We start from the raw sequence: 86,456 nt of genomic DNA, 5'->3' as shown, positions 1-86,456 counted from the left end.
GCAGGAGAGGGCGGATGAGCCTCACGACGTCGCCGGTGCCTGATTCAGCGAGGCGGGCGATCTCCGGCCCCAGCCGGTAGCGTCCGCGCACGCCCTTGCTCGACACGACGAGTTCCTCGTCCTCCAGGGCACTCAAGATCCTGTGGATGGTGGTCCTGGGAAGGCCAATCCTGTGGGCCAACTCGGACTGGGTCAGCCCCCCGGGTGTCTCGCGGATCGCGCGAAGCATCTGGGCGGCCCGCGAGATCACCTGGATTCCACTGTGGCTCCGTGCGCTCGTCTCGTCGGATGGTGAAGTCATGTCACCATCCTGCCCCTGCGCACGGATCACCATGGAATCTTCGGCGGGCGAGTGTCCCGGTGCTCGGCGATGAAGAGCGAGGGCAGGAAGCGGGAGAGGTAGGTGAACTCGTTGTAGCAGTGCTGCAGCAACTCCCCGGCCAGCTCCGTGGGAACTGTCTCCTCCACCTCGGCGGGGGTGGCTCCGGTAGCCGGAAGATCCTGCCCGAGGTAGAAGTGGCTGCGCATCGCCAGCCCCCACTCCGTGTCGCGGCCCACGTGCAGCAACCGCCCTCCCAAGACCTCGCCGGACGGGCCTCGGTGCGGCTCGTGCCCAAAGCCCACACGGCCGAGGACGGCACACGAGACGCGCTGTTCGCGCCGCGCCGACTCGTACTCCTTCGCCTCGAAGAACTCGGACGGGTCGCGGAACTGGATCACAAGGTCCTCGGCCGGCAGCGCCGTGAGGCGCTCGGTGACCACGTGCTCACTTCCGACGTGTGTGTCGTCGGAAAGCGATCCCTCCCATACTGAGGAGACGTGGTCGCCGGGGTGCCACCACACGTACTTCTGGGTGTCGCACCTCCACCGGAACCACCACTCGAACATCTCTCCCAAGCACCGGTGCATGTCCGTGCGGACAGCCACGTGCAGCACCCCTGAAGGCAGCCGCTCGTATCCCGTCTCCAGCTGCAGCGGCTCCGGGTGCAGCAGAGCCGACACCTCGTCCAGTTCCACGGTCTACTCCTCTCGTTCCGTCGGATCAGGGGCGCGGCCGCAGCCCCAGTACGGACTCAGTCTCCGTGACCGAGGCGATTCCCAGGTCCAGGCTCCGCGCGAGCTGGACGGTGCGGGCCACGAGAGGCTCGTTGCCCTGCGTCAGCTCGCCCTTGCGGAGGTAGAGTGTGTCCTCCATCCCGGCACGAGCGTTGCCCCCCAGGGACAGGGCAACGGCCGTCAGGTTCAGGTTCGCCCTGCCGATGGCGATGATCTGCCAGATCGCTCCCTCGGGCAGGCGGCGCACGAGGGTGAGCAGGTTGTCGGCGGTGGCGGCCGCTCCGCCGGCGACGCCGAGGACGATGCTGAACTGCAGCGGCTCCTCAAGAAGTCCTTCGTCACGGAGTCGCAGACAGGCGTCCAGGTGTCCGGTGTCGTAGATCTCCAGTTCCGGTTTCACCCCCAGCTCCCGCATCCGTGCCGCGAGCCGCCGCACGCCGGCGGGCGGGTTGCGGAACTCACCGGCGCCGAAGCTCATGCTGCACGGGTTCAGCGTCGCCATCCGCGGGCGGAGCTCCACGAGCTGCTCACGGTCCTCGAACGGCACGGCCAGGCCGACGCCCGTGGAGAGCTGGACCAGGATCGGACATCGCTCGGCGATGAGATCCATGGTGCGCTGGGCGATGCCGAGGTCGGCGGTCGGGCGGTCCTGCTCGTCGCGCAGGTGGATGTGTGCGACGGAGGCGCCGAGGTGGTATGCCTTCTCGACGGCCTCGGCGATCTCGTGCGGCTGGGTGGGCAGCGACGGGTTGTCGCTGCGCTGGGCTATCGGCCCGGTCGGGGCCACGGTGACGACGACGCTCACGGTCGCTTCTCCGGGGTCGGTGTGGCGATGACGACGAGCAGGCGGGTGCCCCGGTCGGTCCGGTTTTCGAGCGAGCGGACGGTACCGCGCGGCAGGTGGACGGTGTCTCCGGGACCCAGCGTCTCGGCCGGGCCGTCCCCGACGACGAGGGTCAGCTCGCCGTCGAGGACGTAGTAGACGGTCTCCTCGGCGGCCGGCGAGGTCAGGGCGGTGCCCGCGGGGTGGTAGTACGACTCCCCCAACCAGAACCGCTCGGTCGGGCCGGCCTCGTGGCCCTGGAGGCGCCGGGCGTCGACGCCCTCGTGCAGAGGCGGGAAGTAGGCGGGTGCACCCGCTCCCCGGACGATGCGAGCAGCCATCGGTCCTCAGCCCCGCTCGATGCGGTACGTGCCCTTGGGGTCCGCGATGGCCACGAGACGGACGATGCAGCCGTCGCCGCCCACCCAGCGCCAGGGGAAGGCCGCGAAAGTCATCCGCTTGCCCGTCACCTTGTCCAGGTCGCCGCCGATGTTCTCGAAGCCGTAGATGCCGGCGTTCAGGATGGCGTTGTGGCAGGGCTCCCAGTACGGGAAGTCCTCCTTGACGGACCGGCCCGTCTCCTCCTCGTACTCGCGCACCGCCCACGGCAGCAGCCCCCCGGCCTCCTCGCTGGGGCCGTGCGGCCCGATGGCCGTACCCAGAGGGTGGTCGAGTGCCTGGCAGTCGGAGCCGACCGCCTTGACCCTGCGCTCCACGAACCATTCGCCGGCCTCCTTGTAGAAGCCGGGCGAGTACCCGTAGTACTCGGCGCTGTCTGCGTACTTCCGGTGCCAGCCGGTGTTGACGATGACGAAGTCACCCGGCCGCACCTCGGTCACCGAGGCGGCCTTCTCCAGGTCGTCGGCGGTGACCACCTCCCACTTCTGCTTGGGGATGTCGAGCACGACGCCGGTGCCGAAGAAGTTCCGCAGCGGGATCTCATGGAGGAGCGGGGTGCCCTCCACCACGTGCCCCGGCGCGTCGATGTGCGTACCCGAGTGCATCACGGTGGTGATCTTCTGGGTCAGTACCCGGCTCTTGGCCATGCCGTGGAGCCGCTCGATCTTCACATCCTCGAAGTACGGCCAGGCCGGTACGCCGTGCCCCCACGGATGGGACAGGTCGTAGAACTCGAGGTCCTGCTCCCCCGGGCCTTCCGCCCATGTGTAGGTCATCTGACTCTCCTTCGTGTCGGGAAAACCGTGAATACGGGAACGTGGATAGAGGAAGAGGGAGCCGGCCGCGGGGAACTCACGCACCGGAATCGAGCCGTGCGGCGAGCTCCGCTGAGACGTGAGCCGCGAGCGCGGCGCCTGCCGCCTCCCGCGCTCCCGTGGACCAGGTGAGGAAGCCCTGACCGCTCTTGGCGCCCAGACGGCCCGCGCGGACCAGGTCGTCGAGTATCGGATGCGGCGTCACCGACCGGTCCAGGGCCGGGAAGACGGCTTCGTGGATGGAGCGTGTGAGGTCCAGTCCGACGTAGTCGGCGTTGGCCAGCGGGCCCATCTCCCCGAGCCGCAACCCGATGGTGTCGCGTACCACCAGGTCGACGGTCTCGGGATCGGCGACGCCCTCGGCGACCAGCGCGATCGCCTCGCGCCACAGTGCGTGCTGGAGTCGGTTGCCGACGAAGCCGGGAACGTCCCTGCGCACCCAGACCGGCCGCTTCCCCAAGCGCTCCATCAGCGCCATCACATCCGCGACGACACCCAGGCTCGTGCTCTCGCCCTGAACGACCTCGACGATCGGGATGAGATCGGGAGGATTCCACCAGTGGGTGCCAATGGCTCTGCTCGGATCGTCGACGTACTCGGAGATGGAAGTGATGGGAAGGACCGAGGAGTTCGAGGCGAGAACGGCGGTCGGTGCAAGCCCGGCCATCTCCGTGAACAGCTTGCGCTTCAGCTGAAGGTTCTCGACCACGGCCTCGGTGACCAGGTCGGCCCCGTCGAGGGCTTCCGCCAGGTGCACGGCACTTCGAACGGAACCCGGAGCGCCACCGAGTTCGCGCGCCAGGCGCTGCGCCTCGTGGCCGGCTTCGGGAAGAACCGAGGGGTCCGCGTCCGTGAGGGTGACAATCAGGCCCCGTGACGCGAAGACCCCTGCGATGCGTCGGCCCATCAGCCCGGCGCCGACGACGGCGACCGAGCGGAAACGCGTGACGTCACCGGTGGGGAGCGCGCCCGGCGTCGCCTCCCGGCCGGACCGCTCGGACGGCTCGGACGGCTCGGACGGCTCGGACGGCGATGTCAGCACGATGTGTAGCCACCGTCCAGATACAGGACCTGGCCGGTCAGGAACGCCGAGGCGTCGCTGAGGAGGTAGATCAACGCGCCGGAGAAGTCGTCGGGTTCGGCAAGTCTGCCGAGCGGGATGCGGCTGAGCATGGCATCGCGGGTCGCGCTGCCCTTGGCATCATCGGCGTACATCCACGCGGTCAACTCGGACCGGAACACCGTGGGCGCCAGGGCGTTGACCCGGATTCCGTCCTTGCCCCACTCGGCGGCCAGGCTCTTGGCCAAAAGGTCGACCGCGGCCTTGGAGGGACAGTACGCGCTGTACCCCGCGGGATGCCCGAGCCGGCCGCGGGTCGACGAGACCAGTACGACGCTTCCGCCCTCTCCTTGCGCGAGAAGCCGGCGGCCGACCGCTTGGCAGGTCAGCCACGCGCCGCGGACATTGGCGTTCATGACCGTCTCGAAGTCCGCGACGGGCATGTCGACGATGGGCGCGACTTTGTTGACGCCGGCCGAGGCCAGCACGCCGTCGAGACGTCCGAACGCCTCGACCGCCCGGGCCACCATCGCCTCGGCGTCAGCGGGGCTGTCGGGACGCCGGTGCACGGTCGCTACCTGGTCCTCCGGCAGTTCGCAAGCGAGTTTTTCAAGAGCATCCGCGTTTCCACCTGCCAGTACCACGTTGGCTCCGGCTGTGGTGAGGGCACGGGCTGCCTCAGTGCCCAGGGCACCGGAGGCTCCGGTGATCAGGATCGTCTTGTCTCTGAGGTCGAACAAATGAAGCGGGGACACGACAGTCATCGCTGCCTACTTCCGTAATACGGACGCTTTCGACCGAATGATGGGAACGTAGAGGTGATGCGGAGCGTGGTCAAGGGGTCACGCAAAACTCGGGGAGCAATGCCGAAACCCGTGGAATCCGCGTCGGGGAGCCCTTGACGCTGTCATACCGACCGCTCTAGTTTGACCATGCTGCAGAACATTCGTTCCGCATTGTGGAATGATCTCGCGGCACCGGCCTGCAGAGGCCCACCGCCACGCCCTGACCGACACCGTTGTCGCGCTGCTGCGCGGCTCGTCGAAGCTCGACAAGGTACAGATCGACATCGTGCAGTTCTCGTGACGCACCAGGACATCCGATGGCGACATCCCGGCCGCTGTCGCCGCCATCGAGAAGGCCGTCGAGGACCTCCGCGTCGTCCCGGCCGGTCCCAGGCCGAGCTGACCGATGCAGTCACCGATCCAGACACCACACCAGGAGAACTCCCGATGAACCTCGTGTGCGACACCCCGCTGACTCCACTCTCGTTCCTGGGCCGCTCGTCCACCGTGTGGGCTGAGAAGACCGCGATGGTGGACGACGAGCGCACCCTCACCTACGGGGAGTTCGGCGCACTGGCGCAGGCGACCGCCAAGGCCCTGCGGGGCAAGGGCGTCGGCGACGGTGACCGCGTCGCCTACCTGATGCCGAACGTGCCCGAGATGCTGGTCGCCCACTTCGCCGTGCCCCTGGCCGGCGGTGTGCTGGTGGCGATCAACACGCGGCTGTCGGCGCAGGAGATGCGGTACATCCTCGAGCACTCCGGCGCCGGCGTGCTCGTCGCCGGGGAGGGCCTCACCCAGCTCGCCGACGAGGCGGCAGCGGGTCTCGACTCGCTCCATACACGCGTGACGACCGCTCAGGAACCGCCCGCCGGGTGGATCACCTACGAGGCTCTTCTCGAGAGCGGGCCGGCGGCTGCCGATCTGCCGTGGTCGGTGGACGACGAGCGCAAACCCATCAGCGTGAACTACACCTCAGGTACGACGGGCCGCCCCAAGGGCGTGATCTTCACCCATCGCGGCGCCTACCTCAACGCTCTGGGCGAGGTGCTCCACTCCCAGCACGCCACCGACAGCGTGTACCTGTGGACGCTGCCGATGTTCCACTGCAACGGCTGGTGCACCACGTGGGCGGTGACGGCGATCGGCGGCACCCACGTCTGCCTCCCCGAGGTACGGGGAGAAGCCATCTGGCGGGCGATCCGGGAGCGCGGGGTCACGCACCTCAACGCGGCGCCGACCGTCGTCACCATGATCCTCAACGCCGAGGAGGCCGCTCCGCTCGATGCGCCGTTGCGCATCACCACGGCGGGCGCCCCGCCCAGCCCCACCACGATCGCGGCCATGGAGCGGATGGGCTTCTCCATCGTCCACCTCTACGGACTGACCGAGACCTACGGTCCCTACACCGTCTGCGAGGTCCAGAGCAGCTGGACCGGCCTGCCCGGTGTCGAGCGCGCACGGCTGATGGCACGTCAGGGTGTCGGCATGATCCAGGCCGACACCGTGCGTGTCGTCGACGAGGACATGGTGGACGTGCCCGCTGACGGACAGACCATGGGTGAGATCGTCATGCGCGGCAACTGCGTGATGGCCGGCTACTACCTGGACGAGGAGAGCACCGCCAAGGCGTTCCGGGGCGGATGGTTCCACTCGGGGGATCTCGGAGTCATGCATGCGGACGGTTACGTCGAGCTGCGGGACCGCGCCAAGGACGTGGTGATCTCCGGTGGTGAGAACATCTCCACGGTCGAGGTGGAGCAGGCCCTCATGAGCCATGCCGACGTGCTCGAGGCCGCCGTCGTCGGTGTCCCTGACGAGCGGTGGGGCGAACGCCCCAAGGCATTCGTCATCGCCCGCCGTGGCACGGCTCCCACGGAGGCGGATCTGATCGCGCACGTCCGTCAGCAGATCGCCCACTACAAGGCTCCCCGTGAGGTGGTCGTGGTGGACGAGCTGCCCAAGACGTCGACGGGGAAGATCCAGAAGTTCGTGCTCCGTGAGAAGGAGTGGGCGGGCCACGCCACACGCGTCCAGGGCTGAACCCCAGGGCGCGGTCGCGTACGAGAAGTTGTGCGCCGAGATGGACGGTCCTTTCCTGCCCGGCCGTTCATGGACCACCGCATCGCCGGTCCGACAGTGGGGCCGGGATGCGCGAGGGCCCCGGAAGCCGTGCGCGGGGTGGGAGTGCGCGACCGGGCCCAGGGCCGTTGGGGCGGGGCGGCCAGGTGGATGCGCAAGATGGGAAGCGACTCCAAGAGCGTACGAACGGGAATCTTGCGGATGGCCTCGGCCTCATGCTCCAGCACCTCCCGCAGCGACGGGCGGCCGTGCTTCAGCGCGTCCTTCACCTCGGCGCGTTCCCGCCGCGCGGCAGGAACGCCCACGTGAGGAGTTGTCCCCTCGAACACATCGACAGCAGCAACTGAGCCCCGGGGGAGAGAAATCGCGAATGGAGCTGAGTTGGACGGCGAGGCCGGAGGCGAAGATTCATCCGTGAGGAGGAGTCACCATGGTGAATTCCGCGAGCGTACGCGGTCGGACACTCCCGAGCCGGCGGACGAGCAGTCGGGGGCGCGGCGGGGCGGAGTGGCCCCGACTGCTTGAGGCCCGCTGGTTTGGTCCCGCGCTGTCTGATCGTTTTCGGCCGGTACCGCAAGGTGAAGCACATCACGGTCTGTTCGCGTTGGCCCGCACGTGTCTGGTGGGTAGCTTCCAGCGATCAAGAGCGCAAATCCCCTCTTCAAGCCTCCTCTGACAAGAGATACAGGACATGTCTGCTCAAGAACCTGCACACCATCCTCCCCAGCGCATTGGCGTGGTCGTCGAGTCGGTTTCCGGGGAGACGCGTGTCGCGGCGACCCCGGCAACGGTACGACTGCTGCTGGGCCTCGGCTACGAGGTCGTCGTCGAGTCCGGGGCCGGTGAGGCCTCCGGCTTCAGCGACCAGGCCTACATCGACGCCGGCGCGGGGGTCGACGAGGCCTGGGACGCGGATGTCGTCTTGAAGGTGAACGCTCCTTCCGAGGCGGAGATCACCCGGCTGCGCGAGGGCACGACTGTGGTCGCCCTGCTGGCCCCGGTAGAAAGGCCCGAGCTGCTTCAGGCGCTCGCCGACGCGGGCGTGACCGCCCTCGCGCTGGACGCGGTGCCGCGCATCTCGCGCGCACAGTCGATGGACGTGCTGTCCTCGATGGCGAACATCGCCGGATACCGCGCGGTCATCGAGGCCGCGCACATCTTCGGACGGTTCTTCACCGGCCAGGTCACCGCGGCGGGCAAGGTGCCGCCGGCGAAGGTGCTGGTGGCCGGCACGGGTGTGGCCGGCCTGGCGGCGATCGGCGCCGCTTCCAGCCTCGGCGCGATCGTGCGCGCAACCGACCCGCGGCCGGAGGTCGCGGACCAGGTGAAGTCGCTGGGCGGCGAGTACCTGGCGGTGAACGTCGCTCAAGAGGCGAGCACCGACGGCTACGCCAAGGCGACCTCCGCCGACTACGACCGCGCCGCCGCCGAGCTCTACCACGACCAGGCCAAGGACGTGGACATCGTCATCACCACCGCGCTGATCCCGGGCCGGCCGGCGCCGCGCCTGCTGACGGCGAAGGACGTGGCCGTGATGAAGCCGGGCAGCGTCATCGTCGACATGGTCGCCGCCCAGGGCGGAAACGTCGAGGGCACCGTGCCAGGGCGCACGGTGGTCACTGACAACGGCGTCACCGTCATCGGCTACACCGACCTCGCCTCCCGGCTGCCCGCCCAGGCCTCGCAGCTGTTCGGCACCAACCTGGTGAACCTGCTGAAGCTGCTCACCCCCGGCAAGGACGGGCAGCTGGCGATCGACTTCGACGACGTCGTGCAGCGTGCCGTGACCGTGGTGCGGGACGGCGAGGTCACCTGGCCACCGCCGCCCGTCGCGGTCTCCGCCGCTCCCGCCGCGCAGCCCGTGGCCGCGCCCGCCAAGCCGGAGCCCAAACAGCCGAAGCTGACACCTGGGGGACGCTTCGGCCTGATCGGGCTCGGCATGCTCGCAATGTCCCTGCTGGTGGCCTTCGCCCCGGCGCAACTCGCGGAGAACTTCACGGTGTTCGCGCTGGCGGTGGTGATCGGCTACTACGTCATCGGCAAGGTGCACCACGCACTGCACACGCCGCTGATGTCGGTGACCAACGCGATCTCCGGGATCGTCGTGATCGGCGCGCTGCTGCAGATCGGGCACGAGAGCCGGATCGTCACCACGCTGTCCTTCGCGGCGCTCCTGCTGACGAGCGTCAACATCTTCGGAGGTTTCGCCGTCACCCGCCGCATGCTGTCCATGTTCTCGAAAGGCTGAGCCAAGATGACCTCCATGACGGCCTCCCACGCGGCCGACCTGGTCGCTGCCCTGTTGTTCATCCTCAGCCTGGCCGGCCTGTCCCAGCACCGCACCTCCCGCGCCGGCGTCGTCTACGGCATCGCCGGCATGGTCCTCGCGCTGGCCGCCACGGCCGTGGTGGCGGCACAGGACACCACCACCGGCTCGGTGGTTCTGATCGTGCTGGCGATGGCGCTCGGCGCGGTGATCGGCCTGTGGCGGGCCCGCCGGGTCGAGATGACGCAGATGCCCGAACTGATCGCGGTGCTGCACAGCTTCGTCGGCCTGGCCGCGGTGCTGGTGGGCTGGAACAGCTACCTGGAGGTGGAGTCGCACGGCACGGCGCAGACCCGGATCGGCGCCGACCTGCTGGCCATTCACCACGCCGAGGTGTTCATCGGCATCTTCATCGGCGCGGTCACCTTCACCGGCTCGATCGTCGCGTTCCTGAAGCTCTCGGCTCGGATCAACTCCCGTCCGCTGATGCTGCCGGGCAAGAACGCGCTGAACCTTGGCGCGCTCGGCGCCTTCGTCGCGCTGACCATCTGGTTCACGATCAGCCCGAACCTGCCGCTGATGATCACGGTGACCGTGCTCGCACTGGCCCTGGGCTGGCACCTGGTCGCATCGATCGGCGGCGGCGACATGCCCGTCGTCGTCTCCATGCTGAACAGCTACTCGGGCTGGGCGGCAGCCGCGGCCGGCTTCCTGCTCGACAACAACCTGCTCATCGTCACGGGCGCGCTGGTCGGCTCCTCCGGCGCCTACCTGTCCTACATCATGTGCAAGGCGATGAACCGCTCCTTCCTCTCCGTCATCGCGGGCGGCTTCGGCATCGAGGCGCCGCCCGGCCGCGAGGAGGAGCAGGGCGAACACCGCGAGGTGCGCGCCGCGGAGGCGGCCGAGACGCTCGCCCAGGCCCGCTCGGTGATCATCACCCCCGGCTACGGCATGGCCGTCGCCCAGGCCCAGCACCCGGTCGCGGAACTGACGCGGCAACTGCGCGAGCGGGGCATCGAGGTCCGCTTCGGCGTCCACCCCGTCGCTGGGCGCCTGCCCGGACACATGAACGTGCTGCTGGCCGAGGCGAAGGTGCCCTACGACATCGTCCTGGAGATGGACGAGATCAACGACGACTTCGCCGACACCTCCGTCGTGCTCGTCATCGGCGCGAACGACACCGTCAACCCCGCCGCGACCGAGGACCCGGGCAGCCCGATCGCCGGCATGCCAGTGCTGCGGGTCTGGGAGGCCGAGCAGGTCATCGTCTTCAAGCGATCCATGGCCTCCGGCTACGCAGGCGTGCAGAACCCGCTCTTCTTCCGCGAGAACAGCAGCATGCTCTTCGGCGACGCAAAGCAGAGCGTCGAGGAGATCCTGCACGCGCTCAGCACCGACGGCCGCCACGAGGCGACCCCGGCCGCGCGCCAGGCGGTTGCGGGCTAGGTGTTACTGCTCACGAGCGTTGTTGGAGCCGACCGGACGATGGTGTCCTTCGAGGGTCGGCGGGCAGGAGCCATGCGCCGCCGGGTTCGGCACGGTCTACACCGGCGTTGGTGAGCTGGTAGCCGAGACGGTGGTAGGCGATGATCGGGCCGGTTTCGGTGGCGAGGAAGTGGCTGGTGGACTCGGTGAGGATGAGTTCCACGATCTCCGCCGGTTTGCCTGTGCGGGCGGAGAGTTCGAGCGCTTCCGGGCGCGGTGTGACGGTGTCGAGGTCGACGTGACGGTCTTCTTCGATGCTGACGACCTTGGAGGCGATGACCACGACGGCTTCCTCGGCGACTTCGGCGCAGAGGTGGTGAAGGTGGAGGAGCCCGGTCCGGCGACCAGACGATCAAATTCCGGATCTGGTCGCACACGGGACGGCCGCCGCTACGACGCCGCCCAGGTGCCGTTCCCTGCCCGAGCAGTCCGCCGTCGAGGTGGCCCACCGCTGCGGAACTCCACCGGTACGCGCTGGCCGTCCCGGCGCAGTATGAGGTCGACGCCGGCAAAGCGTTCACCGGCCAGAACTCGGTCGAGGCTGGCCGCCGCACGCGCCTGGTCCGGCTCGAAGGACAGTACCCGCGTCGCATCCCGGCCGAGGACTCCCTCGGGACGATACCCGAGCAGCTCGCTCGCCTGCGCGCCCCATGCCACGATGGTGCGGCCGTCCGACCCGATCAGCCATGTGGCGATCCGGATCTGATCGAGCACCCCTCTGGGCCGGGTGGATCCACCACGATGGGAGCTTCCCGCCCCCTCGCGCTGCTCGTGTTCGCTCATTGACCGTGTGCCCTTTATGCGCGGTACAGCCATCTTTCTACGATCGGGCGGCGGCTGTCGACTGTGACCCGACGCCACCCTTCCACCTGGGCGAAGTTGTGCAGCCCGGGAATGTCGAGGTGGCCCTCTCCCACGGCTGGGCTGGGTCCCTTCGGTGATGATCAGGCCCGCAGAGGCCCGCTGCAAGACAGCGAACAAGCGCCTCGTTGTCCAGCCTTCCGCTCATGCCTGCACCAGCCTGTCGACGTAGAGCTCTTGCGCCACCCCGGTCGCACCGACCAGGTGCCCCAGCGCGATGCCGGAGCCGTCCGGGTTCGGTCGGTCGTCGTAGGCGAGCGGCCACTCGCGCAGGCAGGCCAGCACCTGGGCGGCGAACGCTTCGTGGACCTCGATCACGTCGAGATCGGACCAGCCGATCCCCGCGCGCTCGAGCGCCGCCGCTGTGGCCGGCACCGGCCCGATCCCATCTCCTCGGGCAGGACGCCGACGACCACCCAGCTGCGCAGCCGGAGCATGCCGTAGCGGCGGCGCAGGTTCTCCGCGGTCTCGAGCATGCCGCCGGGCACCGGGTGGTGCGGCCGCCCGCGGTGATCCGGGCCCGGACGCCGCTCGGCGGCGGTGTTCGCAGGGTTCCGTCTCGGCCTGGTTTGTGGCGGCATACCAAACCATGACCCGGCGTTCAGGGAGGCGGTGGTGGCCGGCAGGCCGGGCTCTAGCATCAGCTGCACCCGCCTTGCGGCCGACGTGGACGCCCTTGCACTTCACTACGGCGTGCATGCAGGGTGAGCTGTGGATTTCGCCGGAGTCTTGGTGGATCTTTCGGATGTGCTCGGCCGGCCCGGTGTCCCGTCGGCGGTGTTCGCAGGGTTCCTTCTCGGCCTGTTAGTAGTGGTATACCAAACCATGACCTGATGTTCAAGATGCCGGTGTTGCCCGGTGGGCTGCCCTTCAGCCTGTCGGGCGAGCCTCTCCCTGAAGATCACACCTGGCGTGAGGGAGACAAATGGTTACAGATGGCCACGAGCCGTGCTCGCACGCGATGCACCGCCGCTCATTCCTCGGCCTGGGCGGCGCCGCCTTGGCAACGGCAGGTCTTGGAACCCTGCTCGGGGTCGCACCGGCGGGCGCGGCGACGACGAGGCCCGACGGCAAGGTGCGGTTCGGCCTCGTCTCCGATACGCACCTCAACGTGAACAACCCGTCGATCACAGCGCGGATGACCCAGGTCTTCGCCTCCATGGCACGACGTGACCCAGACTTCGTCCTGCACTGCGGAGACATCACCGACACCGGTCTGGACGACGAGTTCGTGCTGTACGGGCAGACAATCCCAGACGCCCTACACGGCAAGATCCATTACTCTCCTGGCAACCATGAGACGCGCTGGGATCACACGGCCAAGGAGCTGTACCACTCCCACTTCGGACCGGCACCGTATTCCTTCGATGCGGGTGGGGTCCACTTCATCGGATTCGACCCGACGCAGGTACTGCAGGACCCCGGTCACTCCGGCGCGAGCGGGCTCGCCTGGCTCGAAGCCGATCTGCGAGCGATGGCGCCGGGCACACCGGCCGTGCTGTTCCAGCACTTTCCGGTCGGCCGTGTCTACTACTTCCTCGACGACAAGCCGCAGTTGCTCGAGGTTCTGGCTGGCCACAATGTACGGGCAATCCTCGCGGGCCACATTCACGCCGAAGACATCAGCCGGTTCAACGGGCTCACCCAGGTAACGTTCAACGCGGTCAAGAACGGCGCCCTCTACTACTGGATCGAGGAGGAGGCGGCGGCTGCCGGCGGCACCCGGCAGCTGCAAGTCAGCCGCGTCGTCATTGCTCCGGACAGTTCCGAGACGACGACCGCAATAGCCACCATCCCGTTGGCTGGCCCCGGCCAAGGCCGCGAACAGCGGCCGGTCAGTGTGCAGGTGGGGTCTGTGGCCCACGGGCGGCTGCCGTTGACGGTCCAGGTCGGCACCCACGCCAGACCGCTGAGTGTGTCGGTGCAGCCTTATCCGCAGGAGGTGTTCGGGGCTGCCGGGGCGGGCACCGTGCCCGGCGTGTGGCAGGACCTGACCACTTCCGGCGGTGCGTCAGGCGGTCGGCGGTGGATCGGTGCGATGGACGTCTCCGCGATGGCCCCCGGCCAGCAGCGGTTGCAGGTGCGCGTGCTGGCCCAGGATGGCGCCTGGTGGGAAGACGTGGCGCTGTACAACGCGCCGAGCAGGACCGGCGACCCGAAGGAGCTGTGGCGCCACCAACTCCCCGGCAGCGTCCAGGGCGGAATCACCCCGCTGAACCCCGCTGACGGCACCATCGTGGCAGCCTCCAGCACGGGCGCGGTCACCGCTTTGCGCCTTACGCGCGGCGGTACCGCGGCCCCGTTGTGGCGCGCCCAGGTCGCACCTGCCTATCGGCGGCCCGCAGTCGACAAGGATGCCCGTACGGTGTACGTGCCCGGCGCCGATCATCGACTGTACGCGCTCGACGCCGCGACCGGGCGTACGGTCTGGCAGTTCGATGCTGGTGCGCCGGTGCTCAGCGCACCGTCGGTGACCACGCTGGGCGACAAGCAGCTGGTGGTGTTCTCCGCCGGCGAGGCACTCTTCGCGCTCGACGGGAAGGGCCGCAAGGTCTGGTCCGTGGCCGGACGTGGGTTCTCCGCCGGCCAGGCCGCATGCGACGGCCAGCGCGTCTACACCGTGGCGGCCGACGGCTACGCGCGAGCCCACGATGCCGCGACCGGCAAGGAGTTGTGGGCGTACCGGATGACACCATCGGGCGACGAGTTCCAGTTGGCGCTGAACAGCGGATGGGACGACGTCGTGGCTCTCGGCGCCGACCTCGCCATCGTTGCAAACATCAACGGCTCCTGGGCCCTGGATGCCGCCACCGGAGCGCCGCGGTGGACCCTCAAGGGGAGCGCGATGTACGCTCCGACCGTCGTTCTGAAGGACGCCACGGCCCTGTTCACCACCGAATACGGCGTAGTCAGCCGCGTCGATCTGGCCACGGGCAAGACGATCTGGCAAACCCCCCTCAACGTCCGAGTGTTCGAAGCGGGCCTGATCGTCCATGACGACACCGCCTGGATCCAATCCGTGGACGGCAAACTCATCGGCCTGCGGATCAACGACGGCACGCGGCAGGGCTGGCTGCAGCACACGCTCGCTTTCACCTTCAGCAGTCCCGCGATCGTCAACGACACCCTGGTCGTCGGTGATCAGAATGGCGTCGTGCACGGCATCGCTTTGCGATGAGTACGCCCGGCTCACCGTCCTGAAAGCCATGCAAGGGCGCGTGGACGTGTGCCGTCATCCAGAGCAACCTGTCGCGGAGAGACTGAGTAAATCCGGTCGCCCTGGAGCCTGAGACGACTCAAGGGCGAACGAACGGTGGCGCGGTAGACACCAATCCAAGCGGGTCAAGGTCACGATCCCCAACCAGGCTGGTTGCCTGCTGCCGGCACACGGCCGACAGGTAGCCCCGGGCCTCGCGGACGGACTGCCTCAGAGGGCGCTTAGCGTGGCCGGATTGCCGCTTATGACCTAGTAGGCCCCTCGCCAGGTTGGTGTGGTCTCGTCCGTTATGCGCTTAGCTAGGTTGTCGATCGAGGCGATGTGGATCATGGCTTCGGAGCTGGCGGCGAGGGTCTCGTAGTCGCGGGCGAGTCGGCGGTGCATCATGATCCAACCGATACTCCGCTCCACCACCCAGCGTCTCTTCACGACGTGAAAACCGCGAACTCCGGGGTTTCTGTCGACGACTTCAACGTCGATTCCGAGCTGCGCTCCGTGCTCGACTACGGCCTTCTTGAAGCCGGTGTCGACCCAGCTCTTGGCTATGGTCGGGTAGGTCTTCTTGGCCTGGTCGAGGAGGCGCATTCCCAGGGCGTTTTCGGAGAGGCTCGCGGCGGTGACGGTCACGGCGAGGAGGAGCCCGGCAGCGGTCTTTCGAGACGCAGAAGATCGACCCCGCAACTCTGCGGGCCGCGGCCCGGGCCTGGCAGGTGATCGCCGCCGGACAGCCCGTTGCTGCGGTCCGTAGTCACAGGGCGGGTTCGTCCCATTGATGGAGGAAGACGTCGGTGAGGTCGGTGCCGGGTTGGCCTGCGCCGTCGTGGAGGGCCTGTTCTGTCCAGATGACTTTGCCGGTGCGGATGTAGCGGGTGCCCCAGCGTTGGGCGAGCTGGGCGACGAGGAACAGTCCGCGTCCGCCCTCGTCGGTGGTGGCGGCTCGGCGCAGGTGGGGGGAGGTGCTGGAGCCGTCGGCGACTTCGCAGATCAGGCTCCGGTCGTGCAGCAGCCGGACGTGGATGGGCTCGGTGCCGTAGCGGATGGCGTTGGTGACCAGTTCACTGAGGATGAGCTCCGTGGTGAAGCCGATCTCCTCCAGCCCCCAGGCCTGAAGCCGGCGGACGGCGTCGGCCCGCACCGTGGCGACGGCCGCCGGGTCTCTGGGCACGTGCCACTGGGCGATTTGGGCGGGGGCGAGCAGGCGGGTGCGGGCCACCAGCAGGGCGATGTCGTCGCGGGGGTGGGGTGGTTGGAGAGCTTCGAAGACGGCCTGGCACGTGGTCTCCGGGTCGCGTCGGGGAGCCTGGGGTGCTTCGGTGAGGGCCTGTTGCAGTAGGGCCAGGCCAGTGTCGATGTCCCGGTCGCGGTCCTCGATGAGGCCGTCGGTGAACATGACCAGGCGTGAGCCCTCCGGCGGGTGAAGTTCGGCGGTTTCCACGGGCAGGCTGCCGCCGAGTCCCAGGGGCGGTGAGCCGGGTATCTCGGGGAAGGTGACCGAGCCGTCGGGGTTGACCAGGGCGGGGCCGGGGTGTCCGGCCCGGGCGAGCGTGGCCTGTCCGGTGGCTGGGTCGTAGATGGCGTATAGGCAGGTGGCCCCGGTCAGAGCCTGCTCACCGTCTGCCACATCCTGGTCGATCCGAGTGACCAGCTCGTCGAGGTATCCCAGGAGCTCATCGGGCGGTAGGTCGAGGGCGGAGAAGTTGTGCACGGCGGTGCGTAGCCGTCCCATGGTGGCGGCCGCGTGCAGACCGTGGCCGACGACGTCGCCCACCACCAACGCGACCCGGGCGCCAGGCAGCGCGATGGCATCGAACCAGTCGCCACCCACCCCGCCCTGAGCGGGCAGATAACGGTAGGCGACCTCAAGCGCGTCCTGTTCCGGCAGGGCGCGGGGCAGAAGGCTGCGCTGCAAGGCGACCGCCATGGCGTGCTCGCGGGTGTACCGGCGCGCGTTGTCGATACACACCGCGGCGCGGGCGGCCAGCTCCTCGGCGAAGGACGCGTCCTCCCCTTGGAACGGTCCGCTCTCCTGCGAACGCCAGAAGTTGACCAGGCCCAGCACCACGCCGCGTGCCTGCAGCGGCACCGTGAGCAGCGAACAGATCCCGGAGGCGAGGACCTGCCGGGCCAGATCGGGTTCCTGCGTCTGCCAGCCGGGGGCGGTGCGCAGGTCCGGCTCCAGGACCGCGTGGCCGCTGGCCAGGGCGGAGGCCATCGGTGTGGAGGGAAGCCAGGTGATGCGCTCGCCGACCGGGATCAGCGGGGCGTCTGGCCGGATGCCGTGGCAGGCGGTGCGGTGCATCGGGGCGGCGTCAGCGGGCTCCCCGCCCTGCAGGACAGGTTCCAGCAGGTCGACGGTGGTGTAGTCGGCGAAGCGGGGAACCGCGAACCGGGCGAGTTCCTCGGCGGTGCGTGTCACGTCGAGTGTGGTGCCGACTCCGGTGCCCGCCTCGTAGAGCAGCTTCAGACGGCTCTGTGCCAGCTCGGCCTTGCCCGCCAGCGCCCGCAACTCGGTGGAGTCCCGCAGTGTCACCACACTCCCGGGCTGCCCCCCGTAGGGGGCGGTGGACCGTTTGTTGACCGCGAGTAGCCGATCCCCGGCCAGGTGCACCTCATCGGTGACCGGCCCCTCCCCGGCCAGCACGGCCGTCATCCCTTCATCCAGTCCCAGACCGGTGATCGGGCGGCCCTCGGCGTCCGGGGGCAGCTCCAGCAACCGCCGCGCCTCGCTATTGGCCAGCAGCAGGCGTCCGTCCCCGCCGACGATCACCACTCCCTCCCGCACCGCATGCAGCACCGCGTCATGGTGCTCGTACATGCGCGTCATCTCGGCCGGCCCCAGGCCGTGGGTCTGGCGCCGCAGCCGCCGGCTCACCCACGCCGCCCCGCCCGCAGCCACAGCCAGCCCGGCGGCGGCAGCCCCCACCAGCACCGGAATCTGACGGCCGGCCATGGCATTCACATTCCGGACGGTGATCGCCACAGAAACCGCACCGACAACCTTCCCATCTCCCCTGATGATGGGCACGATCGAGTCCACGGCCGGGCCCCGGCTGGCAGTGAAGACCCTCGTGAACGGATGGCCCTCGACCGCGGCCTTGTAGGGGCCGATGACGTGCTTCCCGATCAGGGACGGGTCGGGGTGAGTCAGACGGATCCCGTCCGGCGTGAAGACCACGACGAAGGCGACACCGGCCCGTTTCCGGGCCTCCTCGGCACGCGGCTGCAGGATCACGGTGGGGTTGCGGCCGGCCAGCGCCTGCGCCGTTCCCGGAGCACTCGCGAACGCCTGGGCCACCGAGAGCGTCCGGTCACGGGCGCCCTGAAGACTGGCGCGCCGGGCCTGCAGCACGAGAGCCGCCACCGCGGCTACGACGAGCACTATCACGATCACCAGCTGGAGCAGGAACACCTGGCCGGAAACGCTGTGCACACTGACCACGGACCGCCGTCGGCCCAGGGGCTTCTGGCGCCGCTCGTGATCGCCGGCCGGGCGCTCGACGGAGGTCGAACGCGGGCGCCACCCACTCAACAGCCGAGACCATGGGACCGGCACACGCCCCAATAGCCGACTTATGCCACTCATAACACTTTTCTAGCATTTTCGACCACCGAGCGACGTTCACCCGCCCGCGCGGGGCCGGGGGCTGCGCGCCGCGATGGAGCTGGAGCCGCCCGCACCGCTCAGGGTGGTCCGGCCGGTACGCGACGAGTACGCTGCGCACGACGCCGAAGAGGCAGGCCAGGCAGCGTGCGTGCCCCCTCTCGCGGTACGGACGAAGGCGGCCGCGCCGAACACCACCGCCGCGTTCGGGCGGCGAGTACGTTCCTCCTTGCGCAGGGCACGCAGCACACATCCATCAAGCTCACAACACGCCTGGTCAGGGCGGGAATTCAGGCGTCCATGGGTTCGGTCGGCGACTCGTTCGACAACGCCCTGGCGGAGAACCTGTGGATGCTGATCAAGACCGAGTGCATCCGCGGCCGCGTCTTCGCGACCAGAGCTGAGGCGAACCGCGCGCTCTTCGAGTACATCGACGGCTTATATAACCCCCGCCGTATCCAGAAACGGCTCGGCTACCTCAGCCCGATCGAGTTCGAGGAGAAGCACTACGCCAACCAGGCAGCGGCCGAACAAGTGAACCTGAAACCCCGTCAACCCTCTCTGACCAGCTAGTCAGCCGCTCCTGCGCAGCGGGGGAACCTCAGGTGCCCCGCCGCGCTCGGTTCAGCGGCCGATCGCGGAGGAGACCCGCACCATCACCCTTGCGTGCGATCTGCCGGTTTCGTGTCAGTGACTGGTGTGTCAGTCACGGGGTGGTCGGATGCTGGCCTGCGGCGCTGGTCAGCGAGTCGGAGGCCGGGCTCGTGCGTGTGATGCTGCTGTCGCGAGGTGAGAGCTTGCTGGAGTTCGTACGGTCACCATCGGTATCTGGACAGACCGTGTGCTGACACGTAGGCGAGAAATCTCAGCGCCGGCCCCCGATACCGTGCCCACGGACCTGCGGCACCGCGACCCCGTCCGCGGCGGTGCTCGGCGGCCAAGGTCAGCTCGCCCAGCGATCTCACTGGACCGTCCGTGCGCAGCACCGCGTCGGTGAGACACGCCCAACGCCTCGACCGCGGGGACATCTCTCGAAGCGTGGAGGACGGCCGTGTCACGCCCCTCCAGAAGCGGAACATCTCAGCTGAAGCATGCGCACCCAGGTGACCAAGGACGCGTGTGTACGGCACCCACGGGGCTGGAGGACGACGTCGAGACAACCGAAATGCGGGCCAGTCAGCAGGCTCTGACCGAGTTGCACGCGCGTACAACGCCGAGCTGTACCGGGCCGGCATCGAGTCCATCAACAAGGGGCAGACCTCCGCGGCGCTCTCCATGGGGCTCTCCCAGCCCGACGTCTACCGGTTCGTGATCCTGCCGCAGATGGCCAGGAACATCGCCGCGCCGATGCTGAGCCAGTTCATCGGCCTGCAGAAGGACACCGCCCTGGTGATCGTCGTCGGGATCATCGACGCGTTCAGCCAGGCCAAGATCTACTCGGCGAACGACTTCAACCTCTCCGCGGTGACCGCGGTGTGCTTCGTCTTCGTGCTCATCACCATCCCGCAGACCCGCTTCGTCGACTACCTGCTGGCACGCTCCGGCACAAAGCTGAAGAGAGTCTGAGCCATGACAGAACCCTTTGTCCTGCTGGACCGCGTCACCAAGAGATACGGCGACCACACCGTGCTCGACGAGGTGGACCTCGCCGTCGCCCGGCACGACGTGGTCACACTCATCGGGGCCTCGGGCTCCGGCAAGTCCACCCTGCTGCGCTGCGTCAACGGCCTCGAACCGATCCAGGGCGGACGCATCTCGCTCGCCGGGGACGTCATCTCGGGCGAGGGCGTGGACCTGGTCGGGCTGCGCCGCCGGGTGGGCATCGTCTTCCAGAGCTACAACCTCTTCCCGCACATGACGGTCCTGCGCAACTGCACCCTCACCCCCGTCAGGGCCGGCATCGCCTCCAAGGAGCAGGCGGAGGCCGACGCCCGGGTGATGCTGGAGCGGGTCGGGCTCCGGGAGAAGGCCGACGCCTACCCCGACCAGCTCTCAGGCGGCCAGCAGCAGCGGGTGGCCATCGCCCGCGCCATGCTGATGCGTCCCGAAGTACTGCTGCTGGACGAGATCACCTCCGCGCTCGACCCGGAGCTGGTGATCGAGGTGCTGAACCTGGTCCGCGAACTGGCCGGTGACGGCATCACCATGATGATGACCACCCACGAGATGTCCTTCGCCCGGGAGGTCTCCTCCAAGATCTGCTTCCTCCACCAGGGATCGATCCTGGAGGAGGGACGCCCGGAGCAGATCTTCGACCAGCCCGCCACCCCGGAGTTGAAGACGTTCCTCCGCCGGATCCATGAAGCCGGCCGGGACTGACCTTTTTTCTAATGGAGTTGACGATGAAGCAGAACTACGACGTCCGGGACTTCTTCACCTACCTCGGATACCCCAGCGGCGATCAGCCCTACTGGTCGGAGAACCTGCGCAGCCTCTCGGTGTACTGCAAGGGCGACGCCGACAACCTCCGGGAACTGCTGGAGCCGACCCCCTTCGAACTGGCCGACGACCGGTTCGTGGTGCAGATCGCGGACTTCGCCAACGCGACTCCGGGTTCCTTCTACGACTCCAGATTCGTCATCCCGGTCCGCTACCGGGACCACGTCGGGGTGAACTACTACTTCGAGTACGAGGACCAGCCCTGGAGCGTGGCCTTCGGCCGGGAGGTGTGGGGATACCCCAAGCATTACGGGGAGATCCAACTCACCGACTCCGCAAGCCGGGTGGCCGGCACCGTCCGGCGCGCCGGCGAGGACCGTGCTGCCAGGTCGCGCCGAAGACCTTCTTTCCGCGCCGCTTGAACAGGGTGTCGTCCACCGCGACGGTCAGCACCGGGCCCTCGGGCAGCAGCCGGCGCACGATCAGGTGGGACAGCGAGATACCCAGGATGTCCGGGCTCCAGGCGGCGCGGGAGAAGAACGCGTGGGCACGGTCATGGGACCAGGCCCGTGTCAACCCCGCACCCGTGAGCATCCCCGTCACCGTGCACCGCCCGGTCTGCGCGATCAAGCCGGTGACCAGCGCGGCAACCGTGCGGAACGTCGGTGTGGAGAAGTTGCCCCGAACCAACTCCAGGACGGCGAGCAGCGAAGCGGGTACGGTCGGATCCGGAAGCATCGGCGGGTCCCTCCCCGGAGGAGACATAAGCACCACCGAGGCTTCTCTGCTTCCCCCATCCCACGCGTCCTGATGACGCCACATCACCCACCCGAGCGACCCACACGACGATCAACGAAAACGTCGAAAGTCGAGCTCTGCTATGAGAGCGCGGTATTCGCATGAGGAGCATTCCGAGCCGCGGACGCTCTCCTGAATGTCAATGCCTCTGGACTGGCCCGTTCGGGGTGCTGTCCTGCTTGATCAGGTAGTAGGCCTCGCGGGCGACGTACCGTTTGAGGCAGCGGATGATCTCCATTTTCAACCTGCCATCGCTGGTGCGGCGTTCGAGGTACTTCTGGGTGGCCTCGTCGTAGTGCAGGCGGCAGACGACGGCCTCGGCTACGCCGGCGGCTACGAACTGAACACCATCTACGGCCTATGTGGAGGGCGGAGTTGGCCTGGCGGTCGCCTCCGCGGTTGAGCCGGTGACGCTGGATCTTCCCGGAGGACGCGGGCAGCGGGGCGACGCCGCACAGCTTGGCGAAGCGGGCCTCGTCGGGACCCGCTGAGGGTTGTCGCCGCAGGTGACCAGGAGCTGGGTCCCCAGCACGCCGGCCACCGTAGCGGCGGGCAGGTTCCCCCGACATTCCGAACCCGCCAGGAACGGACCTGGCCGTATTCTGGTCGGCGCGGGCGCGGGGCCCTGGCACCCCTGGAGGGGCACCCGTGAGGCTGCGCGAACTGCTGATAGACGCCTGGTCGTGGCTCAACTACAAGCAGACCATGGCCGATCCGACCCGGCCCGGCCAGCACGCGTTCCCCGAGCTCAACACCTCGTGGGTGCCCGACGAGCACCTGCGCCGCCTGGCCGCGCACAAGTTCCTCGCCGCGTACGACTCCAACCAGGCCGGGCAGCTCGCCGCTGTCACCGGCGACAGCCACGGTGCGGAGCGCCGCGAACTCGGTGATCCGTCCAAGCTGATCGACACCACCCTCGGCTACCTGCTGGGTGCGGAGCAGAACATCGTGGTGCCCGGCGCCGACCACGCTGGCCAGGGCGAGCCGTCCCTCGAGGCTGCCGCCGCGGCCGAACTACAGGAGCGGCTGCGCGCCTGGGCGGACAAGGAGTTGCTGCCGCTGCGGGTCCAGCAGTGCGAACGGTGCGCGGTCCGCTCGGGTGACGGCGTCTACACCTTCGCCTGGGAGCCGACGAAACAGCGGGTGCTGCTGCGCACCTACGATCCCGGCTTCTACTTCCCCGAGTGGGACGAGGGCGAGCACGACGCCCAGGAGTACCCAACCCGTGTGCACTTCGCGTGGGAGCTGCCCGCCGACCCGACACGCGGCCTCAAGGCACGGGTACGGCGCATCACCTACGAACTCGCCCCGATCGGCTGGGCTACCCAGCCGGGCGCCCTGGAGGGGCGTAGCGTACGCGAGTTGGTCGTCGGCGGGGACGGCGAACCGGTGCTCACCGCCGACGACACCCTCGATGCGGCGACCGGCATGGTGACCCGTGTCTACCCGTGGGCGCCGGACAAGCCGTCTGCCATCACCTGCTACCCTCACGGACGCCGAATGGCTGCTCGAAGACCTCTGGCGCGCCCACGATGTGTTCTCCCTGCCGCCGGATAAGGCCACCTACCGGGTGCGCTCCGACGGCCAGGTCCTCGACCGCCTCGACCTGATGGCGGACTTCATCCCTATGGTGCACATCCCGAATTCGATCCCGGATGTCGGCGAGCACTGGGGCAAGTCCACCCTGGCGACCGTGCTGCAGCTGCTCGACGAGCTGGCCGCCACCGACACCGACAGCGCTTCCGCGTCGGCGACCACCGGCACGCCGATCATCGCTCTCGCCGGGGCACACCTGCCCATCGACCGCTCCACCGGGCAGCCGATGCCCGTACGGGTGGAGGCAGGATCGGTGTGGCAGCTGTCCGACCAGGGCCGCATGGACACCCTCGACACCTCGGCGCAGCTCGCCGAGCTCCGCGAACGCATCGACCACCTGATGGACCGGCTCGCCTCCAACACGCGCCTGACCACGGCCGGGATCGGCAGCCTCGACCCGGCGAAGGTGCCGTCCGGGTACGCGCTGCAGCTCGCGTTGAGCCCGCTGGACTCCCTCGTCGGCGCGATGCGCCTGGCCCGCAACCACAAGTACCAACTGCCGCTGCGCATGGTGCAGCGCCTGCACCAGGCCGGGCAGGTATGGCCCGCCGGCGAGTCGCTGCCCGCACGCCTGGTGTGGGGGGCGCACACGCCCACCGATCGTGCCTCCGTTCTCAAGGACGTCACGGCGGGCTACGTGGGGGGCGTCTTCTCCCTGGAGACCGCGGTGCGGATGCTGCAGGAGGCCGGGTACCCGATCGACGACGTCGCCAAGGAGATCGCACGCATCCAGAAGTGGGCCTTCGACCAGGCCGCCCGCCTCGCCGACGCCACCGGCGACAACAGCGCGGCGCGATCGCCGGCAGGGTCAGGTGCCTGATGGCGTCGAGGCCCTCGAACACCGCTACCACCTCGACGAGCCGTTCTTCGCCCAGTACTGGCACTGGCTCCTGGGGACGGCACCATCAATCCGCGATTTGATGGAGACGGACACCTCCGGTGTCTCGCGCCTGAACCCCCTCGCCGAGATGCACCGGCCCTGCTCGTTCGAGGCAGCCAACCCCAACAGCCTGAAGCCGGTTGGCGGTGCCCCTGACCATCCGCCAGCACCACGCTCGGCGGCCGACACGACGCAGCCAGCTCGCGACAGGTGCGATCGAGAACCACCAGATGCGTGCCGGTGCGCTGTCCCCAGATCGCTGCGACGGCACCCAGGCCCTTCTCGGTCGCAACTGCCCGGGCCAACTCACGCTGCAAGGCCAGAGAGCCTTCCAGCACCTGCTGTCGGCGTCCCGCCAGCTCGCCGAACACCGCCTTCGTGACCATGATGAACGGCACGTGATCAGGCACCGCCACCAGCGGCATACCGCAGCGCCGCGCGGCCTCCACCAACACCCGAGGCGGGCGACTGTGGGGCAAGTCGGAGCCGAGTCCGATCGCCAACGCGACCGCACCGCCCTCTTGCGCGCTGCGCACGAACGCCTCGCACCCCACCGCGGTCGTCGGGAGGAGCAGGCCCACCGTCATCAGCAGTTCCCCACCGTGCAGCCACGGACCCGGCTCGGTCAGCTCGCTGACGTGGACGGCCGTGATCTCGACGTCACCGTCGACCCCCTCGCACAGCAATTCCAGCGCCAATGACCGAATCCGCAGCAGATCACTGAGCAGCAGCGGCCGCGAACCGGCGTATCCGGTGTGCGCGGTGGCCGAACCCGCCATAGGCAATCGCACCCCAACCGACTCAACCATCAGGTCCAGGTGCCCGCATGTATACGTCGGCGCGGCCGACCGCACAATAGACCTGCGTCGACAATCCCGTCCTGGAACTGTACGAACCTCCGGTCCGCTATCGGCCGCAGCCCATGACCTGCGGCGGAGCTTGCCGCGGCGCGGGGTCGATACCCGCTCGTGGAGAATCCCCCGCCTGACGCGGTTCGTCGCGCGCCTGAAGGGCACGGCTTCACCGCAGCGTAAGACCCGCGTGAACCGGTGAGGCCGCGCCATCGACGGGGCCCCACCGGTTCAACGGCAGGCGTCACTGCCTCAGATCCGCGCCCTTCGTCTCGGGCATGCGAGATGCGACCAGCAGCGAAACCAGCAGGAGCACGACCGTGTACACGAGGAACGCCCAGCCGATGCCGCTCTTCTCCAGCCACGTCTGGAGATACGGCGCACTGCCGCCGCAGGCGGCGACCACGATGGCGTACGGGAAGGCGACACCCGAGGTACGGACGTGTGTCGGGAACATCTCCGCGTACACCGCGGGAAGAATCGCCGCGCCCGGCGCGATGAAGATCATGGCGACGGTCAGGGAGAGCGCGAGTTGCCAGACCTGGTCCTGGACGAGCATGTTGAGTGGGAAGAAGAGGACCGCACCACCGAGGTAGGCGATGTAGAGGACGGGCTTGCGGCCGATGCGGTCGGAGAGGATGCCGAAAAGCGGCAGAACGGCGATGAGCACCGCGTTGGCCCAGACGCCCGTCCACAGCACCGCCGAGGAGTCCATGCCCCTGACGCTGATCGCCTGTGTGGGCGCGGCCACCACCCACGTGTAGTAGGCGACCGTGCCGCCGGCGGTGATGCCGATGACGCGCAGGCAGGCGACGCGGTTGTCCCACATGCTGCGCCAGAACGCAGAAGTCTTCCGCTCCGCCCGCTCCTGAGCCCGCTCCTCCTCGAACGCCGCGGTCTCTCTGAAGGTGCCCGATCCGTGTGATCCGCGCGGAGTGGCATGCTCTGATCTCGTGGGGCGCGCGATGAGAACGGATTGCGTGATCTTCCAGGCACCCTGTTCATGGCCCTGAAGCTCGGGGATGCCTCGATCACCGGGATCGGCGTCGGCGGGGCGCCTTCCGGCATATCTGACCAGACTTGCGCAGCTGCCGGGCTGTCAGCCATCCAGGATGAGCTGAACGCTGCGTCGTGAGTAGAGTGCGGCACCGAAGATTCGGTGCCGCACTCCCCCTCCCCATCAAGGGGGTGCCGACATCAGCGGCCGTCGTGCAGCCTCCTCAGTGCTGCCGACTCGTCTACACGCGAGCGGCCAGCTGTTCGAGCGTGGGTAGCGGCCACTCGTACCGCTCCTTGACGATGCGGAGGTGCAGCCAGCTCGTAACCCCAGACACGTATGGGGAGGCCATGAGTCGATCGATGAACCAGTCGAGTTCGGCAGTGGATGAACTGGCCACAGTAGCGACCGCGTCGTATCGGCCCAGCGTCAGCGCGAAGTACTCAACCTGCGGTGCCTCCTTCAACTCCGCAACCATCTGGTCTGCTGTGTCGCGGAGGTTGAGTCCGATTCCGGCGACAACACCGTCACTGGCTCGGGACCGGCTGATCACTGGCGCGATACGGATCACTTGCTGGCTGACGAGGGCGTTCACACGCGACCGAGTCGCGGACGGTGAAAGACCGACCTTCTCCGCAAGTTCTGCGAAACTCATCCGCCCGTCCTCCTGGAGGAGTTGGATCAGCGTGAGGTCCCGGCCGTCCAGCGAAACGTCCACCAGTCGCTGGGTCGGGATGAGCGTGCCGCCCATGACTTCCACATAGATCAGGGAGTTGATCCGTTCGACGCCGGGGAGGCTCCGGATCTCTGTGATCGTGTCGTAAAGCTCCGGCTGGCCGGGGAGTCGCAACTCGGTGACGATCTGGTACTCACCGCTCGTCACCGACACGAACGGTGCAGCCCGTAGTTGGGCGATCCTCCGCGCGCCCTCGGCCACGCTGCCTGATACGCGGATGGCGATGTGCGCGTACGCCCTCAGACCGAGGAGATCCGGGTTGACTGCGGCGATGATCCGTATTCTTCCGCTTCGTCTGAGTTTATCGAGGTGGGCGGAGACCGCCGCTCGAGTGGTCCCCATCCACTCGGCGAGCTTCACCGCCGGTAGGCGCGCATCCTTGCGCAGCGCAGCAATGAGCCGCGAATCGAGGTCCCCCAGCGTTTCAACGGAAAAATGTTCGACCGGATTTTCGGCCGATGGCGCATCCATATCGCTCTCCAAGCCTGAGTGTTCACAGCTCATATGCATTGATTCGTCGGCTTGCGTAAGCAATTCCACTGCACCTTCGGCCACTTCGCAAGTGATCTGATTGCGTCGGTGCGCTTCCCTGGATACTTTCGCCGTGACCCGTATCACATCAGTGGCGAGGAATCGATACGATGCGCACCCTGCACCACCTTGAGGCGAGCATTTCCAAAGCAACGGCATCAATCCTGTTGCCGACTGCTCTCGTCAGTGTCGATCCGAGCTACGCAGTCGCCGAGGCGGTGCTGGTCGTCGGACCGGAGATCGTGGCGGTCGGCAGTCTCGACGAGTGCCGTGCCGCGGCTGTCGCTCTCGGTCTCGACGACGTTCCCGTGTTTGAGCTCGCAGGCACGCTTCTTCCGGGGTTCATCGATCCGCACGCACACCCGCTCATGTATGGCCAGCTGCTCAGCTGGGTCAACTGCGGTCCCGACAACGCGCGCAGCATCCCGGAGATCGTGGCGCTGCTTTCCGCCGCGGCTGACGCACTTCCGGCGGGCGCCCCGATTCGGGGCTATGGCTACGAGCACCGGAACCTCGTGGAGGGGCGCCACCCTACGCGCTTCGAGCTCGACGAGGTCGCCCGCGATCGCGAGGTGTATCTCATGAACGCGAGCGGTCACGGTGGGGTGGTGAACAGCTACGCCTTCGAGGTGAACGGCATCGACCGATCGACGCCCGACCCGGAAGGCGGAGCCTTCCTCCGCGACGAATCGGGTGAGCTCACCGGAGAGCTCTCCGACGCCGCATGCAACATCCTCACGGGTCTGGACGGTGTCAAGGTCGGCAGGCATGGCCCGAACTTCCACCTCGCGGACGAGCCGGCCGTGCAGGATCGGCAGCTCCTCGCAGCGCAGAACCGGTTCCTCACCGCCGGGGTCACCACGATCGGCGACGCACAGGTGAGCAGGCGCGAGTTCGAGGCGTACCTGCGCTTGGCTGAGGCGGACAGGCTCGTGATGCGAGTGAACATGTACCTGCTCTCTCACCTGCTGGACTCCGCAATCGAGATCGGGCTGACCGGCGCGTTCGGCAACGCACGTCTCGCCTTCACCGGGATCAAGCTCTATGCCGACGGCACGCTCGGCGGCTGGACCGCCTACTTCCCTGAGGGGTACCTGGGCGACCCGTGCCGCACCGGCCAGCTCTACCACAAACCCGCCGAGCTCTCCGAGCTGATCGTCAAGGCGCACAAGGCCGGCCTCCAGACCGCGACGCACGCGCAGTCGCCCACCGCGATCCAGATCGTGCTCGACGCCATCACGGAGGCGCACCGCCTCTCCCCTCGGCCGGATGCCAGGCACCGCATCGAGCATTGCGGTCTGCCCACCACGGAGCAGATCTCGGAGATGGCGCGGCTCGGGGTGCTGCCAGTCAACCAGTCGCAGCACTACTACAACTGGGGCGAAGGCGTTACGGACGCGATCGGCACGCCGGGGGAACGCTTCAATCCGCTTGGCGAGTTCGTGAGCGCTGGCGTTCCGGTGACCCTCAGCTCGGATGCCCCGGTTGCCGACCCCAACCCGCTCGAAGCCATCCAGACCGCAGTGACCAGGATCACCCGCCGCGGGCAGCGACTCGGCGACGACGAACTCCTGGTCGACACAGCCACGGCGATCGCCGCACACACCATCAACGGTGCCCGCGCGCTCGGGCGAGAGCACGATCTCGGCTCCATCACGCCCGGAAAGCGCGCCGACTTCGTCCTCCTCGGCGACAACCCGTTGACCGTGGATCCGAGCCGCCTCGCGCCGATCCCCGTCCTTCAGACGTGGGTCGACGGGCGACCACGCCTATCTGTACAGGCCCTCCACAACGCCGGCTGACGCCGCCATTCGCCTTCACCCGAGAACAGAGGATCACCCAATGACGCGTCATCCCTCACCCTCCCCTGCCGCTGGGGTCCCGCTCGGGCTTCGGCCGCTGACAGCGACGTTCACCATCGCCGTCGCCGGCTACCTCGGCATCAACCTCTCCCCCTACCTGCTGGACATCGTCTCGAGAACGGTGGGAACCGACACCGTGACCGCCGGGTGGATCGTCACCGGCATGTTGCTCGCCACCGCACTGGTCGGACTCGGCACCTCCCCGCTCTGCGCCGGTGCAAAGCGACGGGTCGTCGCGCAGGTCGGTCTCCTGGTCGCGACGGTCGCATTCGGCCTCGCCGCCCTCCTGCCGACGCCCGCCACCGTGCTGATCGGCCTGCTGATCGGTGGCGCCGGTGCGGGCTGCGCCGTCGCTGCATCGGGCGCCGCCTTCGCTGCGTTCAGCAACCCCGACCGTGTCGCCGGCATCAACGGCCTCGCGAACCGCGCGATCGCCGCGGTGGTGTTGGCCATCGTCCCCGCGCTGGGTCTCGTCCCGATCAACGTCATCGGTGCTCTCGCCGTGTTCTGCCTGCTCGGGCTCCTCCTCGCCATCTGGCTGCCGCAGACCCCGGCACCGGACCCTGCGATCGAGCAGCCGCAGACCACCGCCGTTGCACCGGTCAACGGAAACCGCGTCACAGTGATCCTCGGCATCGCTCTTCTGGTCACGTTCGCGATCTGGGCCGTAAGCGAGGACTCGCTGTGGGCGACGAGCATGATCCTCGCGCAAACCCAGGCCGGGGTACCCGACGAAGCACTCGGGATCGCGCTCAGCGGTGCCACCGCCGGTGGCATGGCCGGCGCGATCCTCCTCATGGCCGTCGGCAAACGACTCGGCCGCGCCCTGCCGCTCACCATACTCATCCTGCTCGGCAGCGCGCTCAAGCTGTCCATCGGGCTGGCCACAGATCCGGTCACGTTCATCATCGTCTTCATCGCCTGGAACGCGGTATACGCGATGGCCTTCGGTTACTTCCTCGCAACCGCGGCAGCGCTCGATGCGAATGGCCGATGGTCCGGCCCGCTTCTGGCGGTCTACCTCGTCGGCTCGAGCCTGTCGCCGGTGGTCGGCGCTGCCCTGGCCGAGTCACTCGGCTCGACCGGCTTCACGATCGCCATCAGCGTCATGAGCGCGGTCCTCGCCATTCCCGCTGCGCTCGCAGCCCGCCATTCCTCTCACCTCGACCGCGCCGCACGCGGCGCGGGTGCAAACCCGCGCCCGGTCGCCGCCGCATCCACCGAGTCCGATCCCGCCGACGCACACTGAGGATCCGCAGCATGTCTAATTCGCCCCGCATCACCGCCGAGAACTGGACCGAGGACCTGCACTGGTCGTTCCGGCACATGGACACGATCTTCCCCCACGACGTAATCGCTGACGACCCGGCCCGCGGCCAGGTCCTCTCCGCGGCGCCGCGGGAGCTCGGCGCGATCCCCGTGCCACTTCTCGACCGCATGTCGAGCGTCGAGGAGGTCCTCGCCGAGACGGACACCGACGGCTGGATGGTGATGCACGACAACCGGATCATCGCCGAAGGCTACTTCCGCGGAATGGGCCCGCACAGCCGCCACCTGCTCATGTCCGTGAGCAAGTCCATCGTCTCCATCGTGGCCGGCGTGCTCGTCGCCCGAGGCAAGCTGGACGTCACCCGGACCGTCGCCGACTACATCCCGGAGCTCGCCGACGCCGGCTACGGTTCCGCGAGCATCCGGGACCTCCTCGACATGCGCAGTGGTGTCCGCTTCTCCGAGGAGTACCTCGACTACGACTCCGAGGTCCGGCTGCTCGACGAGGTCGCCGGATGGGCGCCGCTCCGCCCCGGCGGGCCGACCACGCTCAAGGAGCTCCTTGCCTCCCTGGTGCAGCAGCGCAAGCACGGGACCGCGTTCGAGTACCGGAGCAGCGAGACCGACATGCTCGGCTGGGTCTGCGAAGCCGTCAGCGGTCAGAAGTTCACCGACCTCGCCTCCGACGTCCTCTGGACGCGACTCGGAACCAGACGAGACGCGCTCCTGCTCCTCGACCGCGAAGGCACGGGACTCTTCGACGGCGGCATCTGCGCCACCGTTGGCGACCTCGCCCTCTTCGGCGCGATGATCCGCGACGGCGGCCGAGCGCTCAACGGCGAACAGATCGTCAGCCCCGAGTGGATCAAGGACATCTTCACCGGCGCCCCCGACTCCGCCGAGGTCTACGCCGCAAGCGATCCCGCCCGGGCGAACTCCGGCGGGATGTATCGCAGCAAGTTCTGGTTCCTCGACCACCGACGAGACGTCGCCTGCTGCCTCGGCATCCACGGCCAGATGATCTACATCAATCGGTCCGCCAGGCTGGTTGGGGTCAAGACCTCCGGTTGGCCGCTCCCCCTCGATCCGGCGAAGGCCGACGCAACCCTGGCCATGTTCAACGCAATCAGCGAGTTCGTCAGCAACTGAACTGACCCATTCCAGGAGCGAGGAATATTGCGATATCGGATGGTGTGCGGAAGCGGGCGGTGGAGGCAGTGATGTGGTGGCCGTGCGCTTCCAGAAGCGGACGGACTTCTTGTTTTGCGCGGCTGATGGTCATGGCGGTGACGCCGAAGAGTTGGCCGAGGAGGTCCATGGTGGCGAGCTTGCGCAGGTGCAGCACGGTGACCAGGATCCGGTCGGCTGGGGCGACCCAGCGGTCCCTCGCCGTGTTCAGACACACCCTCAACCAGCCAGCGACAAGTTGACAACGCCCTCTGAAATGCACTTTCCCGAGCTGGATGGCAGTGTGGAAGGCACAGGCCGCATATTAGGTACGGGCCGGATGGACGACGAGGCTGGCTGTGTGCTCAGGGATGGCAGGAATGGGCGTGGCGGCGGAGATCGGTCGCCGTGGTGCCGTGTGCGTTCACAGCTGAGGGTGCGCAGTATCGCCGGGCGAGTGTTCCTGTGGCTGCTGGCCGTGGTGGTGTTGCTGGTCGCCGCAGCACTGTGGTCGCTTATTTTGCAGGCGCGGCACAACAGTGTGAGCGACGCCGAGCACCGCACGCGTACCGCGTCGATCGCGTTGTCGCACGCGCCGGGGGCGGTGGCCGCCCTGGACAGCCCGAATCCGAGCGCCGTGCTGCAGCCGCTCGCCGAGGAGATCCGAAAGAGCGCCGGCCTCTCATACGTCGTATTCATCAGCCCGCAGGGAATCGTTTATACCGACCCTGTTGCGAGCCTCATCGGCAAGCCCGTCCTCGGCCCGTACAAAGCCGCCCTCAAGGGGCCTGTGACCAGCGTTCTCACCGCGGGGAGTTACGGAAAATTCGTGGACACGACGGCACCAGCCGTCAGGCGCGACGGTTCGGCCGCCGGCCTTGTTTCGGTGGGTGTCTCCGTCGGCCAGGCAGGCCACGATGCGACCCGGCAGCTGCCGGTCCTGCTTGGTGGAGCGGCCGCCGCCCTGGCGGTGGGCATGGGTGGGGCGGGACTGGTGAGGCGCCGCCTGCGGCGCGAGACGCACGGCCTGGACCCGGCCGAGATGACGCGGATGTACGAGCATCACGACGCGGTATTGCACGCGGTCCGTGAAGGGGTACTGATCGTCGGAAGGGATTCGGACGGGGGCGCGCGGGTGCGGTTGGCCAATGACGAGGCCCGGCGCTTGCTGAACCTGCCGGCCGACGTAGAGGGCAGACCGATCGCTGAGCTCGGGCTCGCCCCTGACATGGCCGAACTGCTGGCGTCCGGACGCGTCGCGAGCGACGAGGTGCACCCGGTTGGGGACCGGCTGCTCGCCGTCAATAATCGTCCGACTCTGCCGTTCGGTGGAGCGTTCGGCAGCGTTGCGACGATCCGGGACACCACGGAGCTGCGGGCGTTGACCGGGCGTGCCGAGGTGGCCCGGTCCCGACTGCAGCTGATCTATGACGCCGGCATACGGGTGGGAGCCAGCTTGGACGTGGCACGGACCGCGCAGGAGCTGGCGGATGTGGCCGTGCCCCGATTCGCGGACTTCGCCACGGTCGATCTGGCCGAAACGGTGTTGCGCGGAGACGAACCATCCCCCGACAGCGGCACCTTTTCGGGCTCACAGCTGCGCCGCACGGCTGTCAGCGGCATCCGTGACGATCACCCGCTCCTCCCGGTGGGCTCGTTGATTAGCTGTGCTCCTGTCGTAGCGCAGGACACCGGTGCGGATGGCGGGCACGCGGTCCTGGTGGCCCGCCTGTACGAGGCGGATGCCTGGCAGGCACGTCATCCCGAGAGATCCAGCCGAGTGCTGGCGTACGGGATCCACTCGCTGATTTCTGTGCCGTTGCGGGCGCGGGGTGTGGTCCTGGGTATCGCGGACTTCTGGCGCGCGGGGCGGTCCGAGGCGTTCGGGGCAGAGGATGTGGCATTGGCCGATGAGCTGGCGGCCCGCGCGTCGATCTGTGTGGACAACGCCCGCCGCTTCACCCGTGAACACTCGGTGGCCGAGACGCTCCAGCGCAGCCTGCTGCCGCGCGGTCTGCCCGAGCACAGCGCGCTAGACTTGGCCTTCCGTTATCAACCCGCACAGCGTGGGGTGGGCGGGGACTGGTTCGACGTAGTATCCCTGCCCGGATTCCGTGTGGCGCTGGTCGTGGGCGACGTCGTCGGCCACGGCCTGCACGCCGCCGCCGCCATGGGCAGACTGCGCACGGCCGTGCTCAACTTCTCCACCCTGGACCTGCCCCCGGACGAGCTGATCGCGCGCCTGGACGAACTGGCCACCCTCCTGGAAACCGACCAAGGCGACAGCGACAGTGCGAGCGTGACCGGTGCCACGTGCCTGTACGCGGTCTACGACCCTGTCAGCGGCGACTGCACCATGGCCCGCGCCGGACACCCGCCCCCCGCACTGGTGCTCCCCGACGGCACGGTGGAGTTTCCCGATCTGCCCGCCGGCCTGCCGCTGGGCGTGGGGGCGCTGCCCTTCGAAACAACGCAGCTGCGCCTGAAGCCGGGCAGCCGCCTGGTCCTTTACACCGACGGACTCGTCCAAGACCACCGCCGCGGGCTGGAAGACCGGACTGCGTTGCTACGCGCATCGCTTGCGGCCACCGGCACCGACAGCTCTCCGGAGCAGACCTGCCGTGCGGTCTTCGCCGCGATGGTGCCGTCGCACCCCGGCGACGACATCGCGCTTCTGGTCGCCCGCACCCACCTGCTCAACCCCGACCAGGTCGCCAGCTGGGACGTACCGCGCGACCCCGCCGCGGTCTCCCGCATCCGCAACGCGTGTGTCGAGCAGCTGACCAGGTGGGGACTGGAGGAGCTGAGCTTCGCGACGGAGCTGATGCTCAGCGAGCTGATCACCAACGCCGTGCGCTACGGCACCGAGCCGATCCGCGTGCGCATGCTGCGCGACACCAGCCTGGTCTCCGAAGTCTGGGACGGCAGCAGCACCGCCCCCCACCTGCGTTACGCGGACACCACCGATGAGGGCGGCCGGGGCCTGTTCCTCGTCGCCCAGCTCACACAACGCTGGGGAACCAGGTACACCGCCCGAGGCAAGGTCATCTGGACCGAGCAGCCACTCACCGCAACTCTCGCCGGGTGACCTGATTCTCATGCTCATTCCACGCCGGAGGTCTCCCGTCCGACCACGGCGCCGCTGTGCCGGAGGCCCGATCGAACGGAAGCGGCTTCCCATCGGGCCCTCCGCGCCGGATCGCGGAGCGGCTTGCCACTCGGTGGGTGTGCTCAGGCGGCCGTGGTGTCCAGAGCCCGTAGCGCTCCAAAACTGCTTCACCGCAGCCGACCTCGGGGATGTACCCGGTCAGCGGTCGGGCATGATCGGTCCTCGTGCTCGTACGGATGATCTACCTGCTCGCTACGCGGTTCTTCGCGTGGCTCGCTCTGCTGTGTCGATCCTCCTCGGCGAAGAACGCCGAGATTCTCATCCTGAGACACGAGGTCGCGGTGCTGCGCCGACAGGTCCCCGCGCCCAAGCCCGGCTGGCCGGACCGGGCGCTGCTCGCCGCGCTCGCCCGGCTCCTGCCCCGGGCGCTCCGGGGCCACCGCATCGCCTCCCCACGCACGCTGCTCGCCTGGCACCAGCGCCTGGAAGTGGAAGGACGTCCGCCGACGCTTCACCGACCGCAACGGACGGTGGCAAAAGCCCTCGGCAGACGGGATCGAACTGTTCGACCTCCAGGCGGTGACGATCACCCGCTACCGCTACAGAGGCAACACGATCCCCAACCCCTGGACCCGCCCCAACCACGCCTGAACGGCAGAGTCCGTGGAGAGCCCGGTACTCGGAGACGGGTACGCCGGGTTCGGCGAGCGGCACGGAGAAACGGGCCGGTGGCAACACCGGCACCGCGCTCCGTGCCGACTCAACAGGCACCCCCCGGGCGCGTGGGCCAGGGACTGGCTCACCGCCGGTGACGCCGACTGGGGCCTGTACGTGCCTGTGCACCGCGACCCCGTGACCGGCGTCGTCCTGGCGGAGATCCGGGCCACCGCACCGCGCCGCCGGTAGCCGACCGTCGACCCCCGACAGCACGAGACCCCGGGGCCTCGAAGGGCCAGGGGTCTCGTACTGTCGGGGGAGCGGTCAGGGTTGTTCTAATTAGGCGACTAGTGTTCGCCAGTCGCCAGCGCGAGCGTCGATGGGGCTGCCGTTCGCGAGACGCGCGGTGCGTACGGCTGGCTCAAGCTGTACCGTCGCGAGCGTCGCCAGCCGCTCGCCGAGCGGCAGCGAGCGGTCGGGGCGGTGGCAGAGAAGCGGCTGCCCGGGGTCCGAGTAGAGGAAGGCGAGCAGCTCGTCGCTCGTGTGTGGTTCTGGGTACTCGTGGAGTCGGCTCTGAATGAGGCGGTAGCGTTCACCGGAGTCGGGTTGGGTGCGCTCGGTCTTCTCGTCGGCCTGCGCTTCTGCGCTCAGGAAATGGTTGGTGCGGACGACCGTGCCGTTTACGGGTTCAATCACGAACACCCCGATCGGCGTGATATCGGCCGTGATCGCGGATTGCGAGTCGAAGAGGGTGAAAGAGCCCGATGCGCTGCGCCGGGCCGCGCGTACGATGTCAAGTGCTTCGTCAACGGAAGCAGCCTCCTCGAGTACGGTGGCCGCGAGCACATGGATGGGGACGCCTGTGGCGCCGTCGGCGTGGTGGCGGAGGATGTTGAAGTGGAGTGCGAGGCCGGCGGAGTTGACGCCGATCTTGCCGAGGATGCCGTGCTCGGTGAGGCCGACGAAGTCGTAGCGTCCGCCGCGGATCTCGTGCGTGTGCCACTCGCCGTCGAGCTGGTCATGCCAATCCCAGGTCTGCGAGCCGAACGTGTGCACGATGCCGTCGGCGAGTTCGGCTCGGCGGGCGATCGTGGAGCATTCGCTTACGGCAGGTCCAACGCCGCGCGAGAGGATCTCGGTGCGCGCGTTGAGCGCGTAGATGTGCCAGGGGTCGACGCCGGCGCCTTGCGCGATGCCGTCCATCTCGGCGCGGCGGGTGGGGCGCCAACTTCCGACCGCGTCGGCGTAGCGCATCGCGAAGTCGCGGACCGCGTCCTCGTCGAGTTGGTACTTCGCGAAGAGCTGGAGGTAGGTATGGACGCCAGCGGGGAGCGCACCGCGGAGCTGTGATCCGCGGTCGCGTCCGCGCTCGAACGGGTCGCGTGCGTTGGCGACGACGTGCAGGCGTTCGGTGATGCTTTGCAAAGGTGTTCCTACGGTTGATTGTGGAAGCTCGACGGTTCAGAGCTGCTGGGCGAGTTCCTCGATGACGCCGCGGCGCGGCACCCAGCCGGGCTGGGGCGCACAGGCGAGCAGCAGCTTGGTGTACGGATGCGTCGGGCGATCGAGGATGTCGTCGACCGTGCCCCGCTCGAGGATGCGTCCGCGGCGCATGACGATGACCTCATCCGCGACCGCGCGCACGACCGAGAGGTCGTGGGTGATGAAGAGATAGGTGAGTCCCTTCTCGGTGCGCAGCCGGTCGAGCAGGTCGAGCACCTGCGCCTGCACCGAGACGTCGAGCGCGGAGACCGCCTCGTCGAGCACGATGATCTGCGGCTCGGCCGCCAGCGCACGAGCGATCGCGACCCGCTGCTTCTGACCGCCCGAGAGCGCAGCCGGCTTCGAGTCGGCATGACGCTCGGTGAGCCCTACCTCGGCGAACAACTCGAGCACGCGGGCGCGGCGGCCGGCCTTGTCGAGGTCGGGCCGGTGGACGCGGAGCATCTCGTCGATCGTCGCGGAAACTGGCAGCGACCTGTTCAGGGAACCCTGGGGATCTTGGAACACCATCTGCACGAGCTTCGCGCGTTCGCGCAGCCGAGCCCGCGAGGTGGTGGGCTTGACCTCGGCTCCGGCGATGCGCGCGGTGCCCGAGTCTGCGGTCTCGAGCCCCACGATCACCCGAGCGAGGGTCGACTTGCCCGAACCCGACTCGCCCACGACCGCGAGGCAGATGCCCTGCCGCAACTCGCACGAGACGTCGTCGAGCGCAGCCACGCTCGACTTGCGCCCGATGTGGAATGTGCGCTTGAGGTGCGCCACCTCCAAGATGGGCTGCGCGTTCATGCTCCCTCCTCCGTTCCACGCTCGCTCAGTGCCAATTCGAGCCGGTGCCCGTCCGGGTAGAGCAGGGGCCGCGCAGCCATGAGGGCGCGCGTGTACTCCGTCCGGGGATGGTCGCGGATCTCGTCGGGCGTGCCTACCTCGAGGATCTCGCCGTCCTTCATCACGGCGAGCCGGTCGCAGACCGCGGCCGCGAGGTCGAGGTCATGGGTGACGAAGATCATCGAGAGGCCGTGCTCGCGCCGCTTCTCGTCGAGGATCGCGACGACTTCGGCCTGCGTGGTCACGTCGAGCGCGGTGGTGGGCTCGTCGGCGAGGAGCAGTTTGGGGTCTCCCGTGATGGCGCCGGCGATCACCACGCGCTGCAGCATCCCGCCGGACAGCTGGTGCGGGTAGGAGCGGAGCACGCGCTCGGTGTCGGTGATCCCGACCTGTCGAAGCATCTCGGCTGCCCGCGCCTTCGCCGCCGCCTTCGGCAGGTCGCGGGCGTCGGCCATGCCCTCGACGAGGAAGCGCTCAACATGGAGCACCGGGTTGAGCGCGCCGTGCGGGTTCTGGGCAATGAGCGCGAGCTCGTTCGCGCGGATCCGGCGCAGTTCTTCGCCGCTCGAGGCCAGGAGGTCGGTGCCGTCGAGCTCGATCGCGCCGCCGACGCGTGCACCTGCTGGCTCGATGCCGAGGATGCACTTGAGGGTCATGGACTTGCCGGAGCCGGATTCGCCGACTAGGCCGAGCGCCTCGCCCTGCGCGAGCGAGACGGAGTTCCCATGGAGGATGGCGGTCTCGTGCCCGGTGTCCGGGTCGGTGACCGTGAGCGTGAGCCCGTCGACCTTCAGCATCAGCGCGTCCTTCCTGCGGCGCGGCGACCGCCGAGCTGCTCGCCCACGTAGCCGAACGCGGCCACGATGATCACGATCGCGAGTCCCGCAAAGATGCTCTGCTCCCAGTAGCCCTGCTGCAACGACGCTTGGCCGTTCGAGACCATGAGTCCCCAGTCCGGCGTCGGCGGCTGCACGCCGAGACCGAGGAACGAGAGCGCCGCGAGGTCGATCATCGCGTAGCCGAAGTTGATCGTCATGCCGGTGAGGATCTGCGTCCGCACGTTCGGGAGGATGTGTCGGACGGTGATGCGGAAGCCGGAGATGCCCTGCAACTGGGCCGACAAGACGTACGGGAGGTTCCGTTCGCGCAGCGCCACCGAGCGAATCACGCGCGCGGAGTACGGGGTGAAGCCGATCGCGAGCGCGATCGAAGCGGTGAGGAGCGATGGGCCGAAGATCGCCACCGCGAGGATCGCGAGCAACATGTTCGGGAAGGCGAAGAGGATGTCGAGGATCCGGCCGATCACGGCGTCGACCTTGCCGCCGAACCACACCGCGGTGAGTGCGAAGGTCGCAGCGAGCGTCGCGGTCAGGACGATGACGATGGCCGGGCCAGTGAGGCTCGTGCGCGCGCCCCAGATGATGCGCGAGAGGATGTCGCGACCCGATTGGTCGGTGCCGAGCCAGTGCTCGGGACTGGGTGGGAGGTACCGGTCGACCACCGAGCCCTCGTAGGGGTCGTAGGGGGCGATGAGGGGTGCGAAGGCCGCCGTCAGCACCATGATCAGGATGATCCCCGCGCAGACCATGCCGAGGGGGCCGAGCCGCTTGCGCAACACCCGCCACCCGGAGACGGGGGCAGCGTTGCGCCGCTGGCGCACCGTACGCACCGGCAGGGCGTCTTGCGCGACCGTGTTGGTCGTCGCTTCCGTTCGCGTCTGGCGAGTCATCGTGCCGACACCCCCCTGCTGAGACGCACGCGCGGATCGATCACCGCGTACAGGAGGTCGACGATGAGGTTGATGAGGCCGAAGGCGAGCACCATGATCAATGCGATCACCTGCACGACGGCGAAGTCCTTCTTCTGCACCGAGTTCACGAGCAGTGAGCCGATGCCGTCGAGAGTGAACGCATACTCGATGACGAACGCTCCGGCAAGTAGGCCCGCGATCTGGGTGCCGAGCACAGTGGTCACGGGGAGCATCGAATTGCGGATGGTGTGCCGCCCGAGCACAAGCTGTTTGGGGACCCCGCGAGCGATGGCCATGACGACATGCTCGGAGCCGCTTTCTTCGCGCACCGCGGTGCGCGTGATCCTCGCGACGACCGCGATCGCCGGGAGCGAGAGAGCGATGGCCGGAAGCGTGAGATGCCAGACCCGGTCGGTGAAAGCCGCCGACCCCGACCCGGAGACGGGGAGCCAGCCCAGGCTCGAGCCGAAGATCGCCATCAGGAGGAGGGCGGCGAAGAACGTCGGCACCGCGAAGCCCAGGTTCGACCCGAAGACCACGAGCTTCTCGAACACGCCCGAACGGGTGGCAGCGAGCACGCCAAGGCCGACGCCGCAGATGATGATGAGGATCGCCGCGTAGGCGGCCAGGAACAGCGTGGTCGGCAGGCGCGAAGCGACGACCGCCGACACGTCCTGCTGTGTGAGCAGCGAGCGTCCGAGGTCGGCATGGAGCACCTCGCCCAGCCAGTTCCAGTATCGGATCAGGAAGGGATCGTCCAGACCGTACTGCGCCCGGATCGTGGCGAGCACCTCGGGACTGACCGTACGGCCCTGCACGAGGAACTGCTCGGGGCTGCCGGGGGCGAGGTACATGCCACTAAACACGATGAAGCTGGAGACGAGGAGCACCAGCGCTAGCGCGGCGATCCGTTTCAACACGTAGGTCATGGACGATCCCTTCCTGCGGGGTTACCGGCTACTCGGCTGAGCCGAGGTCAGCGGCCCAGGGGTAGTACTGGTAGACGAATGACGCCGGAGCTCCCGTGATGGACTTGTCCATGTACAGCCGCGCCGCGAGGTCGTTGATCGGTACCCACGGCTGCTGCTGCATGATGAGGGCCTCCGCCTCGACGGTGAGCTCGGCCCGCTTCTTGGGGTCGTTCTCGGCATAGGCCGCGTCGATCGCCGCGTCCACCTTGGGGTCAGAGAGACCTGAGTAGTTCAGCTGGCTGCCGGAGTAGGCGACTTCTTCGAGGTGCACCAGCGGCGACGGGCTGCTCATGTAATTCGTCGTGACGAAGCCGTCGTAGCCCTTGCGAGCCTTTGGGTCGGAGAAGAAGGCGCCGAACTGCGCGCTGGGCACGCCCGTCGGCTCGAGAGTGAGTCCGAGCTCCTTGGCTCCGTTTGCCATCTCGTTGAGGGTGTCGGCGTAGAAGCTGCGCTCGCTCGGGTAGGCGATCTTGATCGGCTGCGAGAGGTCGACCTTCGCGGCCTTCAGCTCCTCCTTGGCCGCCTTGAGGTCGTAGCTCAGGTCGGGCAGCTTCTCGTCCCGGAGCTTGGCGACCTCGGGGTAGCGGTTCCACGGCGACTGGGGAACGATCGAGCGCGACGGGGTGCCCGTCCCCTCGTAGACCGTGTCGGCGATCGCCTGCCGGTCGGTGGCGCGGGTAAGGGCACGACGCACGGCGGGGTCGCCGAACGCCCCTTTGCCGGTGGAGATGATCGCCATGATCTGCATGCCCTGCCCGTAGTAGAGCGATCCTGTGGTGCCCGGCCTCAGCTGTCCGAGCGCTGGCAGCGGCACATCGTAGGAGCCCTGGTTCTCGCCTGTGGAGAGACCGGTGGCGATTGCGGTGGGGTCGACGACGAAGCCGATCTCGACCTCCTTCGCCTTCGCCCGCTTCTCGGCGTTCCAGTAGTCGTCGTAGCGCTTGAGGGTGATCGACTGGCCCTGCTTCCACTCGCCCACCTGGAAGGGACCGGTGCACATGACTCCGGTCTCCGGGTTGCCGTAGTTCTCGCCGGCGGCCTTGCGCTGCTTCTGCTGCACCACCGCGCCGAGGTTGGTCGCGAGCTCCTCGTCGAGGATCGCGTTCGGCCGCGAAAGCGTCAGCGTCACCTCCCGGGCGCCGGTCTTCTTGATGCTCGTGACGTCGGCGAAGCTCGACGCGAGGTAGCTGCCCGCGGCGGGGTCGAGGTGGCGGTTCAGACTGAACACCACGTCGTCGGCGGTCATCGGCGAGCCGTCCCAGAAGGTGACGCCGTCACGGATCTGGAAGACGTAGGTCTTGCTGTCGGGCGAGACCTCGAAGCTCTCGGCGAGATTCGGCGTCACCGAGAAGTCCGGCTGAAGCTGGAACAGGTTCTCGCACAGATTCGCGATGACCGTGTTCTCGGGGTAGTTAGCAGCCTTGATCGGGTCGAGCGAGGCCAGCTCGCCATAGGTCGAGTTCCAGGTGACCTTGTCGATCTCACCCTTCGCCGCGGGCGTGACCTGCAGCAGCCCTGAGTCGTCGAGCGTCGGAGCGGCATCCTCACCGCGACTGCCCGACGTACAACCGGCGAGCGCCAAGCTCGCTACGGCGAAGAGCGCAATCGAGGCCCTCGTCATTGCGGGTTTCACTTTTCCTCCAGAGGCTCTCCGTTGAATCTCCTCGCGCATGCCGCGACGAGCTAGGCCCTCGCGCGATCGGAAAGGACACGTTGACTTGCCATTCGGAACGCCAGGACGCCGGGGGCGCGCAACAGCATCATCCGGAACCATCCATGCCGTCCAATGCCAATGGGATCTAAGCCCTATGCCGTTCCGGCATACTTGACCAATGAACCTGCAGCGTCTTCGCTACCTTCTTGCAGTCGTCGACACCGGCACCGTCACCGGGGCATCCACACGGCTCCATGTCGCTCAGCCGGCCATCTCCCGCCAACTGCACGCGCTCGAGCGCGAGCTCGGCGTGGAACTCTTCGAGCGCGCCGGCTCCCGCCTGCGGCTGTCAGCGGCGGGACAGGCCTTCGTCCCACTGGCCCAGGACCTACTCGCGCACGCCAGTCGGGTACAACTCGCGGCGGGCGACCTGGCGGCAGGCACCATTCGTCAGGTCGTGGTTGCCGCGACATCCTCATCGGCCAGAGGCATCATCGCCCCGTTCGTGGCGACCATGGACGACTCCGACCCACTCGTCCTGGTCCAGGAGGTAGAGCCAGCACGGGCATACGCCCTGCTCCGGGAGGGGGTGGACCTGGCCATCACGACAGTTCCGGCCACCACTCCGTGGGCCAGCACGGTCCTCATTCGCTCCCCGCTCCTCGCTTACGTCGCCCCGAACCACCACTGGGCCGGACGAGCGGACAGCGTCAAACTGGCCGAACTAGTGCTCGAACCCCTGATCCTGCTCACCCACGAACACATGACCCGAACCGTGCTGGACCGCGCCGTGGCGGCCGCAGGGCTCACCTACAATCACGTAGTCGAGTGCCACCTACCCCCAGCCGCCCAAGCACTCGCAGCCGCGGGACGTGGGGTGGCAGTGGTCTCCGACCAGCCGATCGGACATGCGCACGCGGTGCCACTCGCCGACCCGCAGTCCCCCCACCGTCACCTGGGGATCGTTCTATATGCCGCCTGGGATCCAAAACACTATGCGGCATCCACCCTCGAATCCCTTGCCCACAAGATCACTCACTTCGCGACAGCCCTTCGTGCGAACGGCGTTGCATCCGGGCGCTAGCTGTGTGTCTTGAGGGTGGCTGCGAGAGGCAGCATTCCCCGGGAGCGGTACATAGGGGGAAGCGGAGCATGATCCGGTAGTCCGGACACGCGATCTGTAGCGATGATCGCTGCAGGAAGGACCGCATCCGCACCAACAAGGCCATGGGCCTGGCGAACCTGCCCTCACAATCGTGGCAGATCAACATCGGCTGGACGCTTGCCGCGAACCTCACGGCCGATCTTGATGCCTGGCTCCGGCTGCTGACCCTGCACAACCGCGAGGACCTGGCAGGCGCCGAACCCGACACCATGCGCTTCCGCCTCTACCACCTGCCCGCCCGCCTGGCCCGCCACGCCCGCCGCCGCTACCTGCGCATCGCAGCGGACCTGGCCCTGGGCAACGGCATTCACCACCAGCTGGAACAGGCTCACCCAGCTTCCGGCCGCAACCTGACCGCCAACACCCACCCCGACAAGGACCAGGAAGAAGGACAACCCGCAGTCTCTGGGCCCGTGGAACCCGGCGCACCCCGCGGCGTCACGCGACGGCCCGCCCTCAACCGGCAGAAGACATTACGGGCGAACCGTCGGACCGATCAGCGACCGAACCCCGCTGACGAATCGAGGCTGCACCCAAAGCACCCCCTTCTTTGGCCAGTGAGCCAAATATTCCCAGCGCCATCGTGTCGATACCCAGGTCGTCACCTCTTGATCTATTTGGCCACTCGGCCAAAGATTCATGCATGGCCCGACCTAGGAACCAGACCGCACGCCGTGCCCAGCTGCTCGCCGCAGCCCGGCAGGCGGTGAGCGCGCACGGCCCGGCCCGCGTGCGGGTAGCGGACATCGCGCACGCCGCTGGCGTGGCAAAAGGCTCGGTGCACTACTACTTCCGCGACCTCGACGACCTGCTGGAGCAGGTCTACAAGGACGCGGTGGACCGGTTCTTCACCCAGCGCCTGGAGGCGGTGGCCGGGCTGCCCGACGCCCGCGACAAACTGGTGGCCTGCGCCCGGCGCGGCCTGCCCACCGGCCCCGACGACGAACTCGCCCGGCTCCTGTACTGGTTCGGGCCGGAGATGACCGCCAACCCGGTCTTCTCCGCCCACGGCCAGGGCCTCTTCGACCGCCAGGTCGCGGTCTACTGCGGACTTCTCCAGGTCGGCGAGGCACAGGGCCACTTCACTCTCATCCAACCCGCCCTGGACATCGCCGCCAACCTGGTCACCCTGGAAGACGGCTACGGACTGCACGTCGTCTCCGGTAACCGCTCCATCACCCCCCAGCGCGCGCTGTCCCTCGTCCTCGGCTTCGCCCGCACCGCCACCAACAGCCCTGACCTCACCCCCGACCGCCCCGCATAGGACCACAACAGCCGTTCATCGTCCGCGCCACCGGACAGCTCCGCACAAGACCCTCACCCGCCCCTGGGCCCGGCTGCGTCCGCGCAGACCATCCATCAGAACCATCCACGCTCAAGGAGCCAGAACCCCGACCATGAACACCACCGGCCACCACCACAGCACCCCCTCCGGACGCCTCCGGGCCCGCGCTCTGGGCATCCCGCTGGACGGCACACCCGGCACCTACAACGCCATCACCGACGTGCCGGGCGTGGCCGTCGGGCACATCACCCTCATCGAAGGCGAACAGGTCAGGACCGGCGTCACCGCCCTACTGCCACGCGGCCGTTCGGGGGTCGGCGAACCCTGCGCGGCCGGCTGGTACTCACTCAACGGCAACGGCGAGATGACCGGCACCACCTGGATCGAAGAATCCGGAGCCCTCAGCCTGCCCATCGCCCTCACCAACACCCACGCCGTGGGTCCCGTCCACGCGGGCGTGGACCAGTGGGTCGCCGAGCACCGCCCCGACCTGGCCGCCAAATGGCTCCTGCCCGTCGTCGCCGAGACCTGGGACGGCTACCTCAACGACATCAACGGACGTCACATACGCCCCGAACACGCGATCGCCGCCATCGACACCGCCACCGGCGGCCCGCTCGAGGAAGGCTCGGTCGGCGGCGGCACCGGTATGAACTGCTACGGCTTCAAGGGCGGCTCGGGCACCGCCTCCCGTACCGTCGCCTACGGACCGGACCAATGGACCGTCGGCGCACTGGTACAGGCAAACTTCGGCGACCGGCACGAACTGACCGTTACCGGCATCCCCGTCGGCCGCGCACTACAGGACGACAATCCGATGGAAGACACCGACTGGTACGAAAGCACCCGACCCGTCCCCGGCGGCGCCGGATCCGTCATCGTCCTGCTGGCCACCGACGCCCCCCTCTTGCCGGGCCAGTGCAAGGCACTCGCCCGCCGTGCCGCCATCGGCCTCGGCCGCACCGGCACCAGCGGCGGACACTTCTCCGGCGACATCTTCCTCGCCTTCTCCACCGCCAACGCCGGCGCACTCACCAGCGACTTCCCTCAAGGCGAACCCACCGCCGACGAATACGAAACACTCCGCTTCATCCCCTGGGGCCGCATGGACCGCTTCTACACCGCTGCCGTGCAGACCATCGAAGAAGCCGTACTCAACGCCCTCACCACCAGCGACACCATGATCGGCCGCAACGGCCACCGCTCCCCCCACCTCCCCCACGACCGCCTCCGCGAACTCCTCAAACAGGACTGAGCTTGACTCTGGTCCGAAAATGGGCGTGTTCGTCCCGCGGACGATGGCCGGGAAAGCGTGGGCGAGCATCGCGAGGGTGACCCAGCGGGTCCAGGAGTGGTAGCGGCGGACCTGGTGCTCATCGAGTCCGGCCAGCCCTTTCTCACTCTGGAAGCTCTCTTCCACACGCCATCGGGATCCGGCGATCCGCACCAGCTCGGTCAGCGGCACCGGCTGGGGTGAGAAGCAGCGGTTGTAGGCGAGTTCGCCGGTGGTGCGGTTGCGGCGGATCAGGAGCTGGCGGCTGCCCGGCGCCGCCTCGGTGAGATCGATGACAAGATTCGCCGTTCCCTAGCTCTCGCCGCAGCCACGGCAGCCATCACGCCCGCCGTGCTTCTCGTGGCGCCACCCGCGCGACCCGGTACTGCTCCGGGCCGCTGGAGACGAGCCGGGTCCGGCCGTGGCTGCGCAGGTCGAAGGCGGACGGATGCGATTCGGCTCTCAGGACGCGACCGGCTGTTCCGGGCCTCTGGGTGCGAGGTCCGGCTGGTCGGCGTCCAGGCCCAGATCGGGAGTGGGGCGCCGGAATCCGCGGGTGAGCCAGAGCAGATAGGCGAATCCGGCGGCGAGCCAGCACAGTCCGATGGTGAGCGCGACGGCACTGAGCTGGGTCATCAGATAGACGGTGACACAGGCGCCGAGCGCCGGGACGACCACGTAGCCGAGTGCCTTGACGCCGTTGACGCCCCGGTTGCGGACGAAGTAGACGATGACGCAGAGGTTGACGACGGTGAAGCCGAGGAAGGCGCCGAAGTTGATGAACGAGGTGGCGGTGGCCAGGGAGATGCGCAGGCCGACCAGGCACACGGCGCCGGTCAGGAGGAGGGAGTGGACGGGCGTCCTGGTCCGCGGGTGCAGCGCCCCGAAGAACCGTTTCGGCAACACACCGTCGCGGCCCATGATGTACAGCAGCCGGCTGGAGCTGAGCTGCACGGCCAGTCCCGAGGCGAAGCCGCCGATGATCGCGGCCATGTTGGTCCAGTCGGCGAAGGTCTTGCCGCCGACTTCGATGGACATCGTGTAGGCGACGATCTCGGGATCGTCGAACGTCCCGCCCGGGTGGACGAGTTGCATGATGTAGGCGACGGCCGCGAAGAGGATGCCGCCGATGAGCACCACGAGCACGACCGCGCGGGGGATCGTCCGCTTCGCATCGCGGGTTTCCTCGGACAGCGTGGTGACCGCGTCGAATCCGAGATAGGAGTACGCGGCGATGGCGGCGGCCGCCGAGATGCCGCCGAGGCTGCTCCCGGCGTTCCAGACGGGCTCGGTGTACGACTTCGGTGCGTGGTGCCCGAGGTGCACCAGGCAGTACGCGACGAACAGCAGCACGAGGAACACGGCCAGGCCGGTCAGGACCTTGTTGACGCGGTCGGTCAGGGTGAGCCCGATGATGTTGACAAGGGTGGTCAGGCCGGCGTTGAGGAGCATCCAGACCCACACCGGGACGGCCGGGAACTGCGCGTTGAGGTACACGGACTGGACGAGCCAGGCGACCATGGGCAGGAACAGGTAGTCGAGCAGCACGGCCCAGCCGACAAGGAAGCCGACGGGGGCTCCGATCAGCTTCCGGGCGTAGAAGTACGCCGACCCGGAGACAGGGAAGTGCCGGGCCATCTTCGCGTAGCTCAGCGCGGTGAGGGACATCGCGAGGGTGGCCACGACGAACGCGGCGGGCGCGGTGCCCGCACTGGCGGCCGAGATCACTCCGAAGATCACCATGACCAGGCTGGGCGCCATGTAGGCCAGGCCGAAGGTGACCACCGAGGCCAGCGAGAGCTTCGGAGCGAGGCTCACGGATGTGTCACTCATCGACGGCGCCCTTTCTCGCGGGACGGGAGAAGACAACGTCGGTGGCTGGGCGGAGGTCCGCCGGGGTCTCGGCGGAGATCGCGGGGCGCCAGGCGGCCGGGTCGACGTGTCCGTTGTACAGCGGCAGCTCCAGCCGGCTGTCGCCGGCCGTGAAGTGGTCCCATGGCCACGCGTCGCCGCTCGTCCCGAACTTCCGGGCCGCCGCGACCCGGTCGAAGTCGACGACGCTGAGCAGTGTGGTGTCCTCCATGCCGGTCGCGGCGACCTGGATGTGGCCCTCGGGGTCGACGAGGAGGCTGCGGCCGTGGGCCGTGGGGCCGGCGCCGTTCACGCTGGCGACCCAGATCTGGTTGACGATCGCGTTCGCCTGGTTGAGGGGGATCTCCTGGGCACGGCCGGTGGTGGGGGTCTGCACGACGTTGATCACTAGCTCGGCCCCCATCCACGCGAGGTGTCTGGTGACCTCCGGGTACCAGGAGTCGAAGCAGATGGACAGGCCCACACGGCCGTAGCCCGGCATGTCGAAGACGACGAACTCACGGCCGACGTCCATCGGCTCGTAGGGGCGCCAGGTAAAGATCTTGCGGTAGCGGGCGGCCAGGTTCCCCTGCGGGTCGTAGACCACGGCGGTGTTGTAGACCCTGCCGTCGGCATCCCGCTCCAGGACCGACCCGGGGACAAGCCAGATGCCGAGTTCGCGGGCCAGCTCGGCGAGGGCCCTGCCGCGTGGGCCGTCGAGAGGCTCGGCGAAGGAGGCGTAGTACGCGTCCTTGCTCATCGTCTCCGCCCCGAGAGAGCAGAGGTGGAGTTCGGGATAGACGACGAGGTCCGCGGCGTTGGGCGACTTCATGCGCAGCCGCAGGCCCTCGGCGAACTGCTCGAAGGACTCGGCGGGGGCCTGCACGAGTGCGAGGCGTAGGTGCCGGCTCATGGGGTTCCTGACTTCTCGGGCGAACCTGCCTGGACGATCGCGTGCCAGTCGGTCGGTGCGTGGCGAGAACACCGAACCCGATTCGAAACACTGTTGTCAACGGTGTTGGCACTTTCCTTCCCACCGCGTTGGTAGGGTCGTTGCCCGGCAGACCCGGGCGGGAGAAGCGCTCCTCAGACGCCACGCCGGCGCTGCCCGACCGAGGAGATCCATGGCGAAGAAGACGGCGACCGCAGCCGAGAAGCGGTCCGGGGAGGGCACCGTCCAGCAGCCCAGTCGGCACGAGCGCCGCAGCTTGCGGCAGGAGGCCGCGGTGAACGCCGCGATCCAGCTCGCCGAGCGCGAGGGCGCCGCCAGCCTCACCATGCGCAGACTCGCCCAGGAGCTGGGAACCGACGTCACAACGCTCTACCGGCTCTTCCGCGACAAGGACGAACTACTGCTCGCCGTGTGCGAGCGCACCATCGAGATGATCCTCGACGAAATCGGCCGGGTGCCCGACGACGAGCCCTGGCAGGACACCCTGCGCCGGATCGCCGAGGCTACCTGGCAGATCCAGACCCGCTTCCCGGCGATCACCGTGCTGACGTTCGCACGCACCACCGGCGGGCCCGCCGAGCAGCGACTGGTGGAACTCCAGCTCGCCGCCTTCGAACGCTCGGGGCTGGCACCCGCCCAGACCGTCCTGTACTACCGGACCTTCGTGGACACCACCCTGGGACTCTGCGCACACGCCGCCGCGCTCAGTTCGCTCGAACCCGAGGTCCAGGAGAAGGACACCACGACGTGGACCCGGGTCTACGCCCGGCTGCCGCAGGGCGAGCACCCGGTCACCCACGCCCACATCGACGCGCTCAGCAGCGTCGACCAGAAGGCGGTGTACGACACCGCGGTCGAAGCGGTCCTCTCCGCGGCCGCACGCTCGACCCGAAACGCTTGAGCCCCGTCGCCTACAGTCCGAACTGTGGTGCTGAGTGAAGGAACGCACGGATTCGGATCGCCGACCGGCCAGCTGCAAAGGCCCGCCAGATCACCGGGCCCGGTGACCTTCACCCGCTGGCCGAGCGCCCCGGCCCTGCGCGCGGCCGGGGGCTTCTTCCCGGCGGAGAGCTGGGCGGCCTCGATCCGGTCGGTGTGCGGGTGCCGGCCTTCGCCGAAGAGGTTCCGCAGCTGCGCTTCGGTGACGACGTCTCCCGCCGCCAGGCCGAGGACGGCAAGGCCACGTCCCATCCATCGCCCGGCCGGGACCCCGGCCTCTTCCTGGGCTTGGGCGAGTGGCGTGCGGGCCGGTCGGCGGCCGTCGCCGACGACGACCTGGCGCAGGTAGTAGCGGTACATCTACCCGGCGGTGATCAGCTCGATGTCCATCATGCAGGCCACGCCACACGGCCCTGACCTGCGATAAAAGGCCGATCAGCCGTACGTCCCGCCACGCGGGAGCAGCGACCGAACTTTCTTCTCAGGTGCCCGTCAGGCGGGAAGCGGCTCCGGCCAGCGAGCCAGTGTCATCACTCTCCGGCTTCGTTGTGCTGCCCGGAGGACACCGTGCCCACGTACGAGTCACTCCCCCGCTTCACCGCCGACCTCCAGCACCTCACCCCCGCCCAGCGTCGGCGCTTCCGCCGCGTCGTACAGGAAGCCTTCGTCCCCGACCTGCGCACCGGCCGCCAGTTCCGCCCGGGGTTACGGATCAAGCGCGTCCGCTCCGCCCCGGGCGTCTACGAACTCACCTGGGCGCCGGACGGCCGCGGACGTGGTCGTACGGCCGGGAGCAGGTCGCCGGGGCCCGGCACATCGTGCGGCGCCGCATCTGCACCCACAGCATCCTGACCGGCCCCTGACCGAAGGCCATCTTGCGGGCCCCGGTCGCCGGTTGATTGGCTGATCATCCTGATGACTAGGAGGGGACACAGCGTGGCAGCGAACGAGACCGTGACCGAGTCGGATCACCTGAAGTCGTTGATCATCAAGGGCCTCCGTCTCCGTAACCGTGCCGCGCAGGATCACGAAGGCGACGATCGCCTGCCCGGTCGTCTCGGTCGCCGCGCCGACCACGGCCGCCTCGGCGACCGACGGATGGGAGACGAGGGCGGACTCGACCTCGGTGGTGAAGATGTTGTGCCCGGAGACGAGCATCACGTCGTCGACGCGGCCAAGCAGCCAGATGTCACCGTCGTCGTCCTTCTTGGCCCCGTCACCGGCGAAGTACATGCCCTCGAAGCGAGACCAGTAGGTGTCGATGAACCGCCGGTCGTCGCCCCAGATGGTGCGCAGCATCGACGGCCACGGCTCGGTGAGCACCAGGTAGCCACCGCCGCCGTTGGACACCTCGTTCGCCTCGTCGTCCACCACCGGGGCCGCGATGCCGGGCAGCGGCCGCTGGACTTCTCCACCCTGAAGAACGAGCTGGGCGACAGCAGCCCCTGCCCAGCCGCGCCGCCGCCCACACTGCAATATTCGAGTGGATCGAAAGCTGATACAACGTACACCGGCTCCACAGCAGCCTCGGATACCGCACCCCCGCCGAATACGAGACCGCCTTGGCGGCCTGACCACCACACCAAACGTGTCCGTCGAAGCGGAACAAGCTCAACCTGACCCGCGCACTGCTGCCGCTGCGGAGCAGCGGACGAGTGTCACGCCACGCGGCTCCCACTCAGACGTGAGGCGAGGCAGGCGGACACCTCCTCCAAGGTCGGGAGTGCCGAAAGTGTCAGGTGAGACGACGCCGATCGCCCAGCGGCCGCCTCACCAGGACGCGGCCACGTCCAAGACACCTCACCGGGCCTCAACTGGTCCGGTCAAGCCTCTGCAGTCTCCGGAGACTCAAGGCACTGGCCAGTGGTCCGGGCGCCAGTGACAGCAAGGCCCAGGGCCATCCGACGTGCGCGGCCAGGTGCGGCAGCAGGAGGACCGGTACCGCCGCGAGAGAGTATCCGAGCGCCATCTGCACGGTCAGGGCCGTCCCCACGGCGGTCGGGTCGGAGGAGTCAGCGAGCAACGCTGAGTACATCGGTGAATCCCCGATCACCGATGCCCCCCAAACGATCAACATCACCGCAGTCACTATGTCGGGAAGAAGTGGCAACGCTGGTGCGAGGAGGCAGCAACAGGCCGAGATGGTGACGACTACGGTCGTGACACGGACTCTGCCCCACCGATCGGCTGCGGAACCTGCGCCGAAGCAGCCGATGGCCCCGGCTACGCCGATCAGCAGGAACGGGCCCCATCCCGGGACACCGAGGACAGGGCCCCCCGAACCGGGCAACGCGGCGAGCAACGCGACCGACCATGTCCACAGGCCGTAGACCTCCCACATATGGCCCAGATAGGCCAAGGTGACGAGCCGCTGTCGCCTGTTACGGAAGAGCTGCCAGGCGGCACCGATCCGTAGTGTGTCGGTCTCGCTTGTGTGCGGGCCGGTCCGAGTCGTCGTCGCCAGCCCGGCTGCCAGTGCCGCGGCAACCGCCGAGATGAGGAGGACACTTCGCCAGCCCGGCAACGGCAGCGTGCGGAGTGCGTGCGGAAGAGCGCTGCCCAACGTCAAGGAAGCCACGACCAGCGCGACTGCCGACCCGCGGCGGGCCAGGGTCCATGAGGCGACGGCCTTCATCCCCGGCGGATACACCGCCGCAAGAGCGATTCCCGTGAGGACGCGCAGAGCAAGGGTCGGCGCGAATCCGATGGGTAGAACCGCAGGCAGCGCTGTGCACGCGGCAGCGATCAGCGAGCCCAGCGGCAGGAGTACTCCCGGGCGTACCCGGTCGGCGACGCGCAGCAGCCCCAGTCCCAGCGCTCCGGCCGCGAACCCGAGCAGGACGCAGCTCGTCAGCCACGAGACTTCGCCTGAGTCGAGGTTCCAGTGCCGCGCCAGCTGCGGCGCCACCGCTGACGTCGCGTACCACGTGCTCAGTGCCAGCACCTGGACGAGCGCCCCGAGAGTGACGTTCAGTGCGACGGCTCCAGGGCGCAGCCGGTCGTCCATGAGGACCATGGCCGGCACCCGGGTCGGCCGCACGTTGCAGCTCACATCGACAGGCTTGTCCATACCGTCTTCGTCTCGAGGTATGATTCGAGGTTCGCGTGGCCCATCTCACGGCCGTAGCCTGAGGTCTTGAATCCACCGAACGGTGCTGCGGCATCAGTGGCACCGTACATGTTGATGTAGACGGTGCCCGCCCTGAGGAGTTTCGCCAGGCGGTTCGCGCGGGCGATGTCACGTGTCCAGATGCCGGCCGCGAGACCGTAGGGTGAGTCGTTGCCGCGCGCCGCGATCTCCTCGAGGGAGTCGAAGGGCTGGGCCACGACGACGGGACCGAAGATCTCCTCGCGTACCGCTGCCATCGTGTCGTCGACATCGGTCAGAACGGTGGGACGCAGGAAGTATCCGTCCGCGTCGACGCCAGCCGGGGCTACTGCACCGGCGGCGGCAGTCGCGCCACCGGTGAGCGCGCCGTCGATATAGCCGCGGACTCGGTCGAGCTGGGTTCGACTGATGAGCGGACCGAGGTCGGTGCTCGGATCGAGCCCCGGTCCGACGCGCATGCTGTCAGCCCGTTCGGACAGGGCGCCCACGACGTCGTCGAAGCGGGAGCGTTCGACGTAGAGGCGTGAACCGGCACTGCACGACTGGCCGGAGTTCGAGAAGATCGCCGATGCCGCGCCGGCCACTGCCTCCTCGACAGGAGAATCGGCGAAGATGATGTTCGGACTCTTCCCGCCGAGTTCCAGCGTCACGCGCTTGACCTGTGCGGCCGCCTTCTGCGCCAGGTGGATCCCGACACGGGTGGAACCCGTGAAGGCGATCTTGTCCACGAGTGGGTGTTCGACGAGCGCCTCGCCTGCTTCCGGTCCGTAGCCGGGGAGGATGTTGAGAACACCGTTGGGCAGTCCGGCCTCGAGGCCCAGTTGGCCCAGGCGGATCGCGACGAGCGGGGTGTTCTCGGCGGGCTTGAGGACGATCGCGCACCCGGCGGCCAAGGCGGGCGCGATCTTCCAAGCCGCCATGAGAAGAGGGAAGTTCCATGGAATGATCTGCGCGACGACACCAACGGGTTCCCGCTCGGTCCACACCATGGTGTCGGGCACGGACACCGGAATGGTGTTTCCCTCGATCTTGCTGGGCCAGCCCGCGAAGTACGCGAAGTGCTTGATGGATAGTTCCACGTCGTTCTGGCGAGCGGAGCTGCGCACCTTACCGCCGTCGAGTGCCTCGAGGTCGGCGAGTTCTTCGGCGTGGGCCTCGAGCAGAGCGGCGAAGCGCTCGATGATCCGGCCGCGGTCGAGGGCGGACATCCGTCGCCACGGCGAACCGAGTTCCATCGCCGCAGCCGCGGCCCGCACGGCGCGGTCCACGTCGGTGACTCCTGCCGCGGCTGCGGTCGCGATCTGCCGGCCCGTGGCGGGGTTCAGTACGGGGATGGTGCCGCCCTTGTCAGCCGGTACCATCTCACCGTTGATGAGGAGCCGCGGTGGGGCCTGGAGCAGAGCCGAAACGGCTGGGCTGAGGTCGGGTGTCGTGCTGGCGTCTTCGATGACGCTCATGTATGGCCCTCCTGAGGCATTGCGTTGCGGTAAGTGAGCGGGTGCGGGCGCCTTAGCGCGCGGTGGTCGGCTCGAGCACGGCGGGGTTGGCGATCGCGGGGGGCCGCTCACCCGCCACCCACGCGCGCAGGCCGCGTTCGGCGATCTTGGAGTGCTCGGTCACGACGTCGTCGGAGGCGCCGCCGATGTGAGGGGTGACGGTGACATTGTCGAGGCTGAGCAGCGGATGGTCGGCGGGGACCGGCTCGGTCCAGAACACGTCGAGCCCGGCCCCGGCGATCCGCCCCTCGGCGAGCGCGTTGACGAGCGCGTCCTCCTCCACCACCGCGGCGCGCCCTGCATTCACCAAGTAAGCATCCGGACGCATGAGCCGCAGCTCCCGGTCACCGATCAGCCCGATGGTGGACTCGGCCAGCGGGACGTGGACGGTGACGATGTCGGCCGTGGACAGCACCTCGTCGAGTTCGACGATGCGCGCCTGGTCGCCGAACGCGTCGGACGGGAGGAACGGGTCGTAGACGACGACATCCATGCCGAAGGCCCGGGCCCGCTGCATCATCCGGCGCCCGATGGCGCCACCACCGAGGATACCGAGGGTGCGTCCGGACAGCCCGAGCCCGCGAAAGGTCGAGTAGGGCTCGAACACGTCCTCGGACTTCCATGCACCGCTGCGCAGCCAGCGTTCGGCCCGGCCGGTGTGCCGAACGGTCATGAGAAGCAGTGTGAAGGCGAGATCCGCGGTGACGTCGGCATTGCGGGCCGGGGTAGTCAGGACGGCGATCCCGCGTGCAGTACACGCTTCCACGTCGACGTTGACCGGGTTTGCACGGCAGGACACGACGACCCGCAGCTCAGGTGCCTTGTCCAAGGTGGCTTCGTCCACGACGTCGACCTCGCACACGAGTGCGGTCGCGCGGGCGAGCTGCTCGTCGAGTCCCCTGGTCGCCAGCGATGTGCCGGCCAGAGAGGGCTCGACGAGTTCGACGTCGAAGACGTCCTCGAGCAGCTCGGCTCGGGCATGGTCGAAGGGCGCGGTGACCAGCAGGAGTGGGCGGGCGCTGTGGGTGGTCTGGTTCGACACGAATTTTCCTTGATTTCGTAGTCAGGGATCAGGTGGTGGTTACGGGGGGTGCGTCCGCGGAGAGGGCGGCCGTGGGTTCGGACGCGGGGCTCGCGTCGGCGGCGTGTGCGGCCGCCTGCACCGCCCGCAGGTCCGGCCAGTGGCGTCGCACGGCGTCGCGGACGTCGCGGAACACCTGGGCCTGGGCGTCGTGCAGGGCTCGCAGACGGGGATCTGCCTCGAAGATCTGAGCGTCGTCGCCGAACTGGGCCAGCGCGGCGGGAAGGTCGGGTGCCGCGCCGACAGCAACGAGGGCCAGCGCGCCCGCACCGCGGGCGCCGAGTTCGGCGAAAGTGGAGCGGACGATGCGGCGACCGGTCACGTCGGCGACGATCTGACAGACGACCGGCGATTGCGCCCCACCGCCGCAGAGCCGGACCGTCGCGTCAGCCTTGATGCCCAGCACGTCCATGCATTCGCCCAGGGACAGAGCAATGCCTTCGTAGACGGCGCGCAGCAGTTCTCCCGGGCTGGTGCGTACGGTGATGTTCAGCCATGCCGCCGAGGCCGCGGTGTCCACGAAAGGCGCTCGCTCACCGCTTACGCCCCCGTAGGGCAGGTAGAGCACCCCCCCGGCCCCGGCCGGAACGGCGTTGACGAGTTCCTCGATCTGTGCCCATTCCAGCCCGGCCAGGCCTGTGGCCTCTCGCGCCCAGTCGAGGTTGGGGGTGCCGTTCATCGGGGCGAGGCACTCGATGACCTGAGTTCCCTGGCCCAGGTTGAGGGTGATGACCGGTACGTCGACGGGCGCGCTGACGCGCTCCTGTACGGCACCGACGAACGCGGTGGTGCCGAGGATCGCGTACACCTCGCCCGGCCCGACGACTCCCAGGCCGACGCCCCCGGCCGGTGTGTCGACCAGGCCGGTCGCAACGGGCAGACCGACGCGCAGGCCGGTCTCTCGCGCTGCCTTCTCCGTCACTCGGCCGCATACCGCGTCGGGTGGAAACAGGGGCGGCAACAACCGACGGAAACCGCCGTGGCCCAGGCCTTCGATGAGCTCCTCAGAGTAGCGCCCCGTGGCAACGTCCAGGTAGGTGCGCGAGGCCTCGGAAGCCTCCGTCCCCACAACTCCCGTAAGTTGGAAACGAATCCAGTCCTTACAGTTGAGCTGCGTCGCCGCGCGGGTGATGAGCCCGGGATCACTGTCCTGCAGTTCTTCCAGGAGAACGGGCAGGGCTCCCGGGAACAGGGCCGAACCCGTCGTGCAGCGGACCAGTTCCCCGCGCCCGTCGGCCTCCCATCGAGCCACCCGCTCGGCAGCTCTGCCGTCCAGCCACAGTACGGCTGGCCCGGCGGGACGTCCGCCGGCGTCCACGAGCCATGCGCCGTCGCCCTGGCCCGTCACGCTGAGCCCGAGCAGCTCGACATCACCGGCTTCGGCCAGTGCCGCGCTGATCGTCTGCCCGACAGCAGACCAGACCTCGTCCATGTCCTGTTCGGCGTAGTGCGGTTGCGGCCGCCGGATACGGACCGTCGATCTGGCGGCCCCGAGCACGTCACCCGTCGTGCTGATGACGACGGACTTCACCGACGTCGTGCCGGCGTCGATGCCCAGCACGGCCTGGACTCGGCTTCTCATCGATACCTACTCTCCCCGTTCGGGTTCTCCAGCGGATCAGCCTGGGCCGGGTTATTCAGAGATGACCCGAGTGGCCACCGGGGGAGCTGGATCGACCTGTGGACCGTGCCCCGGGGCTTCGACGCCCACCTCACGCAAGAGGAAGGTGAGGAAGATCCCGACGATGTAGAGCGCCGCGAGAATCCAGACAACCGGCCCGACACCCAGCGGCCCGACCAGCGCCGCCACGGCCGGGCCCCCGAAGTTGCTGAGGCCGGCACCGAGATTCAGGACCGCGACTGCGGCCGCCTTGTGCTGCGGAGCCAGGAGCGGGACGACGGCTGACAGCGGGACGTACATGCCCAGCGCGAGACCATAGACGATGCCCAGGGCCATGACGACGACGTAGTTCGCACCGACCGCCTGCGGCAGGTAGTAGAACCCGAGAACAGTGATCGCTGTGGCAGCTCCGCCGCCCCAGGCGATGACATTGATGCGGCCGAACCGGTCGGAGGCGTAACCGGAGATGAGGTTCGCGGCCACGTTCGCCGCGAGCATGGTGCCCCAGATCGAGGACCACTGCGACTGGCTGAAGCCGACCGTCTTGACCATGTACACGTTGAGGAACACGGCGAACGAGTAGTACGAGATCGTGTTGATGAGGCGGACAGCGCCGCCGGCACCGACCTTCGGACGTTCCTTCATGATGGCGATGCCGCGCTTGAGCCCCTCGATGGTCTCCGCACGGGTGACTCTGCGCGCGCCGGCCCGGGACTTCACCAGCACTGCGATCATGAGGGCAGCGACCGCGACGAATACCAGCGACGACCACAGGGTGGCCAGTTCCCCCAGCGGTTCGACAGCGACGGCCACGAAGTACCCGCTGATGACCCCCAGGCCCATGGCGTTGAAGAACCAGTACCAGCCGACGGCTTTGCCCATGACCGCGTCGGGCGTCTCCATGGTGACCCAGACAAGAAATCCGTAGGCGAAGAACGGGTAACCGATGGCACGAATCGCGTAGGTCGCGATCATCACCGGGTAGTTCTCCTGCATAACGCCGAGGGTCAGGAACGCGAGTTCCAGCACGATCCACAGGCACGCGCCGATGAGCATCACCCTGCGCGGGCCCCAGGCCTCGGCCAGTGCGCCAGCCAGCCAGGCGGCGACCGCCACGACGATGCCGTAAGCGCTGAACAGCCCGGCGACCTGACCACCACTGAACCCGCGTTCCTCCAGGTAGGTCGACAGGAAGCTGAGTTCGATCCCGTCGCCGACCATGAACAGCATGAGGGCGATGAAACCCCAGAGCAGGACCCGGGAGATTCCTTGGTTCGTAAGGGCATGCGTCCACCGACTCTGCGGCTGCGCGACGCCGTCCTGCGTCGTCATAGACTCCTCCTTGAGCCTGAACATTTGTACACTCGGTGAACCGGTGCTCAAACATCATGACTCCGCCGCCTGCGCTGTCAAGGTGCTTCTTTCGCTTTCCAAGGCTTGCTGCAGCGTTGTCCGCACCAGGAGCATCATTCACCAACTACGCCCTGACCAGCAGTGATGCGAGTATGGCGACCGCCTGTCGCCATACGACGAGTACGCCCAAATTGCGAGGGGTGCTCCTTCGCCACAGCCGGGTGCGAACGCTTGCAGGCGGCAACCCGTACCGGTGAAGGGGCCGTGGACCGCGACCGGAAACGCTGCTCGGGGGCCGTGACGGCGCGCACCTTGGAGTCGGCCGGCTTGGGCCGGCCCGCTCCGTCATCGCCCGTATTCATCGGCGCACCACCGGCGCTGGCGTCCGCGGAGCGCGGCTCTGCAGTACCGGTCTCGTGCATCGTCGGGGCGGCCGGGCCGGACAACTCTCCCGGCTTCCCGCAGAGCCTCCTGGCTTGCGGCAGCAATGGCCCGTGCTCGATCGAAGATCCATCGGACAGCCTTGCGCTCCGCAGTGCGGCCGGGCATTATGGTGAACGGAGGTGCAGCGGTGCGAACAAATGCTCACGATCCGTTGCTCGGCAAGGCGGCCCGGCTCTACTACGACCACGGTCTCACCCAAGCCGAGATCGGTGAGCTTCTCAGCCTGTCCCGGGTGAAGGTGACCAGAGTCCTTGCCGAGGCCCGACGCGCCGGCATCGTTGAGATCACCGTTCACAGTGACGAGCGTCCCTTCGCCGACATCGAGGCAGCCCTCGTACGCCGGTTCGGCCTGCAGAGCGCATGGGTGTGCCCCAGCCTCGGGCCCGGTGAGGAGCGGTCACCTTCGTCGCTGGGCGTGACCGGGGCGGAGGCCCTCGCCTCGGTCCTCCCGCACGTCCAGCGAGTCGCGGTCGGCATGAGTACGGCCGTCGCGGCCAGCGTCGCCCATCTGCGTTATCAGTCCGACAGCGCCGTCGAGGTCGTGCCCTTGGCGGGAAGCCGCGGCGGGCGCTCCAGTGAAGCCAATCCACACGAGGTGGCTACCACTCTCGCCCGCGTCGTCGGCGGCACGGCATACCACCTGCCCGCCCCGCTACTGGCGACGGCCCCCGAGGCAGCCGCCGCCATCCGTGGGCTCGACGAGGTCCAGGGCACTCTCGATGCCGCAGCCGCAGCCGACGCTCTCGTCGTGGGCATCGGCAGCACGGCCCGCATCGCCCAGGCTCTTCGCCGCTCGGTCACCGAGACCGAGTTCGCGACTCTCCGGGAGCTCGGCGCTGTCGGAGACGCCTCCGCCCGCTTCTTCGACGCGAACGGTGAAGCTGTCGACGGACCGATCGACAAGCGTGTCATCGGACTGACCTTGGAACACATGCGGGCGATCCCCACCCGAGTGGGGATCGCAGGCGGCATCGAGAAACACATTCCCTTGTTCACCGCGTTGGAGACGGGGCTCGTCAACATCGTGGTAACTGACATCGACAGCGCTCGCGCCGTCCTCACCCGCCCCGTCGCCAGACCCGTGACGGCCTGAAATACTCAGAGGAAACACGATGAAACACCCCACCACAGTCGAGGGCCTGTTCACCCAACTCGCAGAGGTAGGCCGTCTGGCCGTGGAACGCGGCTTCGTGCTGGCCAGCGGCGGCAACCTCTCCGCGCGCCTGCCCGGCAGCGACACCTTCGTCGTCACCGGCGCCGGCACCTGGCTGGACCGGCTCGGCAAGGACGACTTCACGAGCATGACCCTGGCCGGGGACGTCACAGGCGGGGCCGAACGCCCTTCCAGCGAATGGAAGCTGCACCAGCGCACCTACCAGGAGCGTCCGGACGTCAACGCCGTGATACACCTCCATCCCCAACACACCGTCCTCCTCGATGCCCTCGGTCACAAGATCCGGCTCGTGTCCCTCGACCACGCGTACTACGTGCGCTCCATCGGCACCGTCCCCTACAACCCCAACGGTTCGGACGAACTCGCGGACACCACAGCTGAGCAGGCGAAGACGCACAACTGCGTCATCCAGTCCCACCACGGCTGCTCCGCGCACGCCGAGGACATCGGCATGGCGTTCCGCCGCATCATGAACCTTGAGGAGGCCGCAACCGCGACCTACAGAGCTCTTACGCTGGGTGACCAGAAGACAACTTTCCCTTCAGAGAGTTTTGCGGCTCTGCACCACGCGTGAGCAGCGCCCCACGTTCCCCACGAGGTGCGTGCCGAGTACGACGGCAGCGCCAGTTCCTTCCAGCGGGTACGGGCCCGCAGGACGCCGGCCCGCGGCACGCCGAGTTCGGCGGCCATGTCGAGCACCTGCTGCAGTTCGCCGTCGTTGCGCCGGGTCATGATGACCAGGACGACCCCGGGCAGCTCGGCGTCCTGGTCGTCGCGTTCGCCCCGGGCGGCGACACTGTGGCCACCGTCCGCTTCGACCACATCGCAGCGCTGTGGGATCTCATCGGCTCCTCCCTCACGAACGCACCGGTGTCCGCGCCGGCCTTCGCGCCCGGCCACCGCACTCTCGCCACGGCACACGAGGACGGCACGATCACCCTGTGGCCCCGCACCCGCCCGTCCGCCCCGAGCGTCCTCCTGCCGGCGTCGTACAGGGGCCACCGGTACCCGGTAGAGGTCATCTCGCACTACGTGTGGCTGTACTTCCGGTTCCCGCTCAGTTTCCGTGAGGTCGAGGAGTTGATGCTCGAGCGCGGCGTCGTCGTCTCGTACGAGACGGTGCAGCGGTGGTGCCGGAAGTTCGGGCAGTCCTACGCCGACGCGCTGCGTCGGCACCGCCCCGTACCAGGCGATAAATGGCATCTCGACGAGGTCTTCGTCAAGATCAATGGTGAGCGGAAGTACCTGTGGCGCGCGGTGGATCAGGACGGCAACGTACTTGACATCCTGGTCCAGAGCCGTCGCGACACGGCCGCGGCCAGGCGTTTCTTCCGGAAGCTGATGAAGAAGACCCGGTCGGTGCCGAGGGTGATCGTGACCGACAAGCTCCGCTCTTACGGTGCCGCCCACCGTGAGGTCATGTCCTCGGTCGAGCACCGTTCCCACAAGGGACTGAACAACCGGGCCGAAAATTCCCACCAGCCCACCCGGCAGCGCGAACGCGCGATGAAAAAATTCCGCAGCGCCGGCACGGCCCAGCGGTTCCTGTCCGCGTTCAGCGGCATCTCGCCCCACTTCCGACCCCGGCGCCACCTGATGACCACCCCCGAACACCGTCTCGAGATGACCATCCGCTTCACCATCTGGGACCGCATCACCCGCGCCGCCGGCCAGCCTGCCAGGGCCTGACCCAAGGCCGCTACCCAGCCCGACCACACCCTGACGCGACGTCAGACACCCACCATCCTAAACAACGTGACAACGCCCTTCGATGGCCTCGCGTATGTACCGGTAGACGGTCGCGATGCCGATTCCGAACGCCGCGGCAAGCTGAGCATAGGTGTCGCCGCACCGCAGGTGAGCCAGGGCAAGCAGGGCCTGACGGCCGGCAGGCAATCGTCGCCACCGCGTACCGATCTCCCGTCGCCGAACTGCGAGCTGCCCGGTCAGGTGCCGCAGGGTGCTGCTGGACAGATACCCACGCCCCGCACACGGAGGCCGAGGTGCGCCTCGCGGTCCTCATGCTCACCCCTGCGAGCTGCCCGCGTCGGCACCGGGAACATCACCGGCTGGCTCCCAGAAGATGTCGAACAGATGCTTCAGCGGCTGGTCACGGCCGACTGGCTGCGCCTGCCCGGCACCGTCGCCGAGGTGATGGCCTCCCGGCCCGAAGACCCCACCACCATCACCGTGCCCCCACTGCTGCCCGAGCAGCCCCGCCCGTTCACCTTCGGTAAGACCACCCGCGCGCGGATCTCCGGCTGGGCCCAGAAAGTCGTGGGCGACCGGAAGATCCGTAAGAAGAAGCTGGGCGCCGTCACCCGGCTCCTGGCCCTGTACACCGCCGCCCACAACCGCCCCGCCGGACGGCTTGGACATGTTGAGGACGGCGGGCTGCACCTGGACCGGGTCGCAGCGTTCTGCTCCCTGCCACCCGACCATGTCGCCGAGCACGCCGACCTGCTGGTCACCGCCGACTGGCTCGCCGAAGCCGACGTCCCTGCCACTGTCAGGGCTGCTGTAACACGCCGGGACCGGACGCCGAGTATCCGTCGCGGAGTGGTGCGGGCTGGCATGGTGGGAGGGTGCGGAATCTTGTGGTGACCGCTCAGCGGTACGTCACCGTGGACCACTGCCAGTTCACGCTGCATGACTTCGCCTGGGACGACGTCGAGCAGCCGCCGCTCAACGCGGACAAGAGCCCAGGGGTGGGCGCGCGGAGTGTGCGGGTAATGAGCCTGATCCGCGATCACGATGTGGTCGTGGGCGTCCAGGTGTGGGACGGCGAGCCACCCGATTCGAAGGTGCCATTGGTAGCGGAGGTCGCCATTGACTCGTTGTCGGGGATCGTCGTGCTGGCCGAGCTGATGGGCGGGTTCGTCGAATTGCCGATCCCGCTCGGCATGCCGGGGCGCTACGCGGTGCGCATCTGCCGCTCGCTCGGCTTTCCTGCCGCCGACCGGTGGCAGGTGAGCGCTAGCGGCGAACGCGACGGGCTGGAGTCGTACCTGCTCCAGATGTGGCGGCTGCTCGTCGAGGAAGCCGGACAGCCGCCGGGGGCGAGGGGCGTCAGTCGTAGGTCTGAACGAAGAAGCCCTCGCGGCCGAGGATCCACTGGTGTTGGTACCAGCCAGCGAGCTCTGTGCCTTTGTCCCTCGGCTCCGTCGCCAGTCTGGGCCTGTGCCAAGGGGCAACGGAGATCCGCGGCGTGCGGCTGCTGGGCTTTCCGGCCTAACTGGCCCATCGCACCTACCGCCTGTCGAAGCTCCCCTCGGTCAACCGTCGCCTGCGGGTGCTCACCGACTGGACCCTTGCCCTGATGTTCCCCCGCGAGATCGTCTCGATGGAGGCCATCGAACACAGTCGCGCGGAGTTCACCCTCGCCGCCTCGGCGGCCACCAGGCGGGCATTTGGTATGCGGGCCACCGAGGCGCCCAAGGCTGTAGGTGCCGGATATTGCATCCACGCTGGCCACAAGCCTGATGTGCGGTCAGCGGTGCATAGTTGAGGCGTCAGCCTCCCGCGGGGGGAAGGTCCTCTTGGAGCACGCCCGGGCCGGCTGCGAAGATAGGCGACTGTGCCGTTGCGACTGCCGTATCTCGCCCTGTCGACAGCGTTCAGCTTCATACAGCTGCTGCCGATGAGCGATCGTCACAAAGACCTGGAGATCCTGGCGCTGCGCCACCAACTCGCTGTACTTCAGCGACAGGTGGACAAGCCACAACTGACGTGGCCCGACCGGGCGCTGCTCGCGGCACTGCTGCACCGCCTCCCCCGGGCACGGCTTCGCCGGCTCCACCTGATCGTCTCGCCGGAAACCCTGCTGCGCTGGCACCGCGACCTGCTGCGCCGCCGCCACGCGAAGGAATCCCGCCCCAAGCGCCCGGGCCGACCCCGCACCGTCCGCTCCATCCGCGTCCTGGTCCTGCGCCTGGTACAGGAGAATCCGCAATGGGGCTACCGGCGCGTGCACGGCGAACTCGCCGCGCTCGGCATCAAGGTCGCCGCCTCGACCGTGTGGAGCATCCTCAAGGAACACGGCATCCCACCCGCACCCGAACGGGAGCACACCACCTGGGCCGCGTTCCTGCGCTCCCAGGCCGACGCCATCCTGGCCGCCGACTTCTTCGAGGCCAAGACCCTCACCGGCGCGACCCTGACCGTGTTGGCGGTGATCGAGCACGCCACCCGCCGCGTGCGGATCCTCGGCGTCACCGCACAGCCGACCGCGGCTTGGATCACCCAGCTCGTGCGGAACCTCGCCATGGACGTCCAGAACGCCGGAACGAAGGTCGCCTATCTGATCCGGGACCGCGACGTGCGCTACCCGCCCGGCTTCGACGCCGTTCTGGCCGGCGAGGGCATCGAGGTATTGAAGACCGGGGTGAGGATGCCCCGGATGAACGCGCTCATGGAGCGCTGGATCCGCTCCTGCCGGGCCGAACTCCTCGACCGCACTCTCATCTGGGACCAGGCTCACCTGCTGCATGCACTGCGTGAGTACGAGGCCTTCTACAACGAGCACCGGCCCCACCGCGTCCTCGCGGGCGCCGCGCCCCTGCGTCCGCTGCCCGAACCGATCGTCGAACCCGGCCGACTCGCCCACCTGGACGTCCGCCGTCGCGACCGCCTCAGCGGCATCCTGCACGAGTACCAACATGCCGCGTGAACAGCGCGGATGTGGTTCTCGGCACCTACAACGCCACCGGACTGAAGGAGTACTTGAGCGCCGTACGCACGCGAGTCGAGGCCATGACCCCGGGGCAGACCAGAACCGAAGCCGAAGCATGCATCAGCTGGGCAGCATCCACCGTCGAGCGCCTCGACCCATTACACACACCACCCCGACTGCCCGACATCCCCGAGCCACGAGCCGACGACCTCAGGCCCTTCCTCGGGCACTGGAGCCCCTACGGCCCCTGAGTCGCGATAGCGGGCGCGTACCGACTGGGTGACACCCAGATGATCATCCGTGATCTCGGACAGAACGACACGGCCTCGTCGCACCCAATGTCGGATGTCGCCGACCGCGCTGAGCGCCGCTTCACGGCCGAGCTCGCGCGTGGCGACGTGGTCGATCTCCGAGAGCAGCAGCGGGGACATCACCAGGAGCTCCGCAGCCATGATGGCTTCGTTTGACGCACGCATGCAGCTCCCCGCGATCGCCCCCAGCGTGCCTGCAAGATCGCCGTGCCGTCCACCGATTGCGCTCCGCACGCTGACGCACGCCCGGGATGCACTCCCGGCTCACGCTCCAACCTACCTCCGTACGCGGCTCTTTGGTGACATGACACCGATCAACCTACATCCACTGGCGTTTGCTGCTTGGGATGTCATGGGAATTCTGTATGGGTCTGATCGTCGGCGTGGGTGCAACCTTGGGGGGCCGATGGCAAGAGGGGACGTCTCGGCGGGAAAGGGCACGACCGGATCGGTCGCGAACCTCGTCGCTCAGTTCGGCGAGGAGGTCAGGGCCAAGCTGCAAGGTCCCGCAGGGGCGGTCAGCAGTAAGGAGGACAGCCTGACCGCGCCGATGGAGCATCTGCTGCGTGGCATGGCCTCGCGGCAACGCCTCAAGCTCATCGTCCACGGTCAGAGTCGCATCAAGGAACTCGGGATCCGGCCCGACTTCGCCATCGCCTGCGGCGGCAGGACCATAGGGCACGTCGAGCTGAAGCAGCCGGGTTCGGGGGCCGATCCGGAGAAGTGGTCGGCGAAGAGCCACGACCGCAAGCAGTGGGAGAAGATCAAGGCACTCCACAATGTGCTGTACACCGACGGATACCAGTGGGCGGTCTACCGTTTCGGCATACAGGTCGGCCCGACCGGGATCCTGGTCGGAGACCTTGATTCCGGTAGCCGGCAACTCGTCGTCGCGGACACCGGGTTCGAGCGCGCCCTCACGCACTTCTTCCTGCCGGCGCCCATCGTCCACGACAGCATCAACGAACTTGTCAAGCGCATCGCGGGAATCTGCGCCCTGCTGCGTGACGAGGTCACCGAACGCCTCACCCGCGAGGAGCACGGGGAGGCTGACGCTGCGTTCTCGATCCTGGCCGACAACTGGAAGGACCTGCTCTTCCCCGACGCTCGCCCGGAGGAGTTCGCGGACCAATACGGTCAGACGCTGACGTTTGCCATGCTGCTGGCTCGTCTTGAGCACATTGATCTGGGCAGGCTCACGCTCCCCGAGGTCGCAATCCGACTGGGCAAGCGGCATTCCTTGATGGGCAAGGCGCTCGCGGTGCTGACGGACGACGCCCTCGACGATCTGCGGGGCATCATCGACCCGCTGATCGACGTCTTATCGGCCGTCGACCCCGAGATGTTCAAGGACGAGACCGGAGACGCCTACCTCCACCTGTACGAGGGCTTTCTGAGCGCCTACGACCCGGAACTGCGACGGCGGACGGGTACTTACTACACGGCCGGCGAAATCGTCCGCTTCATGGTCGGCTTCACCGACGAGGTGCTGCGTGACCGGCTCGGCCAGGAGGACGGGTACGGAAGCGAGGACGTCACCGTCGTCGATCCGGCCATGGGCACCGGGACCTTCCTCATCAACATCATCGACCACGTCGCCAAGTCCCTGTCACTGAAGTACGGCAGGACGCTCAAGTCCGGGCTTCTCAGGGAACTCTCGGGCCGACTGGTCGGGCTGGAGAAACAGACCGGGCCGTACGCCGTCGCCGAACTCCGTGTGCACCACGCCTTCCGGTCCCACGACGCCGACATCACGCGCCGCCCGCCGAGGCTTCTGGTGGCCGACACACTCGACGATCCCGCCGTCGAGCACCACCTGGGCTTCATGTACGAGGCGATCGCCCGACACCGCCGAATGGCGAACAAGATCAAGGCGGACGAGAAGGTCATGGTGGTCATCGGCAATCCGCCCTACCTGCGGGGTGCGAGACAGTCGGGCGTCGGACGCTGGGTCACCGAGGGTAACCCGAACGGCCAAGGCCCGATCCTCGCCCGCTTCCACCCAGAGGACAACGGACGCGTCGGATACGCCCTCGACAACCTCTACGTCTACTTCTGGGCGTGGTCCACCTGGAAGGTCTTCGACCAGTTGACCGCCTCGGGAGCGCCGAAGGCCCCCAGCGGGATCGTTGCCCTCATCACCAACTCCGGATACCTGGACAGCGAGGGCTCGGCCGGCATGCGCCACTACCTGCGCGAGGTCGCCGACGAGGGCTGGGTCATCGGTCTCTCCCCCGAGGGCGCCTACTCCGACACGCGCACCCGTGTCTTCCAGGATGTCAAGCGGGAGATCTGCATCGCCGTCTTCGTCCGCCATGGCGCCCCGGACGCGGGTACACCGGCGCGGGTCTGGCGACTCGACGTCCCCGCGGGCACACGCGAGGAGAAGTTCGACTGGCTGGAAGGACTTGGCCTCGACGGCCATCGCGGAGGGACCTCCTGGCAGCTCTGCCCCACACAGTGGACCGCGCCCTTTCACGTCACGTCCGACTCCGAGTGGTCGGCAATGCCACCGGTGGACGCCCTGCTGCCCTGGACGAGCTCCGGCAACAAGAACAACCGCAACTGGCCCGTCTCACCCAGCCGGGACGTTCTGGAGAGGCGCTGGCACAGGCTCGTCCAGGCTCCGGCAGACGCCAAAGCGGAGCTGATGAAGAGCACCGGAGACCGCCGTCCGGACAAGCTGGAACCACCACTGCCCGGCCAGCAGGAGACGGGCAGTCTTGCCGCAGAGAAAGAGAGGGTTCCGGTCATCGTCAAGTACGGACGGATGACGTTCGACCGGCAGTACATCATCGCGGACCGAAGAGTGATCGACCGACCGCGGCCGGCCTTGTGGTTCGCCCACAACGACCAGCGTCAGATCTACCTGTCCGAACTCCACACGGAATCAGGCCGTCCGGGGCCGGCGGTGAGTTTCACCGCCCTTCTGCCCGACATTCATCACTTCAAAGGCACCGAAGGCGGCCGCGTCGCCCCTCTTTACCGCCACCCCCACCAGGCTGAACCAAACGTCACCCCTGGCCTGCTGCGGCTGCTCACCAAGACGCACGGCGTGACGGTCACCGCCGAGGACCTCTTCGCGTACATCGCGGGAACAGCCGGCCACAGCGGCTACACCCGCCGCTTCGCCGCGAACCTCGCCGAGCGCGGTGCCCGTATCCCTATAACACGCGACCCGGCTCTATGGGCGGAACTCGTGGAAGTGGGTAGGCGCACGGTATGGATCCACACGTACGGCCAGCGCTTCGCCTCCCACCACGACAGTTCACCTGGCTCGTCCCCGAGGCTTCCCCCGGAGGAACAACCGGAATGCGTCGTCGTGATCGGAGAGGACGACGGGTTACCTGAGGACATCTCCTACGACGCGTCCACGCGAACCCTCACGGTGGGCACGGGCTGCATACGTCCGGTGGCGCCGGAAGTCTGGGACTATCGGATCGGCGGGGTGCAGGTGATCCGCAAGTGGTTCAGCTTCCGCAAGCGCAAGCCAGACGTGGAACGACAGACCCCGTTGAACGACATCCTGCCCCCGACCTGGCCTGCCCGGTGGACCGTTGACCTGCTTGACCTCATCAACGCGCTCGGGCTCCTCGTAGCCCTCGAACCCCGACAGGCCCGGCTGCTGGACGCCGTGAGCAGCGGCCCGCTCATCACCGCCGACGACCTACGGGGCGAGGGCATCCTGCCCGTACCTGCCTACGCAACCAAGGAACCGAAACCGCCGCGGAAGTCTCGACGCACCCCCGGCCCTGGTCAGGAGAGCCTCGACTTCTCGGACTGACACCCGCCCGGCCTGAGTGCCTGACGCCCGCAACATCAACGGAATATCTGCACGACGACGCCCCGCCGCAGCAAGCCAGCGGGGCGTCGTCGTATCAGGTCCCCGTCTACGCAGGACCCCGCCGGAGCGAGCCGACGGGGGTCCTCACCTGTCACGAGCGATCACAAGCGATCACGGGCGGGTCACCAACTCCGCGGACGCACTCACGTCACAGGGATTTGACCTGCACTTACGTGCTCACCCTGGATCAACTGGACGTCCGTGGACGGTTTCTACGACATGTGCTATGTGGTATCGCACACGCAGGCGCCCCCAATAAGGCGCCTCCCATAAGGCGTCGCCCTCCGGCTGCCCTCAGCTCCTCCCGCGCTCACGAAGCCACGGGACAGGAAAGTTCCGGACCATACGCGGACCAACCGAGCCGCAAAGGCCACCTCTTACACCATTACCGCAGTTCAGGGGCTCGCAAGCCCTGTACCACCAGCAGACGAAGAACCTGCTGGTGGCACTCAAACGCAATGTTGAGACGCAGCACTTCGCGCATCAACCCAAGAAGATCAGCGCTCACCAACCGGCAACTACGGCACTCAAAACTTGTTGACTCTCCACAACGGGACACGGCGAGCGCCACGTTCACGCGCTGGCGGGTGGCGCAACCGTCCGCCAGGTCAGCACTCGCCCGGCCGCCACCGAACCTGCAAAGACCGCCGCGCGCGACAGAGCTGCGAAAAGAGCGCCCCAACCGCGCCTGACGGAGCGTCAGCAAAGTCAGCATTAGGTCAGCAAAAGCACTGCCACAGCTGCTCACAGACGGCCACACCATGGAATCGCCCGCCACCCCCACTCAGGTCCGCAACCCGCTCAGCCGTCCCCCCGCGAGCGATCGAAAAGTGGGAGGAAGCACCCAACCGCCTCCCACCCGCCAGCCGCCGACACTCAGACGTTTCCGCAGGTCAGCGCACCCTTCCCCGTGGTTTCAAGGGGACCGGCGGGAGCTCCGGAGCGGGCAGCGGGGCCCCGTCGTACCCCTTCACTTCCCCGAACCGCGACCCTTCCATCCAGTCTCGACGGGCCTGTACGATCTCCTCCTGAGACCGGCAGATCCAGTTCCAGAACATGATCAGCTCCTCCTCGAACGGCTCGCCGCCCAGGAGCATCAGGCCCGCGTCCGAGTCGGCGCGCAGGGGGAGTTCGGTGCGGCCGCAGCCCAGGTAGAGCATCGAGCCGGGCAGGACGGGTACGCCGTCGACGTGGGTCTCGCCGGACATGGAGAGCACGGCGTACTCGAAGTCCGGGTCCAGCGGGAGGCGTACGTCGGCGCCGCGGGTCAGGGCCAGGTCGGCGCCCGTGATCGGGGTGTACGTCGTGCCGGGCGAGGTCGCGCCGTCGAGGTCGCCCAGGATCAGGGTGGCCTTGAGGCCGGGGGCGGTGACCGTCGGCAGTTCGGCGTGGTGCTCGAAGCTCGGGTCGGTGTGGCGGTGAGTGTCCGGCAGGGCGACCCACAGTTGCGCGCCGTGCAGGAAGCGGGCGTGCGACCTGGGGCTCTCCTCGGAGTGGCTGATGGCCCGGCCTGAGGTCATCAGGCCCAGCTCGCCGGGGCGGATCAACTGGAGGCTGCCCGTCGAGTCGCGGTGCAGCACCTCGCCCTCGCGCAGCCAGCTCACCGTCTGGAGGCCCATGTGCGGGTGCGGCGGGACCTGCATGCCGGGCTCGTCGGCGATGTCGTCGGGGCCGTAGTGATCGACGAAGCACCAGGCGCCCACCATGCGGCGGCCCAGGTTCGGCAGCAGCCGCCTCACCTCGGTGGACTCGCCGAGCTTGACGCGGCGGGGACTGAGGAGTTCTCGTACGGGCTCCGCCACCACGAAGCCACGGCCGCCGCACACCGCGGGGACCGACTCGCGGTCAAGATTGCTCATGGCGCCCAACCTAGCCCCAGGAGGCGCCGAAAGTCCCCGCGTGCCGTCGTTCGCGGGCCTTCGCGGCCGGCGACGGCAGCGTAGTGGAATATTCAACCAATCGTGCCTGTTGTTGCGGCCGGTGGCTCCGAACGAGGCACCGAAGGAGGTCACTGGTGGACACGACGTACTACGAGCACGGAACCCCGGCGCAGCGCTGGGAGCGGGCGCAGATGTTCTTCGACGCTCGGGACTACGCCGCCGCGGCCCGCGTGCTGAACGGGCTGGTCGAGGAGGTGCCGGAGCAGACCGGCCCCCGGCTGCTGCTGGCGCGCGCCTACTACCATTCGGCCCAACTGCGCCGGGCCGAGGCCGAGTTGCGCGTCATCATCGAGCGCGACCCGGTGGAGCACTACGCCCGGCTGATGCTGGGCCGCACCCTCCAGCGGCAGGGCCGCAAGGACGAGGCCGAGACACACCTGCGTGTCGCCTCCGCCCTCGCGGGCGACTTCGGGGACCGGTGAACGGCCGGAGCGAATAGACGGTCAGAGCGGCGCCGCCGGGTGGAGGAGCAGGAACAGGGTGACCGCGGAGGTCGCCGAGGACATCGCGGACACCACCGCACCGGCGGCGGCGCCCCACACGGCGGCGCCGACCGCCGTGAAGACCGACGGCCGGTCCCGGCCCGTCGGTGCCGGCGCCAGCAGGGCGGCGACCCGGCGCGGCACCGGGCCACCGGCGGCCACCGCGGCGAGGGTGGGCGCGGGCGCGGCGGACGACAGCAGGGCCGCCTTGCCGATCGCCCGCGCGACCACGCGCCGGTCGCCGACCGCGCGGGCCGCTTCCTCGTCGGCCCAGCGCTCGGCGGTGTAGACGACGGCGGACCGCAGCGGCCGCAGGAAGGGGTTGGCGCAGGCCGCCAGGTGGACGGTGAGCAGGTGACGGTGATGGCGGGCCGCCAGGTGGGCGCGTTCGTGCGCGAACAGGGCCCGCCGTTCGTCCGGGGCGAGGCCGTCCAGAAGTGCCGTGGTGACGACGATCCGGTCAAGGCTGCCGGGCAGGGCGTAGGCGTACGGCGTGCTGTCGGGCAGGACCACGACGGGTGCGCCGCGCAGCCCGGTCAGGGCCCGCCGGGCGCGGCGGGCCACCCGCCGGTGGCGCCACAGGGTGCGCCCGCAGGCCACCGCGACCAGTCCCAGGGCGGGGATCGCCGCACGGCCCGCGACCCGGTCGCGCGAGACGGCCGCCCTGAACTCGGGATCGGCCCATCCGTCCGGAACCGGGCTGCCGGTCAGCTGGGCGCTGCCGACGACCGTGAGCAGGGCGAGGCACAGCGTGCTGCATCCGCCCATGACGGCGGCCACCCGGGTCAGCAGCCGGGTGGCCGTGCGCGGGTGCAGGCGCGGTGCGGCCAGGCGTGCGACGGGCCAGGCGGACAGCGGCAGTACCAGCGGCAGTAAGACGTAGAGCCCCATGAGGCGTCAGTGTTCCGTACCGTCGTCCCTCGGGTGTCGAGCCCTGTCGGTACCGTCCGCGGCGTCCGCCGTGTCCAGCAGTGCGCGCAGCACCTGCTCGTCGCCGGGCGGCAGCGTGGTGACGAAGCTGGTCAGCACGGCTTCGCGGTCCCGTTCACCGTCCAGCAGCCGGCGCATCCGGAGCGCCGCGAGGCGGGCAACGTCCGCGGTCGGGATCCACACGAAGGAGCGGCCCTGGCGCTCGCGGGAGACGACATCCTTGGCGAGCAGCCTGGTCAGGATGGTGACCACGGTGGTGTAGGCGAGGTCGCCGCCGAGCCGTTGCTGCACCCAGGCCGCGGTGACCGGGCCGTCCGCCTCGCGGAGCGCGCCGAGCACCTGGCTCTCCAGTTCACCCTGCCCGCGCCGGGCACGCCGGTGTTGTGTCGTCATGTGCGTCTCCCTCCGGCGTCGGCGTGTCGCACCACGCTACTTCACACCGGAGGCCCGGTCGGGGGTGCGGCCGGAGGTGCTGCACGCCGGTTCCCGCACGCCCTGCGGGAACCGGCGCCGCCTCACCCCCGTCAGGCCGTACCGGCGCCGGTTACGCGCCAGGTTGGTGGCCTGCCTGCGCCAGGCGGACCGGGCCGGGCCGGGCCGGGCGAGCACCGTGGCATCCTGGCGTGATGGCTACCCCCCGTGCGCGTACGCCCCTGGCCGAGCAGGTCGAGGAACTCCTCGCCGACGGCGGCCCGTTGCCCATCGTCGCCGCCGGCGACCCGGTGCTGCGACGCGCCGCCGAACCGTTCGACGGCCAACTGGAGCCCGAGCTGCTGGCCCGCTTCGTTCAGGCGATGCGCCTGACCATGCACGCGGCGCCGGGCGTGGGACTGGCCGCGCCGCAGGTCGGGGTCGGACTGCGGATCGCGGTCGTGGAGGACCCGGCACCGGTGCCGGACGAGGTACGACTGGCGCGCGGACGGGTGCCGCTCCCCTTCCGCGTGCTGGTCAATCCGTCGTACGAGGCTGTCGGCACTGCGCGCGCCGCGTTCTACGAGGGCTGCCTGAGCGTCCCTGGCTGGCAGGCCGTGGTGGCACGGCACGCCGAGGTGCGCCTGCGGGCCCTGGACGAGCACGGGTGCGCGGTGGACGAGGTGTTCCCGGGCTGGCCCGCCCGGATCGTCCAGCACGAGACCGACCACCTCGGCGGCACCCTCTACCTCGACCGCGCCGAACTCCGTTCCCTCTCCTCCAACGACGCGATGGCGCACCGCTGGACCCAGCCGACCCCGGCGGAGGCCGCGCGGGCGCTCGGCTTCGAGTTGCCGTAGGCGAGCACCGGGGCACCGCCCCTGGGCGAACTGCCGCAACGGCCGGGGCGGTTCCGAGGGCGCGCGCTCAGCCCCGGTACGCCTCCAGCAGGCGGAGCCACACCTCGCTGATCGTCGGGTAGGACGGGACCGCGTGCCACAGGCGGCTGATCGGAACCTGGCCGGCGACGGCGACGGACGCCGAGTGGAGCAGTTCGCCGACGCCGGGGCCGACGAAGGTGACACCGCGCAGGATCTCGGCGTCGAGGTCGACGACCATGCGGGCGCGGCCGCGGTAGCCGTCGCCGTACAGGCCGGCCCCGGCGACCGAGGAGAGGTCGACGTCGACGGCCCGGACGCGGTGGCCGGCCTGCTCGGCTTCGGCCAGGGACAGGCCCACGGCCGTGGCCTCCGGGTCGGTGAAGACGACCTGCGGTACGGCGTGGTGGTCGGCGGTGGCGGCGTGCGCGCCCCACGGGTCCGTCTCCAGCAGGGGCACACCGGCCGCACGGGCGCCGATCGTGTCGCCCGCGATCCGGGCCTGGTACTTGCCCTGGTGGGTGAGGAGCGCGCGGTGGTTCACGTCGCCGCACGCGTACAGCCAGGTGCTGCCCTGCACGCGCAGGCTGTCGTCGACCGGCAGCCAGGAGCCGGGTTCCAGGCCCACCGTCTCCAGGCCGATGTCGTCGGTGCGCGGCGCGCGCCCGGTGGCGAAGAGGATCTCGTCGGCCTCGACGCGGTCGCCGCTGCCGGTGACGGCCACGACAATGCCGTTCTCGCGGGCGACCGACTCCACGGTTGTGCCGGTGCGGATGTCGGCGCCCGCCTCCGCGAGGGCGTCGGCGACCAGTTCCCCGGCGAAGGGTTCCATGCGCGCCAGCAGCCCCTTGCCCCGGACCAGGACGGTGACCTGCGAGCCGAGCGCCTGGTAGACGGTGGCCATCTCGGTGGCGACGACACCGCCGCCCACGATGATCAGCCGCCCGGGCACCTGTTCGGCGCTGGTGGCCTCGCGGCTGGTCCACGGCTTGACGGCGTCGAGCCCGGGCAGGTCCGGCAGCCGGGCGCCGGTTCCGGTGCAGACGGCGACGGCGTGCCGGGCGGTCAGCGTCCTGCGCGTGCCGTCAGGGCCGTCGACCGTGACCGTGCGCGGACCGGCCAGCCGGCCGTGCCCGCGGTGGAGGTCGGCGCCGATGCCGTCCAGCCAGCGCACCTGGCCGTCGTCGTGCCAGTGCGAGGTGTACTCGTCCCGGCGGGCGAGGACCGCGGGGGCGTCGAGGGGGCCGCGCACAGCCTGGCTCAGGCCCGGCAGACGGCGGGCGTCGGCGCGGGCGATGACCGGGCGCAGCAGGGCCTTGCTGGGCATGCACGCCCAGTACGAGCACTCGCCGCCGACCAGTTCGCTCTCCACGATCGCGGTGGACAGGCCGGCCGCCCGGGTGCGGTCGGCCACGTTCTCCCCCACGGGTCCGGCGCCCAGCACCACGACGTCGTACGCGATGGTTTCCGTTTCGGTCATGGGGTCAGTCTGGTGGGTGGTGTGCGCCCTGGCCACACGGGTACGTGCGCGGAATACCCGTAGGGTCGGCCGTGTTGTGCCCACGGCTTCGCCCCACGCCGGTAAGCCGACACCAGGAAGCACCAGGAAGAGGGATACGCCATGAGCAGCACCGTGGAGCTGACCAAGGAGAACTTCGACCAGACGGTCACGGACAACGAATTCATCCTCATCGACTTCTGGGCGTCCTGGTGCGGACCGTGCCGTCAGTTCGCCCCGGTCTACGAGAAGGCGGCCGAGGAGAACCCGGACCTGGTGTTCGGCAAGGTGGACACCGAGGCCCAGCCGGAACTGGCGGCGGCCTTCGGCATCCAGTCCATTCCGACACTGATGATCGTCCGTGACCAGGTCGCCGTGTTCGCGCAGCCGGGTGCGCTGCCCGAGGCCGCTCTGGCGGACGTGATCGGCCAGGCCCGCAAGCTGGACATGGACGAGGTCCGCAAGGCGGTCGCCGAGCAGCAGAACGGTCAGTAGAAACGGTCAGTAGATCGGTCGGTGGATCGGACCGTGAGGTCTCGACGGGCTGCTTTCCGAGCGTGCCGGGCGGTGGGTGTCCTCCCTTCGGGAGCGGCGCCCACCGCTTTGTCGTAGCGCCGGCCGGCCTGTCGCGGGTCAGTCATACGGGGGCGGGTCACGTGCACTCGCGGTCACGCGGACTCGCGGGTCATGTGGACTCGCGGTGGACCACCGTCGCGCCCAGTACCGCGTGCCGCTCGGGCGGGGCGCCGGGGTCGCGTACGGCGCGGTCGACCAGTTCGGCCAGGTCGCGGCCGGAGGGCAGGTCGATGTGGACGGTGCTCAGCCGGGGCCGCAGCAGCCGCCCGAGCATGAGGTCGTCGGCGCCGATCACGGCCGTCTCCTCGGGGATGCGCACGCCACCGTCCTGCAGGGCACGCATCAGCAGCATGGCGTACTCGTCGTTGTAGGCGAACACCGCGTCGAGGCCGAGGTCGCGCCAGCGGGCCGCCAGGTGGGCGGCGGACCGTTCGTCGTAGCCGAGGGGCAGTTCGGTCACGCTGCCGTCGGTGCCGCGCAGGGCGCGCCGTACGCCGGCGAGCCGGGGCCGGGAGAACATGTCCAGTCCGCGTTCCTCGGGCACGACCACGCCGATACGGCGCCGGCCACGGGCGTGCAGGTGGACACCGGCCCGGTGGCCGACGCTCTCGTGGTCCATGAGCAGCGCGTGGGCCCCCTCGACGGGCTCCGGGCCGAGGGTGACGACGGCACGCGCGCCGGAGCGTTTGAGCACCGAGACGCCCGCGGGTCCGAGGCCCACGCCGGACACCAGGACGGCTACCGGGCGCAGTTCGGCCCAGGCCCGGGCGGCCTCGTCACCGGGCAGGCCCGCGGTGGCGTGCTGTACGACGGTGTAGTCGAGGAAGCCGAGCGCCCACTGGAGTTCTTCCAGGAAGCGGCTGTAGAGCGGGCCGGCCGGGATGGCCGGGGCGGGCATCAGGACCATACGGCTGTGCCCCGCGCGCAGGCTGCGCGCCGCCGCGTGCGGTACGTACCCGAGTTCCTCGGCGGCCTCGTGGACCCGGCGGCGGGTGGGCTCACTGATGCGGACCGCTCTGGTGTTGTTCAGGACGTAGGAGACGGTCGCGCGCGAGACGCCGGCCAGTCGGGCCACGTCGGCGCTCGTGGGCACGGAGCGCGGCGCGGGCGACGGGGGCGCGGCGGGTTTGGGAATCTGCACCATGACGTACGGCATCTTGGCAGAAGCCGTGGGCCGTCCGTCTGGTGAACTGCCCTATTCCAGACCGAAGTTGAAACGGCAACAGATGCGGGACCGGTACGCGGAGGGTGAGGACGCGTAGGTCGCCCGCCGAGCCGGGCAACCCGGCAATGCGCCCTGCGGGGCCGCACCGCCTGTCCGATGCCCCGGGCAGCGGACGAGGACGCGGTGCTGGTGTCGGTGCTGGTGTCGGCCCCGCGGCGCGACCCCGGGGACATCGCCGCCGGCCCCACAGGGCCGACCGGCGCGCGGCCCGCCCATGTCGTCCACCGGGTGATGACGGGGCCACCGCGTCCACGTACGGGAAGGCCGCACACACGTAGGCCACGACGGCGGGGGCACAGGCGATCCGCGCGTCCCGCAGGGCACGCCCGCTCTCAGCGCCGCTCTTCCACCCTTCGGCTCGAACGCCACGCAAGCCCGCCGGGGGTGTTCGACGGAAGCACACGCCGCTCACGGCCGAGTCGGCCGCACCGGTCCCCCGGCTCTCAGCAGGTCGGCCCCGTGGAGGTGATTCGGGCGACCAGGTCGTGCCAGCCCGACTGCAACCGCTCCATCGGCATCTGGCACTGCCGGGTCAGGTGGTGGATGAGTGCGGGCTCGAGGTACCCCATCAGCGTGTGAGCGAGGAGTTCGCTGTCCGCGTCCGGGGCCGCCTGCCGCAGCAGCATCGCCACATGGGCGTACTGGACCTGGCGGGCGGGCACTCCGAAGCGGCGGGCCGGCCCCGGATCGGCCGCCAGTTGCAGTTCCAGCTCGTCGGCCGCGCGGCGCAGCGCCACGCAGCCGAAGGCCCGCAGCCGCTCGGCGGGCGGCGCGCCGGGACCCATGGGCGGTGGCCCGCTGAGGAACGCGGCCTGGAACTTCCGCTCCGAGTGGTCCAGCAGCGCCCTGAGCAGGCCGGTGCGGTCGCCGAAGCGTCGGAAGACCGTCCCCTTGCCCACCTCGGCCGCCGCGGCGACCGCCTCCATCGTGACTCCGGCCGCGCCATGCTCCGCGACCAGGCGCGCCGCGGCGTCCAGCAGCCGGGCGCGGTTGCGGGCCGCGTCGGCCCGCAGACAGGGCTCGTCCTCGCCGGCGCCGAAGTCGAGCAACACCGGCTGTGTCAGCGGCTCCCGGGTCTCCTGAGGTTCTTGAGGCTCCTGGGGCTTCGGAAGGGGCGACAGGGGGCGGGACATGAAGACAGCGTAAGGCATCGGGAGCAGAACTGGACCGTGGTCCGGTTATGGTGGTAGAAAATTAAACGGACCTCGGTCCGGATCCGTAACGCCATTGTGTCATCCCCCTTGGAGTCCCCCATGTCTGTTCGCATCCTCGCGCTCGTCGGCAGCCTCCGCGCCGGTTCGCACAACCGCCAGCTCGCCGAGGCCGCAATCAAGCTCGCCCCCGCGGGCGCCGAGGTCGAGCTGTTCGAGGGCCTGGCCGACATCCCGTTCTACAACGAGGACCTCGACGTCGAGGGCAGCGTGCCTGCCGCCGCCGCCAAGCTGCGCGAGGTCGCCGGGTCCGCCGACGCCTTCCTGCTCTTCTCCCCCGAGTACAACGGCACCATCCCGGCCGTCCTGAAGAACGCCATCGACTGGCTGTCCCGCCCGTTCGGCGCCGGTGCCTTCGTCGGCAAGCCCGTCGCCGTCATCGGCACCGCCTTCGGCCAGTACGGCGGCGTGTGGGCGCAGGACGACACCCGCAAGGCCGTGGGCATCGCCGGCGGCAAGGTGATCGAGGACATCAAGCTCTCCATCCCCGGCTCCGTGACCCGCTTCGCCGAGACCCACCCGGTCGACGACGCCGAGGTCGCCGCCCAGCTCACCGAGGTCGTCGCGCGCCTGCACGGCCACACCGGCGAGGTGGCCGCCGCCTGAGCACCCCGGAAGGGGCCGGCGCCGTCTGGGCGCCGGCCCCTTCCGGCTTTCCGCGAGGCTCCGCGCCCCAGCCCCACGCCCGTGTCTACGGGCAGGACTCCCCGAACTTGACCGCCGTGAAGGACACCGGCTGCCCCTTGAGCTCGGTACCCGGGCCCGGAGTCTGCGAGCACACCTGCCAGTTGCTCTCCACCAGCACCCACCGGTGGTCCGGCGACGCGTCCTTCACCGTGAGCGACGTGCTCGCGTCGAGGGCGGCGCGAGCCGCCTTCACCGACTTCCCCTTGAAGTCGGGCATCTTCCCGCCCTCGGCCGAGGGCGGAGCCTCGTCCTTCGCGGGACAGGACTCCTCCAGCTTGACCGCGCCGAAGTCCAAGGTCGTACCGGTCGAGACCGTCGTGCCCGCCGCCACGTTCTGGCTGCACACCTTCCAGTTCCGATCGAACGCCTGCATCCGGCCACGGCCCAGGGCGTCGTGCGACTTCAGCGAGTGGAAGCCCTGTTCCTGGGCGGCGTCCTGCGCGGACTGCAACCCCATACCGACGAAGGCCGGCACCTTCTTCCGCTGGTCCGCTCCCGGCTTGCCGTCCTGCGCCGGCTCACTGCTGCCCGAGGCGACGGGGGCCGACACCGAACGGGTGGCGCCCCCGGGTGACTTGGTGCCGTCCGCGGGCTCACAGGCCACGAGGACGCCGACCACGGCACATGTCAGAACGGCGGCGGCGAGACGAGTTCGCACGGATTCCCCCAAGTGGTGCTGGTACAGGCGAATAACGGTAGACCAGTCTTGAAAGAGGGGGGAAATCCCACCGTCGGGTCCCGGACACCGGCCGTGCGGAGAACGGCCCAGGCCACTCCCTGCCCCTCCGGCAAGCCCCGTACGACAACCGGAACATGACTCCGCTGTTCGAACGCAAATGCGCCAACGGTATGTTTGACAGGCCAAGTACCTGTACATGGCGAGGGACGGTCGGAATGAACGGGGCATGTCGACCTGTCGCGGGCGATTTCAAGTCGCTGGCGTGGCCTGGCCGTTCCCCGGTGACTCCGCCCGTCTCGACGCCGTATCGCGCGGCACACCACTGCCGCGGATCAGCAGACGTATCCGGAGGGATCTGTTCGTGACGAGTCAGCAGCACACCAGTTCACGTCGCCGCTCCTTCGAGGTCTCGGTCGGCGCCGTGGGTGCTGTCGCGATGGCGATAGCCCTCAGCGGCTGCTCCAGCGGCCCGGACTACCAGGGCACATGCATGGACAGGCTGACGCAGAAACGCGTGACGGACCACCACTGCAGCTCCGGCGGGGCCGGTGGGGCCGGCGGAGGCAACTACGCCTGGTGGTACACCCCGCGGGGCAAGAATGTCCCCGCCGTCGGACAGAAGGTCGACCTCAGCAAGGGCAACGGCTCGTTCACCGCGCCGAAGTCCGGCAGCGTCGTCCGCGGCGGCTTCTCCGCCAAGGGCGGATCGGTCGGCGGCTGATCCATGAGACGCGAACTCCGCACCCCGAGGCCTGGCTGGGAGCAGACGGTGCTCCAGTCAGGCCTTCCGTTCCACACCGAAGTACTGCCCGACGGCCGTAAGTTGCCCTACTGGAACGAGAGCGCCGCCTACGTGCTCACCTCGCGCGAGGTGGACTACCTGGAGGACGTCACCGAGGAACTGCACGCGATGTGCGTGGCGGCGGCCCGGAACGTCCTGGAGAAGGGCGACGTCGAACGCCTCGGCATCGACCCCCGCTGGGCGAGACCGATGCTCGAGACCTTCGAGAACGAGTCACCGAGCATCTACGGCAGGTTCGACTTCGCCTGGGACGGCACGGGCGACGCCAAGCTGTACGAGTACAACGGCGACGTTCCGGCGGCGCTGCTCGAAGCCGCGGTGCTGCAATGGCAGTGGCTGGAGGACGTGCATCCGGACCGCGACCAGTTCAACACGATCCACGAGCGTCTGGTGCGGACGTGGCAGCGGCTGGCTCCGCGGCTGGGCGGCCAGGTCCACTTCGCGCACTCCGTCGACGAGCCCGACGAGGACATCATCACCACGGCGTACCTGCGGGACACGGCCGTCGAGGCGGGCCTTCCCACGGTGGGCCTGACGATGGAGGACGTCGGCTGGCACAGCGGCATCCGGCGCTTCGTGGATCTGAGCGACGTACCCATCGACTCCTGCTTCAAGATGTACCCGTGGGACTGGGCGTTCGAGAGCGCCTACGCCCCGCAGTTGGAGGCCGAGCCCCGTTCGACACAGTGGCTCGAACCGATGTGGAAGGCGCTGCTGTCCACCAAGGCGCTGCTGGCGGTGCTGTGGGAGCTGTACCCCGGGCACCCGAACCTCCTGCCGTCCTACCTCGACGGCCCCCGCGATCTGACCGAATGGGTCGCCAAGCCCCTGTGGGGCTGGGAGGGTGCCTCGATCAAGGTCCGTTCCGCGGAGCACCACTTCGACCAGGCCGGCCGGTTCGACGACGGCCCGTTCCTGTTCCAGCAGTTCCACCGGCCGCCGTCCTTCGACGGCAACCACATGGTGATCGGCTCGTGGGTCATCGGCGGCAGGTCGGCCGGGGTCGGCATCCGCGAATCCAACGAGATCGTCACCGACCGCCGGTCCCGTTTCGTTCCCCACCTCATCGACGCGCCGCGTTCCACTCCGGAGCAGGTCGCGCACTGGCTGCGGAACAGCTGACCGCGGCACGGCATCGGCGAGGCGCCCATCGGGGCCGACGGCAGGGCGGTGGGCCGCCGATCACGCTGTCAGCAGGCTGATGCCGAGGGCGATCAGGACGGCCACCTTGGCGATCTCCAGGGCCACGTACGCCAGGTGGCCGCGCGAACGGGGACGGTCCTCGCCGGCCTCTTCACCGGCCAGGACCAGGTCGGACCTGCGGTTGAGGCGGGGGCGTACGAAGGCCAACTGGGCGAGGAGCAGCACGGCGACGGCCGCGGTCAGCCCGGCGACCCCGGCCGGAGGTCCGCCCGCGGCGACTGCGACGATCACCACGAGGGCCAGGACGGTCTCGACGAGGTTCAGCGCCCGGAAGACCAGCCGGCCGATGCCCAGCCCGATGGGGATGGTCACGCCAGGGGCCCGGAACTTCAGCGGGGCCTCAAGAAAGGAAATGGCCAGCACCATACCGAGCCAGACGAAGGTGACCGCACTCGCGATGGCGGCCGCCGTGGTGTTCATCGATATATCGCCTTTCTGCAAGGTGTGCAGGAACTGCCGGGGCCTGCCGAGACGACCGGGCCGCCGCTCCACAGAGCCCTCGGGCCATCGGACCCACCAGGGCCACCCGGCCCGCCAGAGCCACCGGACCACCGGCCAGCCAGGCCACCGGGACGCCGCCGGACCCGCCCCGCCGGGTCCGGCGGGTCCGCTAACCCACCGGGGCCGCTAGGCCACCGGGGCCGCTAGGTCCGCCAGGACTGGCAGGGCTGCCGGGACTGGCAGGGCCACCACGGCCGCCAGGCCGCCAGGCCGCCAGGCCGCCAGGCCGCCAGGCCCACCGGACCATCCGGTCCACCGGGCGACCAGACCGCCGGACCATCGGGCCACCGGGTCCGCCGGACCGGCCACCGGGCCCACCGAGTCCCACCAGATCCGCCAAAGCGCTGCCCCCGCCGCCCTTCACGTCAGCCACCCGGCGCCGGCACCGGCGCGGGCGACCCCGCCTGGCGGGTGGACAAGTGGGCCAGGCAGGAGTCGGGTTCCGCGAAGGGTTCCAGTCCGGTCGCCACCAGCGGTGCACGTAGCTCGGCCAGCGCTCCCTGCATCAGGCCCAGATGGATCGGGCACACCAACTGGCCGTGTTCCTCGGCCAGTTCGAGGAAGGGGCAGTGGCGCAGCCGGATCCGCTCCGGTGGTTCTCCGGCGCCGCCGCCCTCGGGCTCAGGGGCGAAGCCCAGGTCGTCCAGGAGGGCGACGAGCCGGGCCGCCGCCCGCTCGGCCGTGGGCGGCGGCGAGGGCGGCAGCGGATCGACCAGGAAACCGCCCCAGGCGCGGCCCGCCTCCGTCGCGGCCTCCCGCGCCCCGGGCCCCTCGGAGGCCAGTTGCCCGAGCAGGATCTGCGCCAGGAGCCGGTAGCTGCGCGTGCCCCGGCGGTCCATGCCGGGCCGGGGGGCGTAGACGGTACGGGGGCGGCCGGGCCCCGAGGGTTCCTCGACCTGGCGTACGACGACGCCCTCGGCCACCAGGGCGTCGAGATGGAAGCGCACGGTGTTGGGGTGCAGTCCGATCCGCTCGGCCGCCTCAGCGACCCCCAGCGGCTCGACCGCGGCCCGCAGCATGTCCAGCACCTCGCGTCGACGGGGGCTCTCCCGTGGGGTGGTCACGTCCACTCAGCTCTTCTCACCCGAAGCTCTTCTCACCCGAAGCAATTTTCACGAATGCTACATGTAATAATCGTAGACCCGGAGCGCGGACCCCGGGGGAATGACGGCCCCGATGGGGAATGACGGTCCCGGGAAATGAGGGGTGCACGATGACATCGCCTTCCGACCACGGCACCGGGACGGGCGGCCCCGCGGAGCCGGAACCGCGGGTCCTGTGCGACGCCCGGGCGCTGGCCGATGCTCCGCCGGTACCGGGCGGCGTGCTGTGGAAGCTGGCGGAGTCCGGGCGCCAGCTCGACGCGAACGTCGTACGGCTGGCGCCCGGCACGGGCGTGGCACCGCACCGCGAACCGGACCTGGACGTCCTGCTGTTCGTCGTCGCGGGCGGCGGTGTGCTCGGCACGGGCACCGGCGACGAGCCCCGGCAGCTGACGGAGGGCGCGACCGTCTGGCTGCCGCAAGGCTCCACGCGCAGCCTCACCGCCGGCCCGGAGGGCCTGGCCTATCTCACCGTCCACCGGCGCCGCCCCGGTATGCGGATCCGCCCCCGTGACGGGGCTTGATACGCACGTTCTAGGGTTCTTCCGTGACTGCCTTTACCGATGACACCGATGAGAACGTGCCCGGCCGTTACGGCCCCACGGCCACCACCGAGGCCGACCCGCGCGAGGTCGGCCGGGTGCGCACCGAGTACGCGCCCGCGCACGACGGCGACCCCGACCCCGGGGAGATCGTCTGGACCTGGGTGCCGTTCGAGGAGAACGACGGCCGGGGCAAGGACCGGCCGGTGCTGGTGGTGGCCCGGGAGGTCACCGGGACGCTCCTGGCCGTGCAGCTGTCCAGCAAGGCGCACGACGGCGACCGCGAGTGGGTGGCCATCGGGAGCGGCCCGTGGGACCGGTCGGGACGGGACTCGTGGGTGGACGTCGACCGGGTGCTGCGGCTGCACGAGGACGGCATGCGCCGTGAGGCGTGCGCGCTGGACCGGATACGGTTCGGCCTCGTGGTGCACCGCCTGCGGGAGCGCTACGGCTGGAACTGACGCGCGGGCCGGGCGCCACGGCGCCCACGTCACCCGGTCGGAGTAGAACCGGGCGCGGGGCCCGGTCTGCCCGCGGGACCCCCGCGAAGGGGGCGGACCCATGCGGATGTGCCGGGCCCCGGCACCGCGGGTGAGCGTCTGAAATATCGCGGATACGGAGATTTGACGCCACGATTGTCGCGATTTGCACCCTTGTGCGAATCGGCCGGAGGGTTTTGGCTGGGACGGTGCGGCCCCGGCCCGGCCCTCCGACCGCCGGGCCGGTGGCATGGTGGAATCTCAGGAGGATCCCGACATGTCCGATGCGCAACCCACCTCGGCGGGCGGCTGTGCGGAACCCCGTACCGCCGTCACCGAAGCCGAGGCCGAGGCTCTGGTCAGCGGCATCTGCTTCAAGACCGGACCGCCCCGCGCCCTCGGGGTCGAAGTGGAATGGCTCGTCCATGAGCTGCGTACGCCGCGGCTCCCCGTGACACCCGAACGTCTCGAAGCGGCCTACGCCGCACTGCGGACCATGCCCCTGAGGTCGGCGTTCACCGTCGAACCCGGCGGCCAGCTGGAGTTGAGCTCGCCGCCCGCCGCCTCCCTGATGGAGTGCATCGGTACCGTCTCCGCCGACCTCGACGCCGTCCGCGCCGTACTGGCCGAGGACGGACTCCGTCTCGTCGGTGTCGGCCACGATCCCTGGCACACCCCCCGCAGATTCCTGCGCGAGCAGCGCTACGACGCCCTGGAGGCCTGCCTGGACCGCGGTGGCCCGGCCGGCCGGCACATGATGTGCGCCTCGGCGTCCGTGCAGGTCTGCGTGGACGCCGGCCACGAGGAGCCCGGACCGCTGGGCCACGGGCGCCGCTGGTGGCTGGCGCACCACCTGGGCGCGGTGCTGGTGGCCGCGTTCGCCCACTCCCCGCTGGTGGCGCGGCGCCCCACCGGCTGGCTCTCCACGCGGCAGCTGATGTGGATGGAGATCGGCCCGGGCCGGGCCGGCGCCCCCGCGCTGAACGGCAGTCCCCGCACTGCCTGGGCCCGGCACGTGCTGGACGCGCCGGTGATGTGCGTACGGCACGAGGACGGGCCGTGGGAGGTGCCCGACGGGCTCACCTTCCGCAGGTGGATCAGCTCGCGCCGGCCGAGGCCGCCGACCCGCGAGGATCTCGACTACCACCTCACGACGCTGTTCCCGCCGATCCGGCCGCGGGGCCATCTGGAGCTGCGCATGATCGACGCACAGCCCGGCGACGACGGGTGGATCGTGCCGCTGGCGGTCACCGCGGCGCTCTTCGACGACCCGGAGGCGGCGGAGACCGTCTACCGGGTGGTGAAGCCCCTCGCCGAGCGGTCCGGGCCGCTGCCCGCTCCGCACAATCCGCTGTGGACCGAGGCGGCCCGCTCCGGGCTCGCCGACCCCGACCTGCGCGAGGCCGCCGTCGCCTGCTTCGCCGCCGCCCTGGAGGCCCTGCCCCGGCTTGGCGCCACCACCGAGGTCACGGAAGCCGTCGCGGCGTTCCAGGACCGCTACGTCCGCCGGGGCCGCTGTCCCGCCGACGACCTGCTGGACCGGCTGCACGGCTCGGAGAACCCCGGGTCCGGCCTCCGTACGACCCGGGGAACCCCCACCGCCCACGGGAAGGACATCGCGCCATGACCGATCCCGCCCCCGACGCAGAGACGATCGACTCGCAGACGTTCGACACCGAGACGTTCGACGCCGAGACGCTGCGCGAGCGCGCGCTGCGCTCGCTCACCACGGCCCGTGACCGCACCACGCTGCTGACCACCTGCGTGGAGGAGCCCGACCTCACCGCCCAGCACTCGCCGCTGATGTCCCCGCTGGTGTGGGACCTCGCCCACATCGGCAACCAGGAGGAGCTGTGGCTGCTGCGGGCGGTCGCCGGCCGCGAGGCGATGCGCCCCGAGATCGACAGCCTCTACGACGCTTTCGAGCACCCGCGTGCCGAACGCCCCTCGCTGCCGCTGATGGCCCCCGACGAGGCCCGGGGCTACGCGTCCGAGGTGCGCGGCCGGGTGCTGGACGTACTGGAGTCCACCGCTTTCCACGGCACCCGGCTGACCGAGGCCGGCTTCGCCTTCGGCATGATCGCGCAGCACGAGCAGCAGCACGACGAGACCATGCTGATCACCCACCAGCTCCGCCGGGGCCCGCAGGCCCTGACCGCACCGGACCCGGAGCCGGCCCCGCCGTTCACCGGTCCGCCCGAAGTCCTCGTCCCCGGTGGCCCGTTCACCATGGGCACCTCCACCGAGCCATGGGCGCTGGACAACGAGCGGCCCGCGCACGTGCGCGAGGTCGCGCCGTTCTGGATCGACACCACCCCGGTGACCAACGCCGCCTACCAGGCGTTCGTCGAGGACGGCGGCTACACCGAGCCCCGCTGGTGGGCGCCGGACGGCTGGGCCCACATACGACGGCACGACATCGAAGCGCCGCTGTACTGGCGGCGTGACGGCGGGCAGTGGCTCCGCCGCCGGTTCGGCGCCACCGAGGCCGTACCGCCCGACGAGCCGGTCCTGCACGTGTGCTGGTACGAGGCCGACGCCTACGCCCGCTGGGCCGGACGCCGGCTGCCCACCGAGGCCGAGTGGGAGAAGGCGGCGCGCCACGACCCGGTGACCGGGCGTTCGACGCGCTATCCGTGGGGCGACGCCGACCCCACGCCGGAGCACGCCAACCTCGGCCAGCGGCATCTGCGCCCGGCCCCGGCAGGCAGCCATGCGGCCGGGGAGTCGCCGCTCGGCGTACGGCAGTTG

71 protein-coding genes and 13 pseudogenes (1 of these 84 cut by a window edge) are annotated in these 86,456 nt (G+C 68.9%); 36 read left to right on the top strand and 48 right to left on the bottom strand.

Features of this window, described 5'->3' with window-relative positions; all coding sequences use genetic code 11:
• From ACWEK3_RS05525 to ACWEK3_RS05495, 7 genes are all read right to left on the bottom strand, one after another.
• Positions 1 to 301 (bottom strand): helix-turn-helix domain-containing protein (locus ACWEK3_RS05525; RefSeq protein ID WP_453249013.1); only part of this gene is annotated, 301 nt, incomplete at its 3' end.
• Positions 302 to 327: 26 nt separating this feature from the next.
• Positions 328 to 1,017, bottom strand: coding sequence for a DAPG hydrolase family protein (locus tag ACWEK3_RS05520; protein ID WP_453249012.1), 690 nt, complete (start codon positions 1,015 to 1,017; stop codon positions 328 to 330).
• 25 nt (positions 1,018 to 1,042) lie between these two features.
• Positions 1,043 to 1,861 (bottom strand): BKACE family enzyme, encoded by an 819-nt coding sequence (locus tag ACWEK3_RS05515; protein WP_365776311.1) that lies wholly within the window; start codon positions 1,859 to 1,861, stop codon positions 1,043 to 1,045.
• Positions 1,858 to 2,220, bottom strand: a complete 363-nt coding sequence (locus tag ACWEK3_RS05510; RefSeq protein ID WP_453249011.1) for a cupin domain-containing protein — start codon at positions 2,218 to 2,220, stop codon at positions 1,858 to 1,860. Before ACWEK3_RS05510 ends, ACWEK3_RS05515 begins: the two co-directional genes overlap by 4 nt.
• A gap of 6 nt (positions 2,221 to 2,226) precedes the next feature.
• On the bottom strand, positions 2,227 to 3,054 hold the full coding sequence (locus tag ACWEK3_RS05505; RefSeq protein WP_453249010.1) for a cyclase family protein: 828 nt from the start codon (positions 3,052 to 3,054) through the stop codon (positions 2,227 to 2,229).
• Between the two features lie 76 nt (positions 3,055 to 3,130).
• Positions 3,131 to 4,135: a 3-hydroxyacyl-CoA dehydrogenase family protein gene (locus ACWEK3_RS05500; protein ID WP_453249009.1), complete on the bottom strand. Its 1,005-nt coding sequence runs from the start codon at positions 4,133 to 4,135 to the stop codon at positions 3,131 to 3,133.
• The gene (locus ACWEK3_RS05495) at positions 4,129 to 4,917 is read right to left on the bottom strand and encodes an SDR family NAD(P)-dependent oxidoreductase (RefSeq protein WP_453249008.1); all 789 of its coding nucleotides are present in this window, start codon (positions 4,915 to 4,917) and stop codon (positions 4,129 to 4,131) included. The genes ACWEK3_RS05500 and ACWEK3_RS05495 overlap by 7 nt, the downstream gene beginning before the upstream one ends.
• Before the next feature lie 199 nt (positions 4,918 to 5,116).
• On the opposite strand from ACWEK3_RS05495, the gene ACWEK3_RS05490 reads away from it, so the two are divergent.
• The 4 genes from ACWEK3_RS05490 to pntB all read left to right on the top strand — a co-directional run bounded on the left by ACWEK3_RS05490 (position 5,117) and on the right by pntB (position 10,735).
• Positions 5,117 to 5,239 (top strand): hypothetical protein, encoded by a 123-nt coding sequence (locus tag ACWEK3_RS05490; RefSeq protein ID WP_453249007.1) that lies wholly within the window; start codon positions 5,117 to 5,119, stop codon positions 5,237 to 5,239.
• A gap of 146 nt (positions 5,240 to 5,385) precedes the next feature.
• Positions 5,386 to 6,981, top strand: coding sequence for a long-chain-fatty-acid--CoA ligase (locus ACWEK3_RS05485; protein ID WP_453249006.1), 1,596 nt, complete (start codon positions 5,386 to 5,388; stop codon positions 6,979 to 6,981).
• 730 nt (positions 6,982 to 7,711) lie between these two features.
• The gene (locus tag ACWEK3_RS05480) at positions 7,712 to 9,268 is read left to right on the top strand and encodes a Re/Si-specific NAD(P)(+) transhydrogenase subunit alpha (RefSeq protein WP_453249005.1); all 1,557 of its coding nucleotides are present in this window, start codon (positions 7,712 to 7,714) and stop codon (positions 9,266 to 9,268) included.
• Positions 9,269 to 9,274: 6 nt separating this feature from the next.
• Positions 9,275 to 10,735, top strand: a complete 1,461-nt coding sequence (gene pntB, locus ACWEK3_RS05475; RefSeq protein ID WP_376545620.1) for a Re/Si-specific NAD(P)(+) transhydrogenase subunit beta — start codon at positions 9,275 to 9,277, stop codon at positions 10,733 to 10,735.
• A gap of 10 nt (positions 10,736 to 10,745) precedes the next feature.
• Here pntB and ACWEK3_RS05470 read toward each other — a convergent pair.
• The 4 genes and pseudogenes from ACWEK3_RS05470 to ACWEK3_RS05455 all read right to left on the bottom strand — a co-directional run.
• A pseudogene (locus ACWEK3_RS05470) lies at positions 10,746 to 11,069 on the bottom strand (coenzyme F420-0:L-glutamate ligase); the annotation flags it as partial.
• A gap of 95 nt (positions 11,070 to 11,164) precedes the next feature.
• Positions 11,165 to 11,488 carry a PAS domain S-box protein gene (locus ACWEK3_RS05465; protein ID WP_453249004.1) on the bottom strand — a complete coding sequence of 108 codons (324 nt, stop codon included), beginning with the start codon at positions 11,486 to 11,488 and terminating at the stop codon, positions 11,165 to 11,167.
• Positions 11,489 to 11,619: 131 nt separating this feature from the next.
• Positions 11,620 to 11,740, bottom strand: a pseudogene (locus tag ACWEK3_RS05460) (alkene reductase); the annotation flags it as partial.
• 81 nt (positions 11,741 to 11,821) lie between these two features.
• Positions 11,822 to 12,158, bottom strand: a pseudogene (locus ACWEK3_RS05455) (acetyl-CoA C-acyltransferase); the annotation flags it as partial.
• A 402-nt stretch (positions 12,159 to 12,560) separates the two neighbouring features.
• On the opposite strand from ACWEK3_RS05455, the gene ACWEK3_RS05450 reads away from it, so the two are divergent.
• Positions 12,561 to 14,813 carry an outer membrane protein assembly factor BamB family protein gene (locus tag ACWEK3_RS05450; protein WP_453249003.1) on the top strand — a complete coding sequence of 751 codons (2,253 nt, stop codon included), beginning with the start codon at positions 12,561 to 12,563 and terminating at the stop codon, positions 14,811 to 14,813.
• A 288-nt stretch (positions 14,814 to 15,101) separates the two neighbouring features.
• Here ACWEK3_RS05450 and ACWEK3_RS05445 read toward each other — a convergent pair.
• Positions 15,102 to 15,494 (bottom strand): annotated as a pseudogene (locus tag ACWEK3_RS05445) (transposase); the annotation flags it as partial.
• Between the two features lie 106 nt (positions 15,495 to 15,600).
• Positions 15,601 to 18,291, bottom strand: a complete 2,691-nt coding sequence (locus ACWEK3_RS05440) for a SpoIIE family protein phosphatase (RefSeq protein ID WP_453249018.1) — start codon at positions 18,289 to 18,291, stop codon at positions 15,601 to 15,603.
• Between the two features lie 309 nt (positions 18,292 to 18,600).
• Between ACWEK3_RS05440 and ACWEK3_RS05435 the strand changes: the two genes are divergently transcribed.
• The 4 genes from ACWEK3_RS05435 to ACWEK3_RS05420 all read left to right on the top strand — a co-directional run bounded on the left by ACWEK3_RS05435 (position 18,601) and on the right by ACWEK3_RS05420 (position 21,254).
• The gene (locus ACWEK3_RS05435; protein ID WP_453249002.1) at positions 18,601 to 19,026 is read left to right on the top strand and encodes a transposase; all 426 of its coding nucleotides are present in this window, start codon (positions 18,601 to 18,603) and stop codon (positions 19,024 to 19,026) included.
• A 546-nt stretch (positions 19,027 to 19,572) separates the two neighbouring features.
• Positions 19,573 to 20,019, top strand: a complete 447-nt coding sequence (locus ACWEK3_RS05430) for an ABC transporter permease subunit (protein ID WP_453249001.1) — start codon at positions 19,573 to 19,575, stop codon at positions 20,017 to 20,019.
• Between the two features lie 3 nt (positions 20,020 to 20,022).
• Entirely contained in the window at positions 20,023 to 20,772 is a 750-nt protein-coding gene (locus ACWEK3_RS05425; protein ID WP_453249000.1) for an amino acid ABC transporter ATP-binding protein, read from the top strand.
• A gap of 23 nt (positions 20,773 to 20,795) precedes the next feature.
• On the top strand, positions 20,796 to 21,254 hold the full coding sequence (locus tag ACWEK3_RS05420) for an acetoacetate decarboxylase family protein (RefSeq protein WP_453248999.1): 459 nt from the start codon (positions 20,796 to 20,798) through the stop codon (positions 21,252 to 21,254).
• On the opposite strand, the gene ACWEK3_RS05415 is transcribed toward ACWEK3_RS05420, so the two are convergent.
• Positions 21,157 to 21,570: a transposase gene (locus tag ACWEK3_RS05415; protein WP_453248998.1), complete on the bottom strand. Its 414-nt coding sequence runs from the start codon at positions 21,568 to 21,570 to the stop codon at positions 21,157 to 21,159. The two genes, ACWEK3_RS05420 and ACWEK3_RS05415, sit on opposite strands and share 98 nt — an antisense overlap.
• A gap of 199 nt (positions 21,571 to 21,769) precedes the next feature.
• Positions 21,770 to 22,150, bottom strand: a pseudogene (locus ACWEK3_RS05410) (transposase); the annotation flags it as partial.
• A 128-nt stretch (positions 22,151 to 22,278) separates the two neighbouring features.
• Here ACWEK3_RS05410 and ACWEK3_RS05405 point away from each other — a divergent pair.
• Entirely contained in the window at positions 22,279 to 23,187 is a 909-nt protein-coding gene (locus tag ACWEK3_RS05405; protein WP_453248997.1) for a hypothetical protein, read from the top strand.
• Positions 23,165 to 24,046, top strand: a complete 882-nt coding sequence (locus tag ACWEK3_RS05400; protein ID WP_453248996.1) for a hypothetical protein — start codon at positions 23,165 to 23,167, stop codon at positions 24,044 to 24,046. The genes ACWEK3_RS05405 and ACWEK3_RS05400 overlap by 23 nt, the downstream gene beginning before the upstream one ends.
• Before the next feature lie 479 nt (positions 24,047 to 24,525).
• On the opposite strand, the pseudogene ACWEK3_RS05395 reads toward ACWEK3_RS05400, so the two are convergent.
• The 3 genes and pseudogenes from ACWEK3_RS05395 to ACWEK3_RS05385 form a co-directional block, all read right to left on the bottom strand.
• A pseudogene (locus ACWEK3_RS05395) lies at positions 24,526 to 24,885 on the bottom strand (PucR family transcriptional regulator ligand-binding domain-containing protein); the annotation flags it as partial.
• 316 nt (positions 24,886 to 25,201) lie between these two features.
• Entirely contained in the window at positions 25,202 to 25,924 is a 723-nt protein-coding gene (locus ACWEK3_RS05390) for an MFS transporter (RefSeq protein ID WP_453249017.1), read from the bottom strand.
• A 271-nt stretch (positions 25,925 to 26,195) separates the two neighbouring features.
• Positions 26,196 to 27,245, bottom strand: coding sequence for an Lrp/AsnC family transcriptional regulator (locus tag ACWEK3_RS05385; RefSeq protein WP_453248995.1), 1,050 nt, complete (start codon positions 27,243 to 27,245; stop codon positions 26,196 to 26,198).
• An 86-nt stretch (positions 27,246 to 27,331) separates the two neighbouring features.
• Here ACWEK3_RS05385 and ACWEK3_RS05380 point away from each other — a divergent pair, with 86 nt between their 5' ends.
• The 3 genes from ACWEK3_RS05380 to ACWEK3_RS05370 are packed head-to-tail and all read left to right on the top strand — an operon-like array spanning position 27,332 to position 31,501.
• A complete protein-coding gene (locus ACWEK3_RS05380) occupies positions 27,332 to 29,023 on the top strand; it encodes an amidohydrolase (protein WP_453248994.1) in 1,692 nt (563 codons plus the stop codon).
• A 40-nt stretch (positions 29,024 to 29,063) separates the two neighbouring features.
• Positions 29,064 to 30,332, top strand: coding sequence for an MFS transporter (locus tag ACWEK3_RS05375; protein ID WP_453248993.1), 1,269 nt, complete (start codon positions 29,064 to 29,066; stop codon positions 30,330 to 30,332).
• 11 nt (positions 30,333 to 30,343) lie between these two features.
• The gene (locus ACWEK3_RS05370) at positions 30,344 to 31,501 is read left to right on the top strand and encodes a serine hydrolase domain-containing protein (RefSeq protein WP_453248992.1); all 1,158 of its coding nucleotides are present in this window, start codon (positions 30,344 to 30,346) and stop codon (positions 31,499 to 31,501) included.
• Here ACWEK3_RS05370 and ACWEK3_RS05365 read toward each other — a convergent pair.
• Positions 31,491 to 31,727: pseudogene (locus ACWEK3_RS05365) on the bottom strand (transposase family protein); the annotation flags it as partial. The gene ACWEK3_RS05370 and the pseudogene ACWEK3_RS05365 overlap by 11 nt on opposite strands.
• A 132-nt stretch (positions 31,728 to 31,859) precedes the next feature.
• On the opposite strand from ACWEK3_RS05365, the gene ACWEK3_RS05360 reads away from it, so the two are divergent.
• Positions 31,860 to 34,607 carry a SpoIIE family protein phosphatase gene (locus ACWEK3_RS05360; RefSeq protein ID WP_453248991.1) on the top strand — a complete coding sequence of 916 codons (2,748 nt, stop codon included), beginning with the start codon at positions 31,860 to 31,862 and terminating at the stop codon, positions 34,605 to 34,607.
• Between the two features lie 1,017 nt (positions 34,608 to 35,624).
• On the opposite strand, the gene ACWEK3_RS05355 is transcribed toward ACWEK3_RS05360, so the two are convergent.
• The 6 genes from ACWEK3_RS05355 to ACWEK3_RS05330 are packed head-to-tail and all read right to left on the bottom strand — an operon-like array spanning position 35,625 to position 42,006.
• Positions 35,625 to 36,710, bottom strand: a complete 1,086-nt coding sequence (locus ACWEK3_RS05355) for a C45 family autoproteolytic acyltransferase/hydolase (protein ID WP_453248990.1) — start codon at positions 36,708 to 36,710, stop codon at positions 35,625 to 35,627.
• A gap of 36 nt (positions 36,711 to 36,746) precedes the next feature.
• Positions 36,747 to 37,574, bottom strand: coding sequence for an ABC transporter ATP-binding protein (locus ACWEK3_RS05350; RefSeq protein WP_453248989.1), 828 nt, complete (start codon positions 37,572 to 37,574; stop codon positions 36,747 to 36,749).
• The gene (locus tag ACWEK3_RS05345; RefSeq protein ID WP_453248988.1) at positions 37,571 to 38,410 is read right to left on the bottom strand and encodes an ABC transporter ATP-binding protein; all 840 of its coding nucleotides are present in this window, start codon (positions 38,408 to 38,410) and stop codon (positions 37,571 to 37,573) included. Before ACWEK3_RS05345 ends, ACWEK3_RS05350 begins: the two co-directional genes overlap by 4 nt.
• Complete coding sequence (locus tag ACWEK3_RS05340; protein ID WP_453248987.1) at positions 38,410 to 39,342, bottom strand: ABC transporter permease; 933 nt, start codon at positions 39,340 to 39,342, stop codon at positions 38,410 to 38,412. The genes ACWEK3_RS05345 and ACWEK3_RS05340 overlap by 1 nt, the downstream gene beginning before the upstream one ends.
• Positions 39,339 to 40,292 (bottom strand): ABC transporter permease, encoded by a 954-nt coding sequence (locus tag ACWEK3_RS05335; RefSeq protein ID WP_453248986.1) that lies wholly within the window; start codon positions 40,290 to 40,292, stop codon positions 39,339 to 39,341. Before ACWEK3_RS05335 ends, ACWEK3_RS05340 begins: the two co-directional genes overlap by 4 nt.
• 28 nt (positions 40,293 to 40,320) lie before the next feature.
• A complete protein-coding gene (locus ACWEK3_RS05330) occupies positions 40,321 to 42,006 on the bottom strand; it encodes an ABC transporter substrate-binding protein (protein WP_453248985.1) in 1,686 nt (561 codons plus the stop codon).
• A gap of 160 nt (positions 42,007 to 42,166) precedes the next feature.
• Here ACWEK3_RS05330 and ACWEK3_RS05325 point away from each other — a divergent pair, with 160 nt between their 5' ends.
• On the top strand, positions 42,167 to 43,072 hold the full coding sequence (locus tag ACWEK3_RS05325) for a LysR family transcriptional regulator (protein WP_453248984.1): 906 nt from the start codon (positions 42,167 to 42,169) through the stop codon (positions 43,070 to 43,072).
• 164 nt (positions 43,073 to 43,236) lie between these two features.
• Here ACWEK3_RS05325 and ACWEK3_RS05320 read toward each other — a convergent pair whose 3' ends face one another.
• Positions 43,237 to 43,548, bottom strand: a complete 312-nt coding sequence (locus ACWEK3_RS05320) for a hypothetical protein (RefSeq protein ID WP_453248983.1) — start codon at positions 43,546 to 43,548, stop codon at positions 43,237 to 43,239.
• A gap of 248 nt (positions 43,549 to 43,796) precedes the next feature.
• Between ACWEK3_RS05320 and ACWEK3_RS05315 the strand changes: the two genes are divergently transcribed.
• Positions 43,797 to 44,417, top strand: a complete 621-nt coding sequence (locus tag ACWEK3_RS05315) for a TetR/AcrR family transcriptional regulator (protein WP_453248982.1) — start codon at positions 43,797 to 43,799, stop codon at positions 44,415 to 44,417.
• A gap of 133 nt (positions 44,418 to 44,550) precedes the next feature.
• Positions 44,551 to 45,693, top strand: a complete 1,143-nt coding sequence (locus tag ACWEK3_RS05310) for a DmpA family aminopeptidase (protein WP_453248981.1) — start codon at positions 44,551 to 44,553, stop codon at positions 45,691 to 45,693.
• A 36-nt stretch (positions 45,694 to 45,729) separates the two neighbouring features.
• Here the strand turns inward: ACWEK3_RS05310 and ACWEK3_RS05305 are convergent.
• The 3 genes and pseudogenes from ACWEK3_RS05305 to ACWEK3_RS05295 form a co-directional block, all read right to left on the bottom strand.
• Positions 45,730 to 46,005, bottom strand: a pseudogene (locus ACWEK3_RS05305) (IS701 family transposase); the annotation flags it as partial.
• A gap of 168 nt (positions 46,006 to 46,173) precedes the next feature.
• Positions 46,174 to 47,544, bottom strand: coding sequence for an APC family permease (locus ACWEK3_RS05300; RefSeq protein ID WP_453248980.1), 1,371 nt, complete (start codon positions 47,542 to 47,544; stop codon positions 46,174 to 46,176).
• Complete coding sequence (locus tag ACWEK3_RS05295; RefSeq protein WP_453248979.1) at positions 47,537 to 48,475, bottom strand: carbon-nitrogen hydrolase family protein; 939 nt, start codon at positions 48,473 to 48,475, stop codon at positions 47,537 to 47,539. The genes ACWEK3_RS05300 and ACWEK3_RS05295 overlap by 8 nt, the downstream gene beginning before the upstream one ends.
• Positions 48,476 to 48,686: 211 nt before the next feature.
• On the opposite strand from ACWEK3_RS05295, the gene ACWEK3_RS05290 reads away from it, so the two are divergent.
• Positions 48,687 to 49,415: a TetR/AcrR family transcriptional regulator gene (locus ACWEK3_RS05290; protein WP_453248978.1), complete on the top strand. Its 729-nt coding sequence runs from the start codon at positions 48,687 to 48,689 to the stop codon at positions 49,413 to 49,415.
• Positions 49,416 to 49,654: 239 nt separating this feature from the next.
• Here the strand turns inward: ACWEK3_RS05290 and ACWEK3_RS05285 are convergent.
• The 7 genes and pseudogenes from ACWEK3_RS05285 to ACWEK3_RS05255 form a co-directional block, all read right to left on the bottom strand.
• Positions 49,655 to 49,813, bottom strand: a pseudogene (locus ACWEK3_RS05285) (hypothetical protein); the annotation flags it as partial.
• Positions 49,814 to 50,443: 630 nt separating this feature from the next.
• Positions 50,444 to 50,866, bottom strand: a pseudogene (locus ACWEK3_RS05280) (AMP-binding enzyme); the annotation flags it as partial.
• A 397-nt stretch (positions 50,867 to 51,263) separates the two neighbouring features.
• Positions 51,264 to 52,523, bottom strand: a complete 1,260-nt coding sequence (locus tag ACWEK3_RS05275; RefSeq protein ID WP_453248977.1) for an MFS transporter — start codon at positions 52,521 to 52,523, stop codon at positions 51,264 to 51,266.
• Positions 52,502 to 53,923, bottom strand: a complete 1,422-nt coding sequence (locus ACWEK3_RS05270; protein ID WP_453249016.1) for an aldehyde dehydrogenase family protein — start codon at positions 53,921 to 53,923, stop codon at positions 52,502 to 52,504. The genes ACWEK3_RS05275 and ACWEK3_RS05270 overlap by 22 nt, the downstream gene beginning before the upstream one ends.
• 148 nt (positions 53,924 to 54,071) lie before the next feature.
• On the bottom strand, positions 54,072 to 55,100 hold the full coding sequence (locus tag ACWEK3_RS05265) for an NAD(P)-dependent oxidoreductase (protein WP_453248976.1): 1,029 nt from the start codon (positions 55,098 to 55,100) through the stop codon (positions 54,072 to 54,074).
• Between the two features lie 28 nt (positions 55,101 to 55,128).
• Positions 55,129 to 56,721 (bottom strand): FGGY family carbohydrate kinase, encoded by a 1,593-nt coding sequence (locus tag ACWEK3_RS05260; RefSeq protein ID WP_453248975.1) that lies wholly within the window; start codon positions 56,719 to 56,721, stop codon positions 55,129 to 55,131.
• 51 nt (positions 56,722 to 56,772) lie between these two features.
• Positions 56,773 to 58,092 carry an MFS transporter gene (locus ACWEK3_RS05255; protein WP_453248974.1) on the bottom strand — a complete coding sequence of 440 codons (1,320 nt, stop codon included), beginning with the start codon at positions 58,090 to 58,092 and terminating at the stop codon, positions 56,773 to 56,775.
• A gap of 508 nt (positions 58,093 to 58,600) precedes the next feature.
• On the opposite strand from ACWEK3_RS05255, the gene ACWEK3_RS05250 reads away from it, so the two are divergent.
• The 3 genes from ACWEK3_RS05250 to ACWEK3_RS05240 all read left to right on the top strand — a co-directional run bounded on the left by ACWEK3_RS05250 (position 58,601) and on the right by ACWEK3_RS05240 (position 61,420).
• Positions 58,601 to 59,650, top strand: coding sequence for a sugar-binding transcriptional regulator (locus tag ACWEK3_RS05250; RefSeq protein ID WP_453248973.1), 1,050 nt, complete (start codon positions 58,601 to 58,603; stop codon positions 59,648 to 59,650).
• A 19-nt stretch (positions 59,651 to 59,669) separates the two neighbouring features.
• Positions 59,670 to 60,305, top strand: coding sequence for a class II aldolase/adducin family protein (locus ACWEK3_RS05245; protein ID WP_351525312.1), 636 nt, complete (start codon positions 59,670 to 59,672; stop codon positions 60,303 to 60,305).
• A gap of 404 nt (positions 60,306 to 60,709) precedes the next feature.
• Positions 60,710 to 61,420 (top strand): IS6 family transposase, encoded by a 711-nt coding sequence (locus ACWEK3_RS05240; protein ID WP_453249015.1) that lies wholly within the window; start codon positions 60,710 to 60,712, stop codon positions 61,418 to 61,420.
• 78 nt (positions 61,421 to 61,498) lie between these two features.
• On the opposite strand, the pseudogene ACWEK3_RS05235 reads toward ACWEK3_RS05240, so the two are convergent.
• A pseudogene (locus ACWEK3_RS05235) lies at positions 61,499 to 61,705 on the bottom strand (helix-turn-helix domain-containing protein); the annotation flags it as partial.
• Positions 61,706 to 61,825: 120 nt separating this feature from the next.
• On the opposite strand from ACWEK3_RS05235, the gene ACWEK3_RS05230 reads away from it, so the two are divergent.
• The 3 genes from ACWEK3_RS05230 to ACWEK3_RS05220 all read left to right on the top strand — a co-directional run bounded on the left by ACWEK3_RS05230 (position 61,826) and on the right by ACWEK3_RS05220 (position 64,400).
• Positions 61,826 to 62,335, top strand: coding sequence for a hypothetical protein (locus ACWEK3_RS05230; protein WP_453248972.1), 510 nt, complete (start codon positions 61,826 to 61,828; stop codon positions 62,333 to 62,335).
• A 688-nt stretch (positions 62,336 to 63,023) separates the two neighbouring features.
• Complete coding sequence (locus ACWEK3_RS05225; protein ID WP_453248971.1) at positions 63,024 to 63,239, top strand: hypothetical protein; 216 nt, start codon at positions 63,024 to 63,026, stop codon at positions 63,237 to 63,239.
• A 69-nt stretch (positions 63,240 to 63,308) separates the two neighbouring features.
• Positions 63,309 to 64,400, top strand: a complete 1,092-nt coding sequence (locus ACWEK3_RS05220) for an integrase core domain-containing protein (RefSeq protein ID WP_453248970.1) — start codon at positions 63,309 to 63,311, stop codon at positions 64,398 to 64,400.
• 257 nt (positions 64,401 to 64,657) lie between these two features.
• Here the strand turns inward: ACWEK3_RS05220 and ACWEK3_RS05215 are convergent.
• Positions 64,658 to 64,834, bottom strand: a pseudogene (locus tag ACWEK3_RS05215) (VapC toxin family PIN domain ribonuclease); the annotation flags it as partial.
• Here ACWEK3_RS05215 and ACWEK3_RS05210 point away from each other — a divergent pair.
• On the top strand, positions 64,749 to 68,498 hold the full coding sequence (locus ACWEK3_RS05210; RefSeq protein WP_453248969.1) for a type ISP restriction/modification enzyme: 3,750 nt from the start codon (positions 64,749 to 64,751) through the stop codon (positions 68,496 to 68,498). The pseudogene ACWEK3_RS05215 and the gene ACWEK3_RS05210 sit on opposite strands and share 86 nt — an antisense overlap.
• Before the next feature lie 953 nt (positions 68,499 to 69,451).
• On the opposite strand, the gene ACWEK3_RS05205 is transcribed toward ACWEK3_RS05210, so the two are convergent.
• Positions 69,452 to 70,417 carry a pirin family protein gene (locus ACWEK3_RS05205; RefSeq protein WP_453248968.1) on the bottom strand — a complete coding sequence of 322 codons (966 nt, stop codon included), beginning with the start codon at positions 70,415 to 70,417 and terminating at the stop codon, positions 69,452 to 69,454.
• 155 nt (positions 70,418 to 70,572) lie between these two features.
• On the opposite strand from ACWEK3_RS05205, the gene ACWEK3_RS05200 reads away from it, so the two are divergent.
• Positions 70,573 to 70,920 carry a tetratricopeptide repeat protein gene (locus ACWEK3_RS05200; protein ID WP_450546372.1) on the top strand — a complete coding sequence of 116 codons (348 nt, stop codon included), beginning with the start codon at positions 70,573 to 70,575 and terminating at the stop codon, positions 70,918 to 70,920.
• A gap of 21 nt (positions 70,921 to 70,941) precedes the next feature.
• Here ACWEK3_RS05200 and ACWEK3_RS05195 read toward each other — a convergent pair whose 3' ends face one another.
• The 3 genes from ACWEK3_RS05195 to ACWEK3_RS05185 are packed head-to-tail and all read right to left on the bottom strand — an operon-like array spanning position 70,942 to position 72,519.
• Positions 70,942 to 71,871 (bottom strand): M56 family metallopeptidase, encoded by a 930-nt coding sequence (locus ACWEK3_RS05195; protein ID WP_450546374.1) that lies wholly within the window; start codon positions 71,869 to 71,871, stop codon positions 70,942 to 70,944.
• Positions 71,872 to 71,877: 6 nt separating this feature from the next.
• A complete protein-coding gene (locus tag ACWEK3_RS05190) occupies positions 71,878 to 72,303 on the bottom strand; it encodes a BlaI/MecI/CopY family transcriptional regulator (RefSeq protein ID WP_450546376.1) in 426 nt (141 codons plus the stop codon).
• 36 nt (positions 72,304 to 72,339) lie between these two features.
• Complete coding sequence (locus ACWEK3_RS05185) at positions 72,340 to 72,519, bottom strand: hypothetical protein (protein WP_450546378.1); 180 nt, start codon at positions 72,517 to 72,519, stop codon at positions 72,340 to 72,342.
• Between the two features lie 17 nt (positions 72,520 to 72,536).
• Between ACWEK3_RS05185 and ACWEK3_RS05180 the strand changes: the two genes are divergently transcribed.
• Positions 72,537 to 73,181, top strand: coding sequence for a peptide deformylase (locus tag ACWEK3_RS05180; protein ID WP_453248967.1), 645 nt, complete (start codon positions 72,537 to 72,539; stop codon positions 73,179 to 73,181).
• Positions 73,182 to 73,248: 67 nt separating this feature from the next.
• Here ACWEK3_RS05180 and ACWEK3_RS05175 read toward each other — a convergent pair whose 3' ends face one another.
• Positions 73,249 to 74,679 (bottom strand): dihydrolipoyl dehydrogenase family protein, encoded by a 1,431-nt coding sequence (locus ACWEK3_RS05175; RefSeq protein ID WP_450546382.1) that lies wholly within the window; start codon positions 74,677 to 74,679, stop codon positions 73,249 to 73,251.
• A 132-nt stretch (positions 74,680 to 74,811) separates the two neighbouring features.
• On the opposite strand from ACWEK3_RS05175, the pseudogene trxA reads away from it, so the two are divergent.
• Positions 74,812 to 75,192, top strand: a pseudogene (gene trxA / locus ACWEK3_RS05170) (thioredoxin); the annotation flags it as partial.
• A 190-nt stretch (positions 75,193 to 75,382) separates the two neighbouring features.
• Here the strand turns inward: trxA and ACWEK3_RS05165 are convergent.
• Positions 75,383 to 76,417 (bottom strand): LacI family DNA-binding transcriptional regulator, encoded by a 1,035-nt coding sequence (locus ACWEK3_RS05165; protein WP_453248966.1) that lies wholly within the window; start codon positions 76,415 to 76,417, stop codon positions 75,383 to 75,385.
• 524 nt (positions 76,418 to 76,941) lie between these two features.
• Complete coding sequence (locus tag ACWEK3_RS05160) at positions 76,942 to 77,631, bottom strand: TetR/AcrR family transcriptional regulator (protein ID WP_450546386.1); 690 nt, start codon at positions 77,629 to 77,631, stop codon at positions 76,942 to 76,944.
• Between the two features lie 120 nt (positions 77,632 to 77,751).
• Between ACWEK3_RS05160 and ACWEK3_RS05155 the strand changes: the two genes are divergently transcribed.
• Positions 77,752 to 78,315 carry an NAD(P)H-dependent oxidoreductase gene (locus tag ACWEK3_RS05155; protein ID WP_361417799.1) on the top strand — a complete coding sequence of 188 codons (564 nt, stop codon included), beginning with the start codon at positions 77,752 to 77,754 and terminating at the stop codon, positions 78,313 to 78,315.
• Between the two features lie 85 nt (positions 78,316 to 78,400).
• On the opposite strand, the gene ACWEK3_RS05150 is transcribed toward ACWEK3_RS05155, so the two are convergent.
• Positions 78,401 to 79,054: a PASTA domain-containing protein gene (locus ACWEK3_RS05150; RefSeq protein ID WP_453248965.1), complete on the bottom strand. Its 654-nt coding sequence runs from the start codon at positions 79,052 to 79,054 to the stop codon at positions 78,401 to 78,403.
• 382 nt (positions 79,055 to 79,436) lie between these two features.
• Here ACWEK3_RS05150 and ACWEK3_RS05145 point away from each other — a divergent pair, with 382 nt between their 5' ends.
• Positions 79,437 to 79,796, top strand: a complete 360-nt coding sequence (locus tag ACWEK3_RS05145) for a hypothetical protein (RefSeq protein WP_388733641.1) — start codon at positions 79,437 to 79,439, stop codon at positions 79,794 to 79,796.
• A 3-nt stretch (positions 79,797 to 79,799) separates the two neighbouring features.
• Positions 79,800 to 80,999 (top strand): glutathionylspermidine synthase family protein, encoded by a 1,200-nt coding sequence (locus ACWEK3_RS05140; protein ID WP_450546391.1) that lies wholly within the window; start codon positions 79,800 to 79,802, stop codon positions 80,997 to 80,999.
• Positions 81,000 to 81,059: 60 nt separating this feature from the next.
• Here the strand turns inward: ACWEK3_RS05140 and ACWEK3_RS05135 are convergent, their stop codons facing one another.
• Both ACWEK3_RS05135 and ACWEK3_RS05130 read right to left on the bottom strand, forming a co-directional pair.
• Positions 81,060 to 81,500 carry a hypothetical protein gene (locus tag ACWEK3_RS05135; RefSeq protein ID WP_453248964.1) on the bottom strand — a complete coding sequence of 147 codons (441 nt, stop codon included), beginning with the start codon at positions 81,498 to 81,500 and terminating at the stop codon, positions 81,060 to 81,062.
• A 446-nt stretch (positions 81,501 to 81,946) separates the two neighbouring features.
• On the bottom strand, positions 81,947 to 82,651 hold the full coding sequence (locus ACWEK3_RS05130; RefSeq protein ID WP_450547066.1) for a helix-turn-helix transcriptional regulator: 705 nt from the start codon (positions 82,649 to 82,651) through the stop codon (positions 81,947 to 81,949).
• Between the two features lie 143 nt (positions 82,652 to 82,794).
• Between ACWEK3_RS05130 and ACWEK3_RS05125 the strand changes: the two genes are divergently transcribed.
• From ACWEK3_RS05125 to egtB, 4 genes are all read left to right on the top strand, one after another.
• Complete coding sequence (locus tag ACWEK3_RS05125) at positions 82,795 to 83,208, top strand: hypothetical protein (protein WP_453248963.1); 414 nt, start codon at positions 82,795 to 82,797, stop codon at positions 83,206 to 83,208.
• A 23-nt stretch (positions 83,209 to 83,231) separates the two neighbouring features.
• Complete coding sequence (locus ACWEK3_RS05120; RefSeq protein WP_453248962.1) at positions 83,232 to 83,687, top strand: type II toxin-antitoxin system PemK/MazF family toxin; 456 nt, start codon at positions 83,232 to 83,234, stop codon at positions 83,685 to 83,687.
• 295 nt (positions 83,688 to 83,982) lie between these two features.
• Positions 83,983 to 85,332, top strand: coding sequence for an ergothioneine biosynthesis glutamate--cysteine ligase EgtA (gene egtA, locus ACWEK3_RS05115; RefSeq protein ID WP_453248961.1), 1,350 nt, complete (start codon positions 83,983 to 83,985; stop codon positions 85,330 to 85,332).
• A protein-coding gene (gene egtB, locus ACWEK3_RS05110) for an ergothioneine biosynthesis protein EgtB (RefSeq protein WP_453248960.1) crosses the window boundary here: on the top strand, positions 85,329 to 86,456 show its 5' portion. 234 nt of this gene lie beyond the right edge of the window; the window shows 1,128 of its 1,362 coding nt (coding positions 1-1,128); it begins with the start codon at positions 85,329 to 85,331; its stop codon lies beyond the right edge, outside the window. The genes egtA and egtB overlap by 4 nt, the downstream gene beginning before the upstream one ends.

This window comes from Streptomyces sp. NPDC004721, from assembly GCF_053601495.1.
Note: the sequence above shows the minus strand (reverse complement) of the source record. Positions and strands in the feature narration are given on the sequence as shown.

Excerpts from the sequence above, each read along its gene's own strand:
- ACWEK3_RS05510 (WP_453249011.1), bottom strand. The coding sequence starts at position 2,220 with ATGGCTGCTCGCATCGTCCGGGGAGCGGGTGCACCCGCCTACTTCCCG.
- ACWEK3_RS05505 (WP_453249010.1), bottom strand. The coding sequence starts at position 3,054 with ATGACCTACACATGGGCGGAAGGCCCGGGGGAGCAGGACCTCGAGTTC.
- ACWEK3_RS05495 (WP_453249008.1), bottom strand. The coding sequence starts at position 4,917 with ATGACTGTCGTGTCCCCGCTTCATTTGTTCGACCTCAGAGACAAGACG.
- ACWEK3_RS05490 (WP_453249007.1), top strand. The coding sequence starts at position 5,117 with ATGATCTCGCGGCACCGGCCTGCAGAGGCCCACCGCCACGCCCTGACC.
- ACWEK3_RS05485 (WP_453249006.1), top strand. The coding sequence starts at position 5,386 with ATGAACCTCGTGTGCGACACCCCGCTGACTCCACTCTCGTTCCTGGGC.
- ACWEK3_RS05480 (WP_453249005.1), top strand. The coding sequence starts at position 7,712 with ATGTCTGCTCAAGAACCTGCACACCATCCTCCCCAGCGCATTGGCGTG.
- pntB (WP_376545620.1), top strand. The coding sequence starts at position 9,275 with ATGACCTCCATGACGGCCTCCCACGCGGCCGACCTGGTCGCTGCCCTG.
- ACWEK3_RS05450 (WP_453249003.1), top strand. The coding sequence starts at position 12,561 with ATGGTTACAGATGGCCACGAGCCGTGCTCGCACGCGATGCACCGCCGC.
- ACWEK3_RS05425 (WP_453249000.1), top strand. The coding sequence starts at position 20,023 with ATGACAGAACCCTTTGTCCTGCTGGACCGCGTCACCAAGAGATACGGC.
- ACWEK3_RS05420 (WP_453248999.1), top strand. The coding sequence starts at position 20,796 with ATGAAGCAGAACTACGACGTCCGGGACTTCTTCACCTACCTCGGATAC.
- ACWEK3_RS05415 (WP_453248998.1), bottom strand. The coding sequence starts at position 21,570 with ATGCTTCCGGATCCGACCGTACCCGCTTCGCTGCTCGCCGTCCTGGAG.
- ACWEK3_RS05380 (WP_453248994.1), top strand. The coding sequence starts at position 27,332 with ATGCGCACCCTGCACCACCTTGAGGCGAGCATTTCCAAAGCAACGGCA.
- ACWEK3_RS05375 (WP_453248993.1), top strand. The coding sequence starts at position 29,064 with ATGACGCGTCATCCCTCACCCTCCCCTGCCGCTGGGGTCCCGCTCGGG.
- ACWEK3_RS05370 (WP_453248992.1), top strand. The coding sequence starts at position 30,344 with ATGTCTAATTCGCCCCGCATCACCGCCGAGAACTGGACCGAGGACCTG.
- ACWEK3_RS05360 (WP_453248991.1), top strand. The coding sequence starts at position 31,860 with ATGGACGACGAGGCTGGCTGTGTGCTCAGGGATGGCAGGAATGGGCGT.
- ACWEK3_RS05350 (WP_453248989.1), bottom strand. The coding sequence starts at position 37,574 with ATGAACGCGCAGCCCATCTTGGAGGTGGCGCACCTCAAGCGCACATTC.
- ACWEK3_RS05345 (WP_453248988.1), bottom strand. The coding sequence starts at position 38,410 with ATGCTGAAGGTCGACGGGCTCACGCTCACGGTCACCGACCCGGACACC.
- ACWEK3_RS05340 (WP_453248987.1), bottom strand. The coding sequence starts at position 39,342 with ATGACTCGCCAGACGCGAACGGAAGCGACGACCAACACGGTCGCGCAA.
- ACWEK3_RS05335 (WP_453248986.1), bottom strand. The coding sequence starts at position 40,292 with ATGACCTACGTGTTGAAACGGATCGCCGCGCTAGCGCTGGTGCTCCTC.
- ACWEK3_RS05330 (WP_453248985.1), bottom strand. The coding sequence starts at position 42,006 with ATGCGCGAGGAGATTCAACGGAGAGCCTCTGGAGGAAAAGTGAAACCC.
- ACWEK3_RS05325 (WP_453248984.1), top strand. The coding sequence starts at position 42,167 with ATGAACCTGCAGCGTCTTCGCTACCTTCTTGCAGTCGTCGACACCGGC.
- ACWEK3_RS05315 (WP_453248982.1), top strand. The coding sequence starts at position 43,797 with ATGGCCCGACCTAGGAACCAGACCGCACGCCGTGCCCAGCTGCTCGCC.
- ACWEK3_RS05310 (WP_453248981.1), top strand. The coding sequence starts at position 44,551 with ATGAACACCACCGGCCACCACCACAGCACCCCCTCCGGACGCCTCCGG.
- ACWEK3_RS05300 (WP_453248980.1), bottom strand. The coding sequence starts at position 47,544 with ATGAGTGACACATCCGTGAGCCTCGCTCCGAAGCTCTCGCTGGCCTCG.
- ACWEK3_RS05295 (WP_453248979.1), bottom strand. The coding sequence starts at position 48,475 with ATGAGCCGGCACCTACGCCTCGCACTCGTGCAGGCCCCCGCCGAGTCC.
- ACWEK3_RS05290 (WP_453248978.1), top strand. The coding sequence starts at position 48,687 with ATGGCGAAGAAGACGGCGACCGCAGCCGAGAAGCGGTCCGGGGAGGGC.
- ACWEK3_RS05275 (WP_453248977.1), bottom strand. The coding sequence starts at position 52,523 with ATGGACAAGCCTGTCGATGTGAGCTGCAACGTGCGGCCGACCCGGGTG.
- ACWEK3_RS05270 (WP_453249016.1), bottom strand. The coding sequence starts at position 53,923 with ATGGTACCGGCTGACAAGGGCGGCACCATCCCCGTACTGAACCCCGCC.
- ACWEK3_RS05260 (WP_453248975.1), bottom strand. The coding sequence starts at position 56,721 with ATGAGAAGCCGAGTCCAGGCCGTGCTGGGCATCGACGCCGGCACGACG.
- ACWEK3_RS05255 (WP_453248974.1), bottom strand. The coding sequence starts at position 58,092 with ATGACGACGCAGGACGGCGTCGCGCAGCCGCAGAGTCGGTGGACGCAT.
- ACWEK3_RS05250 (WP_453248973.1), top strand. The coding sequence starts at position 58,601 with ATGGCCCGTGCTCGATCGAAGATCCATCGGACAGCCTTGCGCTCCGCA.
- ACWEK3_RS05245 (WP_351525312.1), top strand. The coding sequence starts at position 59,670 with ATGAAACACCCCACCACAGTCGAGGGCCTGTTCACCCAACTCGCAGAG.
- ACWEK3_RS05230 (WP_453248972.1), top strand. The coding sequence starts at position 61,826 with ATGCTTCAGCGGCTGGTCACGGCCGACTGGCTGCGCCTGCCCGGCACC.
- ACWEK3_RS05210 (WP_453248969.1), top strand. The coding sequence starts at position 64,749 with ATGTCGCCGACCGCGCTGAGCGCCGCTTCACGGCCGAGCTCGCGCGTG.
- ACWEK3_RS05205 (WP_453248968.1), bottom strand. The coding sequence starts at position 70,417 with ATGAGCAATCTTGACCGCGAGTCGGTCCCCGCGGTGTGCGGCGGCCGT.
- ACWEK3_RS05195 (WP_450546374.1), bottom strand. The coding sequence starts at position 71,871 with ATGGGGCTCTACGTCTTACTGCCGCTGGTACTGCCGCTGTCCGCCTGG.
- ACWEK3_RS05190 (WP_450546376.1), bottom strand. The coding sequence starts at position 72,303 with ATGACGACACAACACCGGCGTGCCCGGCGCGGGCAGGGTGAACTGGAG.
- ACWEK3_RS05180 (WP_453248967.1), top strand. The coding sequence starts at position 72,537 with ATGGCTACCCCCCGTGCGCGTACGCCCCTGGCCGAGCAGGTCGAGGAA.
- ACWEK3_RS05175 (WP_450546382.1), bottom strand. The coding sequence starts at position 74,679 with ATGACCGAAACGGAAACCATCGCGTACGACGTCGTGGTGCTGGGCGCC.
- ACWEK3_RS05165 (WP_453248966.1), bottom strand. The coding sequence starts at position 76,417 with ATGGTGCAGATTCCCAAACCCGCCGCGCCCCCGTCGCCCGCGCCGCGC.
- ACWEK3_RS05160 (WP_450546386.1), bottom strand. The coding sequence starts at position 77,631 with ATGTCCCGCCCCCTGTCGCCCCTTCCGAAGCCCCAGGAGCCTCAAGAA.
- ACWEK3_RS05155 (WP_361417799.1), top strand. The coding sequence starts at position 77,752 with ATGTCTGTTCGCATCCTCGCGCTCGTCGGCAGCCTCCGCGCCGGTTCG.
- ACWEK3_RS05140 (WP_450546391.1), top strand. The coding sequence starts at position 79,800 with ATGAGACGCGAACTCCGCACCCCGAGGCCTGGCTGGGAGCAGACGGTG.
- ACWEK3_RS05135 (WP_453248964.1), bottom strand. The coding sequence starts at position 81,500 with ATGAACACCACGGCGGCCGCCATCGCGAGTGCGGTCACCTTCGTCTGG.
- ACWEK3_RS05125 (WP_453248963.1), top strand. The coding sequence starts at position 82,795 with ATGACATCGCCTTCCGACCACGGCACCGGGACGGGCGGCCCCGCGGAG.
- egtA (WP_453248961.1), top strand. The coding sequence starts at position 83,983 with ATGTCCGATGCGCAACCCACCTCGGCGGGCGGCTGTGCGGAACCCCGT.